The organism is Acinetobacter nematophilus (assembly GCF_026344175.1).
Lineage (GTDB): Bacteria > Pseudomonadota > Gammaproteobacteria > Pseudomonadales > Moraxellaceae > Acinetobacter > Acinetobacter nematophilus.
On the sequence record NZ_JAPKMY010000007.1, the window covers coordinates 1 to 115,343 of the forward strand.

A 115,343-nucleotide genomic window follows, 5' to 3' on the forward strand; every position below is an offset into this window, starting at 1 on the left:
GAACTACAGCAATGTCACTTTAGCTGGTACGAATGGCACAACAATCAGCAATGTAAAAGCGGGTGCAGTGAATTCAACATCAACAGATGCGATCAATGGAAGCCAATTATATGGAGTTGCCAACAACGTTAAGAATGTGATTGGTGGATCAACGACGATAGACGCAACCACTGGTGCGATCACAACAACTAATATTGGGGGCACGGGCTCAAACACAATTGATGGTGCAATCAGCAGTATCAAAGATTCATCGATAAAAGCGAAGACTACAGTAACTGCAGGAGATAACGTTGTGGTTACTCCAGGCACAAATGCAGACGGTTCAACAAACTACCAGGTTGCTACAGCGAAAGACTTAAAAGTTGATTCTGTAAAAGCGGGTGATACAGTTCTGAATAATGCGGGTATCACTATCGGTAATAATACCGTTGTCTTGAACAATACTGGATTAACCATTGCTGGTGGACCGAGTGTAACCACAGCAGGTATTGATGCGGGTAATAAAACCATTAAAAATGTTGCAAATGCAGTGAATGCAACAGATGCAGTCAACAAAGGGCAATTGGACAGTGCAATTAACAATGTCAACAACAATGTTAGTGAACTTGCCAACAATGCCGTTAAATATGATGACGCATCAAAAGACAAGATTACACTGGGTGGTGGCGCAAATGGTACAACGATCACCAATGTGAAAGATGGTACAGTTGCGCAAGGTTCTAAGGATGCTGTCAATGGCGGTCAATTGTGGAATGTTCAACAACAAGTCGATCAGAACACAAGCGACATTAGCAATATCAAAAATGATATTAACAACGGTACTGTAGGTTTGGTGCAACAAGCCGGTAAAGATGCACCTGTGACTGTTGCAAAAGATACGGGTGGCACAACTGTGAATGTCGCTGGTACAGATGGTAATCGAGTAGTGACGGGTGTTAAAGAAGGCGCAGTGAATGCAACATCTAAAGATGCGGTCAACGGTAGCCAGTTGAATACTACCAATCAAGCGGTTGTGAACTATCTTGGCGGTGGAGCAGGTTATGACAACATTACGGGTAGCTTCACAGCACCAAGTTATACGGTAGGTGACTCGAAACATAACAATGTTGGTGGCGCAATTGATGCATTGAACCAAGCAGATCAAGCATTGAATAGTAAAATTGACAATGTCAGCAACAAGTTGGATAACGCATTCCGTATTACCAACAACCGTATTGATGATGTCGAGAAAAAAGCCAATGCAGGTATTGCAGCTGCGATGGCTCTAGAATCAGCACCATATGTACCAGGTAAATATACCTATGCAGCGGGTGCAGCTTACCATGGCGGTGAAAATGCAGTCGGTGTGACCTTACGTAAAACGGCAGATAATGGTCGTTGGTCAATTACAGGTGGTGTTGCTGCAGCATCTCAAGGTGATGCAAGTGTCCGTATCGGGATCAGTGGTGTAATTGACTAATTCATGAGACAGGGAAGATCTTCGGGTCTTCCTTTTTCTTCGAAAATTTTTTAAGAGAGAAAAAATGAAAGCATTTAACAAAAAAATTATGTTCAGTGTATTCAGCGGTCTTGTGATGTCATTGAGCCATGCTGCTGAAGTTGAAAGCTCAACGACGCAAGAAATCCATTTTCCTGAAGTAAAAGACAGTTATTTAAAACAAGTGAATCGTTATGAATATGATGATGTCGCACGTTTGGATAAAGGATTAACGAAAGATCAGATTCGACATATATTGGGCAATCCCCAATTTTCTGAAGGATTGTTTGCTGTTAAGACATGGAACTATGTTTTGGATATTCGTGAGCCAAGTTCAAATCAATACAAGCGTTGCCAGTTACGAATAGATTTTGATAAACACTATCGTTCAGATAATCTGTATTGGAAAGGAGAACAATGCCAAGGCTTGATGGCTTGGGGAATCAACAATCAATCTGAGACAGAGCAAACGATTTTAGCGCCAACAGGACAATCTGCGAGTGTATTATTTTACTTTGATCAAGCGGATAAAAAAGGCGTCAAGAATAATGAAGTAATTAGCAAAATTGCAGATCAGATCAAACAATCTGATGTGAATACCCCAGTTTTTGTGGCTGGCTATACTGACCGTTTAGGTTCATTTCAACATAACCAACGTTTATCAGCGCAAAGAGCCAACACTGTTGTTGAGCTATTAAAACAGCAGGGGATTCGAGGCGAGCAAATCCAGTACAGTGCTGAAAATAAAACTGATGTATATCAGAAATGCACAGGGATGAATAAAAAGATTCAATTGGTTGAATGCCTTGCACCGAATCGTCGAGTAAATATCACCTGGTAATGGCTATCTATTCTTTATAGCATGACTAAAATAAGAAACGATCAATGTTGGCAAGATCGTTTCTTATTTTTTTTGTGCAGCTGTTGATCAAAATACCTGAAGATATTGAGATTAAAAGATTTTTTATCGATTGAAAACAATCGAGTATAACCATGATGAAAAAAAGTATTAACACTGGTTGGATTGGGTTTTGCCTTACATGTACAGGCATTTGATAAGACCCAAGTCAATCTAGCCAATGAGTTTTGGGGGACATGGTCTGTTTACAATGCAAAAACACAATGTACAGAAAGTTATCAATTTACCAAACCGGCTCAATTTATCTATACCACCAAGCACAAGCAAATGGCAGGTGATTTTGCAGTATTAAGAAATGAAAATGCGCAGACCCTAGATGTACTAGCGATGAAAGTAAAAACAGACAATAAAAAAGCAGGCTGTGGTGGAGTGGCTGTAGATTATACCAATGCGGATGTTCGTTTGAGCTTAAAGTGGATATCTGCGAAGACTGCTGAACTATGTACAGATCGCGAAGGTAAGCAATGTACAGGTTTATATCTGATTAAACAAAAGCAATGATATTGGGATCATCCATATTTGAGCTTTTTTTTGTAGAGGCTTTTTATAAAATTAAATTTAGTGATTGTTGTTAAATCATAAATATTGTTTATTAAAAAATAAAAAATTATTCATAGAAGTTTTGTGCCTTATCGCGCGTGATAGCGTTATATTAAATATCAATATTTATTTACCATTAAAGTATGTTGAAATATAAGTAAACACGTCTTGTTTAAAAAAAGATCATACTCAAGGTCATTGGTTCTACGTTAACTTATAGTATGATGTGTACATATTTCGACTGATTTATTGCTAGATCAGTTTTATTTAGCCAGAGTGAATCTTATTCATTTCAAGCTCAATCAATGTTGGAAATACAAATGCCTGACTATCGTTCAAAAACATCGACACATGGAAGAAATATGGCTGGTGCACGTGGCTTATGGCGTGCAACAGGAATGAAAGATGAAGATTTTGGTAAGCCGATTATTGCGGTAGTCAACTCATTTACCCAGTTTGTACCTGGGCACGTTCATCTGAAAGACTTGGGTCAACTGGTTGCTGAACAGATTCAAGCAGCTGGCGGTGTGGCAAAAGAATTCAATACCATTGCCGTGGATGACGGTATTGCTATGGGGCATGATGGCATGCTGTATTCACTGCCTTCACGTGATTTGATTGCAGACTCTGTAGAATATATGGTCAATGCACATTGTGCAGATGCCATGGTCTGTATTTCAAACTGTGACAAAATCACACCCGGGATGTTAATGGCAGCAATGCGTTTAAATATTCCAGTCGTGTTTGTGTCTGGTGGTCCAATGGAAGCGGGTAAAGTAAAAATCCGTGGGACAGAACGTGCAATTGACTTAGTTGATGCGATGGTCGTTGCAGCTGATGATAACTTTACTGATGAAGAAGTAAAAGAATACGAGCGTTCAGCATGCCCAACGTGTGGTTCATGTTCAGGTATGTTTACAGCGAACTCCATGAACTGCTTGACTGAAGCATTAGGCTTATCATTGCCAGGAAACGGTTCGACTCTAGCGACACATGCCAACCGTAAAAAATTATTTGAAAAAGCAGGGCAATTGATTGTTGAACTGGCTAAACGCCATTATGAACAAGATGATTACACGGTATTGCCACGTTCAATCGCAACAAAAGCATCTTATGAAAATGCCATGACCCTTGATATTGCAATGGGGGGATCAACCAATACCGTATTGCATTTATTGGCAGCAGCAAATGAAGCAGGCGTTGATTTCACGATGGACGATATTGATCGTTTATCACGTAAAGTGCCTGTATTGTGTAAAGTTGCTCCTGCAAAACATGATGTACATATGGAAGATGTGCACCGTGCAGGTGGAATCATGTCGATTCTTGGTGAACTGGATCGTGCAGGTTTATTAGATACCTCGGTATATACTGTACATGAGCGCACCTTAAAAGATGCATTGGATAAATGGGATATTATTCGTACAGAAGATCCCGTGGTATATGAATTCTTCCGTTCAGCACCAGGCGGTGTTCCAACTCAAACTGCATTCTCACAAAACCGCTATTACCAGACTTTAGACGGTAACCGTGAAACAGGTGTGATTCGTAATGCTGAACATGCATTCTCTAAAGATGGTGGCTTGGCAGTATTGTATGGCAATATTGCTGTAGATGGCTGTATTGTCAAAACTGCGGGTGTTGATGATTCAATCTTAAAATTCAATGGGACTGCACGGGTATTTGAAAGCCAAGATGCTGCAGTAGATTCAATTTTAGGGCATGAAATTAAAGCAGGTGATGTAGTTGTCATCCGTTATGAAGGACCACGTGGTGGACCGGGTATGCAAGAAATGCTTTATCCGACTAGCTATTTAAAATCAAAAGGTTTAGGTAAGGAATGTGCTTTACTGACAGATGGTCGTTTCTCAGGGGGGTCTTCTGGTCTTTCAATTGGACATGTATCACCTGAAGCTGCGGAAGGTGGTGTGATTGGATTGGTTGAAGACGGCGATTTGATTGAAATCGATATTCCAAATCGTCGCATCAATCTTGCTGTTGATGAGGCAACTTTAGCGACTCGACGTAAGCTTCAAGATGAAAAAGGTTGGCAGCCAGCTGAAGAACGTCCTCGCAAGATTTCAAAGGCATTGAAAGCATATGCGATGCATACGACCAGCGCTTCAAAAGGCGCAGTGCGTGAAATCTAAGTGCTAAAATCAAAATAAGGCAGTAGATCAACATAAAAAGCATCCATAAATGGGTGCTTTTTTATTGAATTGACCTAATCGTTTAAATTTTATCGGGTTTTGGGATATTGATCATTCAGAACCGAATTGCTATAAATTTGCTTATAACTGATCGTCATCAATTTTTTCAGCATCTTCAGTGAATGAATGATATGCTTGAGCGAGTTTCAGTCAGTTTTCTCTGATTTATTTAGTGCTTATTTTGAGGCTCTTCCCATGTCACTGCTACGCCGTTGGTTTGATCCAATCCGATCGAGTTGGTTTTACCAAAAACCGGTTCGCCAAGAGGTGTTATCTACGGAACAGGGGTTGAGTATCTATCTACGTTTAGATGATGTGTATAGTTATCTTGCGGTACAACAATTAACCCAATTGGACGATATTTTAACTGATGACTTAAAACCCTTGAAGGTGATTATTTCCAATACTTCGTCAGAACCCCCCAATGGGATGACTCTAGAAGAATGGCGCAATTATTCTTTAGAAGATGCCAAAATCTTAGCCAACCAACACCGTTTTAGCTATGATGATGAAAAACCAGAACAACCCTCTCCAGAAGCATTAAAACAAGCAGAAATCATTCTGAGAAACACACCGCTTACAGGTCAGAACTTTCTTTATTTACTCGAAGACGTATTTCATATGCTGTGGCAACAACAGTATGGAAAATTACGAACTTTGTTTGTGATGGCAAGTCAACACCAAAGACCACAAAATTTCCCTGAACGTATTTTTAGCCATACCCCTATTCTAGAAAGTTATTTTGAATTTGGTGGGCGAAAGTATCATGCAGTGGATGACTTATTGCGTTTAACGCGGCGTTTAAAACAACAAAAATTATTGACGGGTAATCCCATTTTTTTAATCAATCATATCGAATGGCGCGAGCATTTGATGAGTGATGCAGAAGAGCTTGCTGAAATTCAGACCATGCATCCAGAACTTGATTTATATATTGCCTTAGAAGATCCAATCAGCTGGTTATTATTGGCTTACATTAAAGAAGAACTCGCTAATTATTATAATATTCAATTGAATTTATATCCGTTGAGCTATCACGGTCGAGATTCTTTTGACTGGAGTTTGGCAACACGCCTGTCCAAGCGTTCGGAAGTGAAATTCACTCCATTTTGCCGTCCAACCGCTGAAGGCACTCTCAATATGGCACAGCTATATTATAGTGTGCCGGAAGAACAGCGTGTGGATGTGATGTATGATATTTTACAAGCTGTATGGACCAAAGGGCGTGATCTGTCTTTTAAGCCGCACTTACAGCAAATGCAGCAGGATCTTGCAATTCAAGATTTAACAGATCTTGATGTTGAGCCCTTATTGAAAGCCAATGATCAACAATGTGCTGAGAAACATCAACCCGATTTTCCTGTTTTAGAGTTGCGAATTGAAGGAAAGCGTTACGTATTTAATAGTCTATATCGCGTTTGGATGATTGAAAGTATTTTTAGTAATGTGTTAGAACATAAGTATAAAACTGAAAATGAGTTAGAACGAGCTCAACATATGAGCGAAGCACAGGATGCAGAAAAAACCAATGATCAAAAAAGAGAAGTGTGAATCTTTGGAACAAGTCCGTGATCGAATCGATCACTTGGATCAAGAGTTGATTGAATTAATTGCAGCACGTCAATATTATGTGGATCAGGCAGTTCGATTTAAACGCACAGCTGAAGATGTACAATCACCAGAGCGTGTACAACAGGTGATTAATAAAGTACGTCAAAAAGCCATTGATGTGGGAACGAATCCGGATTTGATCGAAATGCTTTACCGGGAAATGATTCAGCATTTTATTCAGCGAGAATTAAAAGAAATTCGCCCATAATTGTGCAATAATTTTATTTTATATTTCATCATTTATTTTACTTTAGAGAACGATATGAAAAAAATTATTTTAATCTGCATAACAACAATGTTGAGTCAGTATGCACTTGCAGAAAATTGGAAATTAATCATTAAAGATCCAGATGGAAGCTTTTATTTAGATACTGATCGCCTTGTGAAAAAAGGCAAAACAGTCGATTATTGGGCAAAGTTTGTTGCTGATGCCGATAATGAAGAACTTGAAATGAAAAAAGGTGACTATACCTTATCGCATAATTTAGACCATTGTGTAGAACGTACGACCAGTATTAGTTTAGTCGAAGATTACTTAAAAAATGGTGAATTGATCAACCGAGATGACGAAGCTTCTGATCCAAGCTCGGTGGATGATGATGAAATCAATTTGGCTTTCTTTAAATCAGTCTGTAAATCATGATGGACATCTGGATTTATTTTAAATTTTAAACATGTTTAAATCGAAAATCCCTTTTTGGATAAAAGGGATTTTTTATGAATAGAAATCCAGATATCTAGTGGCAATCAGCTCTAAGCAAGGTTGTTTTTTGCGCCTGCAATTAAATTCCCCAATCTAACTCTGTCTGGGTAATTTTATTGATCACTGTCTGATATTCAAATCTTTTACATGCACACCACAACTGCATGAATTCTGTACCAAAATACTGTTTAAAAATGCAACTTTTTTCAAACAGTTGCAATGCTTCAAGCTGATGGATGGGTAAGCTGTGCTGGATATTGAGAATGTTCAATTTTGCGTTGGTTTGTGCTAAGTCGAGTGGTGCATGTAGCCCATGGAGTACACCTGCCAAGATGGTGGCGACACAGAGATAGGGGTTTACATCTGCACCTGCAACACGGTATTCCAGTCTTTGGTTATCTTGATCCGCACAGGGTATGCGAATGGCAACATTACGATTATTCAATCCCCAATTGGCTTCAAGTGGCACATGCTGTCCAAATTGAAATCTCCGAAATGAATTCACATTTGGCGCCAAAATTGCCATAGACGCTGGCATTAAATCGATTAAGCCCGCAATGATTTTTTGCATGACAGTGTTTGGGTATTTAGACGAATCTAATCGGAAAATATTATTTTGATATTGATTGAGTATGCTCATATGAAAATGCATACCACTGCCTGCTTTGGACATATTGGGTTTTGCCATAAAACTTGCTTGCAAATGGTGCTTTACAGCAATTTGACGAATCATGCGTTTAATTGCCATGATGTCATCACAGAGTTTTAAAATATTATGACTATGTTGAATATTCAGTTCAAATTGCCCTGAGGCACTTTCAGCAACAATTGCGGTGAGATCTATATTTTGCCGTTTTGCTTCCTGCTCAATTTGTTGAAGAATACGATGGAAATCATGGGGTGTATCCACATCAAAACACTGAGTCTGAGGAGTTTTAGCATGTTCTTGTTGGCTTGATAAATAAAACTCGATTTCACCTGCTATGACAGGAAAGTAATGTATTTGGTGCAGTGTCGTTAAGATTTTTTTGAGCAGATTACGGGGTTCTAACATACAGTCCGAACCATCATCCGACTGCATGCTTAGTAACAGTTGTGCATGTTGGGTAGGGTGATCTGCACAAGATTTTAAACTGCCTAAGACAGGCATGCATAAGCGGTCAGGCTCTCCGATATATTTACCCAGACCACTTTCTTCCACCACCTGACCATTCAAATTCATCGCATAAATCGACAGTGGAAAATAGCAGCCTTTTTGCAGTGAATGGAGTGCATTCACCTCAATACGCTTTCCACGGATATGCCCATTTAAATCATGTAAACAAATATCGATAAAACGCGTTTCTGGGTAATTTTTTAAGTATCGTTGTGTTTCAAGATAAAAATCATTGTTGTCCTGATGCTCGAATAACAATGTTGTGGGGAAAATTTTTGTAGAACTTTGAATCGGCATATTCATGGTCAATACATCCAAAATGGGATGCAAAAAGTATAGAAAGCTTGGTTTAAGCAGTAACGTAAAATGATCGTAAATTCTGTGTCGATAAAATGATGCTATTTAAGCCTCAATATTTAATTGAGGCTCTATCCTAAAAACAGTGATATTTCAAATCCACAGATTGGCATAGCATGACCTCAATATAGAGAGGTAAAGCGAGATGATGGGTTTTGTCATAGGTGTATTTGCAATCGCAGGAATGATTAAGGGAACCATTGGGCTTGGCTTACCTGCGGTATCGATGGGTTTATTGAGTTTAGTCATCAGTCCATTTCAAGCGGCAACACTGTTGATTATTCCTTCAATGGTCACCAATTTTTGGCAGTTATTTGCTGAAGGAAATGTGTGGCGGTTAGTCTGTCGCTTTTATCCTTTATTATTGGGGATTATTGTCGGCTCGATCTGGAGTATATTTCCGACATTAGGACATTCTCATGGCAGCTTTCATAGTGAGGCGCTCTTAGGAGCAATGTTGGCATTGTATGGGATTTATGGCTTATTTGCCAAACGAATGCCAAATCTGGAACCTCATGAAAAATGGCTTTCTCCAATCATTGGATATTTAGGCGGTGCTTTAACTGTTGCCACAGGTGTCGTAGTGATTCCAGTTGTACCTTATTTGCAATCTTTGCATTTAAAGCGTGATGATTTGGTTCAGTCTCTAGGGTTGGCTTTCACGGTTTCAACGGTATGCCTTGCGATTTTCCTGCATCAAAATCCTGTTGAAAATATTCCGATTGATTATAAATTATCACTCATTGCTTTAATTCCATCACTGCTTGGCATGTGGGTGGGAACAAAAATTCGCTATCGAATTCCAGAGCAAAAATTTCGTAAAGTTTTCTTTTGTGGCTTGGTGATTTTTGGATTGTATTCTGTATTACATCAGTTTGGTGTGGTCTAAATATCTCTTCTGAGATTCTTGAGTTACTGAGATCAATAGGGTCTTATTCAATTTAAGACTGCGGTATCCCATCTAAAATCAGTTTGGTTTTCTGTGAAATTAAAAATTGGACAAAGTGCTGATAGGCTGTTGGAAGTTCATCAAAATTCTGTGCAGCCAATTGCAATTGACGTTTTGCCCATTCACCCACCAATTCAATTTGATGAAATGGATAATGCTGATTTAATCTGATTGCAGCACGCTTTGGCATAATCGCAATACCTACGCCGTTGGCGACCACCTGAGCAATTGCTGCAAAATTGGGTAATCTTAATCGATACTGAATTGCACAATTGAGTAATTTTGCCTGATTTTCAATGGATTGCTGTAGGGAGTGATATTGCATTAGACCAACGAATGGATAATTCATCGCATCAATCAATTTTAATTCTTGGCTTTGTTGAAGTTCATGATTGGGAGGGCAAATCAGTACCAACGGATCATCTGAAAACTCAAGTGTCTGTAGCTGATGATGATTAAAAAAGCTCGAAATCAAACCTAATTTTGCATTGCCTTTTTCGATGGTCTGGATAATCTCATTGCTTTCCGCTTCTCGTAAATCAATTTGAATCTGCGGATTTTCAACCAAATACTGAGGTAACAATAGTGGCAAATATTCGCTTTGCGCGGATGAATTACACCATAAGGTCATATGGTTACTCAGTCCTTGTGTATAGGGCGACATGGCTTGTTCAAGCTGCTTGGCTTGTTGGATCAACCTTAAAGCCTGTTCTGCAAAAGTTTGTCCTGCGATGGTCAGTTTAACCCCCGAGGCATGGCGAGTAAAAAGACGTGTTGTATAGTGCTGTTCGAGCTTTTTTATGCGCTCACTGGCCGCTTGCAATGAAATAGAAGAGCGTTCAGCACCTTTGGTCAGACTTCCTGTGTCCACGATATTGGTAAAGAGTTGCAAATCGAAGAAGTCTAGGCGCATGTGAATCATAATGGGGTTGAAATAAGATGAAAGTATAGCTGAATAATCATACAAATATACGCTATCGTGTAGATTGTTTCAGAGATACGTCAGACTAGATTTCAATTGAAACAATAATGCTGCGATCACGATGATGTTGGATGGAAGAAATCGAGTATCTTAAGTCACTATATTGATGAATATAAGGGCTTTAAATAGAACCGGATTTACTCATATGGCTCATCTATCTGTGATGTCAATGAAAATAAATGAAAACGCTGAGAGAGCACAAACAGTGAAAACGATTGGTTTATTAGGTGGAATGAGTTGGGAATCTACAGATTTATACTATCAACAGTTGAATAAAAGCGTGCAACAAAAATTAGGAAAATTACACTCTGCAAAAATTGTTTTAATCAGTGTTGATTTTGCTGAAATCGAAATATTACAGCATCAAGGCTTATGGGACGATGCAGGAATATATTTAAAAGAGAAGGCAGTTCAGTTGCAGCAAGCAGGGGCAGAGGGCATTTTACTGTGTACCAATACAATGCATAAAATTGCGCCCTATATCGAGCACTCGATTTCTATTCCGTTCATTCACATTGCAGATGCAACAGCAAAAGAAATTTTAAATCAGAACATTCGAAAAGTGGGTTTATTAGGCACTCAATTTACCATGGAGCAAGATTTCTATAAGCAGCGGCTGGAACAGCAGGGCATCCACGTACTGACACCTCATCAAGCGCATCGAAAGATTGTTCACGATATTATTTATGATGAATTATGCTTAGGCGTGATCAATGAACACTCAAGACATAAATATATCGAAATTGTTGAGCAGTTAATATCAGACGGTGCAGAAGGAATTATTTTGGGGTGCACAGAAATCTGTATGCTGATCGGAGACACTCGGTTTTCTGTTCCGCTGTTTGATACAACGTCGATCCATGCCCAAGCTGCTGTGGATTTTGCTTTGTCTTAACCTTTTAAAGGGAATGTGCTAGATGCAATAAAAAAGCCCCCGTAGGAGCTTTTTTATTGTTATAAGCAAAGGCTTACATAATTTTCACACCTTGCTGACCTGCAGGGGTAACTTTGAAGATTTCAACTTCAAAGGTAATATTTTTACCTGCAAGTGGATGGTTAAAATCTACTTCGGTAATATCTTCACCGACAGTTTTAACCACACCAAATAGGCTTTGTTTGGCTTTATCTTCAAACTCAATCATATGTCCTTCTACAGGACGCTGTTCGAATTTTACTGTATCAAACTTCTGTACGTTTTCAGGATTCCATGGACCGAAAGCATCTTCAGGAGGAAGGCTGACAGTACGACGGTCACCAGCACGAAGACCAAATAAAGCTTTTTCAAACCCCGGTAATAAGCTGCCATCACCCATAACTAAACTAACAGGTTCTTCACGGCTACGGGTATTATCAATTTCAACACCACTTTCAATCGCAACAGAAAAGTGCAGTTCTACTTTTGATCCATCTGCAATACGTGTTTCGTCATTGGGGTTAATCATTTGTTCAGTCATTTTGCGCTTCCGCACGTTGAATACGATGCTTTTCTAAAAAGAAAGTATCAATTAACAATAAAATGGTGCCGAGGGTAATCGCACTGTCCGCAATATTGAATGCAGGAAAACTACTTCCTTGATAATGCAAATGAATGAAATCAACCACATAACCCAATGTCATACGATCAATTAAATTGCCTAATGCGCCACCAAGAATCAATGCGATTGCAGCAGGTAAAATCAGCGTTGTTTTTGGCATACGCATCAGCCAAAAAATAAAGATGATAGAGACGATACCCGCCAGTCCGGTAAATAAATAATGTTGCCATCCGCCTGCATCGGACAAGAAGCTAAATGCTGCGCCGTAATTATGCAGTAATGTCCAGTTCAAAAAAGGCAGTACAGGCACAGGCTGAGCATAGGTCAGGTGTGTACTTGCAATGTTTTTTGTCCATTGGTCAATGATAATGGCAAGAACAGAAAGTCCAAGCCACATCAAATTATGAGGATAAAACTGGAATAAGCCCTTTTTATTTTGCGGATTAGGCATATTTTCTCTCTTCGCCTTGACCTGTAGGAAGGTTGATAATACAACGAGAACATAGACCTGGATGTTCAAGATGTGTATTTACATCTGGAAGTACATGCCAGCAACGTGCACATTTCTCACCTTCGGCAGCCGAAACCTTAACACGTAAGCCCTCGATATCAGTCGCTTCACCTTGTTCAGCATACTCATAAACAATGGCTTGCGAAGTAATCAAGACAAAACGAAGTTCATCACCCAGTTGGTTCAATACTTGTTGTAGATCTGCATTTGCCCAAAGCTCAACCTTCGCTGACAGGTTACTACCAATCAGTTTTACATTACGCGCAGCTTCGATCTGTTTGTTAACCGCAGATTTAACTTCAATTAAGGTCTGCCAATCCGCTTCAGAGATCAAGTTGCTGTTGGATGCAACTGGAATATCATACCAGTGTGCAGTAAATACATATTTTTCAGTTTGTTCAGGAATCAATGGCCAAGCTTCTTGTGCAGTAAAGCTCAAGATAGGACTCATCCAACGAACAAAGGCTTGAACTAAATGATACAACGCAGTTTGCGCTGAATGACGAGCCGCTGAATCTGCCTTGGTGGTGTATTGACGGTCTTTGATAATGTCTAAGTAGAAACCACCCAGGTCATTGATACAGAAATTCGTCAAGGCATTGGTTACGACATGGAAATTCATATCTTCATACGCTTGTTGAATGGTTTTCTGCACATCCGCTGCACGTTGTAAGATATATTGATCAAGCGCAATCAGTTGGTCTACTGGCAATGCATCTGTTGATGGTTTGAAACCATTCAAGTTTGCCAACAAGAAACGCAAAGTATTACGAATACGACGGTAGCTATCACTGACACGGCTAAAGATTTCATTACTTGCCGCAATTTCATAACGATAGTCACTTGAAGCAACGTACAGACGTAAACCATCCGCACCTAATTGTTTGATGATGTCTTCAAGCGGAATAAAGTTACCCAATGATTTTGATAGTTTACGACCCTTTTCATCTACGGTGAAACCATGGGTCAATAACGCTTTATATGGTGCACGTTTATGAATCGCAATTGAGGTTAACAATGAAGACTGGAACCAACCACGATGTTGATCTGAGCCTTCAAGATATAGATCTGCTGGATCTTCAAGTTCTGCACGTTCACGTAACACTGCATAATGGGTTGTACCTGAGTCAAACCATACATCCAAGGTGTCACGAACCGCATTGTATTGCTCAGCATCGTCACCAATGAATTCTTTGGCTTCACGGTTATACCAACCATCAATGCCTTCTTTTTCGATCAGCTTCGCAACTTCTTCAATTAATTCAGGCGTGCGTGGGTGTAGTTCATTGGTATCTTTATGGACAAAGAATGGGATTGGTACACCCCAAGTACGTTGGCGAGAAATACACCAGTCTGGGCGACCTTCGATCATGGATTTGATTCGGTTTTTACCCCAATCAGGGACAAAACCGATGTCATTTTCGATGGCATTTAAAGCATTTTGGCGTAGACCATTTGCATCCATGCTGATAAACCATTGCGGAGTGGCACGGAAAATAATTGGTGTTTTATGACGCCAACAGTGTGGATAACTGTGTTTAATCGGTTGATGCGCCCACAATTTACCGATACTTGATAAAGTTTCGATGATTTGTGGATTGGCTTTGTAAATGTGTTCACCCGCAAAAAGTGGCGAAGTCGGTAAATAAACACCATTTCCGCCCACTGGATTTTCTACTTTTAAGTTATAGCTTAGACCTACTTTATAGTCGTCCACACCATGCCCTGGTGCTGTATGTACAGCACCAGTACCACTGGTTGCAATAACATGCTCACCTAAGATGACAGGTACTTGACGGTCAGTAATCAATGGATGCTGTAACTGTAAATTCTCAAGTTTTGCACCCACAAAATCAGCCAATACTTTTGGACTTTCAAGCTTGTAACGTTCACATGCAGACTCAACCAAATCTTTGGCTAAGATGAGATTTTGAGTACCACGTTCAGATTGAACTTCAACCAATTGATAGTCTATTTCAGCATGCAGTGCAACAGCTTGGTTGGCAGGTAACGTCCAAGGTGTTGTAGTCCAGATCACGATATCTGTTGGGTGAGTAACAGTCAGTCCAATTTTTTCAGACAAATCAGTCAGACTGACGACACCAAAGCCCACATCAATTGCATCAGACTTTTTATCTTCGTATTCCACTTCTGCTTCAGCCAGTGAAGAACCGCAGTCCATACACCAGTTCACAGGTTTTAAACCAGGTTCGATATGGCCTGCTTTGGCGATTTCACCCAAGGCACGGACAATATCGGCTTCTTGCTTAAAATTCATGGTGAGATATGGATTATCCCAGTCACCAAACACGCCCATACGAATGAAGTCTTTTTTCTGCAATTCGACCTGGGTATACGCGTATTCACGGCAAGCTTTACGGAAGGTTGAAGCATCAACTTTCACACCCACTTTGCCGACTTTTTCTTCAACTTTTAATTCGATCGGCAGACCATGGCAGTCCCAACCTGGCACATAGGGTGCATCCATACCGTCTAAAGTACGGCTTTTTACAATAATATCTTTTAAGACTTTATTGACCACATGACCTAAATGCAATGAACCATTTGCATATGGAGGTCCATCATGCAAAATATATTTTTTCTTACCAATACGCGAAGCACGAATCTGCTGATAAATGTTGTCGGCATACCACTCTTCTAACCATTTTGCTTCACGTACTGCGAGATTTGCTTTCATTGCAAATTCAGTACCTGGTAGGTTTAGCGTGGCTTTATAATCCACTGCATTTTCAGAAGTTTGCTTATCGCTCATGCAAGTTGTCATCCAATATTATCAGCACCATTGCTGACGCGTTTTTACAATAAAAAATTAAGGTTAAAAAGGAAATTTGGGGGTGTTTTTACGAAACTCAAGCAATCGTTCGACATCATCATCAATCCCCGCTTGGAGCGCTTCAAGAGATGGGTAATTTAATTCACCATGTAAATAGTCGAGGAAAGTGACTCGCATCAACAGACCATACAGATTAGCAGAAACATCAGGAAAATGTACTTCTAATCGCCATTCTGGATGCTCTTGTTGAATTGCAGGACGTGTGCCTACATGACCTGCACCATATAAAGCATCGGTATGATAGCCAAGAATACCTTTTTTATCAGGGGATTCCGCTCTAACCTTTTCTGTTAAAGATGTGGTTTCACAAATGACTTCTACGCCATAAATACCACTCAAACAAGGTCTATGGCGCCCAACACGAACATTAATGGTGGGAAAATTTAAGGTACGACCAATTTGATCACCGTATTGCACACGGCCAATCATGCTATAGGGACGACCCAATAATTTTGCAGCAAGTGAGAGATCACCTGCATGAAGTACTTGGCGAATACGGGTTGAACTGACGCGTTCACCATTAAACTCAACAGTATTGAGATTCGTTACATCAAAACCGTACTGTTTTAAAAATTCGCTATTTCCTTGACGGTCTTTACCAAAATGAAAGTCGTCACCTAAGATCAAGCTTTGTGCATTGAGTTTGTTCTTTAATAAATCAGCGAAGTTTTCGGCACTTAAACTGCGAAATTGATTATCAAATTTGGCAATCGCAATATAGTCGACGCCCAATTCAGTGAGATACTCGACTTTTTCTCTCAGTGAAGAGATGCGTGGAGGTGCTTCATAGCCTTTAAAAAACTCTAAAGGTTGAGGCTCGAAGATCATCACCAAGGTTTTTAAGTTTTGTCTTCTGGCAACGTCTTTCAGTTGCGAAACCATAGCCTGATGTCCCAAATGGACACCATCAAAATTGCCAATCGTCACTGCGGTTTGGGGCAATTGGAAATTTGGTGCTAAGGCATTTAGACGTAACAGCTGCATGGTTTCAAAATAAGCTTAAAATTTGAAAGGACTATATATTGCCATAATCTCACAGTTTCGTCTTGTTGTTGTGTTTTTATCCAGAAAAAAATATTGAGAATAATTTTTAATATCAGTAAAATTGATTCATTTTATGAAAATAAATCAATTTTATTTATTAATGAGCGCTTTTATAATCAATTTGTCTGCTGAAATGAGGATGAAGCGATGAAAAAGCCATTTTACCAACTCGAACAAACACGTGATGTGATCCGACAGTTTACGCCAAATTGGTTCACCATGACCATGGGGACAGGAGTGGTGGCCCTGATTTTACCAGAATTTCCATTTGCTCAAGGCTTTTTATGGCAAATGGCAAGCTTGTTGTGGCAGTTTAATATGCTGCTATTTATCACATTTATGACTTTATATGTTCTACGCTGGCTGATTTATCCTCAAGAAGCGAAGCAGATCTTTTCCCATCCTGCAATGGCGCTTTTTTTAGGTGCAATTCCAATGGGTTTGGCAACGATTCTCAATGGCTTTTTAAAATATGGCGTTGCTTTATATGGTGATGCAGCTATCCAAATCGCGCAACTGTTATGGTTTGTTGATGTTGTTTTAGCGGTAGCGATTGGTATTCTTGTGCCATTTTGTATGTTCCATAAGCAACAGCATCAACTGCATACAATGACTGCAATGTGGTTATTGCCGATTGTGGCCTGTGAGGTTGCAGCAACCTCAGGCGGCTTACTGTTAGCGCATATAGAGCCGAGCCAACAGGCTGTCGGTATTTTATTCGCCAGCTATATGCTGTGGGGTATGTCTGTGTTGCCAGCGTTTGGGATCTTGACGATTTTGATGTTGCGTCTGGCATTACATCAATTACCCAATAAAGAATTGGCGATCACAGGTTGGTTGGCTTTGGGACCCATCGGTACTGGCGCATTGGCACTCTTGGTTTTAGGTGCTCAAGCGCCTCAAGTTTTGGCTTTGATTCAATTAGAAAGCCTCGGTGTGTTTTTTCAAAATGCAGGTATTGTCGCAAGTTTCATTTTACTGGGTTTTGGTGTGTGGTGGTTTGCAATTGCGGTTCTAACCACATTGAAGCATGCTGCGACAGAATTGCCTTTTAACTTAGGTTGGTGGGGATTAACCTTTCCATTGGGCGTTTTTACTTTAGCGATATTGAATTTAGGGTATCAGTTGCAGGTTCATTTTATTGTCGATACAGGTTTAGCATTCGCTGCTATTCTTATGATGCTTTGGTTCATGGTTATGATCAAAACTCTGCAAGGTATTTATCAAGGTAATTTATTTTTTTCACCTTGTTTAAAAGCATGGTTGGAGCGAGAACAAGCTTAAAAAATGAAAGGCTGACATAGATATGGGAATAAATAAAAAAATTAGGTATTAGCTAGCAGAACCAAGCCGTACAGGATATAAAAAACTGTGCGGCTTTTTTAATGGCAAGCCATTTGATATAAATCATATCTTATGTTTTTCTATCTATTCATCGACACAGCGATATTGACGCCCATCATGATTCAATCTGAATTTGAACCTGTACTCGTGCAAGTGATTAAGGCTTTTTGCACCCAATTTCCGACTGAACTACATAGTGTATATGTCTATGGAAGTGTGGCAAAGGGCACAGCTGTTGTTGGGCAGTCTGATCTTGATTTATGCGTGGTCTTTGTTCAGCCCGTCCATGAGATAGAGCGGAAAATTTCGCAGATTCAGTCGGATATTATGGCTTTAACCGACTTTTTTCTAAAGTCGATGTTGATATTGGTGTATTACAAGATGTTTTAAACGAGAACAATCGAAAAAGTTGGGGAGCATGGATCAAATTCTTTTGCCATCCTGTGTATGGAGAGGATTTATCCAAACAGTTTGAAAATGTTGAAATTGATCGAAGTGTGATTCTGGCGATCAATCAAAGGTTCGATCAAGAGATACAACATTATTTGAATATGTTGATGACTGCACAGCTCAGCTTGCAAGAAAGCTTCAATTTAAAAAAATCTTTATTAAAAGAATCATTCGTTTACTGCCACTGACATGGCTTGAGATCGAACCATGGCCTGTAAATTTAGAAAGTACTGTACTGCAAGCGATACAGAAATATCCTGAACAAAAGCCAATGTTTCAATATCTGCTCAAAGAACTGGAAAATCCTGATGTACTCAGTCGTATTTCTTTGAATCAAGTGCAAGAAATTTATATGTGGATCTGTCGTCATTTAAAATAGAAATAAAAAAAGCAGCCTTTCGGCTGCTTCAAATGTCTTCAATTTATTATTCTGATTTATCGTTTAAACTAAAGAACCAGTTGAGAATCAATGCTGCAAAAGTTGCAGTACCAATACCGCCCAGATTGAAATCACCAAATTGAAGGGCAAAGTCACCTGTACCTAAAATAATCGTCACAGCGGCAACCATCAGATTTTTATTTTTAGAAAAATCGACTTTGTTTTCAATCCAGATTTTTGCGCCCGCAATGGTAATTAAACCAAAAACAACAATCGAAGCACCCGTTAAAATCGCGGTTGGGATAGTATGAATAATTGCGCCAAACTTTGGTGAAAAGCCTAAGAAAATGGCAAAAACACCAGCAATGACAAAAATAATTGTCGAATAAACACGGGTGACTGCCATCACACCAATATTTTCGCCGTAGGTGGTCATGCCAGGAGCACCAACCCCGCCTGAAAGTGTTGTTGCGATACCATCAGCAACAAACGCTTTACCGATTTGAGGGTCTAAATTTTCTCCAGTCATGGCACTGACTGCTTTGATATGACCTAAGTTCTCAGCAACAAGAATTAAAGCGATCGGTGCAATGATCAACATGGCATTGATATCAAAAACAGGCGAGTGGAATGTCGGTGTGCCAAACCAAGCCGCTTCTTGAATCGGGGTAAAATTAATCGGAGAACCGTTACCCATCACATTGGCAACAATGAAATAGATCAAATAAGCCAGCAATAGACCCACCAATAACAGTAAACGTTGCAATAAACCTTTTGTGAATACTGCAATTGAGCCCATACATAGTACAGTCACCAACGCCATCCACATATTAAAGTCATTGCCTGCAACCCCTTTTACTGTAACGGGCGCAAGGTTTAGACCGATAATCATGACCACAGCACCTGTAACGACAGGAGGCATCAGCTTTTCTATCCATTTAGTGCCTGTTGCCATCACAATCAAGCCAAAAATTGCATACAACACCCCGCACGCCATAATACCACCTGCTGCGTGGGCAATATTTACATTGGGGGTACCTGTGCCTGAAGCAGCATATCCCGTTGCCGCGATCACTACACCAATAAAGGCAAAGCTTGACCCCAAGTAACTTGGAACACGACCACCCGTCACGATAAAAAATAGAATCGTACAGATCCCTGACATCAAAATAGCAAGGTTCGGGTCGAAGCCCATCAAGAAAGGTGCAAGTACAGTTGCACCAAACATTGCAAAAGCATGCTGAATCCCTAAAACGATGCTTTGTGCAGGCGGTAAATACTCATTGGTACCGACAGGTCTTGCATCAATGCTGCCAGAATACGGACGCCATTTGGGAAACCAGTTGGACATAAATTGAGCACTCGAAAGACAAATTGGACACATGATACGCTTTCTTTTCGAGAGTTTTAATCATTTTAGTCAAACTAAACGCTTGCATTTATTAGGAAAAAGTGATGTTTTGTACCATTTGGTCAAATAATTAATTGATGTTAATACGTAAAATCAAAGTATTAAAAAAATTAAGTTTCAAAAGGAAGAAAAAATGAGATGTTTTTTGATTGATTAAAAAAAGTGATTGATCGTTTAAAATATTTGAATCAGTTGGCACTTTTATAAAAACTCAAGAGAATGTCAAATAACATTCTCTTGAACGGGAAATAAAAAGTGACCAGATGTTGAGTGGATTAACCGGTATTCCGTAAACCTGCCGCAATACCGGCAATACTCACCATCAGCGCATGATCTACTGGTGTATGCTCAGCTTGACGTTCAGCCAAATAAGCACGGCGTCGTTTCATCAGTTCAGCTTGCAGTAAGTGTAACGGCAACAAATATGGTTTACGTACTTTCATGGCTTGATCAAGCACTTCGTTGGAACTTAGAAGTTCTGACTCACCTTTCATCGCTAACAGCGTTTGTACAGCATCATGGAGACGTTGACGTAATTCAGCACCAAGCACTTTTAAATCGTCATCATCAGTTAAATGCGATTCATAATAGAGGGCAATATTTGAGTCTGCTTTAGACAGCACCATTTCCAGCATATCAATTAAGGTTTGGAAATAAGGCCATTCCGCCAGCATTTCATCCAGAACAGCTTTCTGGCCTTGATCAATCACTTGGTTGATGGCTGCTCCTGTACCTAACCAAGCAGGAAGCATCAAACGGATTTGTGTCCATGCAAAAACCCAAGGAATGGCGCGTAAGGATTCAATTCCACCACTGACTTTACGTTTCGCAGGACGTGAACCAAGCGGTAACATTTGCAACTCAAGTTCAGGTGTAACGGTACGTAAATATTTTACAAAATGAGGATTTTCCCGAACGGTCTGGCGATACACCTGAACCGATAAGTCGGTCATATTGTGCATCAAGTCTCGCCATGCCTGCTTTGGCACAGGGGGCGGTAACAAGGTTGCCTCCAATGTCGCAGCCGCATAAATTTCTAAATTCTGTAAAGCGATTTCTTCCAAACCGAATTTAAAGCGGATCATTTCACCTTGTTCAGTTACTCGGATTGCACCTGAAATTGAGCCAGGTGGTTGGGAAAATAGCGCCTGTTGAGTGGGTGCACCGCCACGACTGATGGAGCCGCCACGACCGTGGAACAGGGTCAATTGTACCCCGTGTTGTTTTGCAATTGCAGTCAACTCTTCTTGCGCACGATACTGTGCCCAATTTGCCGACATAAAGCCTGCATCTTTGGCAGAGTCAGAGTAGCCAATCATGACCTCATGTTTGCCTTGGATATGCTGTTTATACCAGTGCATATTGAATAAGGTTGTCATGGTACTTGCAGCACCATCCAAATCCTTTAAGGTTTCAAATAATGGAACCACACGTAAAGGATGTTCGATTCCTGCTTCTTTTTGAAGTAACAGTACCGCCAACACATCACTTGGATATTCCGCCATTGAAATGATGTAAGCACCTAAACTTTCTTTGGGCTGCTCTGCCAAAGTACGCATGGTTGCAAAGACTTCTTGAACATCAGGATGTTCAATCAAGCTATTGGCAGGTTCATTTAAATGTTTTGGTAAAAGTGGCCGTTTGCTTTGTAATTCTTGCAATAAGAAGTTTTGACGGGCTTGTTCGGTCCATGTCTCAAAATTGCCCAAACCAAGATATTCGGTAATCGCAGAGATGGCTTGACGGTGACGGCCAGATTCTTGACGAATATCCAGCTTCAATAACTCAATTCCAAAGCAATTGACACGATAGATAAAGTCGAGCAATTTTCCATTGGCAATTTCTGGCAAATTACATGCCATGAGTGAGCGGTAGCAAAGCAACAATGGCTGTAATAATTCATCTTTATGGCGAATGATTAAACTACGGTCAACATCTGAGTGCTGACCACGCAATTTATCTGCCAACCATTGACGAGTGGCTTTTAAACGTTCACGGGTTGCACGTAAATATTCACGATAAGGTTCTGGATGGCTATAGCCTAAAGCTTGATGCAATTCGTTGGAATACGCCTCAATTGAAAGCTCCCAACGCAAATCTTCTATATCACGAACATATAAATCAGCGGCTTTCCAACGAGATAACCACAAAACTTCTTGCGTAATGTTATGGGTAACATTTGGGTTTCCATCACGGTCACCCCCCATCCATGATGCAAAACGAATCGGTGAAATATCCAAAGGTAAGGCTTGGGCACAGTTGTCTTGAACAAGGTCGTCCAACTCACGGATAAATTTGGGTACCGCATTCCACAGCGTTTGTTCAATAGTGGTGAAGCCCCATTTTGCTTCATCAATAGGGGTTGGACGATGTTGACGAATCTCATCCGTTTGCCATGCTGAGCAGATCAATTGTTTTAAATCAGTCAGCACTTCAGCACGTTGTTTTGGTGTAAGTTTTTGCTGATCAAATGTTGAAAGACAGTGATTAATCCCATCATATTTTTGAATTAAAGTACGGCGACTGACCTCTGTTGGATGTGCGGTGAGTACCAATTCAATTTTTAATTCACAGATTTGTTTATAAAGGGTTTCAGCTGAAATTTGCTGATCTTTAAACTTGGTAAATAAATGATCTAAAACATTCGGTGATGGTGCATTTTCATCACATTCACTTTGGCGACGGCTACGCACCACATGATATTGTTCTGCAATATTGGCAAAATTCAGAAAGTGTGAGAATGCACGGGTCAGAGGCAGAATTTCATCATCTTTTAAATTTAAAAATAATTGTTCGAGTTGTTTTTCAGCTTCAATTTGACCATCACGGGCGCCTTTGCCTAAGGCACGAATCTGTTCAATTTGATTAAACAAATCTTGTCCTGCATGTTCCTTTAAGGTTTCACCTAAAAGATTTCCGAGCAAGCGTACATCTTCACGCAGTGGAGCATCAATTTGTTGAACCATTTGTCACTCTCCAGTTCTTGTTATCTTGAATATAACGTGATTCCATCACAATCCAAGGGACTCCCTACAAAAGTATGTAAGCGACTGTGCAAGAAGTCGACTTTGATTTGTTTTTCATTGGGTTGTATTAGGGGCAATTTGCCTATTACAGCTTCGAGTATGCCTGAAACAGCAATTGCACATTATTTAGTTTTTTAATAGCACTCTCACGGCTTATATTTCAGCATAAATAAATCAATACTTTCTTTGATGATTTGCTGTTTTTCTTGCTCTGTTGGAATTGGACGAATTCCTAGTAGGACCTCATGATGGCGAACACCAAGCAATAAAGACAAAATCAAATTGGTCTGTTTCTCGATTTGGTCTGCCTGAATAAATTGCAGGGTGGTGGCTTGTTGAAAAAAGTCTTGCCATACCGAACACATTCTCTGATGGGACGAATTATAAAATTGTAGTGCCAATGGATTCTTTTCTGCGGCAAGTTCCAATAATAAATGTTCCAGTTTAATGGCTTCGGGTAAATTGATGACACTCATCGCCAGTTCGCAGGCCTGAAAAAAATGTGCATAAAAATCACTTTCAGCATTGAGACGTAATGGGCGGGCATTAATCGATTCTTCGCAGGTTTCTTCAATGGCGCAGCTAAATAAAGTTTCTTTATCTTGAAAATGGTTATATACGGTCAGTTTGGTCACACCGGCTTCTTTGGCAATCTGGTTCATACTGGAACCATGATAGCCGAGCTTTAGAAACAGTTTTTTTGCTGCTTCTACAATGTGTTTACGTTTTTCTAAGTCCTTTGGACGGCCAACTGTTGTTTGCACAATAATTCCCAAAAAAACAAAATTAGGTCAATTACTCAAAACATGATTCACAATTATTGTACCATGCAGTATATTAATTAAAAAATGAGCAACGAAAAGGTATTTTGATACTTCATCAATGGCTTGCGTTATTGGCTAAAAATAAATGGGCAAACTACGAATCAAGAAAATAGAGACTATTTTCAAAATTCTTAACGCGCGCTGAGATAATTTTAGCGAAAACTTGAGAAAGAACAAAGTGTGGTTTTGTTTGCTGTATACAGATGAATGATCAATAAATCTTGAATTCTCATTGTATTTTCCAAAAAAGAAAGCATTTGAATAAGAGCCTTGCCTATGCGTAGACTAAATTTAATGATCATAAGCCTATTGGGATTGTGGAGTATCATCATGGTGGGGTGTAGTAAACCAGTCCCCGAAGTGGAACAGGTTCCCTTGGTGATGGTTGCCCAACCATTGACTTCCCAAGAAGATCAGAAAAGCTATGCTGGCGATGTGCAGGCACGTCAACAAACTGCATTGGCGTTTCGAGTTGGCGGGCAGATCACTGCACGCTATGTCGATGTTGGTGATCGAGTCAAGGTTGGACAGGTTTTGGCAAAGCTTGATGTCAAAGATGCTGAATTACAGTTGAACTCAGCAAGAGCACAACTTGAAAGTGCTCAATCTGCTGCCAAAGTTGCAGCGGATGAATTTAAACGCTTCCAACAGTTATTACCGATCAATGCAGTCAGCCGTTCACAATACGATGCTATCAAAAATCAATATGACGCAGCGCAGGCAAGTCTTAAACAAGCACAATCCAACTATGATGTGAGTGCCAACCAAACGGGTTATAACCAGCTGATTGCCAATAAAAATGGAGTGATTACGCAACGTAATATGGAAATTGGGCAAGTGGTTTCGGCTGGTCAAGCGGCTTATCAACTGGCAATTGATGGTGATCGTGAAGTCGTTATCGGTGTTCCTGAACAGGCAATTTCTGAAATTAAAGTGGGTCAAAGTGCATGGATTACCTTGTGGTCAAAGCCTCAGGATAAATTTGCAGCTTATGTCCGTGAGATTTCGCCTGCCGCTGATCAGTCACGTACTTTTACCGTCAAAGTGGCTTTAAAAGAAGGGCAATCAGCCATTCAATTGGGTCAAAGTGCACGGGTATTTTTTAATCAAAATATTCAAAACAGCTTGAGTGTTCCGCTCACCAGTGTTTCAGCCAATAACAATCAGGCTTATATCTGGGTGGTCAATCCTGATCAGACCATTCGTAGGGTTTCAGTAACCTTAGGTCGTTATGGGCGCGACAATGTCACGGTATTAAGTGGTTTGAATGCTGGACAATGGGTCGTGGTTGGCGGTGTTCACTTACTCCGTGACAAGCAAAAAATTAAACCGATAGATCGTGAAAATCGTGCCGTAACTATCCAAAAAGGGGCATGATCATGAGTCTATTTAACTCCTTTAATTTGTCCGAATGGGCACTTAAAAATAAAGGCTTAGTACTTTATTTTATGATTTTGCTGGGAATTGTCGGGTTATTTTCTTATTCCAAACTGTCTCAAAGTGAAGATCCACCTTTTACCTTTAAAGTTATGGTGGTACAAACTTATTGGCCGGGTGCAACGGCACAGGAAGTGTCTTTGCAAATCACCGACAAGGTTGAAAAGGAGCTCATGAGCACAGGGCTATATGACAAGATCATGGCATACTCTCGTCCCGGTGAGTCTATGGTCATGTTTATGGCAAAGGACTCTTTGAAGTCCAGTCAAATTCCGGATGTTTGGTACCAAGTACGTAAAAAAGTCGGTGACATCAAAACCCAGTTACCTGCTGGTGTTCAAGGTCCATTCTTTAATGATGAGTTTGGAGACACATTTGGAAATATTTATGTTTTGACAGGCAAAGACTTCGACTATGCCACGCTTAAAGAGTATGCCGATCGATTACAGCTTCGCTTACAGCGAGTGAAAGATGTCAGCAAAGTCAATTTGGTTGGCTTACAAGATCAAAAGATTTGGATTGAACTTTCAAATACCAAAGCGGTGCAGATGGGTGTCCCGGTTACGGCAATCCAAGAAGCTTTGGCAAAACAAAATAGTGTTACCAGTGCAGGATTTTTCGAAACCGGTACCGACCGTATTCAGATTCGTGTCAGTGGGGCTTTAAAGAGTGTTGACGACCTGAAAAAGATGCCATTGTTGGTGGGAAATAAAACCATTCAACTGGGCGATGTAGCTGAAGTTTATCGGGGTTTTAGCGAGCCGGCACAGCCCCGTATGCGTTTTATGGGTGAAAATGGTATTGGTCTTGCTGTGTCCATGCGTAAAGGTGGTGACATCATTGCCTTGGGTAAAAATTTGGAAACAGAATTCCAGACGCTACAGAAAACTTTACCTTTAGGCATGGAACTGAAAAAAGTTTCAGATCAGCCTGTTGCAGTACAGCGTAGCATTCATGAATTCGTGAAAGTTCTTGCTGAGGCCGTGATCATTGTCTTATTGGTGAGTTTCTTCTCTTTGGGTTTCCGAACCGGATTGGTGGTCGCCTTTTCGATCCCACTGGTGCTCGCCATGACCTTTGCAGGGATGAACTTGTTTGATGTCGGTCTGCATAAAATTTCTTTAGGGGCACTGATTTTAGCCCTCGGACTATTGGTTGATGATGCCATTATCGCCGTCGAAATGATGGCGATCAAAATGGAGCAAGGCTATAGTCGGATGAAAGCCGCAGGCTTTGCATGGACCAGTACGGCATTTCCAATGCTGACAGGAACATTGATTACGGCAGCAGGCTTCTTACCGATTGCGACAGCTGCATCAAGTACAGGTGAATATACACGCTCGATTTTCCAGGTGGTGACCATTGCTTTAGTTGTTTCATGGTTTGCCGCGGTCATTTTTGTACCTTATTTAGGCGATAAATTACTGCCTGATTTTAGTAAAGAAGCCCAAAAAGCACCGTGGTATCAGCGTCTTTATGCAAGATTGCGCAAACAGCCAGAACCGCAACCTGTGATTCATCATGTGGGTGAGCATTTTGATCCCTATCAATCGAAATTTTATCAAGGCTTTAGAAAGTTGGTGAACTGGTGTGTGACTTATCGTAAAACCGTAATTTCCATTACCGTCGGTGTATTTGTACTGTCGGTGGTGATGTTTAAGTTTGTTCCACAGCAGTTCTTTCCACCGTCAAATCGCGCAGAAATTCTGGTTGATTTAAAATTAGAAGAAGGGGCTTCACTGACAGCAACCGAAAATGCTGTGAAAAAAGTCGAAGCGTTTTTATCCAAACAAAAAGGCATCGATAATTATGTCGCTTATGTTGGTACAGGTTCTCCCCGTTTTTACTTGCCACTTGATCAACAAATGCCACAGGCCAGTTTTGCACAGTTTGTGGTGCTGGCATCATCATTAGATGATCGGGATGAAATTCGTAAATCCTTAGACACTCAAATTCGCCAATTATTGCCACAGGTGCGGACAAGGGTGTCTCTGTTGGAAAATGGTCCTCCAGTCGGTTACCCATTGCAGTATCGTGTATCTGGTGAAGACGTTGCTGTTGTACGTCAGGAAGCGCAGAAAGTTGCTCAACTGCTGAGTGAAAATCCGAATACAGGCAATGTGCATTTGGATTGGGGAGAGCAAAGTAAAATCATTTCTTTAGTGATCGACCAAGATCGTGCGCGTCAAATGGGCGTAAGTTCTGAAGATTTGGCGAATTTCTTAAACAGTTCGATTTCAGGTGCGATCATTAATCAGTATCGTGAAAAACGTGAATTGATTGATGTTCGTATCCGTGGAGATCGGGCTGAACGGATTAATGTGGAAGCATTGTCAAGTTTGGCTGTACCGACCAGCAAAGGTACCACTGTACCTTTGGCACAGATCGCCACACTACAGTATAAGTTTGAAGATGGTTTGATTTGGCATCGCAATCGTTTACCAACCATTACCGTACGTGCAGATATTCGAACGCAATTACAGCCTGCTACTGTTGTAAATGAAATGGCGGAAAAAATGGATCAACTTCGAGCAACTTTACCAAGTGGCTATTTGGTTGAAGTGGGTGGAACAGTGGAGGAATCTGCCAAAGGACAGACGTCTGTGAATGCAGGTATGCCCCTATTTCTGGCAGTGGTATTTACGCTTTTGATGATTCAGTTGAAAAGTATTTCACGTTCTTTCATTGTGTTTTTGACCGCGCCGTTGGGTTTGATTGGTGTGGTTTTATTCCTGCTGTTATTTAATAAACCGTTCGGCTTTGTGGCAATGCTCGGTACGATTGCACTGTCAGGCATGATTATGCGGAACTCTTTAATTCTGATCGATCAAATTGAGCAGGATATTCGAGCTGGACATAATCAATGGGATGCAATTCTGGACGCGACAGTACGCCGTTTCCGTCCAATTATTCTTACTGCATTGGCCGCTGTTTTGGCGATGATACCGTTATCGCGTAGTATTTTCTTTGGTCCGATGGCTGTTGCGATTATGGGTGGATTAATTATCGCTACACTTTTGACCTTATTTTTCTTACCTGCGCTATATGCGACTTGGTTTAAGATTAAAAAAACTACAGAAAATACATAATTTGTTGTGAATATTAGGTGCGAAAAATTGAAAACTTCAATATAGTAGCACTTAATCTTTAACAGAAAATAACATAGGAAATTTCATTGCATAATAAGTCAATCAGTATGCGATGAATTTGAGGTCAAAAACACCCATGGGGCAAACAAATCCAGAACAGCATCGTAAGTTCATTACGAGCTCTTATTTGTTTATGTTTCTTGCATTATTTACGGTGATTACAGCAGTGCTCGCATATTGGTTAGCGCGCAAGGTAGCAGTAGCAAATGATGCAGAGGTATGGATACATGCACAAGCATTGTGGATTATGCGCAATGCTGTCATTTTTTTGATTCTAGCGGCTTTTGCTGCATTGTGGTTTATTCCTTTAATGTTTTTCTATTGGGATAGCTTTATCTGGGTAAAGGCATGCACGGTGGCAGGTGTGGTGTTTAGTGCGATTGCATGGCTATATTTACTCAATATTTGGTTTAAGGGTTTTACAAAATATTTACAGAAAAAAGCAGTTTTTTAAAAAAAACTAGATTTCAAACTTGTAAAAAATAACATCGCCCCCAATTTACTCTGCATAGAAGTATTATCAAATTTTTGTGGAGCATCGCCAATCATGGCTAAACGTGATTATTATGAGGTTTTAGGTATTTCTAAAACCGCTAGTGATGATGAAATTAAAAAAGCCTACCGTAAGTTGGCGATGAAGTATCATCCAGATCGCAACCCTGACAATTCCGAAGCTGAAGAAAAGTTTAAAGAGTGTGCGGAAGCCTATGAAGTGCTTTCGGACAGTGAAAAACGTAGCATGTATGACCGTATGGGGCACAATGCCTTTGAAGGTGGTATGGGCGGCGGCGGCTTCGGCGGTGGATTCAGTGCCGAAGATATTTTCAGCCAGTTTGGTGATATTTTCGGTGGTGCTTTTGGCGGCGGCGGTCGTGGTCAACAACGTGCGCGTCGTGGCTCAGACCTGCGTTATGTCATGGAATTAACGCTTGAAGAAGCAGTGAAAGGCGTGAAAAAAACCATTACTTTCACGGCACCCGCACCCTGCGATGCCTGTGATGGCAAAGGTTCAAAAAATCCGAATGATGTGGAAACGTGTAAGACTTGTCATGGTGCAGGTCAGGTACGTATGCAGCAGGGGTTTTTCTCAGTCCAACAGACTTGTAGCACTTGTCGTGGGCAAGGAAAAATCATTAAAAACCCTTGTAACAAGTGTCATGGTTCTGGAGTTTCAGATCGCCAACAAACGCTTGAAGTGACCATTCCCGCAGGTGTAGATAACGGTGATCGTGTACGCCTGACAGGTAAAGGTGAAGCAATCCGTGATGGCCAGTCTGGCGACTTATACGTTGAAGTGGTTGTGCGTGAACATGACATCTTCCAACGTGACGGGGCAGACTTGTATATGGATGTTCCTGTGAGCATTGCTGATGCTGCCTTGGGTAAGGAACTTGAGATTCCAACTTTAGATGGTCGTGTTAGTTTGAAAGTGCCAGAAGGTACGCAAACTGGCAAAATGTTCCGTTTACGCGGTAAAGGGGTAAAACCTGTGCGCAGTAGCATGCAAGGTGATTTACTCTGCCGTATTGTGGTAGAAACACCTGTGAATTTGACCAGTCGCCAACGTGAGTTGTTGAAAGAACTTCAAGCAACAATGGAAAGCGATGACAATAAATCTTCGCCGAAGAAAAAATCTTTCTTTGACCGATTATTTGACTAAGTTTAATTCAGTCATAAAAGCATTAAAAAATGGAGCAACATTGAGCTGTTGCTCCATTTTTTATTTTGTGGTTTGGTTCGATTGTGAAAGATCAAATTCATGATCATCTGGGGCAGCATCGATTGAATTGTCATCTTGTGGAAGAATTACTGCTGGAGCAGATGAAGGGATTGTCTGAGCTTCAGTGGGTGTTGAAGACTCTTGTGCCCAACTGAATGAAACCGCTGTTGTCATCATCAGTCCGAAAATTATGGTTTTAATTTGCATGATATGTCCTTGGGTTGAGCTATTCTTTGTAAGATTTCCGAGATTTTTAATACTTATCTATTTAGCTTAAATTTTATTTAAAATGGTTTTGTTTTTTGATTTGAGTTTCTAAATATTCTATAAAATTGAAAAATAAGAATGGCTAGCTGCGACCATGAGTGGAATTTTTGTTTTGATGATTTCATATTGATGCTTTTGTAAATGAGTCAAGCAGTTTTAATATTAGAGGATACGCCCCCATACCCTCTAATGATAACAACAAACCAGAACTACTCAAGAATTGGAGCATCGATGTCTTCAACACGAACTTCTGTTGGTGTTTCAGCAGGCGCAGTTGTGTTGCCTTGAGTTACTGCTTTTTCTTCTACAAGCACAGAGGTTGATGCTGGTAAAGATTCAGCCCAAACATTGGTCATCATTGTTGCGAGCACAAGTACAAAAGCCATTTTATTCGAATGCATATTGGTCTCCTTATCATCCATATTATTTTCATTCGTGGCAGTAGTCTGCGGTGCGATTCTTGCATTTTGATGAAAATCGCTTGAGCAACGTTGTAAATGTTTCAAAGTTTTATCAATATCTTTTTTAATATTCATCTATTTCTTTGTTGAGTCAATTTACGATCCATCACACAGTCAGATTTTGAAGTAATTAAAAAGTTCAAGGTATTTTTTTAAATGGAATCGTCGTCTTGGAACTGAGTTTTGTTATAGTAGAGCCAAATTTTCAAATTCAGATTTAGGAAGATCGTATGTCAGCAGCTCCACGTATTGGTATTTTAGGTGCAGGCGGTCGTATGGGCCGTACATTGATTCAAGCGGTACAACAAGCGGGTTATCAACTTGCAGCAGCTGTTGAGCGTCCAGAAAGTACGCTGATTGGTGCAGATGCAGGAGAACTTGCTGGCATTGGCGCTGTGGGTGTTAAAGTGGTGGGCAGTTTGGAAGAAATCTTAAAAGACGTTGATGTCGTGATTGATTTTACTGCACCTGTGGCTACAGAGAGCCATCTAAAGTTATGTCGTGGAGCGGGTGTTGCAATGGTGATTGGAACAACAGGTTTTTCAGATGAGCAAAAAACCTTGTTGAATCAATCTGCGGCAGAGACGCCAATTGTGTATGCTGCAAACTATTCAGTCGGTGTCAATGTTTCCATTAAATTGCTTGAGCTGGCTGCAAAAGTATTTGGTGATACAGTGGATATCGAGATTATCGAAGCTCACCATCGTCATAAAGTCGATGCACCATCAGGAACGGCTTTGATGATGGGGGAAGCGGTTGCTGAAACTTTAGGTCGTGATTTGAAAAAAGTAGCGGTTTATGGTCGTGAAGGTCACACAGGTCCACGTGAGCGCGAAACCATCGGTTTTGAAACCATTCGTGGCGGTGATATTGTTGGTGAGCATACCGTGATGTTCATTGGTGAGGGTGAGCGTGTCGAAGTGACGCACAAAGCAACCAATCGCATGAACTTTGCGGCAGGTGCTGTACGTGCAGCAGCATGGGTTGTCGGAAAAGAAGCAAAAAAATACGATATGAAGGACGTTTTAGGCTTAAATGATATTCAAGCTTAAAACATGTTGCGCTAGAATTATAACAATGAGTTAAATTTTGAACATAAAAAATGAAAAAAACAGTGATGTTACTGAGTTGTGTAGTCAGTGCTTTTAGCCTGACTGCACAAGCTGCTTTACCGAACAATGCTAAATTGAGTCTGAACAAAAACAACATTAAGGTTTGGACGTATAAAGATATCAATAATCCTGTTTTGTCCTATAAAGCCGAAACCACACTGGATGTACCTATTGAGCGCGCTGTTGCTTTAGTATTGGATGTCAATAACTCATCTAAGTGGGTACCGAATGTTGCTAAAGCTGAAGTTTTATCTCGGGATGATAAAAAGGGTGAGTTCAGTATTTATATGGTTTTAGACTTTCCTTTTCCTTTAAAAGATCGTGACATGGTGGTGAAAGGAACGATGTCTAAAGACAGCAATGGCACGATTTATATTAAAAACGCTGCGGTTCAACAAGGTAAAGCGCTGAACTCAGATTACGTACGACTAAAAGATTATGCGGGGGATTGGACTTTCCAAAAACTGGGTCCGAATAAAGTGAAAGTAATCACCTCTGGACATGCCAATCCTGAAGGATCAATTCCAGCAAGCGTGACCAATCTGTTGGTTGAGCAACAGCCTTATCAAATGTTGCAAAAGATGAAAATTGAACTGGCGAAGAATACCAAGCTTGCTGCATTACCTGAAATTTTAAAATGATCAGCTATAGGGCAGTTTTTACAGTTCTGATTCCCTGCATCATGTGAAGATGCAGGGGGGATAATAAACTTATTCAGTCACAGAGGATTAGATGCTTTAAAGTGAGCTGAATTGATGAACGGGTTCTTTTGTTATTTTGATCTGGATAAAGACCAAAACCAATCCCAATGCGGTAAGTACAGCACCTGCAATCGAAACGGCTGAATAGTTCATACCCATACTGAGGACTGCTCCACCAACGGTTGCTCCTAAAGCATTACCTAAGTTAAATGCCCCAATATTTACCGAAGAGGCCAGTCCGGGTGCTTCATGTGCAACAGACATGACGCGCATTTGGAGTGGCGGCACAACGGCAAAGGCTGCAGTTCCCCAAACGATGAGCGCCAATGCTGCTCCAAGCGGTGTTTGTGCCAAGATTGGAAACAGTAACATGGACAGCATTAATAGCACTAAAAAGCCTGTCAGTGTTTTATTCAGTGATTGATCTGCAAATTTCCCACCGAGATGATTTCCAATAGAGAAACCGATGCCAATTAATACCAGCATCAGGGTGATATACATTGGGCTGGCATGGGTGATACTTTGCAAGCTCGGTGCAATATAGGTGTAGAGCGTAAACATAGCACCTGCACTCATCACTGTGGTTAACAAGGCAAAAATAACAGGCAAGCGAGTTAATACTTTCAGTTCAGCTTTTAGATTGGGACGTTGCCTCGTGGTATCTACAGGTAGGGCTTTCCATAAAGCCAACATGGTCATTACACCCAAGATCGCTATGGCGGCAAAGGACATACGCCAACCGATATTTTGCCCAACCCATGTAGCTAAAGGTACTCCACCAATATTGGCAATGGTCAGTCCCATAAACATCATGGCGACAGCGCTGGCTTGTTTGTCTTTAGCGACAACACTGGTGGCAACAATCGAGCCAATCCCAAAAAATACACCATGATTTAGACTGGTCAGAATTCGCGCGCCCATCAGGCCCCAATAATTAGGCGCAATTGCCGCAAGGATGTTTCCCACTGTGAAAATACTCATGGCTAAAATCAGTGCTTTACGCCGAGAAAAATGTCCAAACCATAAGGTCATGATCGGAGCACCAATCATCACACCCAAGGCATAAGCCGTGATCAGCATCCCCGCGGTGGGAATTGAGATATTCAGGTTTTCTGCAATTTGAGGAAGAAAACCCATTGGGGAGAATTCAGTTGTTCCGATTGCAAAAGCACCGATGGCTAAAGCAAACAGAGGAAAATTTAATTTCATGAAAGATCTCAAATATGCCGAAGATTGAAAAATGACGAAGTACAGCCGTGCGATCTGCAGATCCATAGCAGTAACACAATTCTTGGATGCTGATGCTCAACACAAGGTTTTGAATTTGGATTTTGATGCAGTCAAACAAACATCAATGCTTCACAAAATAGAACTTTGCAAAGCAATTGATGTTGTTTCATCGGGCAAAAATAATCATTTCAACTGAGCACCAATTTAAACATCCCACTTCGGTGCTAGGTTTTCAGGATCAACTTCACGACCATTGCATTCTAATTGTGCAATCATCTGCATTTCTTCAGCAGAAAGTCGAATCTCTTGCGCTTTTAAGTTTGCGATTAAGTTTTCTCGCTTGGTCGATGATGGGATGACTGCAAAACCTTGTTGCAATGCCCATGCCAATGCAATTTGTGCTGTAGAAGCTTGATGTTGCTGGGCAATTTCAGCCAATACAGGATCGTTTAAAACTTTACCGTAAGCCAAAGTCATATATGAGGTCACATCAATATGCCGAGATTCTAAGAAATCTACCAATTTTGAGTTTTGCAAATAAGGACTCAGTTCAATTTGGTTGGTCGCAATATGTTCACGTCCCACAGCATCAATTGCCTGCTGTGACAAGTCAATATTGAAGTTTGAAATCCCAATATGTTCAGTCAAGCCAAGTTTCTTGGCTTCCAAAAGATTGTGCATCATGTCTGCAACAGAAATACCTAAACTGGGTGCAGGCCAATGGATTAACGTTAAATTAACAGCATCTGTGCGTAGTTTGCGCAGGCTTTCTTTCAGGCTTGGAATGAGTTTGTCTGCTTGATAATTGTCTGTCCATATCTTTGTGGTGATAAATAAATCATCACGAGGAATATGGCTTTCAGCAATTGCCTGACCCACTTCGGCTTCATTGCCATAGATTTGTGCTGTATCTACAGCACGGTAACCGACATCTAGCGCATTTTTGACTGAGTCAATCACGGTTTGACCTGTTAAGCGAAAAGTACCTACACCAAATTGAGGAACGATGTGTGTCATGAGGGATTCACTGTGTTTTCTGAGATTAGCGCTATTTTGCTCCATTAATTGTTGCGGAAAAATACAGGAATATGCAAAATATTATTGACTATAAATCAACAATAAAGTGTGCGGTTATTACGATGAAATCTACACTTGAGGAATTACAGGCCTTTATCAATATTGTGGATAGTGGTTCGATCGTTGCAGCTGCAACACATCTTGAACAAACCACTTCTGGCGTGAGTCGGGCTTTGCAACGGCTTGAATCTAAACTTAATGTCACGCTATTGGAGCGCACGACAAGGAAGCTTAAGTTAACTCAGGAAGGTCAATTATTTTTAGAAAAAGCCCGAAAAATTGTACATGACCTGAATGAAGCTGAAGATGCTTTACTGAAGTCGGACAGTGATACTTCTGGCTTGATTCGTGTCGATTCGGCTACTCCTTTTGTATTGCATGTGATTGCACCCTTAATGCAGGAGTTTTCTCAGCTTTATCCAGAAATTGAAATTGAATTAAACAGCAATGATCAAATTATTGATTTATTGGAACATAAAACGGATGTGGCAATACGTTTTGGAGAATTAAATGACTCCAGCCTACATGCGAGATTGCTGTGTAAAAGTCGTTTATACATTGTTGCCAGTCCTGAGTATTTAGCACGAAATGGTTATCCTGAAACCCCCCTGGATATCCTCAACCATGTCCAAATTGGATTTAGTAAGGTAAATCATTTGAATACCTGGCCCATTCGTGTAAATGGTGAAAAATTGACAGTACAACCGAAGATCAAAGCATCTAGCGGTGAAACAGTACGTCAGCTTTGTCTTCGTGGGCATGGCATAGCCAGACTTTCAGCATTTGAGGTACTCAAAGATCTCAGAGAGGGAAGGTTGATCGCTCTATTTGAAGATCAAATAGAAATTTACGAGCAACACATCCATGCCGTTTATTATCAACAAGAACATTTACCGAAACGTGTCCGTTTATTTATTGAGTTTTTAGCGCAAAAGCTGTCAAAGTTTCGATAGTTTTTTGCGGGGGTAAATCTAGACTCAGTAAAGGTTGAGTGTCGGATTGTTGGGGTGTCACCAAATGAATCTCGAAATGTTCAGCAGACGTCTGCTGGCATTTGAATTCCAAATTTTTCTGTACAGGCATATTAATTTTGACAGTTTGATCACCGCTGGCACGATAATGGTAGTGTCTGACAGCTACGGTTTCATGTAGCGTAGGTTGTAAATGATCAAGTTGATAGTTTCCCAAACGCTGTGTTTTTAAAAAGCCTTCAATCAAAGATTTACATACAAAATGTTGTTGCTGGGCAACTTTATTGACTTGTTGAGGCTGGCAGGCACTGAGTACCAAAGCAAGGCTCGCAAGAGCGATGATTCTCATTATTTTCTCCTTTCAAATCAATTATGTTTTAAAAACTGGCTGTAAAAGAAGCATAGATCTGTTAGATTTACAGGTACAGATACAACAAATATTAAAATTTGGGTACAGATATGGCTTTTCAGTATCAAGTCTTGGCACAGCAGATTGCGCAGAAAATTTATTGTGGTGAATTAACCGTAGGGCAGCGTCTTAGTTCTTTACGTCAATTTGCTGAATTACAAAAGGTGAGTTTGAATACGGCTAAAAGCTGTTATGAATTACTTGAAGCGCAAGGCTTGATTTTTGTAAAAGAAAAGTCAGGTTATTTTGTACAGGCATTGCCTAATAGTCCTCAGATCGAAGTACCTAATCATCCCGATTTTAAGTCGAGAGCGCGTGAAGTGTCTAATTTGGAATTACAGATTCAAATTCATGAAGCGGCGATCAATAATAAATTGATTCATCTCGGTTCGATTCAACTGTCCCCCAATTTAGTTCCTGTAGAAGCCTTACGCCGTTCGATTCAACGTGCTTTAAAACACAGTAAGCCGGAAGATTTTTTATATAACGATCGTCAAGGTCATCTCCAATTAAGAGAAGCTTTGTCTGCACATTGGGCAGAAGATGGTTTTTACATTGCGAAAGAAGATATTTATATCAGTAATGGCTGTATGCCTGCCTTGTCAGTCATGATTCAGAGTCTGACTCAAGTTGGCGATAGTGTGATTGTGCCAACTCCGAACTATAATGGACAGTTACAGTTATTGGCTTTGTTAAAGCGAAAAATTATTGAAATCCCTGCCAACACAGAGGGTTTTGATCTAGATCGTTTAGAGCAAGAAATGCAAAACCCGGGCGTAAAAATCTGCTTATTGACAGCCAATTTTCAAAATCCACTCGGTTTTTGTCTCAGTAATACTGAGAAAGAACGCATTGCACAACTTGCGGCTAAATATCAATGCTATGTCATTGAAGATGACATTTATGCAGAATGTAGTTTTAATGCCAAACGCCCTTTGCCAATTAAATATTGGGATCAACAAGGCTATGTGGTGTATTGTAGCTCAGTCTCCAAGTCTCTATCGACTTCTTATCGGGTAGGCTGGTTTTGTTTGCCACAGCGTTTGCAACATTTACATGCAAGACTGATTTTACAAAATGTTTCAGTAAATACGCCTTTGCAATTGGGGCTTGCCGATATGATTTATAGCAGAGCCTATCGTCAGCATCTGAGTGAATTACGTCCTAAGCTGATGGCACAGGTCGAGCAGTATCGACAATTTATCCAGTATGCCTTTCATGGTGTGAGTATCCGTTTGAATCAACCGCAGGGAAGTTATGCATTGTGGTTACAATTTCCTGAACAAGTGGACAGTTTGGCGTTGTATTACTATGCGCAGCAATACAGTATCAATATTGTTCCAGGTATTATTTTTGGTGAAGATCATCGTTATAACAACTGTATCCGTCTCAACGCAGGGCATGAATTGTCTCAGGAAGTTCAAGACGCCATTATGTTGTTGGCAGATTGGGTTCGAGCTGAATTGTCAGCCAAGAGTGTGGCTTAAATCAGGGAAATACATGAATGATTAATAAAAAATGATTTACATTCACGGTTTACCGTTATTTAAAATTAGAAGTCGAATAAGTTCTGTATAGGATAGGAGTATATAAGCCTCCTATCCAAGATCATTCAGCGGATTGCAGAAAAAGCTAAAATTAAAAATCCGCTTTTAACACAATACGATAACGAGCTTTTCCTGAATGAAGACGTTCCAAAGCCTCATTAATTTTTGACATTGGATACACTTCAATTTGTGGTGCAATATTTTTGCGGGCTGCGAATTGCAACAATTGACGTAATGCAAAAGGGGAGCCTGTCGGAGAACCTGTTACTGATTTTGCGCCACTGATCAATGTACCTGCAGGAATGGGCATAGGTTCAAGAACCATTCCTAACATATGAATGGTGCCATTTGGAGCAAGTGTATTCAGATATGCTTTCCACTCTAGACTTACGTTCACTGTGCATAATAATAAATCAAATTTGCCGCGTTGGGCTTTTAAGTCGTTTGCATCACGACTATTGACGATATGGTCTGCGCCCATCGCTCTGAGCTCATCGTACTTATCTAAATTAGAGGTGAATGCGGTAATTTCACATCCCCAAGCTTTGAGTAGTTTAATGGCCATATGACCCAAACCACCAATTCCAATCACGCCAACATGGTGAATGGCTTGGATTTGGTGTTTTAAAATTGGATCAAAAACCGTGATCCCACCACATAACAGTGGACCTGCACTTTCAGGATCTAAATCTTCTGGAAGAGGAATAATCCATTGCCACCCGGCACGAACCTTATCCGCAAAACCGCCAGCATGACCAACGATCGTGGCTTTTTTCTCACCCGTACATAGCACTTGCTGTCCACTGACACATGGGTCACAGTGTTGACAACTTTCTGCTGTCCAGCCAATTCCTACACGCTGTCCGACTTTTAAACCTTTTGCTTCTGAACCCAACTGAGTGATCAATCCAATAATTTCATGACCGCCAACAACTGGAAAAACTGCATTTCCCCATTCATTATTAATCACTGAAACATCAGAGTGGCATAAACCGCAGTATTCAACTTTAACTTCAACTTGATGTGGCGCTAAATCACCAGCATCAAATTGAAAGGGTACAAGTTCAGCGCCTGCTTCCAGGGCTGCATAGGATTGAATGATATTGGCTGACATATGAATCCTTCCTGTTTTAAGTAAAATTTAGCGCGACATACAATCATTTTCATGGTCATTGACCATTCCAACAGCCTGCATGAATGCATAGCATGTTGTTGGACCGACAAACTTAAAGCCATTTTTCTTCAAAGTTTTAGACAACTTAAGGCTAGCTTCAGTTTGTGCAGGTGCTTGTCGATAATCAGGAACATCATTCAGCTGTACCTGTTGATCAACAAAATCCCAAAGCCAATCCACCATATCAATATTTTTCGCTTTCATAGTTTGCCATGCAATTGCATTGTCACGAATAGCGGTAAGTTTACCAATATGACGAATGAGTCCCGTATCTTGGCATTTCAACGCCAAATCTTGTTCAGTAAATTCAGCAATGGTTTGAATTGGATGATTAAAAAAATGTGTTCGATAAGATTCACGTTTTTTTAAAACAGTAATCCAAGATAATCCTGCTTGTTGTCCTTCGAGGCATAACATTTCAAATAAATGTTGCTCATTACGATTTGGTTTACCCCATTCATGATCGTGATATTCAATATAAATTGGATCATCTGAACACCAACCGCAGCGTTTATTGATCATGAAAGATGCTCCATTCTTTGATGTATTTAGAGTTTAAATTCGACCCATTGATCTTGTTTATTATCCCAATATGAAAGTTGGGCTGCTTCTAGGTCAGGGAAATTTATCCAAATATCTTTACCAGCCTTATCTGCAAAGCCAGTACTGATCATGAGGGCTTCATTGGTGATTTCCATAATCCAGCCTTGATGGCTTTGCCCATTGAGGACAATTTTTTGTTGATTGCCTGATTCTGCAAATTCAACCAAACGCTCAAGCAATGCTTCTGACATGGAATATTCCTAAATATCTAATCTAAATTTAACGTAAATACGGATAAGGGTTTACTGCACCTTGACCCTTACCTCTTAAGTATAGTCCATAGTGTAAATGAGGTGCAGTATGTCGTGCATTTCCTGTATTGCCCACATAACCGATCAGTTCACCTTTTTTAACGTAGTCTCCTTCTTTTAAACCACGTCGGTGATCATTCAAATGCGCATAGTAATGATAAGCGCCACCGGGTCCCATTAGCCAAATGACATTACCGCCTAAATTATTGCTTTTTAAACTGGTAATCACCCCTTCAGTATTGCTGTACACTTTGGTTCCACGTGAAGCCATGATGTCAATGCCTTCATGCGCGCGTCCGGCACTTCGGGAGGCTCCCCATGTATCGGTGAGATTTTGTGGTTTAACACCATCGACAGGAATCGCCAGGCGTGTAGGGAGCGGCATTGCTTTTAAACGATTAATCTGAACTTGCGGAAGATGCGGTCTGTTACTACTGGTTTTTTTGGGTGCGGTGGTACATGCAGTTAACATAATTGCAAAAAGGGCAATCATACAATATTGGATACGACGTGGCACGAGACATCCTTTTTTCTAGTTTCAAATTTCAGCTTTGAGGTTTAAAAAAGGGTAAATTAAAATTGAAAAAAATGATCAGAATACCCGTGCCTGACTATGTCATATTTTGATTGCTGAGATCAATTTTTTCATGGCTGTGGGTATGCCCATTTGTGTAGCTTTTTGTGGCGTGAGCCATTCACCGCCAAGTTCAGCTTGAAGATATTCTGCTTGGTCTTTTTCAACATGAATGATATGTGCGGTTAATATCCAGGTAAAATGAGTGAAGCTGTGCGAAATCTGTACAGGCTCAAGGGTTGAAACCAGCTTTAAACGTTCACTGATCTGTTGCAGTTCAGCCTCAGTTTCAAATATTGGTAAACTCCATAGTCCTCCCCATAGACCACTATTAGGTCGTTGCTCCCACAACCATTGTCCTTGAGATTCAATCAGTAAAACTTTACCGGTTTTTACAGGAACTGGCTTTTTAGGCTTTTTATAAGGGAGTTCCGTTTCTAATCCTTGTTGGTGGGCTTGGCAATGTTGCTGCATTGGACAATATAGACATAATGGTTTTTTAGGGGTGCAGATGGTTGCACCTAAATCCATAATTGCCTGAGTATAGTCATGATTGCGTTCAGTGGGACACAGATTTTCAGCCAATTGCCACATTGCCCGTTCATGTACAGGTTTACTGAGATCATCTTCAATGGCAAAAAATCGCGCTAACACGCGTTTTACATTGCCATCCATAATGACACCATATTGGCGTAAGCCAAGTGACATGAGTGCACCTGCAGTCGAACGCCCGATACCTGAAAGCTCCATCCATTGTTCCAGAGTGCTTGGAAAATATCCTTGTTGGCTGACAAGCGTCGCAGCTTTGTGTAAGTTTCTGGCCCGTGCGTAATAACCCAAGCCTGCCCAATAAGGTGCAACATCATCCCATGAAGCTTGACCTAAATCGTCAACGGTAGGGAAGCGTTGAATAAATTTATCAAAATACTGCAGTACTGTTTTGACTTGGGTTTGTTGCAACATAATTTCAGAGACCCAAACTTTGTAGGGATCATCTGCCACCTGCCAAGGCAGATCATGGCGTCCGTGTTGATCAAACCAAGTCAGTAATGCATCTGAAAATGAAAATTGCGACATATCAATCTAGGGCAAAAATAGGTGGTTCAGTATAACCAAATTCGAATGAATTACAGAAAATTATCTGAAAACTGCGCATGAGATTGGTGAGAGTAACGCTTTTTGAATAGTCAGAATTTAATTTGATAAGCGAGCTGCTGAAAAATACATACATTCAATATAATTTCTAGATCAATAAAATCAATGTGATAGATCTATTGTTTGGTGATGTAAAGCTTTCAATGTCAGGCTTTACATCTAAAGTTTAAATTGTGCTGCGTAGGCGATGCTTCACTTTGATTCCCATTTTTGTTTAACCGCATTGTTGTACTGCAAACAAAGCAGTGCTTCCTTTTTGCTTATATACCCCTGCCTAATATGGCGGCATCCATGTCACTTCATGCTAGCAAAACTTTTAAAAATTCATATAAAAAGCATAAGTCTTTTAGAAGATAAATCGCTTGTACGAAAATTTAGGTGGTTTAACGATATAAAGTGACACACTTTGCAGGTGATAAAAAACAGGGTTGAATGAAGCAATATATTGAACTAAAAAAGACACGCTTGCGTCTTTTTTGTAGGATGAGAAAAGGATCATTTTTCGTTAATGATACCCCAACGCTGATCCAGTTTAAGCGGTTCATTTTTATAGCGTGGAATGATATGGATATGAAAATGTTTATTTTGTTCTTCACCAAAAACATTACCGTCATTAAAGGCAATGTGAAAACCTTCTGGTTGATGACGGATTTTGAGTTCATTGCGTGCCAATTCCAACAGCGAAGAGAGGCTTTTACGCTCTTTTTCTGAAACCTCAAAAAAAGAATCGATATGGCGCAACGGGATAATGACTGAATGCCCTTTAGACAAAGGATTTTGTTCAGGCAAAATTGCACCAAATTCATTTTTATCAATGATGTCAAATTCTTCAAATTCACAATAAGGGCATTTTATCTCAGTCATTTTAAACTCCTTGTTTACGGATTAAGGTGCATACATCAGATTCAAAATCAAATCAATGTACGATCTAACAACTGATACATCGCAGTTAATCCTGTGCTTTCTGCTTCTGGGTTATAACCTAAATCTACACCATTGGCTTTAGCACGTTCATCTGCTTGTGGGTTACTAAAGCCATGTTTGGCATCTTTCAGAATGATCACTTCAGATTTTACTTGTGCATGATTCATTTCTTGCTTGAATGATTCAACATCAGCCAAAGACACCATAGAGTCTTTTTCACCATGTAAAACTAAAACCTCAGCTTTAAATTTTCCTGATTGTGCCGGGTTTTGCGCCGATAAATTGGCGTGAAATGTGATCACTGCTTTTAAATCAGCGCCTGATCGCGCCAAATCAAGCATGACTTTTCCACCATAACAAAAACCAATCGCAGCAAGGCGTTGTCCATCGACTTCAGGTTGATTGGCGAGGGTGGTAAGTGCGGCTGAGCTGCGATCTACAATGGTATGGACATCTTGAAAGGTTTGCATCATCCATTCATTGGCCTGTGTAGCAACGGTGGTTACTTTTTTGTCACCATACATGTCAACTGCCAATGCAGCAAAACCATGTTCAGCAAGCTCTCTGGCACGTTGCTCAGTATATTCATTTCGTCCCCACCATTCAGGACCCACGATGACACCTGCAACAGGTTGTGTAGATTCAGGGGCAGCAAAATAACCGATTAAAGTTGTTCCATCTTTTGCTTGGTATTGAATTTCACGAGTTTTAATTGCAACAGCCATCTATTCGATCCTTTTATATTTTTGAGAGCGACATTGATTAAAGCATAAATATGAAAGATTCAAATGCTTAATTGAGGAATATTGAGTATAGAAATGTGAGAAATTATGAATGATTGAATCGGTGCTGAAATGAAAAAAGAAGGACCTAAGACCTTCTTTATCATAAACAGAGACTGTAATAAAAGTACTGAGAAAAGTTTAAACTTTCCCTCTGGAAATAAATCCAACAATTGCAAGAATAACGGCAACAACAAGAAGAATTACCGCAAAGTCTTTAGACATTCCTGCGACACCGCCAAAACCAAATAAACTTGCAACTAACGCGATCACAGCGAAAATTATTGCCCAACGGAACATGATATTCACCTCCATATTGTTTTTATGCAGTTTCAGTATAGGGAGAAAAACGGCGCGGTCTTGTGAAGTTATGTTTGAAAAGTGTGATAAATAAAGCAACATGTAACTGATTTGTGATGTTTTTTTATTCTCTGGTTCATGTTCTTATGCTGATATAATATTCATCTTTCATATGACTTCACTGTATACCATGAGCTTCGAAATACGCCCTCAATTTTGGAAAAACCATCATTTGTCTGAACTCAACCAGGCTGAATGGGAAGCTTTATGTGATGGTTGTGGTTTGTGCTGCTTGGTTAAACTTGAAGATGATGAAACACATGAAATCGCTTATACCAAGGTGTCCTGTAAACTATTGGACTGTCAAACAGCACAATGTTCAGACTATGCCAATCGTTTGCACTATGTTCCAGATTGTATTCAACTCAGCCCTGAAAAATTAGCGCACATTCATTGGTTGCCTTCAAGCTGTGCCTATCGACGTCTCAATGAAGGTAAAAATCTTCCGTCTTGGCATTATTTAATTACCGGTTCCAGACAAAATGTGATTAAAGCCAGAAAATCAGCAGCAGGGCGTTGTATCTCAGAGACAGAAGTCGATGAGGAAGAAATTGATGAATATGTTGTACGTTGGGTCCGTTAGAAAATCACGAAAACTATCAATTGATAATCATTATCAAATAGTAATATGATAAATAGGCTTTCATGATGTGATCTCATTTAAAATGTCTGATTTATTTACACGATTGAAAAAAATTACAATGTGCTTATGTGCGATCATTCTAAGCTTTGCTACGTATTCCCTTGCTTATGCCAAGCCTGATCTAAAGCCCTTAGGACCGAGTATTGCAGATCATGGTTCAAGTTATTATCAGTTTCAAGTTCACAGCTTTCAGTCAGCAGATCAGCAACGACATTATAAAGTTTGGTTAGGTATACCTAAACAGATCAATAAAAATCAGCCCCGACCCGCCATTTTTATGCTGGATGGTAATTCAGTGATGGCGCGTTTAGATGAAGCATTATTAAAGCAATTACCAGAACAAGATAGCCCCGTTTTGGTGGCGATCGGCTATCAAACTCAGTTGCCGTTTGAATCTGCTTCACGTTCCGTGGACTATACGCCAGCAGATGAGTCAGGAAAAATATCCGTTGATCCCCGAAATCCTGAACGTATGTCAGGTGGAAGTTTGCAGTTTAGACAAACGATCTTTGAAAAAGTCATGCCTTGGGTTCATTCACAGGTCAAGCTGGACACTCGACGCACGGCATTGTGGGGACATTCCTATGGCGGATTATTTGTATTGGATACCTTGTTGAATCACCAGCAGCATGAGCAGAAATTTTCGCATTATTTTGCAGCAAGTCCATCTTTAACTTGGGCAGATTCCCGATTACTGAAAGCAGTTGAACGCGCAAAGCCCGAAGCACTTAAAAATCAAAAACTGTTGGTGATGGAGGGTGATTTTGCTTCATCTACTCCAGCGAAAATGAGCCCGAATATCGATCAAGATATGATTCAAAATAATCGACAACTGGTTTTAGACTTAGCCAGTAAAGGGGCAAATGCCAAGCTCCTGCTGTATCCTAATCTTAGTCATGGGGACGTCTTTCAGGCTTCACTCATGGATATTTTACAGAATCGATTATTTTAAAATTGAAAGTACATTATTGAATGCTTTCCATAGTAGACTAAGCTCAGCATTCATCAATTAAAAAAGCAGTATGTCAGACACTCAAATTCCACTTCCAGAACGTTTACGTCCACGTGATTTGTCTGAAATTATTGGACAAGATCATTTGCTTGGTGCTGACGCACCATTACGTCAAATGATTGATCAAGGGCATTTGCCTTCGATTATTTTCTGGGGACCACCAGGCGTTGGAAAAACCACAATTGCATTGTTATTGGCACAAGCTGTGGATCGTCCATTTGTCAGCCTCTCAGCGTTAAATACCGGGGTTAAAGAACTGCGTGAAGTGATTGCTGAAAGTGGTGATCTATTAACCCCAGTGGTATTTATTGATGAAATCCATCGTTTCAACAAGTCGCAACAAGACGCATTATTAAATGCTGTAGAAAAAGGTAAAATTACCTTAATCGGGGCGACAACAGAGAACCCTTCATTTGAAGTCAACAGCGCCTTACTTTCACGTTGTCAGATTTATACGCTAAATGCACTCGGCAATGAAGCAATTCAAGAATTGATTCTTCGTGCCATTCAACAAGACAAGTTTTTACAAGAGCGCCACATTCAGATTGAAGAATTTGATGCCTTGATTCAATTCGCCGCAGGGGATGCACGTAAGGCATTGAATTTAATTGATCTGATTGCCAGCACTTTTGAAGCTGATGTTGAAAATAGGGTGACCAATGCGATCGTGGTTAAAGTTGCCCAACAGAATATCGCACGCTATGACAAGTCCGGTGAACAGCATTATGATCTTGTGTCTGCGTTTATCAAGTCGATTCGTGGGAGTGACCCAGATGCAGCGTTATACTGGATGGCACGAATGCTAAAAGGTGGAGAAGATCCAGTTTTTATTGCACGACGTATGCTGATTGCTGCCTCAGAAGATATTGGCAATTCAAATCCCAATGCACTATTGTTGGCAGGAGAGTGTTTCCGCTCGGTCCAAGCCATTGGGATGCCCGAATGCAGAATTATTTTAGGGCAATGTGCTGTTTATTTGGCGACCAGCGCAAAAAGTAACAGTACTTACTTAGCCATTAATAAGGCATTAGAGCTGGCCGAAAAAACCTCTAATTTAGCCGTACCTTTACATTTACGTAATGCACCCACCAAATTGATGAAACAACAGGGTTATGGTGCAGATTATCTCTATCCGCACAATTATCCAGAACATTTTGTGCTACAAGACTATTTGCCACCTGAATTAAAAGGGACCAAACTATATGAGTCTGCACGAAATAAGCGGGAGGTTGAAGGGGAGCGCTTACAGCAACGCCGTTGGCAGCAGGAGCAGCAGCAACAATAATTTTCATGTTGGCTTTAAATGAGCTGATCTATGACAGATAAAGGTTTAAAATATCGGCAAAATTTGAATTAGGCTGATGTCATTTACAACGGATATTATTGAAAATACGTTTTGAATGCTCTAGAAATTTTATGAAGCTTACTGTTTTATCTTGTGCTGTTTTAATTGCTTTACCTGTGACTGGTTATGCTGAACTGGCAACAAAAATTTCGACACAGACTCCGTCTAAAACGGCAATACCACAATTTAAAAAGCTTTATCAGCAAAATTTTGTTCGGCAGAACAATATTCCTCAAGGGTGGCGAATTCCCGGGAATAATCCGGGTCATATTTATATTGAGCACGGTGTACTGAATATTGATGGACGGGCAAATGCAATGAGCCCAACCTCGATTTTATTGCCACAATCTCTTGAAAAGCATAAAAACTATAGGATTGATCTCGAATTTACTTTAGATCAACCAGTCAATGCTTCCCGTTGGGGAAGCGTGATTTATGATGTCACAGAAACGCAGGGCGTAATTCCAAGCAGTTACTATCAATTTACCCTCAGAGCAGATGCAACAGCGAAGAACGGCACTGAATTTGGACGCCATAAAACGAATGCGCAATGGGAAGTGAGTGAGACCAAAGCCTTCTCTGAAAATATCAAAGCAAATCAATGGTACAAAGCCAGTGTCGTGGTCTCTGGTCAACGGGTACAACATTATTTGAATGATCAGTTAATGCAAGATGTTGAGCTGAATCAATTGTCTACAAAAGGTGGAATTGGCTTCTCTGCCTCAGGTGCCATTTTAAAAATTAAGAAAATCCAAGTCTCTGAACAACTCATTGCCTTACCTGATCTTAGCCATAATAAAGTTATGCAGGTACAAGAAGTTCAAACCAATGTAGCTTTAGCCCCAACCATTATTCAAAAAGTAAAACATCCAAATGGCGCATTAAATTCGAGTAATCAGCAGTATTATCAATTAGATGCAAATTTAAATTTACTTGATCAAACTGGTCAGGTGATCGAAACCTTAAAACACTATCTCTCCACTCCACAGCGTAACACCATTCCGGTTTTAGAGATTAAAGACCCCAAAAGTATAGAAGCATTAAAATTACTGTCTAAATCTCAGGATATTAGTGATATTACCGTGTTATCAAGAAGTGATGAGCTGCTTAAATCTGCACATCAAATTATACCGATGGTACGAACAGCATTGGATTTAAGTCGTGAAAATCTTAAAGACCGTCATCAAGATCTTGCTGAAATTATCCGTCGCAGCAATCAAGCTTATGCACGAATTGTAGTTGTTCCACAAAGCCTGACGGAGAAAGCATCGATCAGTTTTATCCAACGCCATTTGATGACAGTTTGGATGGATACATCTGCTGTTGAGACTCAGGATGCTGCGCGGGTGTTGACCACAGGTGTAAATGGGGTGATCACAACGCACAGTACGGTTTTTTCCAGTATATTGAAGCAATTTCCGAAAAATACTTTATTACGTAAACCTTTTATTATTGGGCATCGGGGTGTACCCAGTTTAGAGGATGAAAATACTTTAGAAAGTCTCAAACATGCTGTGGCTTTGGGTGCAGATATCGTCGAAAATGATATTTATTTGACTAAAGATCAGCATCTTGTGGTTATGCATGATGCAACGGTTGATCGTACTACGCGTTCAACAGGAAAAATTGAAGAGATGAATCTTGCACAGGTTCAACAATTAAGATCCAAGCACAAAGCTTATAAAATACCTACTCTTGCAGAGTATTTTAGCATCTTAAAACAGCATCCAAATGTTGTACTGATGATTGAAATGAAAAGTGCCAATCCCGCATTGGTCGCAAAAATGCAGGATGAGATTAAAAATTACCAAGTGGAAAGCCAAGTGGTCACCACATCGTTCAATACAGATCAAATTGTACGTGCACAAACCCAAATGACCGAGATTCCCCGAGGTTTATTGGTGGGGAATATGCCAAACAGTCGTAATATTTTGGTCAATATCCAACAGATCAATAACGATGTGCAAAAGTATAATTCAAGTTATAACCCTGCCTACCGTAGTGATTTGATCAATATTTTAGAAGCCACTAAGCACCGTGGTATCAGTTTCTGGCCTTGGGCTTTGAGTGATGATACATTTAAGAAGCTGTATGTTGCAGGAACTTATGGGATCACCACCAATTCAGCACAGCTTTATTCTAAATATATAGTGGATATACAAGCACCGAAAAATATCAAAGTCAAAGTAGGGCAAGCTGTTTTAATTGATGCGCAAACGACTCAACAAGACGGAGAAAAAGCCAAATTGCAAGTCAACAATTTTGTTGTTTTAGCGGGTTCTCCAAAGCATGAGCTAAAAAATGGGCAGTTGAGTTTTGTTGAGCAGGGAACAGCGTATGTTTTGGCGGGTTATAAATATCAGATTGATCAACAATACGACTATCACATCTTTTCAGCACCTATCAAAGTGGTGGTGAAATAACTCATCGAACTGTATTGGTTTAAAAAGGGACTTTGACATTTTTAGGAAAATGGGGAAAAAGAATAAAAAGCATTTTGGGATTTTTCTGTAAACCTGAACCGTCTAGATAAGTCCAATGATGTGAATGTTGTGGGCGAATCGCAACCATAAAAGAAGGCGGTGCTTTGACTGTTTTGCCTGCCACTTTCATGGTGATGGTTTTCGGAACAAAACAAATTTCTTCTTGATCAACAATATAGCTATAAAGAGGGGGAGCGGATTCAACTTTTTGAATCTCTAAGTTTGATGTCGCGAGGATACTTTGTGTGTGTTGGAGAAGTTTTTGGTAATTTTCTACACCACCGACATAATTGATGAGTGACGGATGAGTTTTCTGTTGCATAAAAGAATAATCATTGTTTTTTAAATCTTGTCCTAAACGCTCTAGGTCAGGTGCAATGATTTTAGAATAGTCTTGTTTACAGCTTAATTGTTGTGCGAGTCCATGGCTCGAAAGGATTAAGAATAAAATACATGTATAAATTGTTTTTATCATCTTGGATTAAATTCGAATATGTCTTGTTTTGAGTATATAAGTTTCTGCTAAAAAGTTCATCACCAATCTAAATCTAGCGATACCCATCCATACCCTGTCCAGATTTTAATAGTGATTACCAAGCACAATAAGCATAAAAAACCGAGTCACTTAACTCGGTTCAATGCTTTTTAAAAGGCTCAAACCCTCACCACTTATAATTAATTTTGCCGTAATAGAATGCGCCATTAAAGCCAAAAGGTGAAAACTGGCTATACTGTAGGCTTCCACCAGTAGGTTTATTGATGTCATAAACATCTTGATCTGGATAAACATTGGTAATGTTGTCACCACCAAGAGTAAATTTCCACGCGTTCAATTGATAGCTTAGGGCTAAGTCCAAAAGCCATTTTGCAGAGAATTTTTGATCACTGGCTGAACCGGCGTTACTAAACGTTTTAAAGCTTCCGTATCGCGTGAGATTGGTGTTAATGCCGAAATTTCCAATTTTATAGTCATTGGCCAAACTGAATTTATGTTCAGGTGTACTGCCTGCCAGTAATCCATATTGTTCACGACGGTCTAAGCGTGTCAGATTGACACCCAAGGTATTTAAAATTTCGGGATTTTTATCCACATTGGTGACTTCATTACGATTGAAGTTATAAGCCAAAGATGTGGTTAACTCTCCATAAGGAAGGTTCTGCCATTGGTAGTTTGCAACCAAATCCACGCCACGTGTACGTGTATCACTGGCATTATTGAAGAAGCGGACACTGCTAAAGTTGGTATTGGTGATGCCTTTTGAGATCAGATAATCACGTACAGCAGGGCTGTTGGCATTAATATTGGAAGACAGACTAATACGATCATCAATATCGATTTGATAGGCATCTAAAGTCACATACAGATTTGAAGTTGGGGTAAACACAAAGCCAAGACTATAGTTTTTGGATTTTTCAGCTTTTAAATCCTCAGCACCGAGTAATTGTGCAACTTGAGATGAGCTTGGGAATGTACCGGCTTCAACAAATTGCCCATTCACCAGTTGAGATGAGGTTTGGGCAAAATACTGTTGTGCCAGACTGGGTGCTCGAAAACCTGTTGAAACTGAACCCCGTACAGCAATTTGTGGTAAAAGCTTATAACGTAAGGACAGTGAAGCATTGTTGGTATCACCAAAATCATCATATTTCTCATAACGATATGCACTAGAAGCAGAAAGCTTCTGGGTAATGTCAGTTTCTAAATCTAGATATCCAGCATAACTGTCACGCGTCCATTCGCCTGCATCAGCTTGACGGAAACCTGATAAACCTGAAGATCCACTTTTATAATAAGCACCTGGATCTCCTGCTTTAATTTGATATTGTTGGTTTAAATACTGGGCACCAAATGCAATATTCAAAGGGCTTGCAAATGCAGATATGTCATATTCTTTAGAAAGGTCAAGATTAAAAACAGACTGACTATTTTTCAGCTTGCCATTATGAAATGAATTGGGTGTTGCCCCTGTGTCTTTGTACAGATCAACATTAATGGTTCGGGTATTTACATCATATTGATTCAAACCATAATTTGCAGAAACATCATAATGCCAATCCGCGGCTTCTCCTCGTAAACCTGCAACAGCACTAAAGTCATCTAATTGACCTCGGATCAAAGGTAAGTAGCCATTCGGAAATAATGCCGGAACATTGTTTGAGGCATTGCTTAAACGATAAAATCCAGCAGTTTCAGCATTTCGATGGCTATAGGTGGAGAAACCATATAATTCGATTGCATCACTAAGGTCAAAGCCCGCATTGAAAGCAGCTTTTACTTCATCTGATTTTGGGTCACCAAATCGAAATGTCCTCTGCCCATAGGTGGTGGCATTTGGATCACGTAAGTCTAAGCCAGCACGATTGGTGGCTTCATTGTCCTGCCATTCACCTGAAAAAATGGCATAACCATAATCACCAAGTCGAGTTCCGCCTGAAACATAGGACTGCTTTTGCTCACCATCACCTTTATCATAAATGCCGTAGCGTATACCCGCTTCACCTGTTTTTGGGTCAGACTTTAAGATGATATTGACGACACCAGCAATTGCATCTGAACCATAACGTGCAGAAGCCCCTTCTCTGAGTACTTCGATGCGCTGAATTGCGGAAACAGGAATCGCATTTAAATCAGTCGGCGCTGAACCACGACCAATTGTTCCACCCAGGTTAATAAAAGCACCGCTATGGCGACGTTTACCGTTTACCAAGACCAAGACTTGATCAGGAGACAGCCCTTTCAGTTGTACAGGACGAACCAGTTCCGTTCCATCCACCACCGTCGGACGGGGAAAATTAATAGAAGGAATAATTTTACTTAGGGCTGTACCTAGCTCACTGGAACCTGTACGCTCCGTGAGTTCCTGTGCACTGATCACGTCAATGGGTTGTAGCGAATCGGTCTTAGAACGCTTTAATGAACGTGTCCCCGTCACCACAATCGTATCTAATGTTTTGACTTTGGGAGATGTATTCTGTTGCTCTTCAGCATGTGCTTGTGAGTACAGTAAAGCAAAGATCAAGCTTGCTGTGAGACTGAATGAATATTGTTTTGATAATATACGCATAACTCTATTTTGAAGCTCTTTTTGTAACTATTTGTAGTGATCATAGTGAGCTTGGAAAGATTTAGAAAACAACTTTTAAAAATATCAATAGAATAAAATCTGCAAAGTGTCTTGTTATTTAAAGGTTTCTATGAGTAATTAAAGCAAATTTTATCCGTAGTTGAGATTGATGATCGGGGTTTGTTTTAGCGTGGCACAGTATCGATGAAAAAAAAGGCTGTCAAAATGACAGCCTTCAGCATTAAAATTTTGAACCCTTTAACGTGGCGGAAACCCTGCCTCAGTTAAGGCATCTGCAACTTGTTGCTGAGTTGCTGATGTTTCAACTTTAACACTGCGATTTGGTGGATCAGCAATCACTTTTGCATTTGCATCTACAGATTGGACCGCTTTGGTGACGCCACGTGCGCAACCACCACAGGTCATATTTTCAATATAAAATTCCATATTTCACCTGTTCAAAGAAGATTCAAAAACAATATAAACCTTACCATCATTGTAAGGTCAAGCTTTAATTCCTGAACTTCGTGTTTTAAACAGATGTTGAGCCTCAGTCGAATACTGATATGCAAAATTTGCGCTTTGAGAGTAAACTCTGATCTTAAACTTGAGCACATAAGAACAGTATTATGAGAGAAGATCATTTATATTCAGTTATTTATCAAGATATTCAAGATGCCATAGCCGAGATTCAACAACAAACACAAGGTCAGCATCTATGCGCCATTGGTTTGGGAATGGTTGAAGATTTATGTGGTTTCTTTTATGTGGGATGCACAATAGAAAATCTTAAAGATTTTGAAGATGTGTATGAAGCATGGTGGATTTCAGAATGGCGTTATTCAAGTACAGCCAATAATCATACCCATGATGCGATCATGGCACTTTATGAGCGCCTGGGTAAACAATGCACGGATGAGCAATATATTGCTTTGAGAGAACATTATCAAGATACCATCATCCAAGCATTACAGGACTTAAGATCTGCAGGAAAATTAAAAAATCAGCAGGGTGAAGAAATCATCATGATTATTCAGTATGCTGATTCGTTTGATGAGGATTTTGAGGAGATCAGTTTCGCCCAGATTAACCCTGAGTTTTTGGTTCCGCTTTTTAAAAATCGTTTTAAGCAAAAATCAGGTGAAAATTTATATGACTATCTGTTGCAAAAAATAGAAGCTTAAACCCATTTCAAACGCAATAAAAAAGCTGAGTTCAATAACTCAGCTTTTTTATTGCTACATCACTGCTGTTAAAGATCTGAAAGATCCACACCAATACGTGCTGCAACTTCTTCATAAGCTTCAACCACACCACCTAAGCCTTGGCGGAAACGGTCTTTGTCTAGTTTTTTCTTAGTGTCTTTATCCCATAAACGGCAACCGTCTGGAGAAAACTCATCACCTAAAACGATACGGTCATGGAATACGCCAAATTCAAGTTTGAAATCGACAAGAAGCATGTTGCCTTGAGCAAATAAATCTTTCAGTACCACATTGACTTTTTGAGTCAGTTCTTTCATTTGAGCAAGTTGTTCCGCATTTGCCCAACCTAAAGCAATCGCTTGAGACTCATTCACCATAGGATCGCCTAAAGCATCATCTTTGAAGAACAGTTCAAATGTTGGTGGAACAAGTTCTAAACCTTCTTCAACACCTAGACGACGGCATAATGAACCTGCTGCATAGTTACGCATTACGCACTCTACAGGAATCATTTGCAATTTTTTAACTAAAACTTCAGTCGGAGAAAGAAGTTTTTCAAAGTGAGTTTCGATACCCGCTGCGGCCAATTTTTCCATGATAAAGGCATTAAAACGGTTGTTCACCTTACCTTTACGATCTAGTTGCTCTATTTTTTCGCCATTAAATGCAGATGCATCATCACGGAAAACTAGAATTAGATGATCCGCGCTATCTGTTTCATAAACAGATTTCGCTTTACCAGTATAGAGCAAGGTTTGTTTTAACATGGGGGAACCTTTTGCAAAAAAAAATTGCCTAGAACGACTAGGCTGGCCAGTTTTGGTAAATCTGGGTCAATAATCCTGCAGCTTTTTCTTTGTCTGCAAAACTATTGTCTGCGTTAAACACAGCAAGTGTGTTGCTTGAACCTACTGAGCTAAGTCTGAGTATATAAGTTGAGTTATCGATTTTCACAGTTGCCTCATTGGCAGTTTTGCTTTGACCGAGCAGCTTATAATTTAGACTACTGAGGGTTGCAAGTGTGTACTGCCAAATTGTAGCAGAATTTCCATCAATTTTGATCAATGGATTGCCATTTCCGTCAGTTAAAATTTGAGGTCTGCCCACAGTTTCGCTACCGCTTGAACTTTCATCTGTAGATGAATTGATCTGAGCGACTTCTGGGCGAGGCACGTCATAACGATTGCCTTTTTTATTTTCAAATTTTGGTGCATGCTGAAGCGCCAGCGGGTCAACAATAGGAGCTGGATACATTGGCGTTGCAGGTCTAACTGTTGAACCTTCAGGGTACTTAAGTGGCTCTACTGTGGTCGTATTTTTATAATCTAAAGAACCATTACTGATTCCAAGGGAACTACAACCCGCCAAACTTAAAGCTGAAATGGCAAGAGTTAAACCTAAACGTAATTGCATAATACTAAGCTCTTATTAAATGAGACCTACTGCTTTGAGTTCTTCACGCAGAGGTGCACGGTATTTTTCTGCTAGAGGAGTTAATGGTAAGCGAATACCTGTACCAATTAATTCCATTTCATGAAGTGCCCATTTCACTGGAATTGGGTTCGATTCGCAAAACAGAATATTGTTTAATTTTGCAACTTGGTCATCTTTAACTTTTGCAGTACTTGCATCACCAGCGAGTGCAGCCGCGCAAAGTTCACTCATGATTTTAGGTGCAATATTGGCAGTCACAGAGATATTGCCTTTTGCGCCTAACTGCATCAGTTCATTTGCAGTAGCGTCATCACCAGAATACACCAACATGTTTTTGCCTTGTAAACCCTCAATCAATTGTTTACCACGTGGTACATCGCCTGTTGCATCTTTAATTCCAACGATCTGAGGAATATCTGCTAAACGAATGGCGGTATCATTCTGTAAATCAACGCCTGTACGACCTGGAACATTGTAAAGAATAATCGGTAAATCAACAGCTTCCGCAACTGCTTTATAATGTTGGAATAAGCCTTCTTGGGTCGGCTTGTTATAATAAGGGGTCACTAAAAGTGCGGCATCTGCGCCGAGCTGTTTCGCTTCTTTGGTGAGTTCGATCGCTTCGTGTGTCGAGTTTGCACCAGTACCGGCAATAATTGGAATGCGTTTATTGGCTACACGGATAATTTCTTTAATTACTTCTGTGTGTTCCGCCATGCTAAGAGTAGATGCTTCACCAGTTGTACCGACAGCAACAATACTATTAGTGCCTTGTTCTATGTGCCACTCAACGAGCTTCTCGAGACCCTTCCAATCTACGCTGCCATCTTCAAACATAGGGGTGACGATTGCGACAATTGAGCCTTGAATGGTCTGTGCTTGCTGAGTCATTTTAAAAAAATATCCTATTTTTCCATCCGCATGCGTTTGAGTAAACAAGGGTTGGGATGGTTGCAGTATTTTGATTTGAGCGAAAAGCAATCATTCGAAAGATTGCATAATGCTTACCCAAATTATGACTGATTCAGCGAGACAGAACAATATGCTTTAGTCAAAGCTTGGAAATTCTTTAAAAAAAGCAACAATTCACTCACATTTCAGTTGAATAATATTTGGATTTGGACATTTTTCAAAAAAGTGAATCGGGATATTTTTTAAACAGCTATCTGTGTGAGATATAAATTGTGGATCGTCTTCATTCATCAGCTACACGGAGGTGATATTAATAGTTTTTTAAGATGATAACAGACATATGAATGATTAACCCCAGTGCTCTGAATCAATTGATTTTTCAAGTTTTGCTCAACAGATAATCTTTTATAGAGATCAGTTAGATCCTTACTGGTTCTTATAAAATGAGAATAATTCAATATATTTTCAGTATTTCCAAGTGAATTCCTCAGAATTGATCACAGCTTTTTTACTCTCATTGATTATAGTGATTTATAAAAAACAGGAATTTTCCTATATCGCAGGAGTGAAAACGAGATTTTGTACCACTTTTTGATAGTTATCTCTTCAGTGAGAGTTCTAGATGATGTCTATTCGTTATTCGGCAATATCTCGTAAAAGGATTTTCCACGATGGATAGATTAGTCACGCTCGATAAACAGCATTCTAGAATTACCATATTGATTTGCTTTTTAATCGCAGTGATCGAAGGGATTGATATTCAGGCTGCGGGGGTAGCTGCATCCGGGATCAAAGAATATTTTGCTTTAGATGCAAAGCAACTCGGTTTATTTTTTAGTACAGGAATTTTAGGATTACTGCCAGGTGCATTAATTGGAGGTCGTTATGCTGACCGTATTGGACGAAAAAAAGTTTTAATTGCATCGGTAAGCATTTTTGCAATTTTTACTTTATGCACTGTTTGGGTGAATAGTTTTTACGCTTTACTGCTTGTACGTTTTTTGGCAGGTGCAGGTTTAGGAGCTGCAATGCCCAATTTAATTGCTTTGGCCTCAGAGTCAACCACAGCGGAAAACCGTGGACGTGCTGTTGGTCTAATGTATTGTGGTATGCCAATTGGAGCAATCATTGTGTCTTTGTTGGCAGCCCAATTGGCAACTGTGGATTTGGCGAGCAGTTGGAAAACAATTTTCTATGTTGGGGGGATACTGCCTTTAATCGTTGTACCTCTGATGATCAAGTTTCTACCCGAATCACGTGAATTCCTTAAAGCGCAACAAGAGGTCAATCTTGCCGATCAAAAGGCTTTGTCTTACCGCGATTTGTTCAGCCGCATTTATGCCGCAAGAACATTATTGTTGTGGGTGAGCTATTTCTTCACCTTGATGGTGGTATACATCATGTTGAGCTGGCTACCTTCATTGTTTACTGAACTGGGCTTTAGCCGTAAAGATGGCAGTATGGCGATGGTCTATTTCCAGATGGGTGCAGCCCTAGGTACCGTCATTTTAGGCATGTTGATCGATCGTTTTCATAAAGCTTATGTGATTATTTTGATGTATGTGGGAATTTTGATTGGTTTATTCAGTCTGAATTCGGCCACTACATTGAATTTCATGTTTGTTGCAGCAGCCATCATGGGGACTTTTACAATTGGAGGTCAAGGTGTGTTATATGCTTTTGGTAGTTTTGTCTATCCAACCCATTTACGCGGTCAAGGTGTAGGTGCAGCTTCTGCCGTTGGGCGAATTGGTGCCATGATGGGACCTGCGATTGCCGGACAATTGTTGGCAATGGGAAGTGGTGCAGCAGGGGTGATCAGTGCTGCAATTCCTTGTATCGTTATTTCGGCAATTATCATGGTGCTATTAACGCGACGTTTAGAAACGACTTAATAGATCTAAATGCCTGAACCCTTGATTTTGATAAGAAGCTCGCAAATGTGAGCTTTTTTATTGTATGTTAGGTCATCAACTCGTGTCATATTGATCATTAAAATAGTTGAGATGTTGTCTGTATAAGGATAGGGAAATGTTGCAAACTGAGCGTAGTGCCTTAATTGTTGTCGATGTGCAGAATGGTTTTACTTCAGGAGGAAAGCTAGAGGTTGCCCAAGCGGAAAGGATCATACCGACAATCAATCAATTGGCAGATCATTTTGACAATATTGTACTGACACAAGACTGGCATCCTGCAAACCATATTTCATTTGTTGAGCAACACCCTCAACATAAAGCTTTTGATGTTGTTCAGCTGGACTACGGTCCACAAGTGCTATGGCCTGCTCATTGCATACAAGGCACACAGGATGCTGAATTCCATCCTGATTTAAATATTCCGACTGCGCAGTTGATTGTTCGTAAAGGTTTTCGTCCACACATTGACAGTTATTCAGCCTTTATGGAAGCAGATCATAAGACCACAACAGGTTTGGCGGGGTATTTGCGAGAACGTCAGATCGACACGGTATATATTGTCGGGATTGCGACAGATTTTTGCGTAGCATGGACTGCAATGGATGCAGCTAGATTAGGGTTTAAGACCTTTGTGATTTCCGATGCGACTAAAGCAATTGATCTCCAAGGCTCATTACAGCATGCATGGCAGGAAATGCTGGCTGTCGGCGTGAAGCGTATGGTTTCAAAAGAGATTCTTGATTTCTCTAAATCATAAATTACCGCATAAATCTGGGTATTTGAGAAAAGTGATACTGGTTTGAACGACATGCTTTAAGATAAGCCTTGATTTTAAACCTTGGGTCGGGACAATGTCAGCAATTTTACGCTTTAGTCAGTTTGTGCAAAAAACTTTTGCACTTTGGGTCGTTGTATTTGCCTTCATCGCATTATGCTTTCCCGATGCATTTGTATGGATGAAAGCTTATATTCCATGGGTTCTTGGCATCATTATGCTGGGGATGGGAATGACCATGACGGTCGATGAGTTTAAAAATGTATTGTCCAATCCAAAAGCAGTGGTGATTGGTGTGGTGGCTCATTTTGTGGTGATGCCGAGCGTAGCATTTTTTCTCTGTAAAATTTTTAATTTACCACCAGAAATCGCTGTAGGTGTCATTCTCGTTGGATGTTGTCCGGGAGGAACTGCTTCCAATGTGATTACTTATATGGCAAAGGGCAATACTGCTTTATCTGTGACATGTACTTCTGTTTCAACATTTCTCGCTCCAGTTTTGACCCCCGCCATATTCTATATTTTAGCCAGTCAATGGATTCCGATTGATGCAGGCTCAATGTTTATTGATATTCTTAAAGTGGTGATTTTCCCCATCATCTTGGGCGTCATTTTAAGAAGTTTGTTTAAACAGAAGACAGAACAATATATCCAAATTATGCCGTTGGTCTCTGTGATTGCGATTGTGGTCATCGTTGCAGCAATTATTGCCGCCAGTAAGGCGTCTATTTTGCAATCAGGTTTACTGATTCTCGGTGTAGTCATTCTACATAACGGATTAGGTTTTTTATTGGGCTATTGGGCAAGTCGTTTATTCAACTTATCTTATCCTGACTCCAAAGCTGTAGCGATTGAAGTGGGGATGCAAAACTCGGGTTTGGGAGTAACCTTGGCGGCACTTCATTTTGCGGCCTCTCCTGTGACCGCAGTCCCCAGCGCCATTTTCAGTTTATGGCATAATATTTCAGGTCCAATTTTAGCGACCTATTGGGCATCAAAAGCGGATAAAGTAACCCACAACCAGCCCTAACAGCAGCTCAAATTTCATTTTTACATGGAGAGCTACAGCAAGTTTTTGATGGTTATTCACTCTCGAGTTGTTTTAAAAACTCATTTTCCGTCATGACAATAAATCCATGTTGTTCCAATAAGGCAGTGGTGACACCTTTGCCTTGTACTTTTTGTCCTGAAAATGAACCATCATAAATCATACCTGAACCGCAAGAGGGGCTATTGGCTTTTAAGATAATATGGGTGACTTGGTATTGTTGTGCGAGTTTAAGTGCTTTTTCTGCGCCTTGGATAAATGCTGAAGAAACGTCATCGCCATTGGCATCTTGGACTATAGTCTGTCCCTGTAAAACAGCATGACCATCACCACCAACAATCTCAGCAGCAGGGCGTGGTATGCTTAAACCACCTGAAACTTCAGGGCAGATCACTACAGCCTGTTGATTGTTAAGCAACTGTTTAAATTTTTCTTGTAAACAGTTTTTGGCATCATAACGGACATTTTCACCAACAAGACATGCACTGATCAGATATTTTTTGGTCATCTTGGGTCTAATTCGAGCTGCATTAAATCCATGCCAATATCATATAAATCAGTTTTAAAGTCGAGGCTTAATTGTTCTGTAAAGGCAAATTTTTGATAGAATTTTTTTGCACGTGCATTGGTTTTCAGCACTTCTAAGAAGATATAAGCTTGATGATGCTGATTTGCGATCTCAATGATATATTGCATTAAATTTGCGGCTATATGTTTTCCGATGACCTCTTTAAGTAAATAAATTTTCTGTAATTCCATACCCATACACTTTAAATCTGGTTGGTATTGGTTAAGGTTAAGTTTAGCGTAGCCGATTAGTTGGGCATGCTCATTTTCAACCAATACCCAAATTTGTTGCGGGTCTGCTAGGGATTTTGATAAGTTTTCAAGACTAAAATCTTGGTTGAGAAAATTTTGTAATCCTTGTTCTGACCAAAGCTCACTAAAATGTTGGCGATAAGTGGTGTTGCCTAGTGTATAAAGTTGATTTGCATGGATCGTTGTGGCTTGGTAAATTTTCATGATGTTTTATCTTAAAATGATCGCTTGTTATGATTGGATGCAATGTTCAATCATTGATGATTTTCATGTGATAATCAATCTAAAATATGGGAAATGAAAGTCACTATGAGCGTTTATGTCGATCGTGCAAAAGTACCGTTTAAAGGTAAAGAATGGTGCCATCTCATGGCTGATACGCTAGAGGAATTACATCATTTTGCAAAAATGTTAGGTATAGATTCCCGCTTATTTCATCGTTCAGCATCTTATCCTCATTATGATATTACTCTGCAAATGCGTGTCATCGCCATTACGCATGGCGCAATTGATGCTGATCGAAAAACCATTATTGCTTGTGGTAAGCAACTTAAACTTCAACTCAACCAATCTTGATAAATGCTGACTGAAGGGCATCTCTCAAAGGATTTTTCTAGAGATTAAGTCTTGTTCTGATAAGAAGCACAAGGGTAGAATCTTTGATGACGATCAATGATGAACAATGATAGCGATATGAGTGTTAAAGAAGGTTCAACAGAAATATCACAGGACGACATTATTATTCTGGCTGAAACTTTTCGGCTTCTGGGGGATCCTTCACGTCTGAGAATTCTTATGTTCTGTATGCGTGGACCTCGCCCTGTAGGTGATATTTGTGAGGCACTGGACTTGTCTCAATCCTTGGTCAGCCACCATTTGCGGTTATTGCGTTCTGCACGATTGGTTAAAAGTGAACGTCAGGCAAAACAAGTCCTGTATGAAATTGCGGATACACATGTGAGTCATGTTTTGTCTGATATGGCAAAACATATTGCAGAAGAGCAATGTGGATAAAACGTTGTTGTTTTAATAAAATAAATAATTGAATTTTTATTAAATTTTTCATGTTGATCAAAATAAAGGCTGTTCTTCAAATGTAAATGCCACAAGATGGGTAGAAATGACCTTGTGGCACTTTGTGATTGCTTAGTGACTATGCCCAGCATGAGGATCAATTTTGACAGGCTTTTCAAGGCTACATGAGCTATCGCCTTGCCAATCAATTGCCACGGTTGGATGTTCAATATCAAATTTGGTTTTTAATTCATGTTCAATTTGCTCGGTCAGGGTCTTGATATCAACACCCGCTTCAGGTTGGACGTGTAATGTTGCCATTGCTCTCCCTGAGGTAATCATCCATACATGAATATGGCTAATTTTTTGAATGCCTTGAACAGATTTTAATAAGTAAGTGGTGATATCAACTGTATTGGCATTTGCAGGTGCGCCTTCGAGTAAAATATGAATGGTTTGTTTAAACAACGACCATGCACTGCGTAGTACAAGTAAAGAAACCAGTACAGAGAGAATAGGATCAATCGGGGTCCAACCTGAATACCAGATGACAATTGCAGCAATAATTGCAGCAACTGAACCGAGTAGATCACCCATCACATGCAAAATTGCCCCCTTAACATTTACATGATCTGTGTCGTTTCGTGTCAGATACCATAATACAAAGATATTTACCAGCATCCCAATAATGGCCACAACGAACATGGGGCCCGCAAGAACAGGTTGAGGTGATTGAAAACGTACAATCGCCTCATAAACGATCCAACCCACAATCCCGAACAATGTTAGAGAATTGATCAAGCCTGCAATGACTTCAAAGCGCATATAACCAAACGTACGGGATTTATCTGCGGTGCGTCGACCGAAACGAAAAGCTGCATATGCTAAGCCCAATGCAAGTGCGTCCGTCAGCATATGTCCTGCATCCGCCAGAAGTGCCAGTGAACCGGATATGATTCCTCCAGCAGCTTCAACAAGCATAAAGCTAAAAATAATGAAAAATGAAATGAGAATTTTTCTTTCATTTCCATTATTTGCTTCAGGCGCATGTGTATGGTCATGATCACTATGGCTGTTATGGGTATGATTGTGATTATGTCCCATAAGGACCTCTGCATTATTGGATTAATTACATATGAATATATGTTCATATGTTTGTTTTGTCAAATATGTTTATGTTAATGGCTCTAGTCCATTATGATCAAATTAATTTAAAGCTTGATGGATTTATATACAGTCTTATATAAAAAAATCCACACATCCATGCTGTTTTCGTGCATGAATTGTGTGGATCTTTTACTATGGGTATATATATTAGATTTTATCGCTCAATACATATACTCAATATCGAACACATGGATTATTCAACAGTGACTGATTTCGCCAAATTACGCGGTTGGTCTACGTCAGTACCACGTAATACCGCAACATGATAAGACAACAACTGTACAGGAACACTATAAACAATCGGTGCTAACCACGTGTTGACGGCAGGCACATTGACAACATGTTGACGATCTTTATTGACGATTCCACTGTTTTCATCAGCAAACACAAATAATTCACCACCACGTGCTTGAACTTCTTCCATATTGGATTTGAGTTTATCCAACATATCATCATTCGGTGCAAGAATCACCACAGGCATATCATTGTCAACCAAAGCCAACGGGCCGTGCTTCAATTCACCCGCAGCATAACCTTCGGCATGGATATATGAAATTTCTTTAAGCTTTAAAGCGCCTTCCAAAGCAATCGGGAATTCTGTACCGCGACCCAAGAATAAACAGTGTTGTTTCTCTTTGAACAGGTCAGATAAACGTAAAATTTCCGCATCATTTTGTAAGGTATCAAGGATAACCTTCGGAATGTGCCATAAAGCAGAAGTAATTTCTTCAATAGATTCTGTACTAATGCTTTGCTTAACTTGACCAAGTTTCAGCGTTAATAGCATCAAAGCTGCAAGCTGAGTGGTGAATGCTTTAGTCGAAGCAACACCAATTTCAGGGCCAGCAAGTGTCAATAAGTGATGATTGGTTTCGCGAACCATTGACGATGTTGCAACATTACAAATGGTCATGGTGCAAATATTTAAGCCTTTTGCCTGAGCGCGTTTTTGTGTATCACGCAAGGCAGCTAAAGTATCTGCGGTTTCACCAGATTGAGAAATACAGATATACAGTGTGTGATCTACAATCACAGGGGCACGATAACGGAACTCGCTGGCAATCTCAACTTGGCAAGGCAAATCGATCAGTTGTTCAAACCAATATTTTGCGACCATTCCTGCATGGTAGCTGGTTCCACAGGCAAGAATTTGAATTTGGCGGATATTTTTAAAATCTAGTTCAGCATTTTGTAAAAAGTCGTCACGCAATGCATTGCCATTTAATGCCTGAGAAATGGTTTGCTGAATTGCTTCGGGCTGCTCATAAATCTCTTTAAGCATATAATGCTTATATTCACCTTTTGAGGCATTGCTTACCGCAGCATCTAACTCTTTAATTGGGCGTTCCACCAATTGATCATGCACAAAAACTTCAATTGTTTCACGCGTTAAACGTGCAATATCACCTTCTTCAAGATAGATAAAACGGTTGGTGACAGGTAAAAGCGCCAATTGATCTGAACTGATAAAATTTTCACCAATACCAACACCAATTACGAGCGGTGAACCTTCACGAACAGCGATCAATTCATTCGGAAAATCGGTATGAACAATGCCGAGTGCATAAGCACCTTTTAGCTGGGGAACCACCTCTTCAACAGCTTTGAGTAGACTTGATGTTGATTTGAGTGCTTCAGAAATTAAATGTGCAACAACTTCAGTATCTGTTTGCGATGTGAACACATAACCAAGCGCTTCAAGATCGTCTTTCAATTCTTGGTAATTTTCAATAATACCGTTATGTACAACCGCAACATGCCCAGAAATATGTGGATGGGCATTATTTTCTGTAGGTTTACCATGCGTCGCCCAACGGGTGTGGGCAATACCAAGTGAACCTAAAATATTGGATTCAGATATTGCCCCTTCTAAATTGGCAACTTTACCAACACGACGTTCACGCAAGATTTGTCCTTGATCGACAAGCGCAACGCCAGCTGAGTCATAACCACGATATTCAAGGCGCTTTAGACCTTCAATTAAAATATTTGTAATGCTTCGTTCAGCAACGCCACCAACAATACCGCACATATTAATATCCTCTTATTTCTTGACCTTTTGGGGACGTTGATAATTTTCTTTAGAAATTTGTTTTGCACGTTCAAATGCAAGACTATTGTCAGCGACATCATGGGTGATCACAGAACCTGCACCTGTGGTTGCGCCGTGACCAATTTTGATTGGGGCTACAAGTGAGTTATTGGTACCGATAAAGGCATTGTCACCAATAATGGTTTTGTGTTTATTGGCACCATCATAGTTACATGTAATAGTCCCTGCACCAATATTTGAGCCGGCACCAATTTCAGCATCACCTAAATAAGTAAAATGATTTGCTTTCGAGCCTAAACCTACTGTAGAGTTTTTAACCTCAACAAAGTTTCCGATATGCACTTCATCTGCAAGTTGAGCGCCTGGACGAAGTCGTGCAAATGGACCAATCTGGACATTCGAACCAATCACAGCATCTTCAAATACGCTATAGGCTTGAACTTTGGTACCCGCAGCGATTTGAGTATTTTTTATTATACAGCCTGCACCAATTTCAACACCATCACCAAAAATACAATTGCCTTCAACGATGACATTGATATCAATACGAACATCTGTGCCTACAGTGAGTTGACCACGTAAGTCAAAACGAGATGGATCAATCAAATGTACGCCTTGCTGCATCAATTGTTTGGCTTGATAGTTTTGAAATTCACGTTCTAAAGCTGCAAGCTGGATACGATCATTCACGCCTTCAACTTCAAATGCCAACTCAGGCTGAATAGAAGAAATTTCCATCCCGTCAGCCAACGCCATTGCAACGATGTCGGTCAGGTAGTATTCACCTTGCGCATTGTCATTACTGAGTTGAGGCAGCCATTCATGCAGTTTGGCATTGCTGACACAGTAAATACCTGTATTAATCTCTTTAATCTGGCGTTGTTCTTCTGAAGCATCTTTATGTTCAACGATTGCCTGAATTTTTCCTTCTTTACGAACAATACGTCCATAACCGGTTGAATCCTCAAGTGTCAATGTGACCAAGCCAATACCTGTTGTCGTAGACACATCGATTAAACGTTGCAAGGTGCTGTGTTGGACACAAGGGACATCCCCAGAAAGAATCAAGGAAATTCCATCTTTGGGTAAAACAGGTAAGGTGACTTTTACGGCATGCCCTGTACCCAATTGTTCAGTTTGTTCTACCCACTCAATATTTTCTTGTACAAATGCCTGTTGAACCAGATCACCGCCATGCCCAAAAATGGTAATAATATTTTTTGCTTGTAATTGTTTTGCTGTTTCAATTACATGACCGAGTAATGGACGTCCTGCTAAAGGTTGAAGTACCTTGGGTAATCGAGAGCGCATACGCGTTCCTTTACCTGCCGCAAGAATGATCACAGTTGTAGACATATCACACCTAACAGATCTGGCTTAAGCCATTTTAAAATATAAATAAATCATGATACATATTGCTGCCCAGACCCCTGCAATAATGTCGTCAAACATGATGCCAAAACCGCCATCGACTTTTTGATCAATGATGCGAATTGGCCAAGGTTTCCAAACATCAAATAAGCGGAACAATACAAATCCAACCACAACCCATATCCAATGCATTTGGCCAATATAGATTAAGGGAAGAAATGTAATGGATTGCCCTGCAAACTCATCCCAAACGATTCGACCATCATCATGCACATGAATAATGTCTGCCGTTTTTCCACAAATCCAGATTCCGACCAATGACATCATCAAGATGGCCAATATAGCGCCATAAAAGCCAATTGCAAGCCAAATCGGGATAAACAACAATGCAAAAGCAGAACCGAATGTACCGGGCGCTTTAGGTGCTAATCCAGAGCCAAAGCCAACACCGCAGAACACAATCAAGCGTTCAGACCATGTCATATTTTTAAAGACAATTGGAGGTTTATGCAAAGTGTTGGTACCCTTGAAGTTGCAGTGGATGGTCTAAGCCATCTTTTTCAAATACGATGCCATTTGATCGTGTAACTTTTCCAATAATTGTAGTGCTTACATTGGGTTGTAATTGCAAAAGTTTATCATAATTTTGCATACTTATTGTAAAGCATAATTCATAGTCATCCCCGCCAGCTAAAGCATATTTCCACTGCTGATTTTCACTTAAATCCCTTAAAGCAGGATTAATCGGGAGTTGATTTAAATTAATTTTAGCACCTACCTTGGAAGCGTCCAAGATATGTCCAAGGTCTTGAGCCAAACCATCTGAAACATCAATCATGCTTGATGCTAAACCTTTAAGCATTGCGCCAAGTTCACAACGGGGGGTTGGATAGTCCAGACGTTGTTGAAGAGGATGCCCTAAATGTTGTAGCGCAAAAGCAGCATCACCAATTGAACCACTCACCACAATCAGGTCATCCACTTGTGCCTGAGCACGTGTCACAGCTTGATCTTTTTCAATCCAGCCAAGTGCGGTTACCGTGATGGTAAGATGAGGGCTTTGTGTGGTGTCACCACCAATTAAACGTACCCCAAATTGATCACAACAATCATATAAGCCCTGACTAAAGTCTTTTAGCCATTCATGATCAATTTGGGCTAAGCTCAGTGCGAGAAGAATGCTGTGGGGTTTTGCACCCATGGCAGCAATGTCTGAAAGATTGACAGCGACAGATTTCCAACCAATGGCATGGGCAGAAGTGTCTAAGGGGAAATGTCGTCCTGCGACAAGTGTATCTGTACAAATCACCAGTTGGTGATTTAAAGGTGGGGTGAGCAGGGCTGAGTCATCTCCGACACCCAAGTCAACATCAGACAGTTGCTGACGGTTGAAATAGCGCTCAATAATTGAAAACTCAGCCATGTAAAAACAACTTATTTAGGTTGTTGTTTTTCTGCTTCACGCAGGCTTGTTGCTAAACGGTCTAATACACCATTGATGTATTTGTGACTGTCAGCACCACCAAAGTGTTTTGCCAATTCAATGGCTTCATCCAGTACCACGCGATATGGAATTTCAAGATGATCTTTGAGTTCATATGCGCCTAAACGTAATGTAGCAAGTTCTACACCGTCCAATGCATCAATTTCACGATCTAGAACTGGAATAAGTAAAGCATCCAATGCTTCATGGTTTGCAATCACTGTAGTGAGCAACTCATGATAATAGCCGAGATCCACTTTATGCATAGCATTTTCAGCACGTGTACGTGCTTCGATTTCATGCACAGGGTTGTGGCTCATTTGCCATTCATAAATCCCTTGTACAGCAAAGCGACGTGCTTTACGTTTTGCTGCATAAGTAGCTTGGAGTGTTTGCGACATGCTTTAAATTGCCTTTAACAGGTTAACCATTTCAATTGCAGTAAGGGCAGCTTCACCACCTTTATTACCTGCTTTTGTACCAGAGCGTTCAATCGCCTGTTCAATACTATCCGTAGTCAATACACCATTAATTACAGGTAAACCAGTATCTAAACCAACTACACCTAAACCTTTGGCACATTCACCTGCAACGAAGTCGAAATGTGGTGTACTTCCACGAATCACTGCGCCAAGTGCGATCACTGCATCAAACTTACCAGAAGCCGCCAATTTTTTAGCGACAACAGGAAGTTCCCATGCGCCAGGTGCATGAACGACAGTGATATTATCGTCGCTTACACCATGACGATGCAATGTATCAATTGCACCTTCTAATAAATGTTCAACAACAAAGCTGTTAAAACGACCAACTAAAATCGCGTAACGGTCTTCGCTCGCGAGATGTAATAAACCTTCAATTCGGCGAATCGCCATGGCAACCTCGATAATTTAACAGATAAGTTATTTTACAGACTTCTTGGATCATACGCTGTTTTTAATACGACAACATAGATTCAAGCCGTCATTTTAAAAATTATGAATCCATCGCTTGTTCAGCAGTAATATACTCAACCACTTCAAGATGAAATCCTGACAATGCATTAAAACGAAGCGGTGAACTTAACAACTTCATTTTTTCTACGCCTAAATCACGTAAAATCTGAGCACCGACACCAATCGTTTGATATTGCTGAGAAAGTACTGCATTTGATTTGGTCGGCTTTGGTTTGCCCAATGCTTCTAGGGCGGGACCTAAATCTGATAAATGGCGTTGTCCAATCCAGACCAAAACACCACGCTCGCTATGGGCAATCGTTTTCAGTGCTTTATCCAGATTCCACGCAGGCTCACCATCTTTTTTATTGAGTTTGAGTAAGTCGCGTGCAGGATTGAAACCGTGTACACGTACAGTGGTTACACCTTCTTTAGGCTCACCTTTCACCAAAGCCAAATGAATATCCGGGTTGCCAATTTCACGGTAACGGTAAAGATCAAATGTTCCATATTCAGTATCAATGCTTTGCTGATCCAAACGTTCGACCGTTTGTTCATTGGTCATACGGTAATGGATGAGATCGGCAATGGTGCCGATTTTTAAACCATGCTTTTCAGCAAACACTTCAAGGTCTGGTCGACGTGCCATCGTACCGTCTTCATTGATGATTTCGCAGATCACTGAAGCTGGTTCTAAGCCCGCTAAACGAGACAGGTCACAACCTGCTTCGGTATGCCCAGCACGGTGAAGTACACCACCCGGTTGTGCCATTAATGGGAAAATATGACCTGGCTGTACAATATCAGAAGGTTTGGCATGTGCAGCAACCGCAGTTTGAATGGTATGTGCACGTTCTGCAGCAGAAATACCTGTTGTAATACCGTTGGCAGCTTCAATTGAAAGTGTGAAGTTTGTGCTGTGCTGTGCACCGTTGTGATCGACCATCAACGGTAAATCCAGTTGCTTACAGCGATCACGACTCAAGGTCAAGCACACAAGACCGCGTGCATGGGTAATCATAAAGTTGATGTCTTCAGGACGTACATGTGTGGCAGCAATCACCAAATCGCCTTCATTTTCACGATCTTCGTCATCCATCAGGATAACCATTTTCCCTGCACGGATATCTGCTACAAGCTCTTCAACGGTATTGAGCGGCATCAACCTTCACCTTTTTGTTCTGTCGTGTGACATTTTCATTGAATTCATTCGGCACATAGTCTAACGCGTTTTTACGTATTTTGCCTATGCTTATCATCTTCCTTTATAGCTCATAGTTATACACAAGCTTGTAGGGGTATGAAAAGAGAAGGAAAATTGATTTATGCGGATTTTGAACAAACATTAAACGCTTATTTCGAAAAAAATAAGATGAGCTTATTCGTATTCAAGCAGATAAAAATAAAAAAGCGCTCTACCTTTATAAGTAGAACGCTTTTATAGTGATTTGAATTATAAATCTGAAACAGGTTCAGAACTGACGTTTTGTTTTTTTCCTTTTAGAATTTCTGTACGAATATTTTGTGCAAGCTCAGCACACTCATTATTCATTCCATTAATCATAAAGGCATGGCGTGTCAGTACGTTGGTCGGATTTGGCAAGGCAACCAATTGATAGCAATCGCCGATATGTTTGAGTTGATCATTGCTTAAGTACAGTGCCATTTCTTTGGCAATTAAATGATTCACCAAGCGTTCTGCTGCATGTTTAGCATCCAACTGCATTGCTTCTACAGACGTGGTCACGGCACAGCGTGTTTGTAAAACGAAGCGTTTGTCTTCACGATAGCGTTTATACAGAACCTCTGACAGTAATTGGAACACTGAACCGATCATCAATATGGATTGTGCCGCATTGGGCTTTTCAGCATCAACACTCAAGATCGCACCATGTTGATTAAAGGCTTGATGAATGACGAAATCTTTAGAGTTGAGTTTGAAATGTTGAGCACAAAGTTCAATACTTTTATTCAAGAAAATCTGACATAAGTTGAAATAAGGCACAGATACAGACTGATTGACGGTATTCATCAATTGTTTTGGATCATAATATTGAATATTCAATGCAAGAATTTCTTGATCATCATCGACAGTAGACGTGACTGCAACTTTAGGCTCAGGTTTGATTTTATTTTGTGTCTGTTGTTGTGCTTGCGCAATTGCTAAGGTGCGATTGGCTTTTTCAGCCTCCAGCGCCTCAGTTAATTGTTGAATCTCATGTTTCAGGCGCGCTTCATTATTGATTCTGGCCAGATATTCACTCCGTGTCGGTCGTGCAATAGCGCGATAAGCCAGCCAAAGGAAAGCATGGATCAAAAGTGAAACGAGAATCGCCAGCCATTGTGTCCGTAAAATCTCACCAATACTTGGTTTGATTAAAGTGATTTCAATGGTGCCGACTTTTTTCTCGTTCTGCAATGCATCTCGAACAAACACTTCACCTTGGCGAGTTTTTGCCATGCCGCTGGTTGCAAGAACCTGTTTTTTAGCATCAAGTATTCGAATCGAAGCAACGCTCGGATTGGTCGCATAACGATTTGCCAACAGTGCCAATGAAACTGTATTTGCAGGTTCAAGCTCAGACAGACTGTCTGTGACCAGTTGGCTGGTCATCAGTTGCCCTTGACTGGCACGGTTTTCATTTAACTGATGTGTTGTTGCAACTACCAATAAAAAGGTATGAAATGCAAAACTTACAATAAGTAGGCTAGCAAATAGCCCTTGTCTTGGCGCATTCAACGTAAACTTCCAAAGCAAAAAATTTCGATTTCGATTATGATTCTTCCAATTGTTGTAGCTCAGACCCGAGTCAATTCATGCGAGAAATCATTCTTATTTCATTTTTAGGACCTGACCAACCCAATCAGTTTACTCGATTAATGCAAGTGTTGTCCGTACATTCTTTGCAAATATTAGATGTAGGGCAGGCGGTCATCCACAATCAATTGACTTTAGGTATTGTAGTGTCGTCAAACGACCAGACTGCAACAGCTTTAGCAATGAAAGACATTCTTATTTTAGCACATGATATTGGGCTAACCGTTCGTTTTAAACCAATTCCAGGTACAGAATATGACCAATGGGTAAGTGAAGGTGGACGTACCCGCTATATTGTGACGGCATTGGCACCAGAATTAACCGCTGCACACTTACAAGCTGTAACAAATATTGTTTCAAGTCAGGGATTTAATATCGAAACAGTGACGCGTTTGTCTGGTCGTCCTGAGCGCGGAGGACATCAAGATGTACTCAAACGTTCATGTGTTCAATTTGGCTTGAGTGGGCAAATGCTGGATGCGCAAGCGATGCGTGCAGCTTGTTTGCGTCTTTCGGCTGAACTGAACATTGATGTGGCTGTGCAGGAAGACAATGCTTACCGACGCAATCGCCGTTTAGTCTGCTTTGATATGGACTCGACTTTAATTGAACAAGAAGTGATAGATGAGTTGGCTAAAGAAGCGGGTGTGGGGGATAAGGTTGCTGAAATCACAGAACTTGCAATGCAGGGTGAATTGGATTTTCAGCAAAGCTTCCGTGCACGTGTGGCCTTGTTGAAAGGCTTAGATGCTGATGTTTTACCTCAAATTGCCGCACGATTAACCATTACCGAAGGGGCAGAGCGTTTAATTTCTACTCTGAAATCTTTGGGCTATAAAACTGCAATCTTATCGGGTGGTTTTCAATATTTCGCAGAATATCTACAAGAGAAATTAGGTATTGATGAAGTTCATGCCAATATTCTTGATGTAGAAAATGGTCAAGTCACGGGCGAAGTAAAAGGGCATATTGTGGATGGTGCGCGCAAAGCCTATCTATTGACTGAATTGGCTGAGAAAATGGGAATTTCGCCAGAGCAGGCGATTGCTGTGGGTGATGGCGCAAATGACTTACCGATGCTTTCTATTGCTGGTTTAGGCGTGGCATTCCGTGCTAAACCTTTGGTTCGTCAAAACGCCAATCAGGCCATTTCAAGTGTGGGCTTAGATGGTGTACTTTATCTCTTGGGTGTACATGATAAAGATCTTACCCGTGCTTAAACGCTTTTACTGAGAGTGTAGAAAAATGAAAAATAGCGACATGATGTCGCTATTTTTGTTTGAAAATGAATCACTTTGCTGTCATCAAACCTAAATAATACATTTTGGTAAAAAGATTCGATTTAAAACTTAAATTTTTTTATTTCTACAGAAAAGCAACATGTATTTTTTTGTAATGACACTGCATGATTGATGGCAATTAGATTGTGAGAAAAACATGATTCTTAAAAAATGTAATGACAAATGAATGTTGCGACAAAGTGTGTCGTTTAGCAGAAAAACAGCACTTTCCTTCTCATAAAAACCATACATAATGCAATGCATAAGCTTCTATAAGATGGTTAAAGAAAAATTATAAAGCTTGAACTTGTTGTGAAACACCACTTAGACGGTTTATGAGAGACATCATTTTGACGGAGGTTGTTATGGTATCAGCGACATTTGCAACATTGATTGGATTCGCTCTAATTGCTGCAGCGTTGGCTACTGTTTTCTTTTCCCCTTATCGTCATTGGTTAGGGTTTATGTTTGCGGGTATGATCTTCTGGGGCACTCTAGAAGCAATGCGTTACAGCGTACAGAATATTTTCGATCTTTCGGTGGCATATAGTTATTTAACGGCAATTATGCTCGCAATGTCTGCATTGATTGCGTTGTTATTGCGTGAAGATAGCCGTGCTCAAAAAGCATTGGCAAATCGTCAATATATTGAACACACCCCAGTCTATGAAGATGAATAAGTATTGAGTGAACAGAATGAGAATATGCAAACCAAGATAACAATAGTGACTTTAATTACACGAAAAAAATCAATTTAGACATTTTAAGGTATATCAAAATGGTATACCTTTTTTCAGTTTATACTTTGTTCTCAAAGCCATGTCTAAGAAATGACAAGTTATGCTAGGATGAGCAAATTCGGATCTAATTTAAAAAACAACAGGCTTAAATGTCATGAAACTTTCTGCAATTCCAGTTGTGAAGTTACCAATCGTTGATGCAAGTACAGATCCATTGGATTTACTTGTATTGGGTTTAGCGCTTCGTATGAAACAATTGGCGCGTACCAGCCCAAAATTTATTGAATTGACCCATGATCGTCAGTTCCGTATCCAGATTGGTACAGACTTAGGCGTGGCTCGCCAAATCATTGTCAATAACGGTCAAATTGATACAGTTTCAGGTGCTGAACAAAAAGCGGATTTCGTTTTACAGTTTGCTGACAGTGATCAAGGTGTGAAAACTTTGGTCAAAGGTGATCCAACTGCATTTATGACGGGTATGCAAAACGGCACGATTAAAATGGAAGGTGATTTTAGTTTGCTGGTGTGGTTTAACCAAGTCGCCAAGTTAATCCCGCCGAAAGTACCAAAATCTGTCAAAGAAAAAATCAAATTGGCACGTCAGTTCTTAAAGGAAAAGACCGGTCGATAATTGGTTTTCAAGCATTAAAAAAGCCCATTCGGGCTTTTTTATATTTTAAACAGTGAGTTTGTGTTGTGTATGCGAGCTTATTCAACCTCTAGGTTGAAGGTCACAGGCCCATCATTGATCAAATGAACTTTCATATCTGCTGCAAAGATTCCTGTTTGTACATTTGCAAATTGTGATTGCGCATATGCAACCAATTGTTCATACAATGCTTTGGCTTCATTAGGTGGCATTGCTGGTCCAAAGTCAGGACGCAAGCCCTTTTGTGTTTGTGCCATTAAGGTAAACTGTGAAACCAGTAGAATTCCACCATTGGCTTGGCTGACATTCCAGCCCATTTTTCCTTGCTCATCATCAAAAAAGCGATATTTTAAAATCTTATCAATCAGTTTTTGACCTTTTTCAAAGTTATCTTCTTTACCTAAACCTAAAAAAACCAAAATCCCTTTTTGGATTTCTCCAGTGACTTCACCATCAACCACGACTTTGGCTTCTAACACTCGTTGTAATAATGCACGCATAGGAACAATAAGACTAAAATATGATAGGGCTATTCTAACAGTAATAGATCATCAAGATTGTCTAAAATGCACCACTTATAAAACTTTATAAATATTTGAATAAACGAATCTTTTGCTTAATTATTCAGCGTTTTTTGATCAGGGAAAGATAATGATCTTAGAGGTTTAAGTGCTGTTGAATTGCAAATATAGCAATTCACAATCAAATGATTACGTTATGCCCTTCAAAAATATGCTTTAATAAAAAAAGCATAGCGAAATTACAAACAGATATGGCGCCAATCATTCAATCTTTGCTGGATACCGATTTATATAAATTTACCATGTTGCAAGTGGTACTTCATAAATTTCCTCAAACCCACAGTGTCTACCATTTCCGCTGCCGTAATCTGGATGATACCGTTTATCCGTTAACGGATATTTTGGAGGATTTGAATGAGCAATTGGATCATCTTTGCTTATTAAAATTTAAAGAAGACGAATTACAATATTTACGCAGCATGCGTTTTATCAAAAGTGATTTTGTTGATTATCTAGAATTATTCCAGCTGAAACGGCGTTTTATCAAAGCCGGGATAGATGAAGAAGGTCGTTTGGATATTTGGGTAGAAGGTCCAATGGTTCAAGCGATGATGTTTGAAATCTTTGTTCTTGCGATCGTGAACGAGCTTTATTTTAGCCGTATTCGCAATGAAGGGGTGTATGCTGAGGGTGAACGACGTTTACAAGCCAAAGTTGAGTTATTAAAGAAATTTGAACAGCAGCAACAGGCGGATAAGCCCCCATTCTTGGTGTCTGATTTTGGTACCCGTCGCCGTTATAGTTTGGATTGGCAAAGACATGTGATTCAAACGTTTCATGAAGCAGTACCTCATGTTTTTAGAGGAACCAGTAATGTTCTGTTGGCAAAAGAGTTAAATATTTATCCAATTGGAACAATGGCCCATGAATTTTTGCAAGCTTTTCAAGCTTTAGATGTGCGTCTAAGAGACTTTCAAAAAGCGGCTTTGGAAACATGGGTACAAGAATATCGTGGAGATTTAGGTATTGCCTTGACCGATGTTGTTGGTATGGATGCATTCCTGCGGGATTTTGATCTGTATTTTGCCAAACTGTTTGATGGTTTACGCCATGACAGCGGTGACCCTTTTGAATGGGGCGATAAGGCATATCATCACTATCGTAAATTAAAAATTGATACCCGCGCCAAAATGCTGACTTTTAGTGATGGTTTAGATATAGAGCGGGCGTGGGCTTTATACCAATACTTCAAAGATCGTTTCCAAGTGAGTTTTGGTATAGGAACCAATTTGACCAATGATATGGGGCAAACCCCACTGAATATCGTTTTAAAATTGGTGGAGTGTAATGGTCAGTCTGTCGCGAAAATTTCTGATAGTCCAGGAAAAACCATGACGGATAATGATACATTTCTGGCGTATCTGCGACAGGTCTTTGAAATACCAGAAGTTGTCGATGCAGAGAAAAATGATATCTGATTTTTTGCTAAAAGAAGGTGAAAAATCAGCTTATTGGGAAAAAACACTGTGCTAAGATCATGACTATTCAGGGTCTTAAAATAGAAAAACGTATGACTACACCTGCCTTTAATTTGGGATTACTCATCGAAGCTGAACAACTCGTGCCTTTTTTAGGGCACGATAAAATTCGTATTGTCGATTTGAGTCGTCGTTCTGTCTATGAACAACTACATATTCCCCATGCCTTACACGTAAAGCCACAATTGTTGGTGAGACAGGAAGAACAAGCTTCAGGGCTGCTGCCTGATGAAGACGGTCTAAATGCGCTGATCGAATATTTAAATATTTCGCCTGAGCATCATGTTGTAGTTTATGATGATGAAGGTGGGGCTTGGGCTGGACGTTTGATTTGGAATTTGCATTGCCTTGGCTTTTACAATACCAGTTTATTAAATGGCGGTATTCATGCTTGGTTGGCAGAAAGTTTCCCGACTTCATCAGAAATTGAAACATTTGAACCAGTTAAAACATTGGTTCCGGTCAATTTAAATCATCTTGAGCAACATCGCATTGAATATGCGGAATTGTTGGAAAAGGTTCAGCAACAAAGCATTCAAGTCTGGGATTGTCGAACATCAGAAGAATATACTGGGCAACGTTTGGCAGCTAGACGCGGCGGTCACATTCCAAATGCACAACATTTTGAGTGGAGTACTGCAATTAACCGCCAAAATCATTTAAAATTGCATCCTCTAGAGCGCACGCAACAACGTCTAGAACAATTGGGCTTTCAATTTGATCAACCTGTGGTGGTGTACTGTCAATCACATCATCGTTCAGGCTTGGCTTATATTTTAGGTCGGTTACTGGATTGGAATATCCAAGCCTATGATGGTGCGTGGAGTGAGTGGGGCAATCGCCTCGATAGTCCAATTATTACTGGAGAATCACCTGCGTGAGTCTTACATCAACCTTAAAAAAACAAATTTTTATTCAAGCTCAAAAAGTTGTTCCACAACAACAACTCAGCCGTGTTGTTGGCAAAGTTGCAGCCAGTGAAAACCCAGTCGTTAAAAACTTAGCGATTCAAGCTTTTAAAGCTCAGTACGGGATTGATCTTTCGATTGCTGAGCAAACGGATGCGTTGAAATATAAATCGTTTAATGATTTTTTTACTCGTGCCCTGAAACAGGGTGTACGAGAAATTGATACAGATCCGAGTAGTATTGTTTCTCCTGCAGATGGTGCGATTTCACAATTAGGAAAAATTAAAGATGGAGATATCTTTCAAGCCAAAGGTCAGCATTTTACTGTAGAGCAATTGATTGGTGACCCAAAATTGGCTGCACCTTTTGTTCATGGAGAATTTGCAACAGTTTATCTATCGCCACGTGATTATCATCGTGTGCATATGCCATTTGCAGGAACCCTGACGGAAACTTTATATATCCCAGGTGAATTATTCTCAGTCAACCAAACCACTGCTGAAAATATTCCGGGCTTGTTTGCACGTAACGAGCGTATGGTGTGTCTGTTTGATACTGAATTGGGGCGTATGGCTGTAGTTCTGGTGGGTGCGATGATCGTCGCGGGTATTGAAACTGTGGCAACAGGCAAAGTGAAGCCAACTGGACGTTTAGAATTGAACCATCATGAGTTGGTGTTGGAAAAAGGTGCTGAGCTCGGACGTTTTTATCTAGGCTCAACTGCAATTGTATTGTTTGAGCAAGATAAAATGAATTGGGATGCACAATTTAAAGCCAATTCCGCTGTTGTGATGGGTGAGGCTCTAGGGCACACACTATAATTTCTTGATTCATAGTGGGTTGTATTTTTTCATGTAGAGAATACAACTCCTCTAAAAATATCACAGGTTTGTATTACATTTATATTTAAAGCAAACGATATAATATCAAATGTAAAAAATAAGTTGGATTCACCAACAGCATCATAGTTTTGCGTATATATCTCCACTCAACATGGAGACATCCATGCCCCCTCGCGATAGCGATTTAGAAAAAATTCGCAGACCCCAAAGCACATCCATCTTATTTACAATTGGCGTACCATATAAAAATGCTGATGAAATTTGATATTGGAAACGTTATCCGAAGCTGTTTGTGGCAGGACATATTTTATAAGGTATTGTTTCTGCGGCCTATTGAATAGGTTGCTGGTGACTGAAAAGTTTTAGGCTAAGCAGCGATATCGCTGCGCAAGATGGTTGCTCTTGCGGAGCTTGACTATTCATGCCGAGACAAAATTCAATCGAGTCGAAGGCTGATCCTGAAATTGAGTGAAAACTCAGCCAAGATCCTTGTTTTTCAATCAATGAAAAATATAGTGATGTTGAACTCAGGTTCACTGAGATAAAAACTTATTTTAATTTTTAGGATAAATCAAAGCCCATGCGCTTTTAAATAAGATTGTTTTAAAGCTTGTGCATCTGCTAAAGCATTGTGTGGGGTTTCAGACGCTACATGTGTTTCGATTGGATCTGGCATCCAGAGTCGCATGGACAGTGAAGGCGTTCGTATACACTTTCCTGCTGAGAGTACTAAACTCCGCATAAACAAAGCAAAATCTTCTGGCCAATCTGCGATGATTTCAATCTGTTCATATTGAAACAAAAAAATCTGCAAACGACTTTGAAATTTTTTGAATTGAATGGGTGGCTGGTTTAACCGTGGTATCACATGATCTTTTACCCATGGTACAGGATTTGGGCATTCTAAAACCTCATAAAATGATTGATGCTGTTCATCGACCAATGCCAATGAAATCAGTTCACCACCAAAACCATTAAACTCACAATCTAAAAATAATTTCATTTAAATTAATCAAGAATTAACCAGCAAAATCAAGGCGCTCTTTAGGGAACACCACTCTAAAAACTGAACCTTGGTTTTCTTTAGAATCAATTTCAAGATAAGCATTATGTTGCATTAAAACATGCTTTACGATTGCTAAACCTAGGCCTGTTCCACCCGTTTGTCGACTTCTCGCACTGTCTACGCGATAAAAACGTTCAGTTAAACGCGGGATATGCTTGGGATCAATCCCAATGCCCGTGTCTTCAACAGTAAAATAACCATGTTCAGTGTCATCATGCCAACCAATCGTCACAGTTCCCCCTTTAGGAGTATATTTGATTGCATTGGTAATTAAGTTACTGAAAGCACTGGCAAGTTCTGCATCTGAACCAATCAGATCACAATGGCTGTCGATATCCAAATTTAAAGTGTGTCCATAATCAACGTTATAGGCTTGTGCATCATCAAAAAGTTGATTCATCAAATTGGGCATATCGATAATTTGGTTTTTAGCGACCTGTTTATTGCCTTCCAGCCGAGAAAGTAACAGTAAATCATTCACCAAGGCATTCATGCGTCGCGTTTGAGATTGCATCTGTTCAAAGGCGCGTTTCCAACGAGGATTTAGATCTTCTTGGTCAGTAAAAGTTTCAATATAGCCGCTGAGAACTGTTAAGGGTGTACGAAGCTCGTGCGAAATGTTATCCACAAAGTCTTTACGCATCTGCTCAAGATTGTGTACGCGGGTTACATCATAAGCGACCAACAAACGACTCTCACTGCCAAAGCGAGTCAGTTTGATTTGCACATAATGTTCTTCAAACACGGATGACTTTATTTTTATACCATCAGGTGATTGATCAATATTATTAAAATATTCGATAAAACTCGGTTGGCGGATAATGGTTAAAATATTGCGCCCACGGTCTAAAGGTTGAATGCCCAGCAGTTTTTCCGCAGCAGGGTTCCACCATTCGATTTGATGAAGTTCATCTGTTAAAACCACAGCTTCTGCCAAAGCCACCAAGGACGATTGTGCACGATCAATCAAGCCGACCATTTCAGCTTGAACAACTCGTTCTTGGCGTTGTGCACGATAGACATTAAACAGTAGCGCTCCCCAAATGCCTTCGAGATTAGGTGGAGAATCGTAAGGGCGATTAGAAATCCATTCATTGACCAAATACAAAGAACGCAATTGAAATGCAAAAAAAACGGCAAAACCGATGGAAATACAAATCCAAAAATAACCGATCCCTAACCCAATAAATCCGCCAATAATCAGTAAAAAAGCCAACAGGCGTAAGTCTTGTTTTGCAAACTCCCACAAACTGCTGTAGCGGAACTTTTTATGTTCACGTGCAATATCTGGGACGGGATAGGGTTCATACATAGAAATTTATTTACCTTGAGAATGCTTAACCTATGGCAACATCTGCACGGGTAGAGAAACGATATCCAGTTCCACGTACGGTTTGTACATAGCGATCTGCGCCATAAGGTTCAAGCACTTTACGCAAGCGACGGATGTGAACATCAATGGTACGGTCTTCAATATAAACATTTCCACCCCAAACTTGGTCAAGTAGTTGGGCACGTGTGTAGGCACGCTCTGGATGCGTCATAAAGAAGGCCAATAAACGGTATTCTGTTGGGCCCATATCTAAAATACTGTCACCAAAACTTACGCGCTGGCTAACAGGATCAAGTACCAGACCATTGGCATCAATGGTTTTTTCGCCACTCAATGCATTGGCACGACGCAGTACGGCCTTGATACGGGAAACCAATTCACGTGTTGAAAAAGGCTTGGTCATATAGTCATCTGCACCAGCATCAAGACCTTGAACTTTATGGTCTTCTTCGCCACGTGCAGTCAACATAATCACTGGAATTTCTGCCAGATTTTCATCTCGCTTTAAGCGACGGCATAGATCGACACCGCTGACACCACCTGGCATCATCCAATCAAGCAAGATCAAGGATGGGCGTTGATCTACGATCATTTGATGGGCTTGTTTTGCATCTTCAGCTTGCAGGCACTGAAAACCTGCCATATCCAATGAGGTATGGATCATTTCCCGAATCGGAAGTTCGTCATCGACGATTAATATATAGTCATCTTTCACAACGCAATATCCTATGTATGAACGGTGAACCGTCTTTTATTTATGACAGGCTTATTACAAAGATTAATTATGACAGTATCATTGCAAAAACAAGATGTAGACGAATTTTTGCAAAAAAATGTGACAAAAAATGGGCGATGTGATGAAAATTAGATGACATTTTTAAATAATCTGTTCATTTTGCCCAAAGAAAAAGCATCAAATTAAATCATAAAAATTAAAATGTGACAGTTTTATGACATTATTTATTCAGTAGCAAGAGTAAAACTTCGTGGCTATTTAGGTGAAAAAGTATCAATTAATGACACAAAAACCACTTCGCAAGCGGAAACAATTTCTTCAAGAGATTGTTTAAAACCGCCCATGACCCAGCGTACGGCAATTTGTGTAACATAGCCATTTAAGCCTGTAGCAACCAACGAAATCTCCTGTTCACTGCGTTCAATATGCGGCATCATCAGGGTGACAAAAGAATGAATTAATCGATCAAAACGCCCCATAGTTTCGTGAATAGTTGCGTGATTATGTAGCTCTTGAACCAACATGGCATCAATATAAATAATACGGGCAACACGTGGATCGTTTTTTAACATGGTAAAAATTGCGGTTAAGCCTCCTTTAATCATATTTCTAGGCTCAGGCGCACCTTGCATCACGCCTTGCATGACAGTTTGCTGCAATTGTTCAATTAACTGTAAAAAAATGACTTGGAACAGTTCCTCACTCTTTTTAAATGATTCATAAAAATAGCGTTCAGTCAGCTTTGCTTCATTACAAATATCTTTGACTGTGACGGAAAAGAAACCATGTGTTCCATATGCCGCGATGCCTGCTTCAATCAGTTTTTCTCGGCGTGCGAGCTTTCTTTCGGACAAGGACATGCCTTTGAATTGGCGTTCTTTTGTGGTTCTATTTATGGTTTTCTTTTCAGTTAAGCGAGATTCAGTCATTGTAAAAAATTACTCGTGTCATGTTCGATTGTCACAAAGAAGGGATTATTTTAGCAATAAAAGCCATTGAAACCTATTTAAGATTTTTTGTATAAAAAAACAACTGCTCATTCACAATATAATATTGACAATAGTTATTGTCAAAATTATATTGAGCAGATGAGCTGCACATTATCAGTATTATTGTGTGCGGATTTTAATAAAGGATAGACAATGAAAAATTTTAAAAACAAAGTCGCTGCAATTACAGGTGCTGGCTCTGGTATGGGACAACAGCTTGCGATTTTACTGGCAAAAGCAGGCTGTCATTTATCAATCAGTGATGTGAATGAAAAAGGTTTGGCAGAAACAATCGAATTGGTTAAACCTTATAATGTTCGTGTTACTTCTAAGAAAGTAAATGTGGCAAATGTCGAGGAAATGCGTACATGGGCTGCTGAAACCGTACAGAATCATGGTTCTGTGAACATGATTTTCAACAATGCGGGGGTTGCTTTAGGTTCGACTGTAGAAGGCGCGACCTATGAAGAACTTGAATGGATTATGAATATCAATTTCTGGGGTGTCGTTTACGGAACCAAAGAATTTTTACCATATATCAAGAAAACTGGTGACGGTCATATTATCAATATTTCGAGTTTATTTGGTTTAACTGCTCAGCCGACGCAATCTGCTTATAATGCATCGAAATTTGCGGTACGTGGTTTTACTGAATCATTACGTCAGGAATTAGACATCGAGAATTGTGGTGTATCTGCATTATGTGTACACCCAGGTGGTATCCGTACCAACATTGCCAATGATGCACGTATGAATGACAGTTTACGTTCTTTGGGCATGAATCCTGATAAGTCAGCAAAAGCGTTTAATAAATTATTACGTATGCCTCCAGAAGACGCTGCTCAACAAATGCTTGATGCGGTTCTCAAAGACAAACGCCGTTTGTTGATTGGTAATGATGCAAAAACTTTAGATTTGATCCAGCGTGTCTTACCGACGGGTTATCAAAAACTAACAGCTTTTGCGACCAAATTCAGTAAAAAATTAGAACCAAAATAAGTGCTTCTATGAAAAAACCGCCAAATCTGGTGGTTTTTTCTTTTTTAAGCGCTGTGTTAAATAGCTTGATTGACAATTAAAACCTCATACTTTTACTGTACCCATCGTCTAAGAATTGGGATTGCTACAATAATTTGTTAGACTGACTCTGAAAATATTAAATTTTTTATTTTTATTATAAAGATAATTTGAATTGAGCATTTTTATGAAAAAAGCCATTTTAAGCCTCAGCGTAGGCATGATTTTATTTGCATCACATTTAGCCTATGCTTCTACTGATCAAGAGAATGCCAGTATTTTAGACAGTGTTGCTGGTGTGCAAGACCATTCAAGCCATGATGCAACGGACGATACAGCGCTGTATCGAGCAGAAGTGGAGCGACTCTATCCACAATATGTCAAAGAGGATGAAGGGGATCAGTTATATTCGGGTTTTTTACAAGATTATCAATACAGAAAATTTTGGTCGCAATACTTTGATCGTTCTGTGCAATATTTGGATTTATACCAAAGCGCAATTCAACAAGAGCAATTGCGTAAAATCGATCCAGAGCTTTCCAAACTGGATGCGATGTTATATGCAGATTTAACCCGTATTTATCAGTCACTGGATCAGATTCAAAATCACTTAAAACCCGTAGTTGATTTTAACCGTGTGATTGTCGATCAGATTAAATTTGATCAACCTTATCCATTGCTGGACGAGGAACAGGGCAGTGCCTATCGTTCAGCATTACGTAACATGAATGAGGTTCAGAGCGCAGAGAAGAAACAACTCGTTTTACTCGCCAAAATGATCGACCAGTATCAAGATCAAGTAGATGAATTTGCAAAGATTGTATCTAAGCGCGTAAAAAAACAACATGAAAAAAATATCGATGTGTTGAATCGAAAAGTGGCATTGATTGGGCATTATTTATCTGCCCAACTGCAAGGCTACGATGCATTTAAGGCGACCTATAGTGTATTAGATTCCTATGATGTTGAAGCGCATCCAGCCTATGCTAAAAAATACCAACATGCTGCGCAGTCTGAGCAAAACATAAAAAAAGTGAAAGCGATCATGGCGGTGATTGCTCCAGAAAAAAGTCCAAATACAGCGCCATCTGAAGTGTCAGATCAGGTCGGTGCTTTACAAGATTCTAGTCAATATTGTGATTATTTATGGAATGGTGAAGAACGCGATGAGATTGCAGGTTACTTAGGAAAAACCAAGCAACAATACATAAGAGATTGTCAGGAACAAAAGGCCAAGATTCAACAATTTTATAAAAGTCAGGTCTTTTTGGAAGCTGTCCCACAGCAAACCGCTACTTTACCCAATATGAATGCAATGGGAGATTATCGTCGATATGGGGATGATCTTTACTATACCGAAACAGAGAAAAATGCAGTCTATCGATTTAATCTTGTTTCATTCAAAGAAGAACTGCTTTACCAATATGCTTTAGCTGATGATGAAAGCGGTTGTATGCACAATATGTGCCGAGGTGTGGGTGCAACCGATGTGGTGTTAAGCCATGATGGTCAAATTATCTATGTAGCATCTTTAGATTATGATCAAGTTTTTGCAATTGATTTAAAGACCAAGCAAGTGCTGCAAAAGTTTAAAGTTGAACGTTATCCACGTAAACTATTATTAGATAAACAGGGTGAAAATCTGTATGTATACAATGGTGTAGGGAACAGTATTTCTCGCATCCAGTTAAAATCAGGCAAAATCACCACAGCCGCATTGCCAGCAAATTATCAGGAACACTTTTGTCGTGAAATCGATATGGTGTTTGAACCAGATCAAAAAAGCATTCGTATTTTAGGTGATTGGGAAAATCGTCCTTTTATCTATATGAATACTAACGATTTAAGCTTTTTTGAGCTGAATTTTGATGTACCACAAAAAGTGCTCTACACAGTCGATGACTATCGTTCAGTGGTGGAGTTTTATCAAGACTCGGAAAATCAGATCGGGATTTATGACCAACGGATTGCAGATTTGGTCAGTGTGATCAATGTGCAGGATGAACCCTCTCAAGATCAAGATGAGCAAGAAGACAATCGCTACACTTATCGAGATGTTTATACCAGAAGCATACCTGTCATGATGGGATATTTAGCGGATCAATATTTTTATTATGCTGAGAAGGCAAACTTTAATCGATTCAATTCATTAAATAGTGCCTTAGATCAGCAAGACTTGGATATTTATCTGCTGAATCTTGTTGATCAAACGCAAGGAAATGGTCAGAAAGTAGCATTTAAACTGCCGAGCAAACCTCAGCACATTGAACTGCTGGAAAATGGCAAAATTTTAATCTTGTTTGCTGAAAGCTATCTCAATGAGCAGAAAATTTTACCGCAAGCCTTAGTCTTTGATCCAAATGATCCAGCAACGCAACAAGTCTTTACGCGCAATAAAACCAAACGCTTGGCACAGTCGAAACTCAAAGTGATTGAGCTTCATCAAGAAGATTAAAATCATTTTTTGAATGAGAGATGATCTTGGTTGATTTAAATGCATGAGCACAGGGCTGATGCATTTAAATTAAGATTTCGATAGTTTTCTTTTTCCACACAAATTGATAATACAAACCTTGCATTACACAGAGACTGAAGAAGGTCAGTGCAAGGGCATACCAGATGCCTTGTAAGCCAAACCACTGACTAAATAAATAGGCACAGGGTACTTCGATCAGCAAGATCGATAAAATGTTGAAAATCATTGGCACAGTGACTGTACCACTGGCACGCATGATGGAGGCAAAGATAGCGCTCGCACCAAAAAATATAATCGACCACAACACAATAAATAATAACTGCTGACCTAGCTCAATCACGGATGCATCTGTAATAAACAGCGCCATTAAATATTTTGAACAGATGTAGGCCAAGAGTACCAATGAACCTGTAATCACAATATTGCTGACAAGAGCAGTCCGGGTCACTTTGGCAAGTAGTTCAGATTTGCCTGCACCAATCGCTTGTGCAGCAAAGATTGAACCTGCAATCGCAATGGATAAGGCTGGAAATTGAATATAGTTGAGGACTTGGTTGACTGCACCATAGGCTGCTGTTGCATGTGCACCATGTTGGTTGACCAGTCCGATCACCACCAAACCTGCAACAGAGTTGGTGATCATTTGGATACCTGTCGGTATGCCTAAACGTAAAATACTGCGACTAAACTGCGGATGAAAGCGCACATGTTCGATTAATGCCACATCTGGTTTTAAGGCATGGTCTTTTTTATTTAAATAGACAATCAGAAAAGCAAGGGTCGCAATAAAACCTAAACCACTGGCAATTGCTGGGGCAATAATTCCCAGTTTTGGCATACCCAAATAGCCACCAATCAATACAGGAGTAACGATCACACCCACAATGATGGTGAGGCTGGAAGCCATAAGTGGCGTGGTGCTGTCCCCGACACCACGCAAAATGGAGGTGTAGGTGATATAGATAAATAAAAATGGGCTACTCATTAACATCCATTGCACATAAGGGAGTGCAAGGTGCATGATTTTTGGGTCGATTCCCAACAGCAATAAAATCTGCTTCGCGAAAAACACGCCTAAAAAGGCAATAATGGTTCCGCCAATTAAAGTCATAAATAGCAATGCACCAACAATGGTACGCACTTTTTCAATATCTTTGGCGCCCCAAGCTTGCCCCACCAAAACAGTCGCACCTGTCGAAAGACCAATCACAAAAGCCAGCAATAAAAATAGGATCGGAAAAAATACAGAAATGGCAGCAATCGCTTCAACGCCCAGCATTTGCCCGACAAAAATAGTGTTAATTGTTCCAGACAGATTTTGTAAGATATTGGTTAAGATCAACGGACCCAAGAAGATTAAAAAAACCTTCCAGAATTTGGGTTGGTGGAGCATGTCGGGACGAGCTGGCATCTTTTGTTCTACTGTCTATTTTGAGTGTCTTTATCTTATTGATAATATACAACTACCCAGTAAAAAGCCTGAGTATTTGAGTAACTCAAGCTTTATTTTACCGAGATCGATAGTTTTTTAGGCTTAAATTCGATTTAAAATTTCACAGGCCTGAACTAAAGTTTGATCTTTTTTGGCAAAACAAAAACGGATTAAACGTAAGTTTTCAGGGGCTTTCCGATAAAAAACAGAGACTGGAATCGCCACGATTCTATGTTGTTCTGCAAGAAATTTGCACATCTCGACATCATTTAAATCTGGACGGATTTGGCTGTAGTCAACATTTTGGAAAAAGGTTCCTTTGGATGGAATAAAGCTAAATTTTGAATCTTGAATGCCTGAATTAAACAGATCACGCTTTTGTTGGTAAAAGCTGGCTAAGCCATCGATATGTTCCGGGTGCTGTTGCATAAAATTGGCAAGAGCCATTTGTACAGGTGTGACACCACAGAAGTTGGCAAATTGATAAATTTGACGAAACACCTTCATCAGCTCAGGCGAGGCAATGCAATAACCTGTTTTCCAACCTGTCACATGAAAGGTTTTTCCAAAAGAACCCACGACAAAACTACGATCTCTAAGCGCTGGAAACGACAACGCTGAATAATGCTTTTCGCCGTCAAAAATCAGGTGTTCATAAACTTCATCTGAGAGCACGACGATATTTTTATCTTGAATCAGTTCAATTAAATTCAGCCAGTCTTGTTTAGACCAAATTGCTCCTGTTGGATTGTGTGGGGTATTTACAATAACCATTCGGGTTTTATCTGTGATTGCAGACTTGACTTGATTCCAATCTACAGAAAACTCAGGTGTGTTGAGTGGAATATGAACCGCTTTACCTCCGACCAACTGCACGCTAGGTGCATAACTGTCATAGCTCGGATCAAAGATAATCACTTCATCGTCTTGGTGGATGATGGCTTGTATGGCACTGAAAATCCCAATCGTTGCGCCTGGTGTGATGGTGATTTCTGTAAGTGGATCGAGCTGTAACTGATCTCGTTTAAGAAAAAGCTGCGCCAGTTGTTGTCTAAGCGGCAGTAAGCCATCACCTGCTGCGTATTGGTTAAAACCATCCAATGTGGCTTGGCTGAGGGCTTGCAGTAACGCAGGTGGTGCATCAAAGTCAGGAAAGCCTTGTGATAGGTTCAGCGCATTGAGTCGTTGCGCCATTGCGGTCATGATACTGAAAATGGTGACGCCTTGAGCAGGAAGTTTGGAGTGGATTTCGATCATAACCAGACTGTTTTAATGAGGTTTATAGGTATGAGTGTAGCAGGTGATTTTTAACAGCAAAATAGGCTGTTATGGTTTGTGTGTAGGAGAGAGGCGAAAATTAAATTTAAACACTTTGTTACAATATATATTGAAAGCATTTCAGATAACAGGAATGAGTTAAGACCTATAATTCAAATGGATATATAGACTTCGCATAACGCCCATTATGTTAAATGGACAGTGATTTAGTGGAAAATTCTAGTTTTGAAATTTCAATAAAGAAATTTTATGTTAAGTAATCATATGGAATTATATATCATATATAATCTTTCAATAGATATATTTTTGTTATATTATTTAATTATTTACGTGCATTGAGATCAAGATGAAAGCTGATATAAATAAAGTAGAAGAAGAAATCTATACCAAAAGAAAAACTGTAAGATATGACATCAGGGATTTAACTGTAGAGCAAATTATAAATAAGTATCAGGATAGTTTAGATGAGTTCTGGGATTCTGAGACAAATTTAGAAGGTAGAAAGCCTCAATCCTATAATCTAATCTATATACCTGAATATCAAAGAGATTTTACTTGGGATGAAAATAGGCAATCCAAGCTTATTGAATCTATAGTTCTTGGTCTGCCAATTCCCTTTATTTTCGTAGCTGAAAATTCTAATAGCTCTTGGGAGGTTGTTGATGGTTCTCAACGTATTCGTACATTATATAATTTTGTGAAAAACAATTTAAGCTTAAAGAATCTTGAATCATTAAAACTACTTAATAATTATCAATTTAATGATTTAGAAACTTCTAGAAAAGGAAAATTTTTAAGTACAGCTTTACGTTTAATCGTTTTATCTGAAGAAACGACAGATGATGTAAAAAAAGATATGTTTGAACGTATTAACAAGGGAAGTGATCTTCTTAAGCCGATGGAAAGTAGAAAAGGAATATATAAAGGAAAGTTTAATGATTTTCTTTATAGTTATGCCAAAAATGATAAATATGTAGAATTAACTCCTCTTGAAAGATGGTTAGAAAAAAGACAAGAAAGAGAAGAATTGTTATTAAGGTTTTTTGCATTATCTGAAAATAAGAAATTTTCTATTGGTTTAGAAAAAATAGGGGTTTCAAAGCATTTAGATGAATATTTAGATAAGAAAAATAATTCTTTTGAAAAAATGAATGCTAAAGATTTAGAGAATGAATTAACAAAATATAAGAACATGATATCTAATGTTATAGATTTAGTTGATAACGTTTTTATATATGGATTTAGATTAGGTCATAATCCACATACAAAACGATCTGTTTTTGAAGCTATTTCTATAGGGGTGGGACAATTTATAGAAACTCATTCACAAATTGACTATAAAAAATTTGATAAGGACGAAATTTTTAAAGGCTTAAATTCATACGAATTTAAAAAATTAATTAATGGGAATCAACTACATAAAAGGAATAAGCTAAATGGAAGAGTTTTATTCATAGTACGTTTATTAGAAGAAAATTATAAATGAATATATTAATTAGAGAGGTTGATGATAAAAAAGAGAGCATATCTAAATTTTTTCACTTCTTGGAAAGGCTTGAGTTTAATGAGCTAATTATAAATGATATAAATTTAGGTGAGGATTCTAGATATACATTACCTATAGGTATATCTACAGTACAAAAATCTAGTTGTATAATACTATTATACAATTTTATAGAGTCTGTCATTACAAATTTAATTTCTAAGATTCATGATGAAATCATAAGGAATAATATTAGTTTTTTTGATTTAAACTCTGATATTAGAAATACAATAATTATGTATTATTCAAATGTTGTTGAAAAAATGAATTTTAAAAATTCAGCACCTCATATACAAGAAATTTTTTTATTATTAGCAAATACTAAAAAAATGGGTTTAACTTATAAAAAGTTATCAGAATTCTATTCTTTGTATAGCGGAAATTTAGATTCTAGAGAGGCAAGAAAAGTTTTTCAGCATTATGGAATAAATATATTAAAGGATGAAGGGGGTTTAAAAACCATTAAAGATGGTCGAAATAAATTAGCTCATGGAGAACTTACATTTGAAGAATATGGGCGAACCTTAACGATCCAACAGTTAAAAGATTTAAAAGAAAAAGTTTTTATCTATTTTGATAGTCTACTTTCTCAAGTAAAGGAATATATAGAGAGAGAAAATTACTTAGAAGCTAATAATGATGAAGAATAGCTAAAATTAACATAATACAGCTTATGCGAAATGCTTAAACTTTTCCTTTTTGCATCAATATCTTAGTCAAAGCCGTTCCAGCATTTAGCGTACTAGAACGGCTTTTTCATGATTATTCATGTTCTGCACCTTATTAATAAAATTGTTACAATGCTTAAAAGTATTTAAATCTTTTATATTACTCAATATTTTCAGCATACGATGTCAAAACATCGAACTATATAACGTCTATGCTTATGGCTTAGTGACCAGTCTTTTTATTTCTAAAGGTTCATCCTGAGTATTGGGGACATGCTCAAAGAAATATTTCTCTTTACTTTGAAAAAATATATCAAAGCTTTGGCTCATGAATGGATCACATTTGCATTGTTTCTGATAAATCACTGCTATTCGATTGATGTAATGATTGATCCACTCCGTTTCATTGTTAAAAGCACAGTACTCTTTGAGATCTCTAAGGGGTATTGTAGATTAGTCATTATACCATTACGGTAATGATGCTGAAAATGGTGGAGCCCTAAGCAGGGAGTTTGGAATAGGTGTTGATCATGGTTAGATTGATTTAATATTTTATTACAAAATATATTATAGGAGACAGAAGGTAGGTATAACGTGAAATCTATAAGTTGAATGTAAATATAACGAGGAGAGAGTCTTTTCAAAGTTTTGTATCTCCTATTTCTTTATGTTTTAATAAACTTATTATTAATTAAATATAAAATATAAATGAAGGCATTAATTACAATCGGTTGTAAAACAGACCATGGTGGAATCATTATTTTAGGTGATCCATCTTTTTTAGTCGAAGGTAAAGCTGTACACCTTGATGGAATGACGCACTTTTGTCCGAAATGTAAAGTTCAATCACGAGCAATTGCTTCCAATAAAGGCTTTATGATCGTTGGTGGTAAAAGTATTGTCGCTGCTGGTGATACTTCAAGTTGTGGTTCCAAGTATTTAAAAATTTCTGATCTAGCAGTGATGGATAATGGATCTAGTAGAGCAAACTCAGATTTGAACCCAATAGCCCTTCAAAGGAATAGCTTTGTTGATGACGAAAGTAATTTTTATGATGAACAAATACAATTAGAAAATACAAATGGCGAACCTTATGCGAATGTTGAATATATAGTTACTTTTGAAGATGGATCTATCTGTAAAGGCATAACTGATAATAATGGCAATACTGAAAGACTAAAAACTGAAACTTCATTGGGAATAGTTTCTGTTGATTTAATTATTGATAGTAATTGCAATGAATCTTGCTCTTGTGGAGAATAAAAAATGGATTTTAAAGTCGTACCAGACCTACATTTACCAGAAGTTCCCGGATTTAAGCTACCTAATATGCCTGAGTTACCATCAGGAAAATCAGTTATAAGATTTGTATCTGATAAAATCATAACAAATACAACAGCAAAGTCTAAAGTTATTCTTAGAGAGGATCAATCAAAAAAATATAGGACATTGACTGTCGGTGAAATAGCAATGTGTAAAGAAATATTCAAAGATTCAATAGATTATAGTAAAGTAAAAATAATAAATAGAGCAATTTTACCAAGTCAAGATGTACCTGTTACGCCTCACGGAAGCCCTCATTATCCCAATAGCCTAGTTGGAGCAAACGTATATCAAGATGATTTCTCCAATCCTAAATTTAGTGGGAATACTGATGTCGGAAATGGTCGAGATTTAAAAATAGTTTCAAAAATGACCTTTATTCATGAAATGACACATGTATGGCAACATCAAAAAGGACTAAATTTAATTAAAAGAGGTTTAATTTTACAGCCATTAGATAGAGTCATTCCTGATAATATTTATGATGCTTATTCATATCAATTAAAATATGGTTCAAAATTTAATGATTTTAATTTTGAACAACAAGCAACTATTGTTTCAGATTATTTTGGTATATTATCTGATTTTAGTGAAGCAAACTTTAGTTCATACTGGAGAAAGTATTCTAATCCATTTTGGAAACAATACATTCAAGATCTAATGCTTCCGATAATCAATAATCCTAAAGATTTTAAGTTAAAAGGTGTGGGCTTAGATAATCCTATTACTACAATAGCTACAACTTTATATTTTATAGTGAGATAAAATGAAAATTAAATTTATCCTATTACCTTTCATATTATTTACTTTATTAGGTTGTAAAAAAACATATGAAGATACCTTTGAATATAAAATATTAGATCAAAAAATATGTGCTATAAAAAATAAAGCTATAGGAAATGCAAATAAAATAAACTGGTTATTTCCTGAAATTAGAAACTTTAATGGTGAAGTGATAAGTGGAAATTTAAAATTTGATAAAGATGATAAAAACTATCTATTTTGTTATAACCTAGACGAATTTAAAAAAGAAGTTGGAAAAGGACCAATTCAATCAGATATCGGCATCGAAATAGATTTAACTTCATCAGTACAAGAATATAATTTAAGAAATTATTCTTGTATTCTTGATAATAAAATAAAATTAAATCTATCTAAAACAGAGTTGACTGCGATTTGTATTTAGTTGAATTGCTAATTTAACAAAGTGTATCATAATGAAATATATGGTTTTTTTAGCTGTTTTGTTATCAACAGTTGGTTGTAAAGATAAAAAGGTCGATTCTTTTCAATACGAAATTGTAAATAATGAGATAATTTGTTCATTGAAACCGAAAGAAGTTTTTGAGTCTAAAGAATTTGCAAGGTTTGATACATTTTTTAGAGATCTGAATGGGAATTCTAATGATGAATTATCAAATAGTATCTATACACAAAGTTTAAAAAATTTATCAAATAAAAAGAGTAAATATATTTTTTGTTTTCTAAAAAAAGATATGAAATCAGATTTTTTAGAAACATATATTCAAGTTGAACTACAAAAAGGAAAAACATTTCGACAATACGAATTCAGAAATTATTTTTGTGTAAAAAATAATAATTTAAGGAATTTTGGTGATAGAGAAAAAAGTATAAAAAAGTGCCAATAATCTAAAATTTAGATATCGCCAAGTTCTAGAAAATATCATAACAATATCGACGAAGCCAAACTGTTATTTGGTAATATAGAGTAGTTGAAGTTGAAGCAAGTTATATATTGAATCCTATATGTTTCCCTGTAGGAAGCTCTACATCAATACGCAGTTTTCCACCCATCGCTTCAACATATTTTTTCATGGTTGAAATCTTCAAGTCATTACCTCGGTTTTCTATGGCTGAAAGTGATGGCTGTTTGATACCAAGGATTTCAGCCAATTCTTTTTGAGAAATTTCTAACTCTTCACGAATCAGGTAAAGTTGATTTTCCAGCAATAACTCATCAGCCATTTGTTTAATACGAGTTTGACTCTCTGGAGAGCGACTAGTCAATAATTCTTGTAAGGTTTTAACCATTAGATTGATCTGCTAAAGTTGAAAGATGAAGTTCGTATTGTTGATCTGTAATTACTGCATCTCTGTATAAAAACGCTTTTTACCACTTTTGTCACCAATACACAGCACAATCGCTTGTCGTAATGGATCGAATGCAAAAATGCCCTTAACGGTTTACCCCGATGCTGAGCACGTAGCTCCTTCATATTGGTAAACTTAGAATTGTAGACAGTATCTACTAAGGGACGACCTAAACTAGGTCCTTGCTGTTGCAGAACAACCAATGCAGCTAATACTTTCCCTTGTGTTGATTCATCTTGCTGTTCAAGCCATTCATTAAACAGATCCGTTGTAATGACTATCCACATATTACAATTGCAATATAGATTTTAGTCTATATTTTAAATCTGATTGGTTGACTTTGTAATGTTTCGTCCTAAATAAGTTGACAGTATTTCATATGGAGCCAAATATAATTGCCATTTTAGAATCTATAACATTTGAAGAACTGTTAGAAACAGATAAGTTATTAAATAAAGATATTTTATAATTAAAGAATATATCTATGAATGCAAATAAGAAATTAATAGACGTACATGGTTTAAAAAAATTTGAAAATTGACTTCTTAACTGCATTTATATAACACAGTAGTCTTTAAGCATTTTAATATCACATTACAAATCAGCAAACACACTAAGCAATTTCCGTCTGTCCCACATGATGATAAGCACGGTTAAAATAAACCAAGCTTTGATCATGTTGGCTCTGTTGAATCGCAACAATACGACAAATCAAAATCGTATGCGTGCCAACTTCTTGCATTTGCTCAATTTCACAATCGAAATTCACCAAAGCATCCTTTAAGACTGGTGCGCCTGTTTCTAATTCTGTCCAAGCACCATGTTTAAATCTTTCTTCTGGGCTTAACTTAGACGAAAAAGCTTTAGAAATATGCTGATGATGTGCGCTGAGTACATTGACAGTTAAAATTTTATTTTCAACAAAATGCACATGAGAACTAGATGCCTTGTTCATACATACCAGTAAGGTCGGCGGTGTATCGGTTACACTACAGACAGCAGAAGCAGTAAATCCATAACGACCCGACAAGCCTGCAGTAGTGATCACACTGACCGCACTGGTGAGCAAAGACATTGCATCTCTAAAGTTTGTTGCTTCAATCATTTCATTGTTCCTAAATTGAACCGTACCACTTTTAGATTTAGCGATACCTTGCTATTGCGTCTTGTCGACTATCTATTGAGATCAGATATGCGTAGGGTGGATAATACACTGGATGAAGATCAGGGCATCAGTTTGCTCAGACATATACTTCCAAACAAACTGAAATAATGCCCCTTTATACCGAATGTTACGATTGAAAACTAGCGGTTAAGCTCTCTACGAACGATTTCTGCACCTACGCTTAGGGCATTCAATTTACCTCTTGCGACTTGGCGAGAGAGTGGTGCCATTCCACAGTTGGTCGATGGATAAAGCTTATCCGCATCGACAAATTGCAGTGCTTTACGCAGTGTATTTGCAACTTCTTCGGGTGTTTCAATGTTGTTGGTCGCAACATCGATCGCACCGACCATCACTTTTTTACCACGGATCAATTCAATCAAATCCATCGGTACGCGAGAGTTTTGACATTCTAAAGAGACAATATCGATTTTAGACTGTTGAAGTTTAGGGAAGGCCTCTTCATATTGACGCCATTCTGAACCTAAGGTCTTTTTCCAATCGGTATTGGCTTTGATACCATAACCATAGCAAATGTGTACCGCTGTTTCACATTTAAGCCCTTCAAGCGCTCGCTCTAAAGTTGCAACACCCCAGTCATTGACTTCATCGAAGAATACATTAAATGCAGGCTCATCAAACTGAATAATATCTACACCTGCGGCTTCTAACTCTTTGGCTTCTTCATTGAGAATCTTGGCAAATTCCCAAGCCAGTTTTTCACGGCTTTTATAATGTGCATCATAAAGCGTATCAATCATGGTCATTGGACCAGGTAATGCCCATTTAATCGGTTGGGAAGTCTGCTGACGTAAAAACTTGGCATCTTCAACGAAAACTGGTTTTTGACGAGACACTTCACCCACAACCGTAGGTACGCTTGCATCATAACGATTACGGATACGAACAGTCTCACGCTTTTCGAAATCTACCCCATTAAGGTGTTCAATAAAGGTCGTTACGAAATGCTGACGGGTTTGTTCACCATCGCTGACGATATCAATGCCTGCATGTTGCTGTTCTTGTAAAGATAAACGTAAGGCATCTTGTTTACCTTCAATTAATTGCTCATCTTGCAATTTCCAAGGTGACCAAAGTTTTTCAGGCTCTGCAAGCCAAGAAGGTTTCGGTAAACTGCCAGCAGTTGAGGTCGGTAATAAAATTTTCATCATCTATATCTTTTCTATCGGGGTTACACAGCAACGTAATTTGAAGACCACTGCTCAAGGATGGTTTTGTATGGCTTGATAAATTGTTCTTCAGTAAATTTGCCTTGCTTAATGGCCAACTGGCTACGCTCTTCTCGGTCATACACAATACGCGTCAGCGAATAATCCTGATGCTTTAAACTTGGGCGATAAGATTTTCCTGCCACAGCGTTCGCATTGTAAATTTCAGGGCGATAAATCTTTTGGAAGGTTTCCATGGTACTGATGGTACTGATCAACTCAAGGTTGGTATACTCACTGAGTAAATCACCACGGAAATAGAATGCTAAAGGCGCAACACTGTTTGGCGGCATAAAATAGCGAACCTGCAAACCCATTTTTGCAAAATATTCATCTGTTAGAGAGTATTCATCTTGTTGGTATTCGACACCTAAAACAGGATGTTGATTTGCAGTTTGATGATAGGTCTTACTGCTGGAAACACTCAAACAAATCACGGGTGCCTTACTAAAATTATTTTTATAAGTATTCGAATTGACGAATGAATTAAAAATGTTGCCGTGAAGCTCACCATAGTTTTCAGGAAGGCTAAATTCGGCTTTATCTTTATTATGTTCTAACAGAAGTACACTAAAATCATAGTCTCTTACATAAGAGGAAAAATTGTTTCCAACAATACCTTCAATACGTTGATTGTTTTTGTGATCGATAATATTGGTTTTTAAGATTTCAATGGTCGGGAATGTTTGGCCATTACCTTCAATATCAATATCTACTGAAATAATTTCAAGTTCGACGGCGTAACGGTCTGCTTTCGGGTTATCCCAATGTGCCAAAGCATTGAAACGATTGTTGATCATCTTTAAAGTATTGCGCAAGTTGTCTTGACGACTTTCACCTCTTGCCAAATTCGCAAAGTTGGTTGTAATGCGCGTACTGTCAGCAGGATGATAGTTTTCATCGAAACTAATGCGCTTAATCGTAAATGTAAACTCTTTACTCATTGTGATAACCCTAATTTCTGAGATAAAAACCTGAATTTATTTCATGCTCTTGTCGACTGCCTCAAAAGTATTGTTGAAACTTATTCATGATCGATTTTCAATATTTTCTCATCTAAACGGCATGAAAAATTGAAAATCGATGCTGATACGGTCTGTAGCAAGGAGCATGGTGTAATTTATACCCCAAACACTACATGAATAAAAATGATATTAATTCATAAAAAGTTGAATGAAATTCATGATTGATAATTTTGTTCAATTAAGAAAGACTTGCGTGATCAAATAGTCTGATCATATCTGAATATTTCACAGCTTAAGACAATGGAATCCTTACAAATGAGTCATATACCGAACGGGGGTGACTGAATATGTATACAATGATTTTTGAGAGGTTTCTTTGCTGAGTGATTGAACAGTTGATTCGGGGACAATGATTTAAGATCATTGATGCTCAGGATCTACGTCAATAATAATGACATTTTGTCTCTATAAAATGAGAACTAAAATAGAAAACATATACTTATAAAAGGAGGGTTGCTTCATGCATTTCGTTAAGCTATTGATGGGATGGTGGGTTTTCGCATGATGTGACTTGTGATTGCTGCGGATTTTCCACGATATCAGCTCAAAGCTACACAAAATCTTCAAGATAGAATTTGGAGCTGGAAATTAACCATACGACCATATAAGTCTACAGCAGCAGAACAGTCTGAACGTGGTTGTATCAAGATTAAAGATTTCGTCAAACAAAATACGGATGATATGCGAGAAAGCATTCCTCAAGAATGCAAAACTCAAATTACCAGTGATCAGCCGAAGAAGGGTCGTATGACTTTACAATGTTCAGGTGCTTTCAGTGGATTCAAAGTCAATTATCGAGTACAACATGTTCCAGCAAATCATTTAATTGTTGAAGCTCAAATGCTTTCCAATACAACGTTTATTCATGAATATAAACAAGAAGGTGAATGTAAATATTTGATGATTTGAATAAAGAATTTAATCTGTTCCACTCCATTAACTTAAAGAAAAATATAATCATAATTTTTTTGTTACTGCTTATATTGATGATGAAGGCGTAAATCATATACAGTCATTGATATTTAAGATTCTTTAATCCAATCTGAATCTGATTTTAGAATAAAGATCAGATTCATCTTGAATGAAATGATTTTTCCCAACGCATTAAGAAGTCTTTTGAATTGGTTTCTAAATCAATGCCTTCTTTTATAATTTCAAAACCTAAAGTCTTATAAAATTGCACGCTTTTTGGATTTTCCTGATAGACATTCAATTCAAGTTCAGTCCGTATGGCTTGAGCATATTGGATCAATGCTGTACCCACACCTTTTCCTTGATGCGATGGTGAGACAAAAATTGCGGCGATTTGAGTGTCTAGCAAGGCAATAAATCCATAGATTTGATGATGATATTCAGCAAGATAAACTTCGGACATAGGAAGATAAATATTCTGCATTTTAAGTTTATTTTCTTTCCAATATGTTTCTGGAATAAAATGATGCGCGATAAATGATGCTTCCAGCCAGATTTCGGATAAAACACTAAAATCATCAATATCGGCTTTTCTTATATTAATTAAACGTACCAATTTTTTCTCCAATTTTAAATGGGAATATATTTTATATAGGGAATAATAAGGCACATTTCTATTTAACATGAGATATGGTTGACTTATGATTCGTTTATTATTATAAACTTTATATAAGAATTTTGACGATATTAGAATAATGGAAAATAAATCAGTTACATATAAAACCTTATGGGTCTTTGCGCTGATCCTGAGTTTGGGCTTTATTATTTCTGCAACTGTGTTGGGATATGCTTTTAAACAATTTGGCGGTGAAAAAAATTCAATTATTGTGAAAGGGTTGGCTGAAAAACCTATCCAAGCAGATTCGGCCCGTTGGGAAATCAATCTTCAAACCAGTCGTGCATCGGACAGTGTAACAGCGTCCTATCAATTACTTGATCAAGAAATAAAGACCTTACAATCTTTCTTTGTTGAACATGGTTTTAAAGCCACAGAAATGAAATTAGGCAATAAAAGTTCGCAACCCTATTATCAAGATGTGGATCAGGGTGATGGAAAAACAATTCGCGAATTCAGAGGTTATGTCGCAATGCAGTCGTTGGTGATCAATAGCCGCGATATTCAAAAAATTGAAAAAGCTGCAAAAGATGCTTATTTACTGGATGAAAAAGGTATTTCAATTGAACAAAAACCGCAGTATTTGGTTTCCAATCTAGAAGAAATTAAGATGTCATTGATTGCCAATGCGACAAAGAATGCTCACAGTCGTGCCAATGAATTTGCAAAAGTGGGTGGTGTGAAAGTGGGTGCAATGCGTTCAGCAAGCCAAGGTGCATTTTATATCTTGCCTGAAAGCGGCTCAGACGATGACAGTGATTATGGTGGTGCATATGACAAAAATACCATCAATAAAATTGCCCGTGTCGTGGTCACGATTAATTATTCAATTGATTAACCAATTCGCAAAGCTAAATTTGAGTAAATTATGTTTTAACATCAGTAATGTTTGAGTAAAAAAATGGGAGCTTAGCTCCCATTTTTGATTGATTTTATGCTGATGAGTGAATTGATTTCATCGTATTCATTTGCACTGTTAGATCGCAAAATCAATCACAGCACGAATAACCCCTAAACTCAAACCAATAAAAGCACCAACAACCACACCATTTACGCGAATCATATGTAAGTCACCGCCTACTTCATTTTCAATTTTGGCAATCATTTCTGTAGAGTCCCATTCATGAATTCGTTGACTAATAAAGGTAATCACTTTTTCACTGTATTGATCGCTTAAATTAACAGCAATACCGCTGATTCGATCATTGAGCAGGTCACGAACAGATCGGTTTTGTATCAGGTTTTCACCCACTTGTTGAATTGCAACACGCAGGTTCATTGCAATACCAGAGTCTGCTTTCAGCAAGTCAGATTTAATGGCATCGCATAAAATAACCACAGCACCCGTCATAAAATTCAAAACAGGTTCACTGTCTAAAAGTGCATTTTTAGTTTCATTTAAACGTAAGCTGGCATGGCTATTATTATCCGCCAATTGCAGCATAAGTTGATGTGCTGCTTCCTCAATTTTTTGACGGATTGGATGATCTTCATCCGCCAACATGGATTCAACTTTTTCAATAATTGAGTCAATTGTACGTTGTTCCACATCAATGCCGATCCAACTTGCACCCTTGGCAAGGCGTGAAACGCCCAGTTCTTTAAACAGGGTCTGGGTGAGTTCTCGTGTTCTTTCAGGATGGGTCATCATCCATTCATGTGCAATGTCGAGTCCACGTTGCAACACATCTTGATGGAAATCGTTGTCTAAGACCGCACGAAGCATTTCACTGGCAAGTTGATTCATACGGGTATTGCGTGCCCATTGCACACTGTTATTTTGGATAAAGCGTCCAATTTGCTCCTGTCCAACAAATTCAAAAATTTTGGGTACCGTTTGTTGAATCACATCGGCCACTTGACCATTGTTTTTGGGATGTGCCAACCATTGTCCTACGGCTAAGCTCAGGTCAGTATTTTGTAAACTTCGCTCAACGATTTGAGGAGAAAGGAAGTTTTCCTGAACAAATTTACCCATCGATTCCGCAATACGTGCCTTATTACGCGGAATAATTTCAGTATGATCTTTTAAAAATTTAGGAATAGGAATTTTCCCAAAGGGATTGCGGAACAAGACAGTAATTGCATACCAGTCGGCTAGACCACCTACAACTCCTGCTTCAGCACCTAACATGAGGATATGGATAAACCATGCATATTCAGGGAGCAACTTGGCAGAAATGATTAAAGCAATCCATGCCACCACTGCCACAATCAAGGCGATTGTGGCAAAGCGTTTGCTTCGATCTAGACTTGGAATACTATTGGCGACTTCATTTTGTTCAATTCCGCTCATTCATTTTCCTAAACAAGTTTCTTTATCTTTATTGCTTTGATGTTACCGCATCAGGCTGTGGTTGTAGTACCTGTCCTGTCGGACCAACACCATATTTTGGTCCTAAAGATTGCAAAATCAAACGAGCATCAAAGGCATCGTTGGGTGAAGATTTCTTATCTTTATAACATTCGATGCTATAGGAAATCTGTACGGGATCAATATTGACCACTTGTGGCATATCGTAAAATGGGTCATTCCAGAACATTGGATGGCGTCGATAACCCCAACCATAAGGGTAGTAATTTGTGGATGGATAAACCACCGCTTTGCGCGGAGGCTGTTGGCTTCGATTACTTGGATCGTCTAAAACTTTGAAGTAGATGAAACCATTTAATAGGGTAGTTTGAGCAGCTTTGACGAGATTAATTTCTTCAGCAGTTCCAAAACTCATATTACTATTGCCTTGAAAACTAATACGATAGCTATGGTCATTGAGCGGAACTGTAGTGTATTGTCCAAGTTGGTCAAAGGTACGTGGTTTACTTGGTGTCGTCGCACAGCCTGTGATCGTGAGCACAGCGACGATCGTCAGACCAATCAGTGTTTTTTGCATCTGTTGCTCCTTGTCCACTTTGGGGGATGGAAGTGAATAAATTTCTATGTCTGATACTGTTCTAAGTTGATGGACTGACAATGAATTTCAAGAAGATTTTTGTTAAATCCCTTCATTAAAAGAAAATTAAAATTTAAATAAGAAAAGCATCACTCATTAACAAATATTGAGTGACATGAAGATCAAGACCAGTAAAAAATTAGCCTACTCCCACATCTGATCAAAATTGAAAAGGTGATGAAAAACTGTTTTCATCACCAAGTGGTCAGAAAGATCAATCTTAATGAAGTGAAGGCTTAATGATGTTTAAGATGCATTAAATTAGCATTGTTAAATTTTAATTCTTGGAAAAATAGTTCACACACGTTGAGTTAAATCACGACAGTTCAGTTTTTTCACTATAATTCAAAAGACGATGCAGCCTGAATAATAAAGTCAGAAATTTCATTGGGTCTTGAGGCAAGAGAGGCATGACTCGCATCAAGTTCAATGATTTGCTTTGCATTTAATCTCGCTGACATTTTTCGCTGATTTTCAGGTGAAATCATTCTATCTTGCGTTGAAATCTGATACCACGATGGTTTATTTTTCCATGCAGGTGTTTTGATTTCATCTCCAAATGTACTTGCAAGTGGAGCTTTTTGAGCGATAGCCATAGCGATAGATTGCGAAGCATCGAGATCCTGACAAAAACTTTCATGGTATTTGTCTTCTTTAACCCACAAATATCCATCAGAATCGGGGTAAAGATTTGCAGCAGCTTCTGGTGGATGCTGTTGGGTAATTAATCCAGGACTTTCAGATGTATCAGGAGCAAATGCAGCAATGTAAACTAAACCCACCACTTTTTCATTATTACCAGCCTCTGTAATCACTGCTCCTCCATAAGAATGTCCCACCAACAATACTGGTCCTTCAATCTGATTAATCATTTTATGGGTTCTTTCCACATCGTCAGCCAAAGACGTTAATGGAATTTCGACAGCTTTTACCTTTAATTTTTTTTGAATTAGTAAGGGAATAACATGTTGCCAATGCAATGAGTTTCCCCAAAAACCGTGAACCAATATAACTGTGGGTTGTGTCATTTTTTTACTCGCTTTACTGGAAAAGTAATTTTTGTTTAATGACAATATCTGAGCATTTTTAGTGGATATATTGTGATTTTGTATTTTTATTAAACAATATACGCTTAGTTTTTGAATTGTTTATTTATTTAAAAAGTATTTTTTTCTACATGTATATTCGATTTATGCTTAGAAAATTAGAACGGATTTGTCTATTTGATTGATCATTTCATATTTTGGGTATTCCAGTCGGGGTTGAATATTTAAAACATATTGACTGCTTCAGTTGGGAGGCTTGAAAAAGTAGAGTTTATCTATCAAGAGTGTTAGAAGAATTACGATTGAGTGTAAGATCGAATGAATTAAACACAGAAATAATTGAAAATAAAATTATTAAGCAAAGCGATAGTTTTAGTGGCTGATGCAATATGAATTTTACATCAGCCAGACCGATTAAAAGCTGCTATTGGGTTGCTTTAAAAACTCAATTTCTTCAGCAGTTGAGGTTCTTCCCAAAATTTCATTACGATGTGGGTAACGCCCAAAACGATCAATAATCAGTTTATGCTTTTTCTCAAAGTCCAGATTGATGGGATTGCCCAACGCTTCAAAAAGCTGCAAAGCCTGAGCATGAATAATTTTCGATTCACTGTGCATAAATGGCATATACAAGAATGAACGTTGTTCAGGTTTCAATGCTTGATCTAATTTAAGCTGAATCGCTTCTTGTGCCAATCCAAGTGCTAGAGCATCCTGAGCAAATGCATTGGCTTGGTCACGATATAAGTTACGAGAAAATTGATCTAGAACAATGATTTCAGCAAGACGACCTTCGGCTGTTGCCCGCCAAGTCCACAATTCACACTGTTTGGCTTGATCTAAGGTATGTAAAAAGCGCTCACGTAAAATTTGATCAAATGCATCACTTTTGGCGAACCAATAAGGTTGAGTTTCTGCACTAAACCAAAAATCGATAATTTCTTGATAATTCATAATGTTTACAATTCTTTATTGGTGATTTTTCTATACAAACACAAATTTTAGATGTCTTGTAGTTGAACTTTGTGATAAAAACTTTTTTCGAAATAAAGTGAATAATTCATTTAAAACAACGATGGTTATACGTGTATATCGATAAATAACGTTATACTGCGCGCATCGAAATATTTTATTTTAAAAAATCCTTTAAGATAAGTGAGTAAGTATGAGTCAACCCAAAACGATTTCCCAATTTCTTGTGCCAGATTGGGTGGATTCTACCTTATTCAAAGGGATGTTACGTGGCATTGAACGTGAAAGCCTGCGTATGCAAAATAATGGTTTTTTATCACAGGCCGATCATCCTCGTTCTTTAGGTTCTGCTTTGACGCATCCGCATATCACGACAGATTATTCAGAAGCGTTGATGGAGTTTATTACGCCTCCCAAAGCAAGCATCAGCGAAGCTTTAAATTTTTTAACCGATATACATGCTGTGGTGAATCGCCATTTAGAAAATGGTGAAAAGCTTTGGACTTTGTCTATGCCTTGTATGCTAGATGAAAAAGAAGAAAATATTCGTTTGGCACAATATGGCACATCTAATATTGGACAATTTAAAACACTCTATCGCCATGGTTTGGGTATTCGCTATGGTCGCCGGATGCAGACGATTTCAGGTGTGCATTATAATGTTTCTTTTCCTGATATTTTATTTGAACAATTACAACAGCATGAACAAGACGATGCATTGAAAGTACTCAGTCTGCAAGATTATCGCAGTCATCGTTATTTGGGACTTATTCGTAATTTTATCCGTTTAACGCCGTTGGTGATGTATCTAGTCGGTGCAAGCCCGTCGGTATGTAAGTGTTTTATGACTGGGCGTGAACACCAGTTATTGCCATTAATCAAAGGGACTTTATTCTTACCTTATGCGACTGCCTTGCGTATGGGGCGTTTTGGCTATCAAAATTCTGCACAAAAGCAACTCGGCATTCACTACAATAATTTAGACAGTTATGTGGCTGAACTTCAAAAAGCGGTGAATTCTCCTTATGCACAATTTAGTCGCTTGGGTCTAAACAATGCTGCGGGTGAACCAATTCAAATCAATGATCATGTATTACAGATTGAAAATGAATACTATAGTCTGGTTCGTCCTAAACAAGTTCCACAAGCAGGTGAAACGCCGTCACAGGCCTTGGCAAATCGTGGCATTGGTTATGTTGAATTACGTGCTGTAGATGTCAATCCATATAGTGCAATTGGTATTAACGAAGACACTGCAGGCTTCTTGGAAGTGGTTGCCTTATATTGTTTGCTTCAAGACAGCCCAGATTTATGGGATGACGAACAAGATGTGATTGAACAAAACCAAACTGAAGTGGTCAACCGCGGACGTGCGCCGAATGCCAAAATTATTGAGGCAGGTACAGAATATCCATTGCTAGAATGGTTACAGCAACATCTCGATGCCATGCAGCCACTTGCAGCACTATTGAACCAAACCTATTCAACACATTTATATGGTCAAGCACTCGATGTGATGCAGAAAAGGGTTGATGATGTTGATGAGACTTTATCAGCACAAGTCATTGCCGATACGATGGAATATGGGGGGACATGGAGTTTTGGTGGTCACATGGCGAATCAGCACATCGAAAGTTACGAACAACATGTATTAAGTCCTGAAACTTTAGCGTATTTTGAGGGTCTTACTCAAACTTCTCTCACAGAACAACAGCAACTTGAACAAGATACAAGTATAAGTTTTGAAGATTATCTGAGTAAATTTAGATAAGGTATTGATGATATAACGAGGAAGTTCCATGCAATGGCGTAGTTATCGCTTCGTAAGTGGTCTTTTATTTTTAGCAAGTGTGGTCGGGATGTCTTTTGCACTCTATTTAGAGCATGTGCAAGGGCTTGAACCCTGTCCACTTTGTGTATTTCAACGTATTGGGTTGATTGGTCTTGGTCTAATCTCTTTGATCGCATTTTTACATTATCCTCAAAATAATGTATTTAAACGCATTTATAGTTTCTTGGGTCTAGTTGCAATCTCTTGGTCAGTCGGTGTTGCGGCTCGCCATGTATGGCTGCAAAACTTACCCAAGGATCAAGTGCCAAGTTGTGGTCCTGGTTTGGACTATTGGGTGAATACCTTGCCTTTAAAAGCTGTTTTTGAAAATGTGCTCAAAGGTTCTGGTGAATGTGCAATGGTGGATTGGACCTTTTTAGGACAGTCTTTACCTGTGTGGTCACTGCTGTTCTTTAGTGTATTGGCATTGATTAGCCTATGGCAGTTATTTAGAAAGTACTGAAATGTAAAAAGAGCTGCTATTAACCAGCTCTTTTTTATCTTATTCAATTACAACCATAACCAATATCGTCGTATTAAAATGATCCATCATAAAATATATTTAAGTTGTCTTGGCGCAATTGCGTTTTGTATTTCTGTAGCTGTTTTAGCCAAGGCTCCTCCGCTTGCTGGTCAAGAGGTATCCTGCGAATTTAAATCCGAATTTGACGACACCATCCCTGCGGATGTTTCCTATATCAAGTTCGGTGCTCAGCCTTTTAAAGTGTTTAAGACCAATCCTGATTTTTTTTCGAGTCATGTTGAAGACTGCCAATTACATCGTGGTCGATACTATGTGCTGTCCGTATCTCAGAGCCAACCTGCAAGAACATTGACACAGTCTTTGATTGAAGTGACACAATTTGACTTAAACGGTAAAAAAGTCGATCAGAAATTTTATAACAAGGGTTGGACTTGTGCCTTAACGAAAGGTTTTGTAAAGAAAAATCAAAGCTTATTTGTCGATACACAATGTACGGACAAATCAAATTTTGATGAATATGGTGAAATGATTCATCCTGAACACAATAAGTCTTATCATCTTGAAGTCAAATAGCATAAAAAAGCTGATTCAACATCAGCTTTTTTTATACATAGATGACTGACAATCAGGTTTCCACAATGCCCTGCATGCTTTCCAGCTTGATCAGATACTTCCGGATTTGTTCTTCAGCCAATTCATCATGATGCGGATAGAACCATTTGGCGATTTGTTCTGAAACCAGAGGATGATATTGAATATCAAAATGATTCAGTCCGTAGAATACTGCTTTGTGAGATTCTGGCAGTTTGAGCTGAAAACGTGGATTAGGATGTTCGCCTAGAGCACTCTTTACACTGACCAAATAATCACCAATGACTTTGAGGGTTCGATTTTTACGATTTTCAAACTCTAAGGTGCCAGCAATTAAAAAGGTATTGATGTGTGAGGGTAGTGGCGCAGGTTTACGGTTATCGTCCATTAAACCGATACGCGCATTATTATGTTCCCAATCATCATCACGAACACTACCATAGCGCAAGTCCAAAATCCCATTACTGCGAATATTCACCACATGACTGATAATTTTGACGATGGGGAAATGTCCAATCTTTTCTTGGATTGCAAAACCAAAGCGTTCCAACACCGCGCCATGATGCGGAGAACCGATACATACTAGGTTTTCAACCATATGAAACCATTGGTGCATATTCTGCTTGCCATAAAATAAGGCACTTCGACTCACCAACCCCCCCATACTATGTCCGATCAAGTCAATACTGGTAATGCGTGGATTACGTTTGATGAGGTCTTCAAGCAGATTGGCTAAAGAGCGACCATTGGCTGAAATTCTTCGACCGGTGTTGTAATGGAAATAGAGCATGGTGTTGTTATCACGCTGCGCCAGTAATTTTTCCCCGATACCGCCATTACCACGGCTACTCCAGTCCTGATAGTTCATACATAGACCGTGTGAAAAGATCACCACACGACCTGCCAAGTCGCCTTGTTGTAATGCTCCATAGTGGTCGTAGAGGACAGGAGAAAGTGCCAATGGATTATGGGTCGCCAAAAGATAATCGCCGAGTACGCCATTTAAAGCACTGACTAAAAAGGTCATATGCGCATTAAGCGGTTTATCATGTAGGTTTGGGAAACGTTCAATGGTTTTACGGAGTACAGGCGCCAACAGATGGCTACCGTAATTTTGCAAAGCGTTATAACCGAATTTATAGAGTTTATCGACAATTGGACGAGACTGGAAACGTTTAGCTTTTTGCTTACTTAAACCGAAAATACTCAGTAACATTTCACGTTGAATAGATTGGATGAAGTCCTGAACGACACCACTGAGGGGCGTACTGACTAACTGCGCTAAGCCTTCTAGTACGTCTGCCTGACTTGGAGGCGAACGGTCCCACTTACAATAGGTTTCGTGTAAAGGGGTTAAGCTTGGCATTGTTATTTCCTCATCCATATTGATCTGGAACAAAGACTTTATTTTTGCTCTAGATCCATGTATAAATTCATAGGCAATCATCTTATCTTGTTCATCCTGAACATTATTTAAAATACCGATAATTGCATTAAAGTTTTAATTTTTTGTCGGACAATATCCCCACATATACAAATTAAAACAATTATGTGATTTGGGTCACATTAAAAATTAAAACATCCGTGGTGAAAAATCAATCCGTTTTCAATGAATATTATTTATTTACATGGTTTTAAAAGTAGCCCTTTGTCCATAAAAGGGCAACAGCTAGCCGACTATTGTCGCTACCATTCATCGCATCGTGTGTATTTACCTGATTTAAATCAGCATCCACACGATGTTTTAACACAAATATCGGCTTATATTGAGCAATGCTCAGATGTGGTGTTGGTGGGAAGCAGTCTAGGCGGGTTTTATGCGACACAGTTGGTCGCAAAATATGGTGTGCCTGCTGTTTTAATTAATCCGGCTATGCGACCATGGCAATTGTTTCGTCAGCTCTTTGGGACGGAATATATGCCTTACCAAGTGACTGAACAATGGACACTGGATGATGTCCAATTGGACTACTTGGAAGACATTGCTGTACCGTTTGTGCAAGATGCAGACAAAATAATGGTGTTATTGCAACAAGGCGATGAAGTTTTGGATTATCGTGAGGCAGAACGGTATTATAGTACAGCGCCACATACATCCTTGATCATGACAGAAATGCATGGTAATCATGCGATGGAAGATTTTGCAGATAAAATTCCCATGATTGTGGAGTTTTTATCTTACTCCGTAAAATAAAAGGAAAAACTTAAACGTGTCTCAATATACGGCCCAATCACTTGAAGTATTATCTGGCTTAGACCCTGTGCGTCGTCGTCCAGGCATGTATACAGATACCACGCGTCCAAACCATTTGGCGCAAGAAGTTATTGATAATGCTGTCGATGAGGCACTTGCAGGGCATGCCAACAAAATAACTGTCACGGTATATAAAGACGGTTCTTTATCTGTTGAAGACAATGGTCGTGGTATGCCTGTCGATATCCATCCTGAATATGGGCAAAGCGGGATCGAAATTATTCTGACCAAATTGCATGCAGGTGGTAAGTTTAGTACAGACAATTACCAGTTTTCAGGCGGTTTACATGGGGTCGGAATTTCTGTTGTAAATGCCTTGTCTGACCGTGTCGAGGTTGAGGTTCAACGTCAGGGCAATCTTTATAAAATGGCTTTTGAACGTGGCGAACCTGTCGCGCCTCTAGAAGTTCTAGAAGGTAAGGTTGCCAAGCGTGCAACAGGGACAACGGTACGTTTTTGGCCTGAAGCCAAGTATTTTGATTCGCCTAAATTTGCGCTTAAAGCTTTAAAGCATAATTTAAAAGCCAAAGCTGTTTTGGCTGCGGGTTTGCAGATTAATTATATTGATCAGATCAATGATGAGAAAATCGAATGGCAATTTGAAAATGGTTTAGTCGACTATTTGATGGATGAATTGCAAGACCGTGAAATTATTCCTGAACCTGCTTTTGTTGCAACAGGCGAGGCTGAGCGTGCCAGTGCAGAATTTGCAATTTGCTGGAATATCGAAGGTGGGGAACAGATTCAGGAAAGTTATGTCAATTTGATTCCAACTGCACAAGGCGGTACGCATGTGAACGGTTTACGTTCAGGGGTGACTGATGCAATGCGTGAATTCTGTGAATTGCGGAATTTATTGCCACGTAATATGAAATTGTCAGCAGAAGATGTTTGGGATGGCGTGAATTTTATTCTCTCACTTAAATTCCAAGAACCGCAATTCTCCGGTCAAACCAAAGAACGGCTTTCAAGTCGTGAAGCATCCAATATTGTTTTAAATATTGCTAAAGATGCTTTTGCCCTGTGGCTCAATCAGAATGCCGAAGTTGCAATGCAACTGGCTGAAATCGTGATTGCGAAAGCTGGTCGCCGTTTAAAAGCAGCGAAAAAAGTTGAGCGTAAAAAAATTGTGGCAGGTCCAACATTACCTGGAAAATTATCAGATTGTGTAGGGCATACACTTGAAGAATCAGAACTTTTTATCGTGGAAGGGGATTCAGCAGGCGGTTCTGCCAAACAGGCGCGAGATAAAAATTTCCAAGCCATTATGCCAATCCGTGGAAAAATCTTAAATACTTGGGAAGTATCTTCTGATGAGGTCTTGGCTTCTCAAGAAGTTCACAATATCGCGATAGCGATTGGTGTTGATCCGGGAAGTGATGATCTTTCAGAATTGCGTTATGGTAAAATTTGTATTCTTGCCGATGCGGACTCCGATGGTTTACACATCGCAACTTTATTGTGTGCCTTGTTTGTGAAGCATTTCCCTGCAATGGTGGATGCTGGGCATTTATATGTAGCGATGCCGCCTTTGTATCGAATAGATGATAATAAAGACGTTTATTATGCGTTGGATGATGATGAGTTAGAAGCTATCTTAAAGAGAGTAAAGTCTAAGAACCCACAAATTACTCGATTTAAAGGATTGGGAGAGATGAACGCAAGCCAGTTGCGTGAAACGACTTTAGATCCAAATACTCGGCGCTTGGTTCAGTTGGATTTAGATGATGCACATCATACCGCAGGCTTATTGGACAAATTATTGGCAAAGAAACGTGCCAGCGATCGCAAAGACTGGTTAGAGCAAAAAGGTAATCTCGCAGATTTAACCGTTTAAATAGCATTTGGCTTGATGAAAACTTTAGGTAAAAAGATGAGGTCTTGAAGACCTCATTTTTTATTGAGTTTTTAATTCAGATTGCCCAATCTATCGGCTTTTCAAAGTATAGGATACGGTCCATTTTTCATCCTGGCTTGCCATACTCAATCTGCACTCTATTTGCTCATTTTAAAGCAAAAAAATCGCACTTAATTTGATCAGTATGACTTTTAATTTGGCATTTTTAGATTCGCTACATCTGGTTGTGTAGTCTATTTGTTGGCTATGGGTGGAGAATAATCTACCCCCTTTGGAGAAAAAAGTAACGCTTATAATTTTATTGATTTTCATCATGTTATTGCTTCTAAAAAGTCATTCAAAAAAAATAAATTTTTGACTTGGCATAAAAATTGAATCCAGCCTGTGAGGTATGAACAAAATCATGCATTTAAAAATGCACCAAAAGGTTTGGAGAAAAAAATCATGTTCCAACAAAAAATGTTTTCAAAAACACTGTTAGTTGCTGCAATGATGGGGAGCATGGTATTGACGGGTTGTTCAAAGCCTGCTGATAAAACCGACGCGAAACCAACAACTGCGGAAAACAAGGCCTCTGCTGCAAGTGGTGACACGATCAAAGTCGGTATTTTACATTCGCTGTCAGGAACGATGGCGATCTCAGAAACATCGCTTAAAGACACCGCATTGATGACAATCAATGAAATTAATGCTAACGGTGGCGTGATGGGGAAAAAACTTGAACCTGTGGTGGTCGATCCAGCATCGGATTGGCCCTTATTTGCAGAGAAAGCACGTCAGTTGATTACCCAGGACAAGGTGGCGGTGATTTTTGGATGTTGGACATCGGTATCACGTAAGTCTGTACTTCCAGTCGTTGAAGAACTCAATGGTTTGTTATTTTATCCTGTGCAGTATGAAGGACAGGAACAGTCTAAAAATATTTTCTATACAGGTGCAGCGCCGAATCAACAAGCGATTCCTGCGGTTGAATATTTGATGAGTGATGAAGGGGGTAAAGCGCAACGTTTTGTTCTTTTGGGGACGGACTATGTCTATCCTCGTACCACCAATAAAATCTTACGTGCATTCTTAAAGTCAAAAGGTGTGGCTGATGCCGACATTATGGAAGAGTACACCCCTTTTGGTCATAGCAACTATCAAACCATTGTTGGAAATATTAAAAAATTTGCCGCAGGAAAGAAAACAGCGGTGATCTCAACCATCAATGGTGATTCCAATGTGCCGTTTTATCGTGAATTGGGCAATCAGGGCATCAAAGCTTCAGATATTCCAGTGATGGCTTTCTCTGTAGGTGAAGAAGAATTACGCGGTATTGATACTAAGCCTTTGGTTGGACATCTGGCATCTTGGAACTACTTCATGTCGGTGAAGAATCCTGTAAATGCAGAATTTATCAATAAAATGAAGCAGTACGCAGTGGAATATAAATTGCCAAACGCGAATAAATTGGTGACCAATGATCCAATGGAAGCCACTTATGTCGGTATCCATATGTGGAAACAAGCTGTTGAAAAGGCTGGAACAACGGACGTGGATAAAGTGCGTGATGCAATGGCTGGCCAAACGTTCAAAGCACCTTCTGGTTATACCTTAAGTATGGATGCCACCAATCATCACTTACACAAGCCGGTCATGATTGGGCAAATTCGCGCCGATGGACAGTTTGATGTGGTGTACAAGAGCCCTCAACCGATCAAAGCCGAACCGTGGAGCCCGTATATTCCTAAATAGGCATTTTACGACCCCAAAGCTTGCTGTTGTTCAGCAAGCTTAACCCATGACCTTGATCAAGCGTCATTGTATTTCAACAAGAATAGGGGGAGTTGCGTATGTCGATCAGACTAAGTTTTGCAACACTTTTTTTTATGATTTCCCAGTTGTTCCTGATGCAAACGATTGCTGCTGAATCCTCACATAGAGCGCCAACGGGAGCTGCATTAACCACACAAAAAGCTGCATCTCATGATGATGCAATTCAGCAATTTGTACGCGGAGATTTCGCCAGTCGCCGTGCAATGCTCAATCAATGGCCTGCCAGTATTGAACAACTTGATCAGTTGGTTGCTTATGTTGAAAAAGATCAACTCTACACCGATAGTTCAGGCAATACTTATTTGATGAAAGAGGGAGATAAATTATTCAGTTATCCCGATGAGCAAGCAATAACGGATTGGCCGGCTGATTTAAATCAAGTGACTTTGGTCAATACTCTACACAAAGCCTTGAGCTTTGCTCAAGCAAAAATCAAATTACAGTCTACCGATGTTTCACAGCGTCTTGCCGCGATTGATATTCTAGAAAACAACTTAGATGAGCTGGATATAAAAATGATCAATCAGCTTTATCTAGATGAAAACAATAATAAAGTCAAAGCACGTTTAGCACAGCTAAAGGCCAGAATGGACTTTAATAGTCCTGATACTTTGACCAAAATTCAAGCCGCTAAAACCTTGCAAGATTCTAACCGTCCTGATGTTTTAGCCATCGTTGAACAAGCGCTGACACAACCAAACTTAAACCCAGAATTAAAATCAGTATTGGTCAGTGCACAAAGCAGTATCAAAACACGAATCCAGGTCAGTGAATGGACTGGACATGTTTTTTCAGGTTTAAGCACCGCGAGTATTTTATTGCTTGCTGCACTTGGACTTGCAATTACCTACGGCTTACTGGGTGTTATCAATATGGCACATGGTGAGCTGATCATGATCGGTGCTTATACCACCTATGTGGTGCAGAGTTTATTTAAAACACATTTGGGAGCATATCTGGATTGGTACTTGATTGCGGCAATTCCTGCTGCATTTCTCGTCAGTGCTTTGATTGGCATGCTGATCGAACGAATCGTCATCCGCCCCTTATATGGACGTCAATTGGAAACCTTACTGGCGACTTTTGGTGTCAGCCTTATTTTGATGCAGTTGGTACGCATGGTTTTTGGTGCCCAGAATGTTGAGGTATCCAATATTTCATGGCTTTCAGGCGGGATCTCAATCACGCCAAGTTTGATGCTGCCCTACAACCGTATTGCAATCATTGTATTTACCGTTGCCGTACTCCTGTTACTGGTTTATCTGCTTAACAAAACCCGATTTGGATTATTTGTTCGTGCGGTGACACAAAATCGCCAAATGGCTCGTGCGGTGGGGATTCGTTCAGCACGTATTGACATGATGGCATTTGGACTGGGTTCAGGTCTTGCAGGTCTTGCAGGCTGTGCTTTGGCACAAGTTGGTAATGTAGGTCCAGATTTGGGGCAAAACTATATTATTGACGCTTTCCTTGTCGTTGTGGTTGGCGGTGTTGGACAAGTTTGGGGAGCGGTTTTAGCTGCGTTGGGGCTTGGCGTTAGTGGAACAATTCTCGAAATCGGCGTGGGTGCTGTACTGGCTAAAATTATTCTCTTGGTGCTTGTGATTTTGTTTATTCAAAAACGTCCACAAGGTTTATTTGCCATCAAAGGTCGTTTTGTGGAGTAAATATATGAAAATCACTTCATTACTTTCAGATAAACCCTATAGCGCAACCGCGATCGCAATATGTTTTGCGGTAATGTTAATTTTACCCTGGTTCCATGTATTGCCACAGGATTCGAGTTTACATCTTTCTGCTTATTGGGTCACTTTGATCGGCAAAATCATGTGCTTGGCTCTGGTTGCACTGGCTTTAGACTTGGTCTGGGGCTATGCAGGCATCCTGAGTCTAGGGCATGGGCTTTACTTTGCCTTGGGTGGCTATGCTTTTGGTATGTACTTGATGCGTCAGTCGGCAGGTGATCAGCTTCCTGACTTTATGCGATTCCTCAGTTGGACTGAATTACCTTGGTATTGGGTAGGGACCCAACATTTTGTTTGGGCGCTGGCTTTAGTAATTCTCGTACCTGGTGTGATTGCATTTGTTTTTGGATTTTTTGCTTTCCGCTCCAAAATCAAAGGGGTGTATTTTTCAATTATTACCCAAGCCATGACCTTTGCAGCAGCCTTGTTGTTTTTCCGTAATGAGACAGGGTTTGGCGGCAACAATGGTTTTACAGGTTTTAAAACTATTCTGGGCATGGACATAACCTCCGCTTCTATGCGTGCCACATTATGTTTTCTGACGGCCTTGGTCTTGTTACTCAGTTTTATTGGTTTACGCAGTTTAATGAATAAACCTTATGGTCGAGTACTTGGAGCGATCCGTGACAGTGAAAACCGCTTGCAATATCT

The 115,343-nt window shown here is 39.4% G+C and carries 109 protein-coding genes and 1 pseudogene (1 of these 110 running past the window's edge); 53 read left to right on the top strand and 57 right to left on the bottom strand.

Annotated elements, in window-relative coordinates; translation table 11 throughout:
* The 7 genes from OSH00_RS13125 to OSH00_RS13155 all read left to right on the top strand — a co-directional run.
* On the top strand, nucleotides 1–1,459 hold a 1,459-nt coding region (locus OSH00_RS13125; protein ID WP_266130791.1), incomplete at its 5' end, for a YadA-like family protein.
* Between the two features lie 64 nt (nucleotides 1,460–1,523).
* Nucleotides 1,524–2,318, top strand: a complete 795-nt coding sequence (gene tpgA, locus OSH00_RS13130) for a trimeric autotransporter adhesin/peptidogylcan-associated protein TpgA (RefSeq protein ID WP_266130792.1) — start codon at nucleotides 1,524–1,526, stop codon at nucleotides 2,316–2,318.
* 183 nt (nucleotides 2,319–2,501) lie between these two features.
* Nucleotides 2,502–2,897, top strand: a complete 396-nt coding sequence (locus OSH00_RS13135) for a hypothetical protein (protein ID WP_266130793.1) — start codon at nucleotides 2,502–2,504, stop codon at nucleotides 2,895–2,897.
* Nucleotides 2,898–3,256: 359 nt separating this feature from the next.
* A complete protein-coding gene (gene ilvD, locus OSH00_RS13140) occupies nucleotides 3,257–5,086 on the top strand; it encodes a dihydroxy-acid dehydratase (RefSeq protein WP_266130794.1) in 1,830 nt (609 codons plus the stop codon).
* Nucleotides 5,087–5,341: 255 nt separating this feature from the next.
* Nucleotides 5,342–6,697 carry a hypothetical protein gene (locus tag OSH00_RS13145; protein WP_266130795.1) on the top strand — a complete coding sequence of 452 codons (1,356 nt, stop codon included), beginning with the start codon at nucleotides 5,342–5,344 and terminating at the stop codon, nucleotides 6,695–6,697.
* Nucleotides 6,675–6,965, top strand: coding sequence for a chorismate mutase (locus OSH00_RS13150; protein WP_004825764.1), 291 nt, complete (start codon nucleotides 6,675–6,677; stop codon nucleotides 6,963–6,965). The genes OSH00_RS13145 and OSH00_RS13150 overlap by 23 nt, the downstream gene beginning before the upstream one ends.
* 54 nt (nucleotides 6,966–7,019) lie before the next feature.
* Nucleotides 7,020–7,400, top strand: coding sequence for a surface-adhesin E family protein (locus OSH00_RS13155; protein ID WP_266130796.1), 381 nt, complete (start codon nucleotides 7,020–7,022; stop codon nucleotides 7,398–7,400).
* A gap of 139 nt (nucleotides 7,401–7,539) precedes the next feature.
* Here the strand turns inward: OSH00_RS13155 and OSH00_RS13160 are convergent, their stop codons facing one another.
* Nucleotides 7,540–8,919 (bottom strand): glutamine synthetase family protein, encoded by a 1,380-nt coding sequence (locus OSH00_RS13160; RefSeq protein WP_266130797.1) that lies wholly within the window; start codon nucleotides 8,917–8,919, stop codon nucleotides 7,540–7,542.
* Between the two features lie 199 nt (nucleotides 8,920–9,118).
* On the opposite strand from OSH00_RS13160, the gene OSH00_RS13165 reads away from it, so the two are divergent.
* Complete coding sequence (locus OSH00_RS13165) at nucleotides 9,119–9,862, top strand: sulfite exporter TauE/SafE family protein (protein WP_266130798.1); 744 nt, start codon at nucleotides 9,119–9,121, stop codon at nucleotides 9,860–9,862.
* Between the two features lie 52 nt (nucleotides 9,863–9,914).
* Here OSH00_RS13165 and OSH00_RS13170 read toward each other — a convergent pair whose 3' ends face one another.
* Nucleotides 9,915–10,835 carry a LysR family transcriptional regulator gene (locus OSH00_RS13170; RefSeq protein ID WP_266130799.1) on the bottom strand — a complete coding sequence of 307 codons (921 nt, stop codon included), beginning with the start codon at nucleotides 10,833–10,835 and terminating at the stop codon, nucleotides 9,915–9,917.
* A gap of 274 nt (nucleotides 10,836–11,109) precedes the next feature.
* Between OSH00_RS13170 and OSH00_RS13175 the strand changes: the two genes are divergently transcribed.
* Nucleotides 11,110–11,799 (top strand): aspartate/glutamate racemase family protein, encoded by a 690-nt coding sequence (locus OSH00_RS13175; protein WP_266130961.1) that lies wholly within the window; start codon nucleotides 11,110–11,112, stop codon nucleotides 11,797–11,799.
* A gap of 73 nt (nucleotides 11,800–11,872) precedes the next feature.
* Here OSH00_RS13175 and OSH00_RS13180 read toward each other — a convergent pair whose 3' ends face one another.
* The 4 genes from OSH00_RS13180 to ribF all read right to left on the bottom strand — a co-directional run bounded on the left by OSH00_RS13180 (nucleotide 11,873) and on the right by ribF (nucleotide 16,788).
* Entirely contained in the window at nucleotides 11,873–12,358 is a 486-nt protein-coding gene (locus OSH00_RS13180) for an FKBP-type peptidyl-prolyl cis-trans isomerase (RefSeq protein ID WP_266130800.1), read from the bottom strand.
* Nucleotides 12,351–12,890: a signal peptidase II gene (gene lspA, locus OSH00_RS13185; RefSeq protein WP_196075100.1), complete on the bottom strand. Its 540-nt coding sequence runs from the start codon at nucleotides 12,888–12,890 to the stop codon at nucleotides 12,351–12,353. Before lspA ends, OSH00_RS13180 begins: the two co-directional genes overlap by 8 nt.
* Nucleotides 12,883–15,723 (bottom strand): isoleucine--tRNA ligase, encoded by a 2,841-nt coding sequence (ileS, locus tag OSH00_RS13190; RefSeq protein WP_266130801.1) that lies wholly within the window; start codon nucleotides 15,721–15,723, stop codon nucleotides 12,883–12,885. The genes lspA and ileS overlap by 8 nt, the downstream gene beginning before the upstream one ends.
* Before the next feature lie 63 nt (nucleotides 15,724–15,786).
* Nucleotides 15,787–16,788 carry a riboflavin biosynthesis protein RibF gene (gene ribF / locus OSH00_RS13195; RefSeq protein ID WP_266130802.1) on the bottom strand — a complete coding sequence of 334 codons (1,002 nt, stop codon included), beginning with the start codon at nucleotides 16,786–16,788 and terminating at the stop codon, nucleotides 15,787–15,789.
* Nucleotides 16,789–16,995: 207 nt separating this feature from the next.
* Between ribF and OSH00_RS13200 the strand changes: the two genes are divergently transcribed.
* A complete protein-coding gene (locus tag OSH00_RS13200; RefSeq protein WP_266130803.1) occupies nucleotides 16,996–18,132 on the top strand; it encodes a TDT family transporter in 1,137 nt (378 codons plus the stop codon).
* 177 nt (nucleotides 18,133–18,309) lie between these two features.
* A complete protein-coding gene (locus tag OSH00_RS13205) occupies nucleotides 18,310–18,582 on the top strand; it encodes a nucleotidyltransferase domain-containing protein (protein ID WP_266130804.1) in 273 nt (90 codons plus the stop codon).
* 485 nt (nucleotides 18,583–19,067) lie between these two features.
* Here OSH00_RS13205 and OSH00_RS13210 read toward each other — a convergent pair whose 3' ends face one another.
* The 3 genes from OSH00_RS13210 to OSH00_RS13220 form a co-directional block, all read right to left on the bottom strand.
* Nucleotides 19,068–20,372 carry a solute carrier family 23 protein gene (locus tag OSH00_RS13210; RefSeq protein WP_266130962.1) on the bottom strand — a complete coding sequence of 435 codons (1,305 nt, stop codon included), beginning with the start codon at nucleotides 20,370–20,372 and terminating at the stop codon, nucleotides 19,068–19,070.
* Between the two features lie 335 nt (nucleotides 20,373–20,707).
* A complete protein-coding gene (ppc, locus tag OSH00_RS13215; RefSeq protein WP_266130805.1) occupies nucleotides 20,708–23,398 on the bottom strand; it encodes a phosphoenolpyruvate carboxylase in 2,691 nt (896 codons plus the stop codon).
* Between the two features lie 206 nt (nucleotides 23,399–23,604).
* On the bottom strand, nucleotides 23,605–24,222 hold the full coding sequence (locus OSH00_RS13220) for a TetR/AcrR family transcriptional regulator (RefSeq protein ID WP_266130806.1): 618 nt from the start codon (nucleotides 24,220–24,222) through the stop codon (nucleotides 23,605–23,607).
* A 336-nt stretch (nucleotides 24,223–24,558) separates the two neighbouring features.
* Between OSH00_RS13220 and OSH00_RS13225 the strand changes: the two genes are divergently transcribed.
* From OSH00_RS13225 to dnaJ, 4 genes are all read left to right on the top strand, one after another.
* Nucleotides 24,559–25,659 carry an efflux RND transporter periplasmic adaptor subunit gene (locus OSH00_RS13225; protein WP_266130807.1) on the top strand — a complete coding sequence of 367 codons (1,101 nt, stop codon included), beginning with the start codon at nucleotides 24,559–24,561 and terminating at the stop codon, nucleotides 25,657–25,659.
* A gap of 2 nt (nucleotides 25,660–25,661) precedes the next feature.
* Nucleotides 25,662–28,808: an efflux RND transporter permease subunit gene (locus OSH00_RS13230; RefSeq protein WP_266130808.1), complete on the top strand. Its 3,147-nt coding sequence runs from the start codon at nucleotides 25,662–25,664 to the stop codon at nucleotides 28,806–28,808.
* Nucleotides 28,809–28,944: 136 nt separating this feature from the next.
* Nucleotides 28,945–29,322 (top strand): hypothetical protein, encoded by a 378-nt coding sequence (locus tag OSH00_RS13235; RefSeq protein WP_196075165.1) that lies wholly within the window; start codon nucleotides 28,945–28,947, stop codon nucleotides 29,320–29,322.
* Nucleotides 29,323–29,415: 93 nt separating this feature from the next.
* Entirely contained in the window at nucleotides 29,416–30,528 is a 1,113-nt protein-coding gene (dnaJ, locus tag OSH00_RS13240; protein ID WP_266130809.1) for a molecular chaperone DnaJ, read from the top strand.
* Nucleotides 30,529–30,588: 60 nt separating this feature from the next.
* Here the strand turns inward: dnaJ and OSH00_RS13245 are convergent, their stop codons facing one another.
* Nucleotides 30,589–30,795 (bottom strand): hypothetical protein, encoded by a 207-nt coding sequence (locus tag OSH00_RS13245; protein ID WP_266130810.1) that lies wholly within the window; start codon nucleotides 30,793–30,795, stop codon nucleotides 30,589–30,591.
* A gap of 269 nt (nucleotides 30,796–31,064) precedes the next feature.
* The gene (locus OSH00_RS13250) at nucleotides 31,065–31,391 is read right to left on the bottom strand and encodes a hypothetical protein (RefSeq protein WP_266130811.1); all 327 of its coding nucleotides are present in this window, start codon (nucleotides 31,389–31,391) and stop codon (nucleotides 31,065–31,067) included.
* A 155-nt stretch (nucleotides 31,392–31,546) separates the two neighbouring features.
* Between OSH00_RS13250 and dapB the strand changes: the two genes are divergently transcribed.
* Both dapB and OSH00_RS13260 read left to right on the top strand, forming a co-directional pair.
* Nucleotides 31,547–32,368: a 4-hydroxy-tetrahydrodipicolinate reductase gene (gene dapB, locus OSH00_RS13255; RefSeq protein WP_196075115.1), complete on the top strand. Its 822-nt coding sequence runs from the start codon at nucleotides 31,547–31,549 to the stop codon at nucleotides 32,366–32,368.
* Between the two features lie 50 nt (nucleotides 32,369–32,418).
* Nucleotides 32,419–33,069: an START domain-containing protein gene (locus OSH00_RS13260; protein WP_196075116.1), complete on the top strand. Its 651-nt coding sequence runs from the start codon at nucleotides 32,419–32,421 to the stop codon at nucleotides 33,067–33,069.
* Between the two features lie 96 nt (nucleotides 33,070–33,165).
* On the opposite strand, the gene OSH00_RS13265 is transcribed toward OSH00_RS13260, so the two are convergent.
* A complete protein-coding gene (locus OSH00_RS13265) occupies nucleotides 33,166–34,338 on the bottom strand; it encodes an MFS transporter (protein ID WP_266130812.1) in 1,173 nt (390 codons plus the stop codon).
* A 225-nt stretch (nucleotides 34,339–34,563) separates the two neighbouring features.
* Nucleotides 34,564–35,376 (bottom strand): 2,5-didehydrogluconate reductase DkgB, encoded by an 813-nt coding sequence (dkgB, locus tag OSH00_RS13270; RefSeq protein WP_266130813.1) that lies wholly within the window; start codon nucleotides 35,374–35,376, stop codon nucleotides 34,564–34,566.
* 122 nt (nucleotides 35,377–35,498) lie between these two features.
* On the opposite strand from dkgB, the gene OSH00_RS13275 reads away from it, so the two are divergent.
* On the top strand, nucleotides 35,499–36,389 hold the full coding sequence (locus OSH00_RS13275) for a LysR family transcriptional regulator (protein WP_266130814.1): 891 nt from the start codon (nucleotides 35,499–35,501) through the stop codon (nucleotides 36,387–36,389).
* On the opposite strand, the gene OSH00_RS13280 is transcribed toward OSH00_RS13275, so the two are convergent.
* Complete coding sequence (locus tag OSH00_RS13280; RefSeq protein ID WP_266130815.1) at nucleotides 36,349–36,756, bottom strand: hypothetical protein; 408 nt, start codon at nucleotides 36,754–36,756, stop codon at nucleotides 36,349–36,351. The genes OSH00_RS13275 and OSH00_RS13280 overlap by 41 nt on opposite strands.
* A gap of 110 nt (nucleotides 36,757–36,866) precedes the next feature.
* On the opposite strand from OSH00_RS13280, the gene OSH00_RS13285 reads away from it, so the two are divergent.
* Nucleotides 36,867–38,303: an aminotransferase-like domain-containing protein gene (locus OSH00_RS13285; protein WP_266130816.1), complete on the top strand. Its 1,437-nt coding sequence runs from the start codon at nucleotides 36,867–36,869 to the stop codon at nucleotides 38,301–38,303.
* A 151-nt stretch (nucleotides 38,304–38,454) separates the two neighbouring features.
* Here the strand turns inward: OSH00_RS13285 and ahr are convergent, their stop codons facing one another.
* The 8 genes from ahr to OSH00_RS20540 form a co-directional block, all read right to left on the bottom strand.
* Nucleotides 38,455–39,477: an NADPH-dependent aldehyde reductase Ahr gene (ahr, locus tag OSH00_RS13290; protein WP_266130817.1), complete on the bottom strand. Its 1,023-nt coding sequence runs from the start codon at nucleotides 39,475–39,477 to the stop codon at nucleotides 38,455–38,457.
* 27 nt (nucleotides 39,478–39,504) lie between these two features.
* Nucleotides 39,505–40,059 (bottom strand): DNA-3-methyladenine glycosylase I, encoded by a 555-nt coding sequence (locus OSH00_RS13295; RefSeq protein ID WP_266130818.1) that lies wholly within the window; start codon nucleotides 40,057–40,059, stop codon nucleotides 39,505–39,507.
* 26 nt (nucleotides 40,060–40,085) lie between these two features.
* Nucleotides 40,086–40,331, bottom strand: coding sequence for a hypothetical protein (locus tag OSH00_RS13300; RefSeq protein WP_266130819.1), 246 nt, complete (start codon nucleotides 40,329–40,331; stop codon nucleotides 40,086–40,088).
* Nucleotides 40,332–40,359: 28 nt separating this feature from the next.
* Nucleotides 40,360–40,908: a M23 family metallopeptidase gene (locus OSH00_RS13305; protein ID WP_266130820.1), complete on the bottom strand. Its 549-nt coding sequence runs from the start codon at nucleotides 40,906–40,908 to the stop codon at nucleotides 40,360–40,362.
* Between the two features lie 99 nt (nucleotides 40,909–41,007).
* Complete coding sequence (mutY, locus tag OSH00_RS13310) at nucleotides 41,008–42,042, bottom strand: A/G-specific adenine glycosylase (RefSeq protein ID WP_266130821.1); 1,035 nt, start codon at nucleotides 42,040–42,042, stop codon at nucleotides 41,008–41,010.
* Between the two features lie 573 nt (nucleotides 42,043–42,615).
* The gene (locus OSH00_RS13315) at nucleotides 42,616–42,984 is read right to left on the bottom strand and encodes an HIT family protein (protein WP_266130822.1); all 369 of its coding nucleotides are present in this window, start codon (nucleotides 42,982–42,984) and stop codon (nucleotides 42,616–42,618) included.
* A gap of 47 nt (nucleotides 42,985–43,031) precedes the next feature.
* A complete protein-coding gene (locus OSH00_RS13320) occupies nucleotides 43,032–43,769 on the bottom strand; it encodes a dienelactone hydrolase family protein (protein ID WP_266130823.1) in 738 nt (245 codons plus the stop codon).
* Nucleotides 43,770–43,967: 198 nt separating this feature from the next.
* Nucleotides 43,968–44,126, bottom strand: coding sequence for a DUF1328 domain-containing protein (locus tag OSH00_RS20540; RefSeq protein ID WP_004825834.1), 159 nt, complete (start codon nucleotides 44,124–44,126; stop codon nucleotides 43,968–43,970).
* A 190-nt stretch (nucleotides 44,127–44,316) separates the two neighbouring features.
* Here OSH00_RS20540 and OSH00_RS13330 point away from each other — a divergent pair, with 190 nt between their 5' ends.
* From OSH00_RS13330 to OSH00_RS13345, 4 genes are all read left to right on the top strand, one after another.
* A complete protein-coding gene (locus OSH00_RS13330; RefSeq protein ID WP_266130824.1) occupies nucleotides 44,317–44,769 on the top strand; it encodes a YcgN family cysteine cluster protein in 453 nt (150 codons plus the stop codon).
* Between the two features lie 82 nt (nucleotides 44,770–44,851).
* The gene (locus OSH00_RS13335) at nucleotides 44,852–45,781 is read left to right on the top strand and encodes an alpha/beta hydrolase (RefSeq protein WP_266130825.1); all 930 of its coding nucleotides are present in this window, start codon (nucleotides 44,852–44,854) and stop codon (nucleotides 45,779–45,781) included.
* A gap of 70 nt (nucleotides 45,782–45,851) precedes the next feature.
* Nucleotides 45,852–47,126, top strand: coding sequence for a replication-associated recombination protein A (locus tag OSH00_RS13340; RefSeq protein ID WP_266130826.1), 1,275 nt, complete (start codon nucleotides 45,852–45,854; stop codon nucleotides 47,124–47,126).
* 131 nt (nucleotides 47,127–47,257) lie between these two features.
* Entirely contained in the window at nucleotides 47,258–49,609 is a 2,352-nt protein-coding gene (locus OSH00_RS13345) for a glycerophosphodiester phosphodiesterase family protein (RefSeq protein ID WP_266130827.1), read from the top strand.
* A gap of 19 nt (nucleotides 49,610–49,628) precedes the next feature.
* Here OSH00_RS13345 and OSH00_RS13350 read toward each other — a convergent pair whose 3' ends face one another.
* The 3 genes from OSH00_RS13350 to OSH00_RS13360 form a co-directional block, all read right to left on the bottom strand.
* Nucleotides 49,629–50,144 carry a hypothetical protein gene (locus OSH00_RS13350; RefSeq protein WP_266130828.1) on the bottom strand — a complete coding sequence of 172 codons (516 nt, stop codon included), beginning with the start codon at nucleotides 50,142–50,144 and terminating at the stop codon, nucleotides 49,629–49,631.
* 187 nt (nucleotides 50,145–50,331) lie between these two features.
* Complete coding sequence (locus OSH00_RS13355; protein ID WP_266130829.1) at nucleotides 50,332–52,734, bottom strand: TonB-dependent receptor plug domain-containing protein; 2,403 nt, start codon at nucleotides 52,732–52,734, stop codon at nucleotides 50,332–50,334.
* Between the two features lie 258 nt (nucleotides 52,735–52,992).
* Entirely contained in the window at nucleotides 52,993–53,181 is a 189-nt protein-coding gene (locus OSH00_RS13360) for a heavy-metal-associated domain-containing protein (protein ID WP_196075135.1), read from the bottom strand.
* Nucleotides 53,182–53,363: 182 nt separating this feature from the next.
* On the opposite strand from OSH00_RS13360, the gene OSH00_RS13365 reads away from it, so the two are divergent.
* Nucleotides 53,364–53,918 (top strand): DUF4303 domain-containing protein, encoded by a 555-nt coding sequence (locus tag OSH00_RS13365; RefSeq protein ID WP_266130830.1) that lies wholly within the window; start codon nucleotides 53,364–53,366, stop codon nucleotides 53,916–53,918.
* Nucleotides 53,919–53,986: 68 nt separating this feature from the next.
* On the opposite strand, the gene purC is transcribed toward OSH00_RS13365, so the two are convergent.
* The 3 genes from purC to dapA are packed head-to-tail and all read right to left on the bottom strand — an operon-like array spanning nucleotide 53,987 to nucleotide 56,264.
* Complete coding sequence (gene purC, locus OSH00_RS13370; protein WP_004825848.1) at nucleotides 53,987–54,706, bottom strand: phosphoribosylaminoimidazolesuccinocarboxamide synthase; 720 nt, start codon at nucleotides 54,704–54,706, stop codon at nucleotides 53,987–53,989.
* Between the two features lie 37 nt (nucleotides 54,707–54,743).
* On the bottom strand, nucleotides 54,744–55,352 hold the full coding sequence (locus tag OSH00_RS13375) for a lipoprotein-34 precursor (NlpB) (protein ID WP_266130831.1): 609 nt from the start codon (nucleotides 55,350–55,352) through the stop codon (nucleotides 54,744–54,746).
* Nucleotides 55,353–55,367: 15 nt separating this feature from the next.
* Nucleotides 55,368–56,264 carry a 4-hydroxy-tetrahydrodipicolinate synthase gene (gene dapA / locus OSH00_RS13380; RefSeq protein ID WP_196075138.1) on the bottom strand — a complete coding sequence of 299 codons (897 nt, stop codon included), beginning with the start codon at nucleotides 56,262–56,264 and terminating at the stop codon, nucleotides 55,368–55,370.
* A gap of 692 nt (nucleotides 56,265–56,956) precedes the next feature.
* Here dapA and mhpT point away from each other — a divergent pair.
* From mhpT to OSH00_RS13395, 3 genes are all read left to right on the top strand, one after another.
* A complete protein-coding gene (gene mhpT / locus OSH00_RS13385) occupies nucleotides 56,957–58,180 on the top strand; it encodes a 3-(3-hydroxy-phenyl)propionate transporter MhpT (RefSeq protein ID WP_266130832.1) in 1,224 nt (407 codons plus the stop codon).
* A gap of 136 nt (nucleotides 58,181–58,316) precedes the next feature.
* Nucleotides 58,317–58,958, top strand: a complete 642-nt coding sequence (gene pncA, locus OSH00_RS13390) for a bifunctional nicotinamidase/pyrazinamidase (protein WP_266130833.1) — start codon at nucleotides 58,317–58,319, stop codon at nucleotides 58,956–58,958.
* A gap of 94 nt (nucleotides 58,959–59,052) precedes the next feature.
* Nucleotides 59,053–60,006 carry a bile acid:sodium symporter family protein gene (locus OSH00_RS13395; RefSeq protein ID WP_266130834.1) on the top strand — a complete coding sequence of 318 codons (954 nt, stop codon included), beginning with the start codon at nucleotides 59,053–59,055 and terminating at the stop codon, nucleotides 60,004–60,006.
* A 52-nt stretch (nucleotides 60,007–60,058) separates the two neighbouring features.
* Here OSH00_RS13395 and OSH00_RS13400 read toward each other — a convergent pair whose 3' ends face one another.
* Together OSH00_RS13400 and OSH00_RS13405 are read right to left on the bottom strand one after the other, a co-directional pair.
* The gene (locus OSH00_RS13400) at nucleotides 60,059–60,532 is read right to left on the bottom strand and encodes a 2-thiouracil desulfurase family protein (RefSeq protein ID WP_266130835.1); all 474 of its coding nucleotides are present in this window, start codon (nucleotides 60,530–60,532) and stop codon (nucleotides 60,059–60,061) included.
* A complete protein-coding gene (locus OSH00_RS13405) occupies nucleotides 60,529–61,047 on the bottom strand; it encodes a GNAT family N-acetyltransferase (protein ID WP_266130836.1) in 519 nt (172 codons plus the stop codon). The genes OSH00_RS13400 and OSH00_RS13405 overlap by 4 nt, the downstream gene beginning before the upstream one ends.
* 105 nt (nucleotides 61,048–61,152) lie before the next feature.
* Here OSH00_RS13405 and OSH00_RS13410 point away from each other — a divergent pair, with 105 nt between their 5' ends.
* A complete protein-coding gene (locus tag OSH00_RS13410) occupies nucleotides 61,153–61,419 on the top strand; it encodes a DUF4031 domain-containing protein (RefSeq protein ID WP_266130837.1) in 267 nt (88 codons plus the stop codon).
* 117 nt (nucleotides 61,420–61,536) lie between these two features.
* Nucleotides 61,537–61,857 (top strand): ArsR/SmtB family transcription factor, encoded by a 321-nt coding sequence (locus OSH00_RS13415; protein WP_266130838.1) that lies wholly within the window; start codon nucleotides 61,537–61,539, stop codon nucleotides 61,855–61,857.
* A gap of 132 nt (nucleotides 61,858–61,989) precedes the next feature.
* On the opposite strand, the gene OSH00_RS13420 is transcribed toward OSH00_RS13415, so the two are convergent.
* From OSH00_RS13420 to OSH00_RS13460, 9 genes are all read right to left on the bottom strand, one after another.
* Entirely contained in the window at nucleotides 61,990–62,961 is a 972-nt protein-coding gene (locus OSH00_RS13420) for a cation diffusion facilitator family transporter (RefSeq protein ID WP_266130839.1), read from the bottom strand.
* Between the two features lie 256 nt (nucleotides 62,962–63,217).
* Nucleotides 63,218–65,056: a glutamine--fructose-6-phosphate transaminase (isomerizing) gene (gene glmS, locus OSH00_RS13425; protein ID WP_266130840.1), complete on the bottom strand. Its 1,839-nt coding sequence runs from the start codon at nucleotides 65,054–65,056 to the stop codon at nucleotides 63,218–63,220.
* Between the two features lie 12 nt (nucleotides 65,057–65,068).
* Nucleotides 65,069–66,433, bottom strand: a complete 1,365-nt coding sequence (gene glmU, locus OSH00_RS13430) for a bifunctional UDP-N-acetylglucosamine diphosphorylase/glucosamine-1-phosphate N-acetyltransferase GlmU (RefSeq protein WP_266130841.1) — start codon at nucleotides 66,431–66,433, stop codon at nucleotides 65,069–65,071.
* A gap of 21 nt (nucleotides 66,434–66,454) precedes the next feature.
* Entirely contained in the window at nucleotides 66,455–66,931 is a 477-nt protein-coding gene (locus OSH00_RS13435; RefSeq protein ID WP_266130964.1) for a phosphatidylglycerophosphatase A family protein, read from the bottom strand.
* A 22-nt stretch (nucleotides 66,932–66,953) separates the two neighbouring features.
* Nucleotides 66,954–67,871, bottom strand: a complete 918-nt coding sequence (gene thiL / locus OSH00_RS13440; RefSeq protein ID WP_266130842.1) for a thiamine-phosphate kinase — start codon at nucleotides 67,869–67,871, stop codon at nucleotides 66,954–66,956.
* Between the two features lie 11 nt (nucleotides 67,872–67,882).
* On the bottom strand, nucleotides 67,883–68,332 hold the full coding sequence (gene nusB / locus OSH00_RS13445; RefSeq protein ID WP_266130843.1) for a transcription antitermination factor NusB: 450 nt from the start codon (nucleotides 68,330–68,332) through the stop codon (nucleotides 67,883–67,885).
* A 3-nt stretch (nucleotides 68,333–68,335) separates the two neighbouring features.
* Nucleotides 68,336–68,806: a 6,7-dimethyl-8-ribityllumazine synthase gene (gene ribH, locus OSH00_RS13450; RefSeq protein ID WP_004718750.1), complete on the bottom strand. Its 471-nt coding sequence runs from the start codon at nucleotides 68,804–68,806 to the stop codon at nucleotides 68,336–68,338.
* Between the two features lie 100 nt (nucleotides 68,807–68,906).
* Nucleotides 68,907–70,028 carry a bifunctional 3,4-dihydroxy-2-butanone-4-phosphate synthase/GTP cyclohydrolase II gene (ribBA, locus tag OSH00_RS13455; RefSeq protein ID WP_266130844.1) on the bottom strand — a complete coding sequence of 374 codons (1,122 nt, stop codon included), beginning with the start codon at nucleotides 70,026–70,028 and terminating at the stop codon, nucleotides 68,907–68,909.
* A 291-nt stretch (nucleotides 70,029–70,319) separates the two neighbouring features.
* Entirely contained in the window at nucleotides 70,320–71,624 is a 1,305-nt protein-coding gene (locus OSH00_RS13460; RefSeq protein ID WP_266130845.1) for a hypothetical protein, read from the bottom strand.
* Between the two features lie 59 nt (nucleotides 71,625–71,683).
* Here OSH00_RS13460 and serB point away from each other — a divergent pair, with 59 nt between their 5' ends.
* The 3 genes from serB to OSH00_RS13475 all read left to right on the top strand — a co-directional run bounded on the left by serB (nucleotide 71,684) and on the right by OSH00_RS13475 (nucleotide 74,338).
* Nucleotides 71,684–72,904 carry a phosphoserine phosphatase SerB gene (serB, locus tag OSH00_RS13465; RefSeq protein WP_266130846.1) on the top strand — a complete coding sequence of 407 codons (1,221 nt, stop codon included), beginning with the start codon at nucleotides 71,684–71,686 and terminating at the stop codon, nucleotides 72,902–72,904.
* A gap of 425 nt (nucleotides 72,905–73,329) precedes the next feature.
* Complete coding sequence (gene aciT, locus OSH00_RS13470) at nucleotides 73,330–73,644, top strand: ciprofloxacin tolerance protein AciT (RefSeq protein ID WP_004825944.1); 315 nt, start codon at nucleotides 73,330–73,332, stop codon at nucleotides 73,642–73,644.
* Nucleotides 73,645–73,858: 214 nt separating this feature from the next.
* A complete protein-coding gene (locus OSH00_RS13475; protein ID WP_196075154.1) occupies nucleotides 73,859–74,338 on the top strand; it encodes an SCP2 sterol-binding domain-containing protein in 480 nt (159 codons plus the stop codon).
* Between the two features lie 77 nt (nucleotides 74,339–74,415).
* Here the strand turns inward: OSH00_RS13475 and dtd are convergent, their stop codons facing one another.
* Nucleotides 74,416–74,856, bottom strand: coding sequence for a D-aminoacyl-tRNA deacylase (dtd, locus tag OSH00_RS13480; protein WP_266130847.1), 441 nt, complete (start codon nucleotides 74,854–74,856; stop codon nucleotides 74,416–74,418).
* Between the two features lie 272 nt (nucleotides 74,857–75,128).
* Between dtd and pncB the strand changes: the two genes are divergently transcribed.
* The 3 genes from pncB to asd all read left to right on the top strand — a co-directional run bounded on the left by pncB (nucleotide 75,129) and on the right by asd (nucleotide 78,144).
* Nucleotides 75,129–76,355 carry a nicotinate phosphoribosyltransferase gene (gene pncB / locus OSH00_RS13485; RefSeq protein WP_196075156.1) on the top strand — a complete coding sequence of 409 codons (1,227 nt, stop codon included), beginning with the start codon at nucleotides 75,129–75,131 and terminating at the stop codon, nucleotides 76,353–76,355.
* Between the two features lie 92 nt (nucleotides 76,356–76,447).
* Nucleotides 76,448–77,296: a sulfurtransferase gene (locus tag OSH00_RS13490; RefSeq protein ID WP_266130965.1), complete on the top strand. Its 849-nt coding sequence runs from the start codon at nucleotides 76,448–76,450 to the stop codon at nucleotides 77,294–77,296.
* A complete protein-coding gene (asd, locus tag OSH00_RS13495) occupies nucleotides 77,293–78,144 on the top strand; it encodes an archaetidylserine decarboxylase (protein WP_266130848.1) in 852 nt (283 codons plus the stop codon). The genes OSH00_RS13490 and asd overlap by 4 nt, the downstream gene beginning before the upstream one ends.
* Before the next feature lie 592 nt (nucleotides 78,145–78,736).
* On the opposite strand, the gene OSH00_RS13500 is transcribed toward asd, so the two are convergent.
* The 4 genes from OSH00_RS13500 to OSH00_RS13515 form a co-directional block, all read right to left on the bottom strand.
* Entirely contained in the window at nucleotides 78,737–79,168 is a 432-nt protein-coding gene (locus OSH00_RS13500; protein ID WP_266130849.1) for a hypothetical protein, read from the bottom strand.
* Nucleotides 79,169–79,184: 16 nt separating this feature from the next.
* Nucleotides 79,185–80,543, bottom strand: coding sequence for a phosphate regulon sensor histidine kinase PhoR (phoR, locus tag OSH00_RS13505; RefSeq protein WP_196075158.1), 1,359 nt, complete (start codon nucleotides 80,541–80,543; stop codon nucleotides 79,185–79,187).
* Nucleotides 80,544–80,568: 25 nt separating this feature from the next.
* Nucleotides 80,569–81,279 carry a phosphate regulon transcriptional regulator PhoB gene (phoB, locus tag OSH00_RS13510; RefSeq protein ID WP_004825961.1) on the bottom strand — a complete coding sequence of 237 codons (711 nt, stop codon included), beginning with the start codon at nucleotides 81,277–81,279 and terminating at the stop codon, nucleotides 80,569–80,571.
* A 275-nt stretch (nucleotides 81,280–81,554) separates the two neighbouring features.
* Nucleotides 81,555–82,229 (bottom strand): TetR/AcrR family transcriptional regulator, encoded by a 675-nt coding sequence (locus tag OSH00_RS13515; RefSeq protein WP_196075159.1) that lies wholly within the window; start codon nucleotides 82,227–82,229, stop codon nucleotides 81,555–81,557.
* A gap of 213 nt (nucleotides 82,230–82,442) precedes the next feature.
* On the opposite strand from OSH00_RS13515, the gene OSH00_RS13520 reads away from it, so the two are divergent.
* Together OSH00_RS13520 and OSH00_RS13525 are read left to right on the top strand one after the other, a co-directional pair.
* A complete protein-coding gene (locus OSH00_RS13520) occupies nucleotides 82,443–83,288 on the top strand; it encodes an SDR family NAD(P)-dependent oxidoreductase (protein ID WP_196075160.1) in 846 nt (281 codons plus the stop codon).
* Between the two features lie 205 nt (nucleotides 83,289–83,493).
* Nucleotides 83,494–85,761, top strand: a complete 2,268-nt coding sequence (locus OSH00_RS13525; RefSeq protein WP_266130850.1) for a YncE family protein — start codon at nucleotides 83,494–83,496, stop codon at nucleotides 85,759–85,761.
* Between the two features lie 64 nt (nucleotides 85,762–85,825).
* Here OSH00_RS13525 and OSH00_RS13530 read toward each other — a convergent pair whose 3' ends face one another.
* Entirely contained in the window at nucleotides 85,826–87,193 is a 1,368-nt protein-coding gene (locus OSH00_RS13530) for an MATE family efflux transporter (RefSeq protein WP_266130851.1), read from the bottom strand.
* Nucleotides 87,194–87,316: 123 nt separating this feature from the next.
* Nucleotides 87,317–88,471, bottom strand: coding sequence for a methionine aminotransferase (locus tag OSH00_RS13535; RefSeq protein WP_266130852.1), 1,155 nt, complete (start codon nucleotides 88,469–88,471; stop codon nucleotides 87,317–87,319).
* 367 nt (nucleotides 88,472–88,838) lie between these two features.
* Here OSH00_RS13535 and OSH00_RS13540 point away from each other — a divergent pair, with 367 nt between their 5' ends.
* From OSH00_RS13540 to OSH00_RS13565, 6 genes are all read left to right on the top strand, one after another.
* Nucleotides 88,839–89,978: a DUF262 domain-containing protein gene (locus OSH00_RS13540; RefSeq protein WP_266130853.1), complete on the top strand. Its 1,140-nt coding sequence runs from the start codon at nucleotides 88,839–88,841 to the stop codon at nucleotides 89,976–89,978.
* On the top strand, nucleotides 89,975–90,685 hold the full coding sequence (locus OSH00_RS13545; RefSeq protein ID WP_266130854.1) for an MAE_28990/MAE_18760 family HEPN-like nuclease: 711 nt from the start codon (nucleotides 89,975–89,977) through the stop codon (nucleotides 90,683–90,685). Before OSH00_RS13540 ends, OSH00_RS13545 begins: the two co-directional genes overlap by 4 nt.
* 726 nt (nucleotides 90,686–91,411) lie before the next feature.
* Nucleotides 91,412–91,966, top strand: a complete 555-nt coding sequence (locus tag OSH00_RS13550) for a PAAR domain-containing protein (protein ID WP_266130855.1) — start codon at nucleotides 91,412–91,414, stop codon at nucleotides 91,964–91,966.
* Nucleotides 91,967–91,969: 3 nt separating this feature from the next.
* The gene (locus OSH00_RS13555) at nucleotides 91,970–92,791 is read left to right on the top strand and encodes a hypothetical protein (protein WP_266130856.1); all 822 of its coding nucleotides are present in this window, start codon (nucleotides 91,970–91,972) and stop codon (nucleotides 92,789–92,791) included.
* 1 nt (nucleotide 92,792) lies between these two features.
* Nucleotides 92,793–93,212, top strand: a complete 420-nt coding sequence (locus OSH00_RS13560; protein WP_266130857.1) for a hypothetical protein — start codon at nucleotides 92,793–92,795, stop codon at nucleotides 93,210–93,212.
* 31 nt (nucleotides 93,213–93,243) lie between these two features.
* Nucleotides 93,244–93,675 carry a hypothetical protein gene (locus OSH00_RS13565; RefSeq protein WP_266130858.1) on the top strand — a complete coding sequence of 144 codons (432 nt, stop codon included), beginning with the start codon at nucleotides 93,244–93,246 and terminating at the stop codon, nucleotides 93,673–93,675.
* Nucleotides 93,676–93,775: 100 nt separating this feature from the next.
* Here the strand turns inward: OSH00_RS13565 and OSH00_RS13570 are convergent, their stop codons facing one another.
* The 5 genes and pseudogenes from OSH00_RS13570 to OSH00_RS13590 all read right to left on the bottom strand — a co-directional run bounded on the left by OSH00_RS13570 (nucleotide 93,776) and on the right by OSH00_RS13590 (nucleotide 97,476).
* Nucleotides 93,776–94,078 (bottom strand): helix-turn-helix domain-containing protein, encoded by a 303-nt coding sequence (locus OSH00_RS13570; protein WP_199958162.1) that lies wholly within the window; start codon nucleotides 94,076–94,078, stop codon nucleotides 93,776–93,778.
* Nucleotides 94,071–94,425, bottom strand: a pseudogene (locus OSH00_RS13575) (type II toxin-antitoxin system RelE/ParE family toxin). The gene OSH00_RS13570 and the pseudogene OSH00_RS13575 overlap by 8 nt, the downstream one beginning before the upstream one ends.
* 326 nt (nucleotides 94,426–94,751) lie before the next feature.
* Complete coding sequence (locus tag OSH00_RS13580; RefSeq protein ID WP_266130859.1) at nucleotides 94,752–95,243, bottom strand: flavin reductase; 492 nt, start codon at nucleotides 95,241–95,243, stop codon at nucleotides 94,752–94,754.
* A 200-nt stretch (nucleotides 95,244–95,443) separates the two neighbouring features.
* Entirely contained in the window at nucleotides 95,444–96,472 is a 1,029-nt protein-coding gene (locus OSH00_RS13585; RefSeq protein ID WP_266130966.1) for a methionine synthase, read from the bottom strand.
* 23 nt (nucleotides 96,473–96,495) lie between these two features.
* Complete coding sequence (locus OSH00_RS13590) at nucleotides 96,496–97,476, bottom strand: DUF1852 domain-containing protein (RefSeq protein WP_266130860.1); 981 nt, start codon at nucleotides 97,474–97,476, stop codon at nucleotides 96,496–96,498.
* A 594-nt stretch (nucleotides 97,477–98,070) separates the two neighbouring features.
* Between OSH00_RS13590 and OSH00_RS13595 the strand changes: the two genes are divergently transcribed.
* Nucleotides 98,071–98,466, top strand: coding sequence for a hypothetical protein (locus OSH00_RS13595; protein WP_266130861.1), 396 nt, complete (start codon nucleotides 98,071–98,073; stop codon nucleotides 98,464–98,466).
* Between the two features lie 163 nt (nucleotides 98,467–98,629).
* Here OSH00_RS13595 and OSH00_RS13600 read toward each other — a convergent pair whose 3' ends face one another.
* A complete protein-coding gene (locus tag OSH00_RS13600; RefSeq protein ID WP_266130862.1) occupies nucleotides 98,630–99,085 on the bottom strand; it encodes an N-acetyltransferase in 456 nt (151 codons plus the stop codon).
* A 139-nt stretch (nucleotides 99,086–99,224) separates the two neighbouring features.
* Here OSH00_RS13600 and OSH00_RS13605 point away from each other — a divergent pair, with 139 nt between their 5' ends.
* On the top strand, nucleotides 99,225–99,983 hold the full coding sequence (locus tag OSH00_RS13605; RefSeq protein ID WP_266130863.1) for an SIMPL domain-containing protein: 759 nt from the start codon (nucleotides 99,225–99,227) through the stop codon (nucleotides 99,981–99,983).
* A gap of 138 nt (nucleotides 99,984–100,121) precedes the next feature.
* Here the strand turns inward: OSH00_RS13605 and OSH00_RS13610 are convergent, their stop codons facing one another.
* The 4 genes from OSH00_RS13610 to OSH00_RS13625 all read right to left on the bottom strand — a co-directional run bounded on the left by OSH00_RS13610 (nucleotide 100,122) and on the right by OSH00_RS13625 (nucleotide 104,096).
* Entirely contained in the window at nucleotides 100,122–101,441 is a 1,320-nt protein-coding gene (locus tag OSH00_RS13610) for a DUF445 domain-containing protein (RefSeq protein ID WP_266130864.1), read from the bottom strand.
* Between the two features lie 28 nt (nucleotides 101,442–101,469).
* On the bottom strand, nucleotides 101,470–102,036 hold the full coding sequence (locus OSH00_RS13615; protein ID WP_266130865.1) for a CC0125/CC1285 family lipoprotein: 567 nt from the start codon (nucleotides 102,034–102,036) through the stop codon (nucleotides 101,470–101,472).
* 398 nt (nucleotides 102,037–102,434) lie between these two features.
* A complete protein-coding gene (locus OSH00_RS13620) occupies nucleotides 102,435–103,124 on the bottom strand; it encodes an alpha/beta hydrolase (protein WP_266130866.1) in 690 nt (229 codons plus the stop codon).
* A gap of 432 nt (nucleotides 103,125–103,556) precedes the next feature.
* Nucleotides 103,557–104,096 (bottom strand): DUF924 family protein, encoded by a 540-nt coding sequence (locus OSH00_RS13625; protein WP_266130867.1) that lies wholly within the window; start codon nucleotides 104,094–104,096, stop codon nucleotides 103,557–103,559.
* A 211-nt stretch (nucleotides 104,097–104,307) separates the two neighbouring features.
* Here OSH00_RS13625 and gshA point away from each other — a divergent pair, with 211 nt between their 5' ends.
* The 3 genes from gshA to OSH00_RS13640 all read left to right on the top strand — a co-directional run bounded on the left by gshA (nucleotide 104,308) and on the right by OSH00_RS13640 (nucleotide 107,002).
* On the top strand, nucleotides 104,308–105,885 hold the full coding sequence (gshA, locus tag OSH00_RS13630) for a glutamate--cysteine ligase (RefSeq protein WP_266130868.1): 1,578 nt from the start codon (nucleotides 104,308–104,310) through the stop codon (nucleotides 105,883–105,885).
* Between the two features lie 28 nt (nucleotides 105,886–105,913).
* Complete coding sequence (locus OSH00_RS13635; RefSeq protein WP_266130869.1) at nucleotides 105,914–106,408, top strand: disulfide bond formation protein B; 495 nt, start codon at nucleotides 105,914–105,916, stop codon at nucleotides 106,406–106,408.
* A gap of 78 nt (nucleotides 106,409–106,486) precedes the next feature.
* Nucleotides 106,487–107,002, top strand: coding sequence for a hypothetical protein (locus OSH00_RS13640; RefSeq protein ID WP_266130870.1), 516 nt, complete (start codon nucleotides 106,487–106,489; stop codon nucleotides 107,000–107,002).
* Between the two features lie 52 nt (nucleotides 107,003–107,054).
* Here OSH00_RS13640 and OSH00_RS13645 read toward each other — a convergent pair whose 3' ends face one another.
* Nucleotides 107,055–108,386 (bottom strand): PGAP1-like alpha/beta domain-containing protein, encoded by a 1,332-nt coding sequence (locus OSH00_RS13645; protein ID WP_266130871.1) that lies wholly within the window; start codon nucleotides 108,384–108,386, stop codon nucleotides 107,055–107,057.
* Between the two features lie 243 nt (nucleotides 108,387–108,629).
* On the opposite strand from OSH00_RS13645, the gene OSH00_RS13650 reads away from it, so the two are divergent.
* The 5 genes from OSH00_RS13650 to urtC all read left to right on the top strand — a co-directional run.
* Nucleotides 108,630–109,214 (top strand): YqiA/YcfP family alpha/beta fold hydrolase, encoded by a 585-nt coding sequence (locus OSH00_RS13650; RefSeq protein WP_266130872.1) that lies wholly within the window; start codon nucleotides 108,630–108,632, stop codon nucleotides 109,212–109,214.
* Nucleotides 109,215–109,230: 16 nt separating this feature from the next.
* Entirely contained in the window at nucleotides 109,231–111,111 is a 1,881-nt protein-coding gene (gene parE / locus OSH00_RS13655) for a DNA topoisomerase IV subunit B (protein WP_004826028.1), read from the top strand.
* Between the two features lie 465 nt (nucleotides 111,112–111,576).
* Entirely contained in the window at nucleotides 111,577–112,866 is a 1,290-nt protein-coding gene (gene urtA / locus OSH00_RS13660; protein ID WP_266130873.1) for an urea ABC transporter substrate-binding protein, read from the top strand.
* Between the two features lie 98 nt (nucleotides 112,867–112,964).
* A complete protein-coding gene (urtB, locus tag OSH00_RS13665; RefSeq protein WP_266130874.1) occupies nucleotides 112,965–114,614 on the top strand; it encodes an urea ABC transporter permease subunit UrtB in 1,650 nt (549 codons plus the stop codon).
* Between the two features lie 4 nt (nucleotides 114,615–114,618).
* Nucleotides 114,619–115,343, top strand: partial view of an urea ABC transporter permease subunit UrtC gene (gene urtC, locus OSH00_RS13670; protein WP_266130875.1) — the 5' portion only. 346 nt of this gene lie beyond the right edge of the window; 725 of the gene's 1,071 nt are visible here — the first part of the coding sequence; it begins with the start codon at nucleotides 114,619–114,621; its stop codon lies beyond the right edge, outside the window.

Excerpts from the sequence above, each read along its gene's own strand:
- tpgA (WP_266130792.1), top strand. The coding sequence starts at position 1,524 with ATGAAAGCATTTAACAAAAAAATTATGTTCAGTGTATTCAGCGGTCTT.
- ilvD (WP_266130794.1), top strand. The coding sequence starts at position 3,257 with ATGCCTGACTATCGTTCAAAAACATCGACACATGGAAGAAATATGGCT.
- OSH00_RS13145 (WP_266130795.1), top strand. The coding sequence starts at position 5,342 with ATGTCACTGCTACGCCGTTGGTTTGATCCAATCCGATCGAGTTGGTTT.
- OSH00_RS13150 (WP_004825764.1), top strand. The coding sequence starts at position 6,675 with ATGATCAAAAAAGAGAAGTGTGAATCTTTGGAACAAGTCCGTGATCGA.
- OSH00_RS13155 (WP_266130796.1), top strand. The coding sequence starts at position 7,020 with ATGAAAAAAATTATTTTAATCTGCATAACAACAATGTTGAGTCAGTAT.
- OSH00_RS13160 (WP_266130797.1), bottom strand. The coding sequence starts at position 8,919 with ATGAATATGCCGATTCAAAGTTCTACAAAAATTTTCCCCACAACATTG.
- OSH00_RS13165 (WP_266130798.1), top strand. The coding sequence starts at position 9,119 with ATGATGGGTTTTGTCATAGGTGTATTTGCAATCGCAGGAATGATTAAG.
- OSH00_RS13170 (WP_266130799.1), bottom strand. The coding sequence starts at position 10,835 with ATGCGCCTAGACTTCTTCGATTTGCAACTCTTTACCAATATCGTGGAC.
- OSH00_RS13180 (WP_266130800.1), bottom strand. The coding sequence starts at position 12,358 with ATGACTGAACAAATGATTAACCCCAATGACGAAACACGTATTGCAGAT.
- lspA (WP_196075100.1), bottom strand. The coding sequence starts at position 12,890 with ATGCCTAATCCGCAAAATAAAAAGGGCTTATTCCAGTTTTATCCTCAT.
- ileS (WP_266130801.1), bottom strand. The coding sequence starts at position 15,723 with ATGAGCGATAAGCAAACTTCTGAAAATGCAGTGGATTATAAAGCCACG.
- ribF (WP_266130802.1), bottom strand. The coding sequence starts at position 16,788 with ATGCAGCTGTTACGTCTAAATGCCTTAGCACCAAATTTCCAATTGCCC.
- OSH00_RS13200 (WP_266130803.1), top strand. The coding sequence starts at position 16,996 with ATGAAAAAGCCATTTTACCAACTCGAACAAACACGTGATGTGATCCGA.
- OSH00_RS13205 (WP_266130804.1), top strand. The coding sequence starts at position 18,310 with ATGATTCAATCTGAATTTGAACCTGTACTCGTGCAAGTGATTAAGGCT.
- OSH00_RS13210 (WP_266130962.1), bottom strand. The coding sequence starts at position 20,372 with ATGTCCAACTGGTTTCCCAAATGGCGTCCGTATTCTGGCAGCATTGAT.
- ppc (WP_266130805.1), bottom strand. The coding sequence starts at position 23,398 with ATGGTTCAACAAATTGATGCTCCACTGCGTGAAGATGTACGCTTGCTC.
- OSH00_RS13225 (WP_266130807.1), top strand. The coding sequence starts at position 24,559 with ATGCGTAGACTAAATTTAATGATCATAAGCCTATTGGGATTGTGGAGT.
- OSH00_RS13230 (WP_266130808.1), top strand. The coding sequence starts at position 25,662 with ATGAGTCTATTTAACTCCTTTAATTTGTCCGAATGGGCACTTAAAAAT.
- OSH00_RS13235 (WP_196075165.1), top strand. The coding sequence starts at position 28,945 with ATGGGGCAAACAAATCCAGAACAGCATCGTAAGTTCATTACGAGCTCT.
- dnaJ (WP_266130809.1), top strand. The coding sequence starts at position 29,416 with ATGGCTAAACGTGATTATTATGAGGTTTTAGGTATTTCTAAAACCGCT.
- OSH00_RS13245 (WP_266130810.1), bottom strand. The coding sequence starts at position 30,795 with ATGCAAATTAAAACCATAATTTTCGGACTGATGATGACAACAGCGGTT.
- OSH00_RS13250 (WP_266130811.1), bottom strand. The coding sequence starts at position 31,391 with ATGAATATTAAAAAAGATATTGATAAAACTTTGAAACATTTACAACGT.
- dapB (WP_196075115.1), top strand. The coding sequence starts at position 31,547 with ATGTCAGCAGCTCCACGTATTGGTATTTTAGGTGCAGGCGGTCGTATG.
- OSH00_RS13260 (WP_196075116.1), top strand. The coding sequence starts at position 32,419 with ATGAAAAAAACAGTGATGTTACTGAGTTGTGTAGTCAGTGCTTTTAGC.
- OSH00_RS13265 (WP_266130812.1), bottom strand. The coding sequence starts at position 34,338 with ATGAAATTAAATTTTCCTCTGTTTGCTTTAGCCATCGGTGCTTTTGCA.
- dkgB (WP_266130813.1), bottom strand. The coding sequence starts at position 35,376 with ATGACACACATCGTTCCTCAATTTGGTGTAGGTACTTTTCGCTTAACA.
- OSH00_RS13275 (WP_266130814.1), top strand. The coding sequence starts at position 35,499 with ATGAAATCTACACTTGAGGAATTACAGGCCTTTATCAATATTGTGGAT.
- OSH00_RS13280 (WP_266130815.1), bottom strand. The coding sequence starts at position 36,756 with ATGAGAATCATCGCTCTTGCGAGCCTTGCTTTGGTACTCAGTGCCTGC.
- OSH00_RS13285 (WP_266130816.1), top strand. The coding sequence starts at position 36,867 with ATGGCTTTTCAGTATCAAGTCTTGGCACAGCAGATTGCGCAGAAAATT.
- ahr (WP_266130817.1), bottom strand. The coding sequence starts at position 39,477 with ATGTCAGCCAATATCATTCAATCCTATGCAGCCCTGGAAGCAGGCGCT.
- OSH00_RS13295 (WP_266130818.1), bottom strand. The coding sequence starts at position 40,059 with ATGATCAATAAACGCTGCGGTTGGTGTTCAGATGATCCAATTTATATT.
- OSH00_RS13300 (WP_266130819.1), bottom strand. The coding sequence starts at position 40,331 with ATGTCAGAAGCATTGCTTGAGCGTTTGGTTGAATTTGCAGAATCAGGC.
- mutY (WP_266130821.1), bottom strand. The coding sequence starts at position 42,042 with ATGTCGCAATTTTCATTTTCAGATGCATTACTGACTTGGTTTGATCAA.
- OSH00_RS13315 (WP_266130822.1), bottom strand. The coding sequence starts at position 42,984 with ATGACTGAGATAAAATGCCCTTATTGTGAATTTGAAGAATTTGACATC.
- OSH00_RS13320 (WP_266130823.1), bottom strand. The coding sequence starts at position 43,769 with ATGGCTGTTGCAATTAAAACTCGTGAAATTCAATACCAAGCAAAAGAT.
- OSH00_RS20540 (WP_004825834.1), bottom strand. The coding sequence starts at position 44,126 with ATGTTCCGTTGGGCAATAATTTTCGCTGTGATCGCGTTAGTTGCAAGT.
- OSH00_RS13330 (WP_266130824.1), top strand. The coding sequence starts at position 44,317 with ATGAGCTTCGAAATACGCCCTCAATTTTGGAAAAACCATCATTTGTCT.
- OSH00_RS13335 (WP_266130825.1), top strand. The coding sequence starts at position 44,852 with ATGTCTGATTTATTTACACGATTGAAAAAAATTACAATGTGCTTATGT.
- OSH00_RS13340 (WP_266130826.1), top strand. The coding sequence starts at position 45,852 with ATGTCAGACACTCAAATTCCACTTCCAGAACGTTTACGTCCACGTGAT.
- OSH00_RS13345 (WP_266130827.1), top strand. The coding sequence starts at position 47,258 with ATGAAGCTTACTGTTTTATCTTGTGCTGTTTTAATTGCTTTACCTGTG.
- OSH00_RS13350 (WP_266130828.1), bottom strand. The coding sequence starts at position 50,144 with ATGATAAAAACAATTTATACATGTATTTTATTCTTAATCCTTTCGAGC.
- OSH00_RS13355 (WP_266130829.1), bottom strand. The coding sequence starts at position 52,734 with ATGCGTATATTATCAAAACAATATTCATTCAGTCTCACAGCAAGCTTG.
- OSH00_RS13360 (WP_196075135.1), bottom strand. The coding sequence starts at position 53,181 with ATGGAATTTTATATTGAAAATATGACCTGTGGTGGTTGCGCACGTGGC.
- OSH00_RS13365 (WP_266130830.1), top strand. The coding sequence starts at position 53,364 with ATGAGAGAAGATCATTTATATTCAGTTATTTATCAAGATATTCAAGAT.
- purC (WP_004825848.1), bottom strand. The coding sequence starts at position 54,706 with ATGTTAAAACAAACCTTGCTCTATACTGGTAAAGCGAAATCTGTTTAT.
- OSH00_RS13375 (WP_266130831.1), bottom strand. The coding sequence starts at position 55,352 with ATGCAATTACGTTTAGGTTTAACTCTTGCCATTTCAGCTTTAAGTTTG.
- dapA (WP_196075138.1), bottom strand. The coding sequence starts at position 56,264 with ATGACTCAGCAAGCACAGACCATTCAAGGCTCAATTGTCGCAATCGTC.
- mhpT (WP_266130832.1), top strand. The coding sequence starts at position 56,957 with ATGGATAGATTAGTCACGCTCGATAAACAGCATTCTAGAATTACCATA.
- pncA (WP_266130833.1), top strand. The coding sequence starts at position 58,317 with ATGTTGCAAACTGAGCGTAGTGCCTTAATTGTTGTCGATGTGCAGAAT.
- OSH00_RS13395 (WP_266130834.1), top strand. The coding sequence starts at position 59,053 with ATGTCAGCAATTTTACGCTTTAGTCAGTTTGTGCAAAAAACTTTTGCA.
- OSH00_RS13400 (WP_266130835.1), bottom strand. The coding sequence starts at position 60,532 with ATGACCAAAAAATATCTGATCAGTGCATGTCTTGTTGGTGAAAATGTC.
- OSH00_RS13405 (WP_266130836.1), bottom strand. The coding sequence starts at position 61,047 with ATGAAAATTTACCAAGCCACAACGATCCATGCAAATCAACTTTATACA.
- OSH00_RS13410 (WP_266130837.1), top strand. The coding sequence starts at position 61,153 with ATGAGCGTTTATGTCGATCGTGCAAAAGTACCGTTTAAAGGTAAAGAA.
- OSH00_RS13415 (WP_266130838.1), top strand. The coding sequence starts at position 61,537 with ATGAGTGTTAAAGAAGGTTCAACAGAAATATCACAGGACGACATTATT.
- OSH00_RS13420 (WP_266130839.1), bottom strand. The coding sequence starts at position 62,961 with ATGGGACATAATCACAATCATACCCATAACAGCCATAGTGATCATGAC.
- glmS (WP_266130840.1), bottom strand. The coding sequence starts at position 65,056 with ATGTGCGGTATTGTTGGTGGCGTTGCTGAACGAAGCATTACAAATATT.
- glmU (WP_266130841.1), bottom strand. The coding sequence starts at position 66,433 with ATGTCTACAACTGTGATCATTCTTGCGGCAGGTAAAGGAACGCGTATG.
- OSH00_RS13435 (WP_266130964.1), bottom strand. The coding sequence starts at position 66,931 with ATGACATGGTCTGAACGCTTGATTGTGTTCTGCGGTGTTGGCTTTGGC.
- thiL (WP_266130842.1), bottom strand. The coding sequence starts at position 67,871 with ATGGCTGAGTTTTCAATTATTGAGCGCTATTTCAACCGTCAGCAACTG.
- nusB (WP_266130843.1), bottom strand. The coding sequence starts at position 68,332 with ATGTCGCAAACACTCCAAGCTACTTATGCAGCAAAACGTAAAGCACGT.
- ribH (WP_004718750.1), bottom strand. The coding sequence starts at position 68,806 with ATGGCGATTCGCCGAATTGAAGGTTTATTACATCTCGCGAGCGAAGAC.
- ribBA (WP_266130844.1), bottom strand. The coding sequence starts at position 70,028 with ATGCCGCTCAATACCGTTGAAGAGCTTGTAGCAGATATCCGTGCAGGG.
- serB (WP_266130846.1), top strand. The coding sequence starts at position 71,684 with ATGCGAGAAATCATTCTTATTTCATTTTTAGGACCTGACCAACCCAAT.
- aciT (WP_004825944.1), top strand. The coding sequence starts at position 73,330 with ATGGTATCAGCGACATTTGCAACATTGATTGGATTCGCTCTAATTGCT.
- OSH00_RS13475 (WP_196075154.1), top strand. The coding sequence starts at position 73,859 with ATGAAACTTTCTGCAATTCCAGTTGTGAAGTTACCAATCGTTGATGCA.
- dtd (WP_266130847.1), bottom strand. The coding sequence starts at position 74,856 with ATGCGTGCATTATTACAACGAGTGTTAGAAGCCAAAGTCGTGGTTGAT.
- pncB (WP_196075156.1), top strand. The coding sequence starts at position 75,129 with ATGGCGCCAATCATTCAATCTTTGCTGGATACCGATTTATATAAATTT.
- OSH00_RS13490 (WP_266130965.1), top strand. The coding sequence starts at position 76,448 with ATGACTACACCTGCCTTTAATTTGGGATTACTCATCGAAGCTGAACAA.
- OSH00_RS13500 (WP_266130849.1), bottom strand. The coding sequence starts at position 79,168 with ATGAAATTATTTTTAGATTGTGAGTTTAATGGTTTTGGTGGTGAACTG.
- phoR (WP_196075158.1), bottom strand. The coding sequence starts at position 80,543 with ATGTATGAACCCTATCCCGTCCCAGATATTGCACGTGAACATAAAAAG.
- OSH00_RS13515 (WP_196075159.1), bottom strand. The coding sequence starts at position 82,229 with ATGACTGAATCTCGCTTAACTGAAAAGAAAACCATAAATAGAACCACA.
- OSH00_RS13520 (WP_196075160.1), top strand. The coding sequence starts at position 82,443 with ATGAAAAATTTTAAAAACAAAGTCGCTGCAATTACAGGTGCTGGCTCT.
- OSH00_RS13525 (WP_266130850.1), top strand. The coding sequence starts at position 83,494 with ATGAAAAAAGCCATTTTAAGCCTCAGCGTAGGCATGATTTTATTTGCA.
- OSH00_RS13530 (WP_266130851.1), bottom strand. The coding sequence starts at position 87,193 with ATGCCAGCTCGTCCCGACATGCTCCACCAACCCAAATTCTGGAAGGTT.
- OSH00_RS13535 (WP_266130852.1), bottom strand. The coding sequence starts at position 88,471 with ATGATCGAAATCCACTCCAAACTTCCTGCTCAAGGCGTCACCATTTTC.
- OSH00_RS13540 (WP_266130853.1), top strand. The coding sequence starts at position 88,839 with ATGAAAGCTGATATAAATAAAGTAGAAGAAGAAATCTATACCAAAAGA.
- OSH00_RS13545 (WP_266130854.1), top strand. The coding sequence starts at position 89,975 with ATGAATATATTAATTAGAGAGGTTGATGATAAAAAAGAGAGCATATCT.
- OSH00_RS13550 (WP_266130855.1), top strand. The coding sequence starts at position 91,412 with ATGAAGGCATTAATTACAATCGGTTGTAAAACAGACCATGGTGGAATC.
- OSH00_RS13555 (WP_266130856.1), top strand. The coding sequence starts at position 91,970 with ATGGATTTTAAAGTCGTACCAGACCTACATTTACCAGAAGTTCCCGGA.
- OSH00_RS13560 (WP_266130857.1), top strand. The coding sequence starts at position 92,793 with ATGAAAATTAAATTTATCCTATTACCTTTCATATTATTTACTTTATTA.
- OSH00_RS13565 (WP_266130858.1), top strand. The coding sequence starts at position 93,244 with ATGAAATATATGGTTTTTTTAGCTGTTTTGTTATCAACAGTTGGTTGT.
- OSH00_RS13570 (WP_199958162.1), bottom strand. The coding sequence starts at position 94,078 with ATGGTTAAAACCTTACAAGAATTATTGACTAGTCGCTCTCCAGAGAGT.
- OSH00_RS13580 (WP_266130859.1), bottom strand. The coding sequence starts at position 95,243 with ATGATTGAAGCAACAAACTTTAGAGATGCAATGTCTTTGCTCACCAGT.
- OSH00_RS13585 (WP_266130966.1), bottom strand. The coding sequence starts at position 96,472 with ATGAAAATTTTATTACCGACCTCAACTGCTGGCAGTTTACCGAAACCT.
- OSH00_RS13590 (WP_266130860.1), bottom strand. The coding sequence starts at position 97,476 with ATGAGTAAAGAGTTTACATTTACGATTAAGCGCATTAGTTTCGATGAA.
- OSH00_RS13605 (WP_266130863.1), top strand. The coding sequence starts at position 99,225 with ATGGAAAATAAATCAGTTACATATAAAACCTTATGGGTCTTTGCGCTG.
- OSH00_RS13610 (WP_266130864.1), bottom strand. The coding sequence starts at position 101,441 with ATGAGCGGAATTGAACAAAATGAAGTCGCCAATAGTATTCCAAGTCTA.
- OSH00_RS13615 (WP_266130865.1), bottom strand. The coding sequence starts at position 102,036 with ATGCAAAAAACACTGATTGGTCTGACGATCGTCGCTGTGCTCACGATC.
- OSH00_RS13620 (WP_266130866.1), bottom strand. The coding sequence starts at position 103,124 with ATGACACAACCCACAGTTATATTGGTTCACGGTTTTTGGGGAAACTCA.
- OSH00_RS13625 (WP_266130867.1), bottom strand. The coding sequence starts at position 104,096 with ATGAATTATCAAGAAATTATCGATTTTTGGTTTAGTGCAGAAACTCAA.
- gshA (WP_266130868.1), top strand. The coding sequence starts at position 104,308 with ATGAGTCAACCCAAAACGATTTCCCAATTTCTTGTGCCAGATTGGGTG.
- OSH00_RS13635 (WP_266130869.1), top strand. The coding sequence starts at position 105,914 with ATGCAATGGCGTAGTTATCGCTTCGTAAGTGGTCTTTTATTTTTAGCA.
- OSH00_RS13640 (WP_266130870.1), top strand. The coding sequence starts at position 106,487 with ATGATCCATCATAAAATATATTTAAGTTGTCTTGGCGCAATTGCGTTT.
- OSH00_RS13645 (WP_266130871.1), bottom strand. The coding sequence starts at position 108,386 with ATGCCAAGCTTAACCCCTTTACACGAAACCTATTGTAAGTGGGACCGT.
- OSH00_RS13650 (WP_266130872.1), top strand. The coding sequence starts at position 108,630 with ATGAATATTATTTATTTACATGGTTTTAAAAGTAGCCCTTTGTCCATA.
- urtA (WP_266130873.1), top strand. The coding sequence starts at position 111,577 with ATGTTCCAACAAAAAATGTTTTCAAAAACACTGTTAGTTGCTGCAATG.
- urtB (WP_266130874.1), top strand. The coding sequence starts at position 112,965 with ATGTCGATCAGACTAAGTTTTGCAACACTTTTTTTTATGATTTCCCAG.